Origin of the sequence: Metabacillus sp. KUDC1714 (assembly GCF_014217835.1) — a bacterium.
Taxonomy (GTDB): Bacteria; Bacillota; Bacilli; order Bacillales; family Bacillaceae; genus Metabacillus; species Metabacillus rhizosphaerae.
Genome location: NZ_CP055263.1, coordinates 3681616 through 3796958, shown reverse-complemented (window position 1 = coordinate 3796958; position 115343 = coordinate 3681616). Strand labels below are relative to the sequence as shown.

Genomic DNA, 115343 nt, shown 5'->3' with positions numbered 1-115343 from the left:
GACTTATGTCAAGTAACTAATTTACGATACATAACTACATAATTTTTTATAATTTGGTATAATATCTTATAGAGGAGTGATGAAATATGAATAAATCTCTAATCTGTCCTAGGTTTGAAAAAGCAATGGGTATTTTAAGCCAAAGATGGACAGGGCTTGTTATTTACCAACTACTTAATGGCCCACAGCGTTTCTCTACCATCGAAACTTCTATTGGAATTACAGGAAGAGTTCTTTCAGATCGATTAAAGGACTTGGAGAATCAAGGAATTGTGAGTAGAGAAGTTTACCCTGAAACTCCAGTTAGAATTGAATATTCTTTAACTGAAAAAGGATTATCCTTAGAACCACTTTTAAGAGATATTGAAAAATGGTCTCAAACATGGGTAAATTTGGAAGATGGTAACGAATAAAAAAGCCCCATTTCTGATCGTTCAGAAACGGGGCTTTTTCGAATGCCTAAGTGAAATTCCCTTTGATAAAAAATATCTCACCTCATCAAACGACTCTTCTCTTATTATTATTTTTTATAAATACCAAATGGCTTTCCCACTGGCAAAACTACCTGGCCAAAGTGTGTATTTAATACAACTGCAGCAGAACCATAAAACGAAAGTAAAGCAATAATAAACTCAGAGACAGCTGCTAGCATATGTGTCTCTTCGTGCATAATTCCAAATGTGCTTAATGATAAACCAATAAATAAAAAATCAATAAAGACAAAAATAAAAAATAGTACTTTATGTGTTTCCATCGCACCGATTGTCATATAAATACTAAAAATTAAATACCCAATAAACGCAACACCAAGTTGCTTCGGGTCTGCATCTGCAGCTAGTTTTTCACCAAAAAAACCTAACTGAATTAACCAAGACATTCCAACTCCAAACCAAAATAACCCAAAAGCCCCAAATGCTGTTGTTCCAAAAATATTGTTATGCTTAGCATCTTGAACACAAGCAAACAATTGTGCAATTCCACCTAAAAAGAACGCCCAAGGTAAGATAAATGAAAGACCTTCTGTTAACCCTAACTTTTGCGAAGATGCCACAAAAGTTACCATTGCTAAACCAAATAGACCTAATGCTGATGGATCTGCTGTTGTTACTTTTACTTGTTGTGTATTCTGAATATCCATTCTTTCCTCCTAAAAAAACATACTTAAATAAGATACATAAGAATAAGAATGGTGTCAAACTATTTCTTGAGTTTATTTGCTCAGGTGGACGACCTTCTGATCACCTTAAAATAACAGCAGTGGGATAATACCCACTGCTGCTTTTGTTAATTGTTAATTGTTAATTGTTAATTGAGTTACCTACCTCTGATACTGCACCCGATGTAAATTGGCAAAAATCCCATCTTGTTCAATTAATTCATCATGATTTCCTTCTTCAGCAATCCCGTTCTCTGTAACGACAACAATGCGATCAGCGTTGCGAATCGTTGCTAATCGATGCGCAATGACGAGCGTTGTACGATTTTTTGAAAGCTCAGTTAATGCTTTTTGAATAATTAATTCAGTCTCTGTATCAAGGGCTGAGGTTGCCTCATCTAATATTAAAATTGGTGGATTTTTCAAAAACATTCTCGCAATAGCAATTCGTTGCTTTTGACCTCCTGAAAGTTTTAGTCCTCTTTCACCAATTTGTGTGTCATAGCCAAATGGAAGTGATTCAATAAAGCTCTCTAAATGAGCTCGTTTCGCGGCTGCTTCTATTTCTTCTTGTGTTGCATGTAATTTTCCATAGGCAATATTTTCTCTAAGAGTTCCTGTAAATAGAAAAACATCTTGTTGAACAATCCCAATTTGTGAGCGTAGGGAATGCTTCGTCATGTTACGAATATCGATCCCGTCAATTTTGATAGAACCACCCTCTACATCGTAAAAGCGTGGAATAAGTGAACAAATTGTTGTTTTTCCGGCACCTGATGGTCCAACAAAAGCAATCGTTTCTCCTGAAGAAATCGTTAAATCGATCCCTTCTAACACTCGTTTATGCTCATCATAACCAAATGACACGCCCTCAAACTTAATGTCACCCCGTAGTGAGGAAACTTCTACAGCATCCTTAACATCTACAACATCTGGATCCATATCCATCAACTCAGTAAAACGTTTGAATCCAGCCATTCCTTTCGGGTAAAGCTCCATTAATGCACTAATTTTATCAATCGGTTTAAATAATACGTTTATATATAAAACAAATCCAACTAGTTCTCCATATGAAAGCTGACCCGTATAGCTTAACCACGCCCCAACTACCAGTACAGCCAAAGTGACAAATCGCGTCATCATATATATACCAGACAGGCTAAAGGACATAACCTTATATCCAGCAAGCTTTGCTTTACGAAACTTTTGGTTATTTGCCTGAAAACGGTTATTTTCAAAATGTTCGTTTGTAAATGATTGCACTACACGAACCCCTGACACACTATCCTCTACCCGAGAGTTCACATCTGCTATTTCAGTATACATATTCTTCCATGCACGGTTCATTTTCATATTACTTACAACGATAAGCCAGCCAAGGAATGGTAATATTACTAACGCCACTAATGCAAGCTTTGCATTAATGGCGAACATGATCCAAAATGCACCTAAGAATGTCATAATTGAAATAAATAAATCCTCAGGTCCGTGATGTGCAAGCTCACCTATATCCATAAGGTCATTTGTAACACGGCTCATGATATTACCGGTTTTTGTATTATCAAAAAACTTAAATGATTGCTTTTGCACATGCTGAAACAACTGTCTTCTCATATCGGTTTCAATGTTAATGCCAAGCTTATGTCCCCAATAATTCACGATGAATTGTAAAAAAGTACTAATAATATACAGTAGTAATAACCCAATACTTACTGACACAATTGCTCCCCAGTCTTCACTTGGTAGCAAGGAATCAATAAACCATTGTACAGCAAGTGGAAATGCTAATTCTAAAAGGGCTACTATAATAGCACTACTAAAATCAATAATAAAAAGCTTTTTATGAGGTATGTAATACGAATAAAAACGCCTTAGCATCTACTTCTTCTCCTTTTTTTCACATCATATAAACATATTATATTAGCATTAATTAGAAATAGATATATCAAAATGTTGTAGATTCCAGCAAACAAACGATATAATGTATGGTATCAAATCTGGAAAGGAGTAAAAATATTTTGACAAAATTAATTGGATATATCGGTACGTACACAAAAGGTGAGAGTAAAGGGGTTTACAGTTTTACATTAGACACAGAAGCTTCTAAGCTAGGTGATGTAAAAGCAGTTGCTGAATTGGACAACCCTACATACGTAACGGTAAGCAACGACAACAAAACTCTCTATGCAGTTTTAAAAGAAGATAATGAGGGTGGTGTCGCTTCTTACACAATTAATACCCAAACTGGTGAGCTTTCCAAGGTAAATAGTCAAGTCATCGATGGTGCATCACCATGCCATGTGAGTGTTGACAGTGAAAACCGCCAAGTTGTAACTGCAAACTATCACAAAGGAACGATCGAGTCTTACTTAGTAGATGAAGATGGCACAGTAAATCCTGCTGTTTCAAATATGGAACTCACCGGAAAAGGTCCACATGAAAGACAAGAAAAACCACATACTCATTTCTCAGGATTTACACCAGACGAGAAATATGTAATTGCTGTTGATTTAGGGATTGATAAAGTCATTACATATAAAAATGAAAGTGGAAAACTAGAAGAAGCTCACAGTTTATTGGTAAAGGCTGGTAGTGGTCCAAGACATATTACCTTCCATCCCAATGGAAAGTTTGCATATGTTATGACAGAGCTTAGTAATGAAGTTATCACTCTAAGTTATAATGCTGAAACTGGCATATTCACGGAATTACAATACATACCTACAATTCCTGCAGACTTCACTGAAAATAGTCAAGGAAGTGCCATTCATATTTCCTCAGATGGTCGTTTCGTCTATGCAGGAAATCGCGGACATAACAGCATTGCTGTATTCAGTGTTAATCAAGATAATGGCGAGCTCGCATTTGTTGAATATACCTCTACTGAAGGCAACTGGCCTCGTGACTTTGTATTAGATCCATCGGAAAACTTCATTGTTGCTTCAAATCAGGAAAGCAGCAATCTTGTGTTGTTCTCTAGAGATAGTGAAACAGGGAAACTTACATTGATACAATCTGATGTTTCGGTTCCTGATCCTGTTTGTGTCAAATTCCTAAACGTTTAAACTGTTTATATAACAAAGGATGAGCTTTAATATACTCATCCTTTGTTATGAAACAAATTAGGTTTCGAGCAAACTATGCCACTCCTCAAACCATTTGAAAACTTAATAACTATTTATTCGTTAAAGTACAGTTAGACAGATCAAGTCTTCTAATTACCACTCACCACTCGGCAATACTTCCATCTTTATGTCTCCAAATTGGATTTCTCCAATTATGTCCCACGTTTGCAAGCTTCCTTACATGATCCTCATCAATTTCAATGCCTAATCCAGGTCCTGTAGGAATCTTGACATAGCCATCTTTGTATTCAAACACTTTTTTCTCAACAATATAGTCTAATAGATCATTTCCCTGATTGTAATGAATACCCAGACTTTGTTCCTGTATAAATGCATTATGACAGGTTGCATCAACTTGTAAGCATGCAGCTAATGCGATTGGTCCTAAAGGACAATGGGGAGCTGCTGCAACATCAAATGCCTCTGCCATTGAGATGATTTTTTTGCATTCAGTAATTCCACCTGCGTGGGATAGATCTGGTTGAATAATATCAACATAGCCATCTTTTAATAGATTCTTATATTCCCATCTAGAAAACATTCTTTCACCTGTTGCAATTGGGATACTTGTGGCTTTAGCTATTTCTCTTAGTGCTTCATTATTGTCAGAAAGTACCGGTTCTTCTATAAACATCGGTCGAAATGCTTCTAACTCTTTTGCTAATACTTTCGCCATTGGTTTATGTACACGGCCATGAAAATCAATTCCAATTCCAATATATGGACCGACCGCTTCTCGAACAGCGGCAATCCGTTCAACAGCCTGATCAATTTTCTCGTAAGAATCGATTATTTGCAGTTCTTCTGTTCCATTCATTTTAACAGCAGTAAATCCTGCTTCAACTGCCGATTGTGCAGCCAAGCCTACATCAATTGGACGATCGCCACCAATCCATGAATAAACACGAATGGAATCTCTGCATGCACCACCTAATAATTCATAGATTGGTGCATTAAAATACTTCCCTTTTATATCCCATAGAGCTTGATCAATTCCAGCTATTGCACTCATTAAAATTGGACCGCCACGATAGAAACCTGATCGATACATCATGCTCCAATGATCTTCGATTCTATGAGGATCTTTTCCTATTAAATTTTCCATAAGCTCTTTTACAGCAGTGCCCACCGTTTCCGCTCTTCCTTCGATAACAGGTTCTCCCCACCCAACAATTCCTTCATCTGTTACGATCTTTAAAAATAACCAACGAGGTGGCACTTGAAATAATTCATATCCTGTAATTTTCATTTTAACCTCTCCTAATTAGTAATCAGAATTTATAGCTGATACAAATTGGCTCGCTTTTTTCGTTAGTTGTTGTAAATATTCATCTGTTATTTCATGTTTTGTATTCACTAATGCACTACCGATTCCACAGCCAACTGCACCTGCTTCTATAAAGTCATTGAGATTTTTTAGATCTATACCACCTGTTGGTAAAAGTGGAATGTGTGGGAGCGGACCTAAAATATCCTTTATATAATTAGGTCCTAAAGTTGCCGGAAAGACTTTAATAATATCTGCGCCATTCTGATAGGCTGATAGAATTTCAGTTGGCGTAAAAGCACCAGGAATACTAACTGCACCATATCTTTTTGTTAGTTTAATTGTTTCAATATCAACAGTAGGTGATAAAATAAACTTTGCTCCTGATAAGACTGCACTTCTGGCGGTTTCAGGGTCTAGTACCGTCCCTGCCCCAATTAACACTTTGTCACCAAGTTCACTTGATACCTGCTTAATGACTGATAAGGCATTTGGAGAATTCATCGTAATTTCAATCAATTTTATGCCACCATCTTTTAGGGCATGAGAGATTTTTATTACATCATTAGGATTAGCTCCTCGAATGATAGCAATGATTTTATTTTCTAGTATTTCAGAAAGCGCATTCATTTCAATCCACCTCACTTTTCTTTTTACTCTTACACAGCTTTATTATATCGTTTAATCCTATATTCAATAAACCACAAAGCTTTAAGAAAGGCAAAAAAAAAGAGCTAACCGGTTATTTATCCGAGTCTGCTCTTTAAAAAGTGATTATTGATTCGCTTTTTTAATCCATTCTGCAACTGTAACAGTCCGTTTTGCCTGATGTTTAACTGTTCCTTCGACATCTTCAATCATTTTTCCATTTTGATCAACTGTTACACTTGTTCCGTATGGGTTTCCACCAGAGCCAAAAATAACTGGATCAGTATAACCTGGAGCTGCTACAATTGCTCCCCAATGATACATTGTTGTATACAAGGATAAAATCGTTGCCTCTTGACCACCATGTGGATTTTGTGCTGAAGACATGGCACTAACTGCTTTATTCACAAGTTTACCGTTAAACCATAGGCCACCTGTAGTATCTAGGAATGCTTTCATTTGTGAAGGCATATTACCAAATCTAGTTGGCACACTGAAAATGATTGCGTCAGCCCATTCTAAATCATCTAAGGTTACTTCAGGAACATTACTCGTAGCTTCAACATGTGCTTTCCATGCTGGATTTGAATCAATAGCTGCTTGTGGAGCTGTTTCTGGTACCTTTAAGACTTTTACCTCAGCACCAATTTCTTTCGCTCCCGCTTCTGCCCACTGTGCTAATTGATAATTTGTCCCACTTGCACTGTAGTAAATCACCGCTAATTTTACATTTGTCATTTGATTTGACTCCTTATCACTTGAATTTCCCTTGAATAATTTGTCCAAAAATCCCATTATTATCACCATTTTTTGATTTTCCCCAAAAGAAGTTTCACTTTTCATTCCATATAGGGATTGTGATTTTTGCATCTGGTAAAGAAAATGTTAGCTTACTTTTACCCTTATATTATTTCTCTTATTTTGTTTTTTTTAAACACGCTATCTCTTTTCTTATGAATAGACTATGGAAATCGTGTGAAATAAAAACAAGCTACCAAAAGCATCACAAGACTTAACAAATTCTACTTTTAACCTCCTTCCGCTTAGGATTGAACCAGCTTAATCTACATCAGCAAGCAACCCAATATAAAAAAGGATAAACCCCATTTCTGAGATTTATCCTTCCATCTTCAACAAATCCACTTACGATAAACTACTAACTTGCTCCTTTTCAATATCAGCGAGAGATGTTTCTTTTTCTTCAAGCCATAATATACTCGTTACTCCCCTTGGGTAGTACTTGCTGCCGGCAATTTCTCCGGTAATAATTTGATCACTCCAGCTCCAAACAGAAAGTGTAGGATGTGTTAACCATTCAACATGAGCAGCATCTGCTTTCGCACCCTTTTCATCCCATGTCCAGCCTAGTAGCTTACGAGCTATAAATTGACTTAGATAGATTTTACTTAGCCAAGAGTTGTTGCTTGTGGATGAGATTTTCCAACCACCATCCTCAAATAAGCAGACACCATCGACAAGAACTGTTTCTAGGTGCCTTTTCAATGCTTGAATGTAAGGACCGAAACGGCCATTTGGATCAAGGGCTTCTTCACAATTTGTGTAATACGGGAAAATTAAGCCTTCGATTGCTGGAATAATTTTCGAATCATTATTTTCGCCTACAACTGCTGGGATATACCCAACCTCTGTTACGAAGCTGACAATGCTTTCGGCACATTTTTCTGCTTGTACACCTGATTGCTTCGCAAGTACTTCTAGACCATTTCCTGCGAATAATTTTTCTAACGCAACATAAGAGGCCCAGCACTTTCCAGCCATGTAAATATTATTTCTTGCCTGGCCTAACGAAACATCCAAACTATCATAAGTTGTGATTTCAGCTCCTCCCATAACACGAGTTGAATCTAATGCCATAATTCCATTGCGTTCCTCTGGATTTGGATGATCACGATTAAGCATGCTTTCAAAACACCTAATGAAAATATCGATATTATCCTGAAGCCATTTTATATCATTCGTTTGTTCCACATAAACAGCCGCACATAAAACCCAGTTCACAAGCTGTTCATGTGTCATATGTGAGAAACAGCCATCTAATCCGTACAACTCATAGGATGAATAATGTGGTCGAGATATGGTATTGGCTACACCCATATCATGTGTAAAGCTGATCCCTCCAGGGTACACGGTTTCGTCGTTTGGAAAGCGAACTTGATCTTCATAGCTGAAGCGCCCCACAAACATATCTAATTCATTTTTCACTGTCCATGGATTCATTTTCATTTCAAAGAATAGCTGATCAACAGTTAGATCAAACGTATTCATCATTCGATATTCGCCTTCATTGACAATCCAGAATGGTTCTCCATCAATGTCAAGTAGCTGTGTACATCCATAATAACTCCGGATGGAGTGGGCCATCATAAATCGTTGGTCATCTGATAAGTGATTCGCATTGTCAACCAATTCATTCGCTTTTTCTGCACGTTCCACGATTTTCACAGCGTTTTCTAATGAAAAGACTGCTACTTCCTCAATATTCTTAAAATAGCGAGTATAGTAGTAAGAAGCATCTAATCCAGTTGTAACATATCCAGAACGATGGAAACAAATTGCAAACTGATATGTACGTCTAGTTCCCGCTGGAACGTCCATAATCATTGCTGCAATTGGTCCTAAACCAAATGTCCAGTTCTCTTCGAACGGCGTTGTTAGAATATTTTCCATACTAAAGTGCATAGCTGATTTTACATCAGGATTAGCTGAAGCGATGGCTGTAATGCGTCCTTGACCAACACCAGTAACTCCTTCACACGTATCATCTAAACGACGCATTGAACTGTACGAATCATTTCCTTCATAGCCGAAAAATGCCCGTCTGCTTTTGCTTCCTTTCGTATTATCAACTGTTACCTCAGCGATGACAGCAGGGACAAGTGTAAGCTTTAGCTCGTCATTAGATGCTGAAGCTGGATCTGGTACTGATTGTGCTTGAGAATAAATTTTAAAGGTTAAATCCCCTGCTTTCCATGTGTCAGTTCCTAGTTTAAAATCTCGAACAACCTCATCTTTTGCAAAAGGGTAAATCATTTTTGGTTTATCTTGTTCAGGATCAGGATTTTCAATATCATAGCGCTTACTTTCGTCCTCACCAGAATCAAAAAATGGCAAAGCATGATACATTCCAGCTTGATCTAATGACTCTACTCCGATAAACACATTTTTCCGTGGAGATCGACCAAGTTCTAGATCCAATCCACCTCCACTTCCTGGAAACCCAAGTGTAAAGCTAGAAAAAGCTCCAATTGGAGAGTGATGTGCATTAAAGTATTGATTTTTAACCATCGAATCCCTTCCTTCTACCATATTAGTATGTTACTTATTATCCTTTGACAGAGCCTGCCGCAATTCCTTCTACAATTCGATTACTAAAGAAGAAAAAGGCAATTAATATTGGGATAATACTAATCATAAGTGTTGCACCAATTGCACCCCACTCTGTCATGTACTGCCCAATAAAGTTCTGAATTCCAACTGTTAATGTTTTATACTTATCAGAACTAATAAATGTGTTAATAAATACAAATTCATTCCAGTTATAAATCATATTGATGATGACAGTAGTTGATAAAACTGGTGCTGTCATTGGTAGTGTGATTTGAAAGAAAATCCGGTGTATCGAACATCCATCTATGATTGCTGCTTCTTCTACCTCACGAGGTAGCGTATAATAAAACCCCATTAAAATCATGATCGTAATTGGAAGGTTGAATGCTGTATACGATAAAACGACAGATAATGGGTGATCAATTAAATTAACCTTTAAAAAGAAGCTAAATAGTGGAATCAGCGTTGAGTGAACAGGAATCATCAGTCCTACCATAAATAAGCCAAGGACTAGTTTACTAAATTTCCACTTCATTCTTGTGATGGCAAACGTAACAAAGCTTGCCAAAAGTACAGTTAATAACACTGATACAGTTGTGATCCAAACACTGTTAAAAAAGTAAAGACTAATATTTCCTTCTGTCCAAACCTTCGTATAATTTTCCCACTTCGGACTTGTTGGTAATGCAAACGGTGAATTGTTGAACACTTCTTGATTATCCTTTAATGAGAAAAAGAACAACCAAACCAGTGGATAAACTTGAAAGATTGCAATGATGCCTAATGTTAAATATAGCAGTCCATACCCAAGGCGATTTACGATTCCATTAGCAGGTCTTTGAGTTATTAATGGAGTAGATACGTTTGGTTGTTTTTGTTGTTGTACCATGCTCATCTTCATTACTCCTTTCTTAATACTGAATTTCTTCATCAGTTGCTGTTAATTTACGAATCAACCATGTCACAACTAGGCAAATCAATAATAGGAAGAAGCCTACTGCACTTCCGTAACCAAAGTCATATGTTCCAAACGCTTTTTGATACATATAAGATGCCATAACCTCACTAGAACCATTTGGTCCTCCGCCTGTCATAACGTAAATTAAATCAAAATATTTTAATGAACCAACAATTGCTAAGACAATCGTTACTTTAATAACACCTGCAATTAATGGAACTTTAATTTTGTACGCAATTTGAAACGCATTAGCCCCGTCAATTTTCGCAGCTTCAATTAATGATTCAGGGATGTTCTTTAAAGCGGCATAATAGATTAAAATATAAAAGCCAGCATATTGCCAAATAATTGGAACGAATAGTGCAGATAAAACTAGGTTTGGTTCTGCTAACCATGCTGGTGGATTGTCTATCCCGAAGGAAATTAGCAAACTATTAACTAATCCGTTCGTTGGATGGTAGACTTTTAGCCAAAGCTGTGCAATCGCTACCGAAGATAACAGCATCGGAACTAAATAAATCTTCCTTAAAAAGTTTGCCCCCTTTATTTTGCCTGCTAGAATTAATGAAATTATAAGATAACCGATTAAACTAATCGCGGAAAAAATGGCTAGTAAAAACGAATGAAAGGCACTTTTCCAAAACTCAGCATCTTTTAACAGCTTTGTATAATTTTCTAACCCGATAAATGACATCTCTCCAATTCCATCCCACTTCATTAGTCCATAGTAGCCAGTTAAAATAATCGGTACATAGATTAAAACTAAGATTAATAGAAGTGCAGGCAAAACATATAATGTAATCACTAATTTATTGGACATTACTTTATCCATTATGATCTCCCCTTTCCTATGAAAAACTAAAGGTCGATAATGACCTTTTTGATACAGAAAAGGACATATCCCGAAATGATCGATATGTCCTTTTCCACATTACAACCTTACATGAACGTCTTGTATGTTACTCTTCACTAGCAAGAGCTTCCTCATGCTTCTTCGCAAATTCCTCTGGTGTTGCTTGTTCGCCAAACAATGCTTGGATCATATTTAAATGCTCCTGTGCAACTGATGCACTCATTTGTACATCTGCATACAACGTAATATTGCTAGCGTTATTCAGTTCATCTAATACATCAATATACATTTGTGGTAAATCAACCTTTGAAGTATCAACCTTAGTAGCAGGAATCACACCAGCATCAGTTACAGATCTCTCTCCCCATTTTTGTACAAAGAATTCAACGAATTTTTTTGCTTCTTCTTTTACTTCAGATTTCTCTGATACGAATAAACCAACACCAGGCCCGCCAACAAAGCTGTTGATATCGCCTTTTCCACCTTCAACAGTTGGAAATTTAAAGAAACCGATTGAGTCTCTGAATTCTTGAGGGACATCTTCGTTAGTTGTATAGTTTGGCAATTCCCATGATCCCATTAAATACATCGCAGCTTGCTCATTCATAAACGGTCCTTTCGCTTCATCATTCGATAAGCCATTGAAACCCTTTACAAAAGCATTCATACCTACTAAACTTTGAATCTCTTCAGCAGCTTGAATTAACGCTGGATCTTCAAACGTACCTGTACGGTTAATCGCATTTGTTAGCGTTTCAGGACCACCAAGGCGATCTGCTAAATACATATACCACAATGAACCTGTCCAACGATCTTTATTTCCTAACGTAATTGGTGTTACTCCATTATCAGCTAGTGTTTTCACAATATTTTTGAATTCTTCATATGTCTCTGGAACTTCTAGATTGTATTTTTCAAAAATCTTCTTATTATAGTAGACTGGTGCAATATTCAACTCTAGTGGTAAACCATATGTTTTTCCGTCTAAAGCATATGCTTCTGTTGTACCTGAAATAAATGATTCCCCAAGCTCACCTTCTAGTATGTCATCCAGTGGAGCAAATTTATTCCCCTTTACATAAGGTTCTAAGAAACCAGCAGCCCAAGTCATTCCAACATCAGGCAGTTCATTTGAAGCAGATAATATTTTCAACTTTTCTTTGTATTGCTCATTACTTAAAATTTCTTGTTCAATTTTCACACCAGGATTAGCCTTCTCATACTCTGCAGCAATATCGTTGACAATTATATTATGCTGCTTAGAACTCCCAGCAGGCCATAAGTGCATTAACTTTACAGTTACTTTATCACCTGAGCCTGATCCACCTTCATTACTTGTTTCACTTGAACTCGAACAACCAGACAATATTAGCCCTAGCATCATTGTAAGTACAAACAACATTGAAATCGCTTTCTTTCTCATGTATAAAATCCCCCTTTGATTTGATTCGTTGTACGTTTACAAGCTCATTATAGCATCGGATAAATTTAGAGATAAGGTAACAATGTTTGGGGAAAGTACTACTTTTTTTAGTTTTCTGTTTCACTAATGATTGCTGTTTTTCGATATTGACTTGGCGTTTGCCCCTCGTACTCTTTAAAAAGCTTGATAAAATATTTTGAGGTACTATAGCCTACTTCTTCAGCAATATCAGCAACAGATAGGTTCGAAACGATTAATAAATTCTTTGCCTTTTGAAGCCTGCTTCTAGTCACATATTCACTAAATGTCATATTAGCCTGCTCTTTAAATAACACACTAAAATAACTTGGATTTAAATGCACTAAACTCGCAACTTCTTTTAACGAGAGCTGTTCATGTAAGGAGTCATCAACATAATTCATCGCTCTTTTGATAGGTGTGTCTTCTCTTCGTTCGCCTTCCTTCACATCTACTAGTCGCTCATCAACGATTTTATGAATCTTACCTTCTCTTTCTCTCTTTTCCTGAACCTCTACGGCTTGCTCGACAGCTTCTATTAATTTACGTTTATTCAACGGCTTGAGCAGATAATTCAGTACTCCTAATTGGATCGCTTCTTGGGCATAGCTAAATTCCGAATAGGCAGAAATAATAATGACAACTGGATTTTGTTGTTGTGTTTTTAAGATTTTCAACATGTCAATCCCACTTATTTCTGGCATAGAAATATCGGTTATTAATATATGAATCTTCCTTTCTTTTAGGATTTCTATCGCTGCACTAGCACCATCAGAACTTATAATTTCATATTTCCCATCTGCCCAACCTTCAAGTGTCTTTTTCAACCCTTGTCTTGTTTTTGGCTCATCATCAACAATTAAAATCGTCTTTTTATGCATTAGAAAATACCCCCATTTATTGGCACCTCAAATGTAAAGCAAGTTCCTTCGTTAACTATACTGTTAATAGCAATTCTACTTATCTCATACTCTTTATAATATAGTTGTAACCGCTTATTAACGTTTGCGATGGCCATCCCATTCCCTTTTAAGGAAGTAACTTTACCAGCCTCTATTTTTGTCATAATCTTATCAATCGTTACCTGGTCCATCCCTGGCCCGTTATCCTTTACTAATATGATCAAATTGCTCGTAGATGGTGAAGGTTTTACACTTACCGTGACAAAGCCTTTTCCGTGTTTATTTCCAACACCATGTAAAATAGCATTTTCAACAATTGGTTGAATGATTAGTTTAGGAATTTTAACACTTTCATAGTCTGAAGGAATATCAACACTCCAAGTGAAGCGCTCTCCAAATCTCATTTCCATTAATTGCATATACATTTCAACATGTTCTAGCTCTTGCTTTAATGTAACCCATTCATCTTGATTATGACTGCTAATTGTGTAGCGAAAAAGCTCTGACATGGCAATTACCGAGTCAGCCAATTCGTCTTCGCCCTTTTCATCAAGTGACCAATATAATGCATCTAATGTATTAAATAAAAAGTGTGGATTAATTTGTGATTGCAATGCTTTTAACTCGGCTTGACTATTGACGATTTCCTTTTCATAAACAACCTGAATTAAATGATTTGTATGTTCAACTAAGTGATTATAGGTTTGATTTAATTCATTAATTTCAATCGTTGAGGCGATTTCAGGATTTAACGTTAATTCTCCACCCTCTGATTTTTTCATTGTTTTCGTCAATTTTAGGATCGGATTAGTAATCATTGTTGACAGGAACACCGAGCATATTACAAAAATCAAAAATCCAAATGCTCCTGATAAAATAATGGCTGCACGTAAAACAGAGATTCCTTCCATTATGGTACTAACAGGTGTTAAAATATGTAACGTCCAACCAGTAATCGAAGATTTTTGTTTAACTAACATGTAATCGTTTCCATTAAATGAAATCATTGTTTCATTTTTAGAGATAATTGGCCCTATTTCACCTTTATAATTCGAAGTAATCGCCTTATTATTTTGATCGACTAGAATCATATATTCACCATGATCCTTACTAGTCTCAGTGAATTCGAAATATTTTGCGTGTATTTGTACTAATAAATAACCTCCATTTGTAAACCAGCGGTCCATTAAACTAACACGTCTGATTGCCAGGAAAAATTCAGGTTCATTTGGATCCTTCCCAATCCATACTAACTTACCTTCAGCCTGATCTGCTGCTTCAATCCATCTGTTATCAACACGGTGAAACAATCCATCCTCGTCTAATGGAATAAGCTTTCGATAATTTGTTGAATAAAGCTCAAATGCATTTATTCCATCTGAATACACTTGAAAGGTGTTTCCTACTTGCATCAATGCTTGTCTCTCTATAAAATTTGCATATTGACCTTGTTTTTCAGACAATAGCAGCTGTTGAACATAAGAATTTGTTGCAACTTGCTTTGTCAGCATGTCAATTTGCTGGTAAAGTGACTCCATACGTCCGTTTGCTTCGATTGCTGTTTGTTGAATTTGTTTTTCACCATTATTTTTCAACAAACTAGAGACAATGTTATATGTCATAATTCCTACAAAACAAAGGACAATAACCATCACACTTAAAAAGACAAATAAAATTTGGTTTCGCAATGTATTATATTTACCTAATCTTAACCTCATATAAGTTCAACCTCTCAAAAACGCTAAGTTAAAAGTTTCAGAATCTTGCTTTTATACATTATCATAAAAATAATTATTTTTACATAGATCACTAAGTTAACTTATAGGTTTATAAGTTTTGAGTTGTGATACATAATTTTAAAGGGTTGAGGAACACCTGAAAATGGTGTATTACACCAAAAAACTGCAATGTGGAGGGATAAACTTTGAGAATGATACTTTTTCACTTATTCCCTAGCTTATCATTTGCGATATTACCTGTAACAATTTTGTTACGTAAAGCAATATATAGGGTAAGATGGTTTTATAAAGTTCCATCTATTACTAAAGGTGTTGAGTATTCTTAAAAAACACTCTGATTCACATTGTTGGAAGTTGAAAAGGCAAGCGCACTTTAAGCGCTTGCCTTTTCAACTTTTTTATTTAACTAAATCAATGACTGCTTGTTTAAGATAAACGGCTCGTGCGCTTTGATGAAATATTCATGTGATTGAAAGTGACTTACACTTTTCTGATCATCCTCCCACACCCATGCATCCATTTCAGATTGTGTCTTATGAGCACGGTATGCACGCAGCTTATGTAAATGTTCGTTTTTGACATTGATTTCTGTTATTTGCTCCAGTAAAAAACCATAGACTTTTGGATCTTGGGCTACATTTGACCAACAAACATAGTATAGTTCTGCTTCCCGATTTATTTTAGCATATCTTGCAAATGCTGATTTTGTTGCAAGCCCGATTGTACAATGGTCAGGGTGACCACCTAGTGTTTCATGAAAGGTTATCACAGCATCTGGTTTGACATCATTCATCTGCTCATAAACTATCTGTGTAAGTGATTCAAATGGATGAATTTCTAGCAATTTATCACGAATTCCTAAAAAACGTAACTCCTCGATATGTAATGCTTTGCATGCATTAATTAGCTCTTGTTCTCGTAGTTTTGGAATACTCTCTCTCGTTGCAATTGGCGGAACTCCCATTCTCCTGCCCATTTCCCCTTTTGTAGCACAAACAAGTACAACTCGGTGACCATCATAAGCATATTTAGCCAACGTTCCACCACATATGAATGTCTCATCATCAGGGTGAGCAAACACTGCCAAGATTGTTGCCATCATTAAACCCCTTCTTTTCCCTAAAATAATGAAGCCTATTGATTAAAGTACAAATGGTTTAGAACTTATTTCAAGTGTCCGAGCAAGGCGGTCAACATGATCATAACCACTGATTACAACCAATTCTTCGGATATTGACATATGGGTTAGATCATCAACATGGATAATTGATTGTTGCTGATCCATCTCTAAAAAAACACGAAATGATTGATCTCCTTTTACATGTACATTTGATAAAGTAGCTTTTCCATTTCTAAAGTAACCACCAGGATTTATCTCAATGTGAAGATAAATATTTGTTCCGAGCCATTGTTGGAGTTTATCTAAAAGAGATTGAGAATGAATTGGTACCATTGTAAAACACCTCCACTCTAAATTGTAAAAGGAAAAAAGCAGGAAGTTTACCCTAAGAAATAATCAACTTTATAGTTTTTTAGATTTCGACAAGATCCTTTTGATCAACATTAAACTCAATTAAATTCAAATCGGGATCCATACAGAAAATTTGCGCAAAGCCACTTTTACTATTCGGTTTTTCTGTTATTTCAATTCCTAACTCCTTTAAATGGTTCAATGTTTCACCATAATCTTTCACACGTATAGCTAAATGTCCATCTTTAGAATTAATCGTTTGCTCTGTACGTAACGTTGAAGAATCTTTGTATACAATTAAATGAAGCTGTTGGTTTCCCACTTGATACCAAGCTCCTGGAAAATCAAAATTTGGTCTTTCCAATTCTTGGAAACCTAGTAGTGTACCATAAAAATGTTTTGCCTTCTGTAAATCGGTCACTGAAAGACTAACATGGTGGATGCTTTCTATATTGATCATTTTGGACAACTCCTTCTAGTAATAATGCAAATAATTTAGTTAATTATAGCAGATGAAAACGCTATTATGCATTATATAGGATTCTTCAAGAATTAAGCATAACCCACAGGAAAAAAATGTATGAACACACAAAAAAAGGACAAGATAAGATAATTATTCAATTAGTTTTTTAAGTGGAGTGTTTGAAAAAAATGAAAAGTGCGTGGAACCGTTTATTCAAAATACAAAAAAAAGAAAAGATGCAACAAAAGGTAAGCTTTGATGATACAAATAATACACAATATCCAGAAGAGCTAAGTTCTTCAATTGATACCAATATTCAACACATTAAACAAGCTTTTGGAAATAGCGGTGATTTAATCATTCGTGAATTTAGCATGGGAAAACCATTGTTACATAATGTTGCTTCTATTTATGTAAACGGATTAATTGATAAGGAAATCATGGGGAACTTTATTATTGAAAAACTCATGAATGATACTAATATCAATAATCTTGAAGAGCCTTTGTCACCAAATAAATTAGGGACATATATAAAAGATCATATTATTACAATTACAAGTGTTGAAATTGTTTCAGATATGAAAAACTTGCTTTCAAATCTACTCTCTGGACAAACAATTGTTCTAGTTGATGGTTCATCTGAGGCTTTGAACTGTGCTTCTCAAGGTGGAGAGTTACGTTCAATATCAGAACCTACTGCAGAATCTTCGGTTCGTGGACCAAAAGAGAGTTTTACTGAATCTCTTATTACAAATACATCCATGGTACGTCGGAGAATTAAAAGTCCAAATCTATGGCTAGAAACAAGAAGGCTAGGAAAGATTACGCAAACAGAGATTGGTATTATGTATTTAAATGGTATTGTTAGCGATAAGCTACTTAACGAAGTAAGAGAACGTCTTGATAAGATTGATGTTGATGAAATTCTTGGTTCCAACACTATTGAAGAATGGATTACAGATGATGTGTACACTCCCTGGCCTACAATCTTTGTGACAGAACGTCCTGATGTGGTTACAGGTAACTTACTTGAAGGACGTGTGGCTATTTTTGTTGATGGAACACCGAACCCTTTGATCGTTCCAGCAACCTGGAATCAATTTATTCAAACAGCAGAAGATTATTATTTACGTTGGAGTATTTCTGGGTTTTTAAGATTTATTAGAATTGTTTCTTTTTTGATCACTTTACTTGGTCCATCCCTTTTCATTGCATTTGTTTCGTTTCACCCTGAATTAATTCCAACTCCCTTGCTAATTAATATAGCTGCACAGAGACAATCTATTCCATTCCCTATTATTATCGAGGCACTACTAATGGAATTTACTTTTGAAGTGTTACGTGAAGCTGGTGTGCGAATGCCTCGACCTGTTGGCCAAGCAGTTTCAATTGTGGGTGCACTCGTATTAGGGGAAGCAGCGGTTTCTGCTGGGATTGTGTCAAGTGCGATGGTCATTGTTGTTGCTGCAACAGCAATTGCCAGCTTTACAATCCCCCATTATTCACTAACAGATGCAACTCGATTACTTCGATTTATGATGATGATATTAGCAAGTACCTTTGGACTTTATGGGATTGGATTAGGTGTCATACTATTGGTTGCACATACAGTGAGTCTGAGGTCATTTGGAATTCCATATTTAGCTCCATTTGCTCCCTTAATTATTACTGATCAACAGGATGCGATTTTACGCTTACCAAAACCTTTTATGTCCAAGCGTCCACAACTTATTAGTCAAAAGAGAAAAAATAGAAATTAAACATTGGATCAGAGAGGGATTTTAATGAAACATAAACCTTATATGTTTGTTTTAGCACTATCACTTATCTGTTTATCAGGCTGCTGGGATAGTGCCGAGCTACAAGATCTTAGTATAGTTTCGGGGATCGGGATTGATAAAGGTGGTGACTCAGTCGATGATAGATATCGTACAACTGTTCAAATTATCAATCCTTCTCAGATCGCCGGAGGCCAACAAGGAGGGAAAGTTCAAGCTACACCTGTTACAACATATTCAGCTACAGGGAGTACTCTGAAAGAAGCATTTCACAAAGTATCATTAAAAGCACCAAATGAACTGTTTTTCCCTCACATCCAAATCATGATTATTAGCGAAGAATTAGCGAAAGAAGGAATTTTGGATTTGTTGGATCTAATAGAGCGTGATGCCTATTTTCGTGAACTTTTTCCAATTGTCATTGTAAGGGATAATACAGCGGAAAATGCTTTAAAAATATCAACTTCATTAATACCAATTCCAACTGCAAAAATGGTTGCAAGCTTAGAATCCTCTGAAATAATATGGGGAGAGTATTTACCTGTACGAGCTGATGAGGTAATTGCAAAATTAAATAATGGTAGTCTAACTATTCCAGGAATTCAAATTAACGGTTCAGCTGAAAAAGGGAATGCTGGGACGAATATCCAACAAATTTCACCGGAAACTTTTATAGAAACAAGAGGCTTGGCGATCATGAAAGAAGGTAAACTTGATAAATGGTTGGAAAAAGATGCTGCACATGGTGTTACTTGGATCAAAAATAAATTAAATAGAACCACTATGACTCTTGATTGTCAGAAGCAAAAAGAAGCAATCGGTATTGAGATTATTTCATCAAAAACAAACATTAAAGTTAGAATAAAAAACCAAACACCAATACTCAACGTTTCAATTCAAACTGAAGGAGCTGTCTCTGAGAATCTTTGCTCCATTGATTTAAGTAAAAATAAAACGATTGAAGAGCTTGAAAAGAAGTTAAATGAAGAAATAAAGGAAGAAATCATATCAACTTTAAAAGTGGCCCAAGAGGAAAAGAGCGATATTTTTGGTTTTAGTGAATACGTGAATATTGCAGATAAACAACTATGGAAAGAAATAGAAGACAAATGGGAAGATGAAATCTTTCCTGAAACAGAAATTAATGTTTCTGTACAATCAATCATACGTCGGACAGGCATGAGCACAAAATCATATATAAAATAAGCTTAGATTTTTAGGAAATTGGGGTTCTTGAATATGGAAAAAGCCAAGTTAAGTGTTATTCAACTCTTTGCTATGATGTTTATGTTTGAGATGGGTACTTCCCTAGTTGTAAGTTATGGGATAGGCGCAAAAAAAGACGCCTGGTTAGCCATACTTTTAGGTACATTCAGTGGAATTGTCCTATTTTTTATTTATTATCGTCTATTTCGCCAATATCCTACATTACCACTTACTGGATATACACAAAAAATAGTAGGTAAATATTTAGGGTGGTTTATTGGTGTATTATATATTATCTACTTTTTATACATTACATCTAGGCAGGTTCGTGATTTCAGCGAATTGCTTGTGTCATCGACAATGACAGAAACACCACTGTTAGCAATTCATATTTCATTTGTTCTTGTGATTTGTTATGTGCTTTATCTAGGTATTGAAGTACTTGGCAGAACAGCAGAAGTATTTATTATCATATTACTATTGTTTGGCATTGCAGCAAACTTTTTCATTCTTGTTTCAGGAAGTATCAATTTAAATCATTTACGACCTTTTCTAGAGGATGGCTGGAAACCAATCATCCATACAGCTGGCTTTGATATTACCTCTCATCCGTTTGGTGAATTAATTGTATTTACCATGATCCTTCCTTATTTAAATAAACCAGGCTCTGTAAAAAAAGTATGGCTAACTGCATTGTTAGCAGGAGGTATTGTTTTAAGTTGGACAGCAAGTATAAATATTGCTGTCCTTGGAGTAGATGTAATGGAAAGAACAACTTTTCCTACGCTAACAACAATTGGCAAAGTGAACCTCTTAGAATTTATTCAAAGGCTTGATGCAATTGTTGTTTTCACGCTATTTATAACGGTGTTTTTCAAAGCTTCCATATTTTTATATGTTACGGTTATTAGTGTAGTTGATCTATTCAAGTTGAATAATCATCAACAAATTTTATTTCCTGTTGGTGGTATTATCGTCTTTTCATCCATGATGATTGCTTCTAATTTTTCAGAATACATGGAAGAAGCAAGGAATGTATTACGATATTATCATCCATTATTTTTCTTTATAATCCCATTGATACTGCTAATCATCGCAACAGTTCGAAATCGATTAAAAAATAAACTTAATTAGATCCATCTTCATTACGTTCTTTATTTTTAATATTGTAATAAATTGGCTGGCCTATTATAATTCCTAAAAGAAATATAAGCATAAAATATTCTCCTACACCCATCGTCCAAAATGGACTTAGTTGATGGGCTAGTAGCTGTGAATTACTTAAACCGATACCTTTGTCCATAAAAACATTTGTTCCAACACTTAAAAAAAACAAAAAAATGACAATACTAGTTATTTTCATATAAAGCTCCTTATTAACAGAGTATATATAGTATTTGTGATCTTGGTGCATTTTAGCCATTTCAATATTATCAAAAATCCTGCTATTCTAAAGGGTATCTTAATCAGGTAATATGCTTACACCTTGAAAGATTATATATCTAATCGGTGTAAATAATTATTCCTCGCTACCTCCCTTAGAGAGATTCGTATTAATCTTTCGTCTAATTTGTCTCTTGGAATGTATGAACAATCAAATTTTGATCTAAACTATAAACGGGAGGTTTTATCATGAGACAAATAACAATATTACTTATAAAATTTGTGACCTGTTTGCTTGCTTTTGGACTTGGTCTTGATTTATTCTTTGACGCGACGTTTGTTGATATTCTCACTTTCAGTCTATTTGTTACGATTGCTTCTTATGTATTAGGAGAGCTAATTATTCTACCACAACTAGGGAAACGAGCAGCTGCCGTTACAGATTTCTTGTTAACCTACTTGAGCGTGTGGATATTCGGGAGTATCCTTCTAGACAATTATCTACAAATTGGCTGGGGAAGTATTATCTCTGCAACAATCGTGACTGTAGCCGAAGTTTTTGTTCATTTATTTTTACAGGATCGCATTACTGTTGGACAAACAACTGAAAGAAGAAGTACCGGTATGAATCCTACGCTGGCGTTTGGTACGGAATTTGCGGAAGAAGAAGATATTAGAGATTTAACGAAGAAGGATAAATAAAAAATGGGGGACAGTCCCCCACTGCGTTACAACGTTAACGCATTGAGGGACTGTCCCCAAAAATTTGTCCTCAAACAATTACCCTTTATTTGCCCCCGCTTTCAGTCCTTCAGTTAGGTGATCTTGGAAGATAAAAAATAAAATTGTAATTGGTACAGCAACTAGTACGGCACCAGCTGCAAAGTTTGTAAATTCAGAATTTCCACGTCCTGTGACCATTTCAAATAGGCCAACAGCCAATGTTTTCTTTTCACTCGATCTTAGGACTAGTTGGGCAAAGATAAAATCCATCCATGGTCCGATAAAGTTTGTTACTGCAATAAATACTAAAACTGGTTTTGAAAGTGGCATCATGATTTTATAAAAAATCTTCACATGGCTTGCACCATCAATTTTTGCTGCTTCCTCAAGACTTTTGGGTAGACCATCAAAGTACCCCTTAACAAGCCATGCACCAAAGGGAATGGATCCACCTGCATATACAAGAATTAACCCCCAATGATTGTCTAATAAGTTCATTTGCAATAATAGAATGTAGATTGCAATCATCCCCATAAACCCAGGAAACATTTGCAAAACAAGCATTGTCATTAGCCCTTGCTTTCTACCTGGAAAACGAAATCTTGAAAAGGCATATGCTGCAGTAACCACTAAAAAGGTTGAAAAAACCATATTCCAAAATGCAATTTTAAGTGTGTTTTTATACCACAATAAATAATCTGTTTCTTTAAATAAATACTCATAATGTGCAAGTGATAATGATTCTGGTATGATTCGTGTTGAGAATAAGGAATCACCTGGGTTCAATGAGCCAGTAATAATCCAAATAACAGGATATAGGATTAAGATAGTTGTAATCGTTAAAATTGAATAAATCATTATATGGCTAAGTTTCTTTTTTAAACTAACATCCATCATGACATCATATCCTCCTCTTTAAATGCTCTTGTTCTTCGAAAGTTAATAATTGAGAAAGTAGCAATCACAATAAAGATTAAGATAGAGACAACAGAAGCTACTGCAAATTGACTATTATCAAGTGTTAATTTATAAATCCAACTGATTAAAATATCGGTAGACCCCGCATATGAATAATCCATGTTAACCGGTCCACCTTCAGTCATTAAATAAATAATATTAAAGTTGTTAAAGTTTCCTGCAAAAGACATGATTGCAAGAGGTGCTGTAGCAAACATGATTAATGGCATGGTAATTTTCCAAAACCTTTGAAATTGTGTCGCACCGTCAACTTCTGCTGCTTCATATACTTCTTTATCAATACTAGTTAATACACCGCTCATCAAAACCATCCAGAAGGGAAAGCCAAACCACATGTTTACAACAATTAGCGTTACTTTTGCCAAAAACGGATCTGACAGCCAAGGGATTGCTCCTTGAATAACACCTAATTCTATTAAATAACGGTTTAATGGACCAAATTCACCATTAAAAATATTTCTCATAATTAATATTGAAACAAATTGTGGAATTGCCCAAGGTAAGATAAACATGCTTCGCCAAAACTTCTTAAATTTTATTCCTTTTTGATTTAGTAATACAGCAAATATTAGTCCTAAGAAGAAGGTTGTAATTGTTGATATTACTGCCCATACCACTGTCCATGAAAAAACACCATAGAAAGTTGTACTCCAAGTTTTCATTTGAAATAGCTGAATAAATGTATCAAAACCAACCCAATCAACTAAATGCTTTGGTGGTAAATGATTGGGTGCTGAGTAATTCGTAAAAGCAATTAAGATTCCAAATAACAAGGGAAGAATAGTTAAGAAAGAAGTAAACAAGACAGACGGAGTTAATAAAATATAGGGAAAGCCGTTTTCCCATATGTTTTTAAACATCGCTTTTGCTCCGTTAGGCTTTATTCCCTTTTCATTCTTTACCGCAACCTTATACGCATCGCGGATGTTCAAATAGTAGAACCATAGGAATAGCAAGAAAGAAATTAAAAATAAAATCCCTTCGATCATTAAGAAAATAGAGTGATCACCTTGAACAATTTTAAATCCATCTCTTGATTGTGGAGTTTCTCCTAATGTTGTTAGCCCCCACATAGCCCATTGAAAAGGAACAGTCCAAAAAAGAAGTAGATATAATTCCAAAGCAATATAAATTAAACCTTTTACGATTTGTCGATTATACAACTGGCCAAGCCCCATAAATATTAAAGATAGAAAAGCACTAATTCTTGGCTTTGTTAGAAAAGTTCGATTAGGTGGTGTTGGTATTTTTAAAGATTTGTTTGCTTTTTTAGCATTGCTTTCCTTACGGATTTTTTGTTCATAGTTTCGATCACGTGCTAAAGAACTCATGGTTCACCCTCCTTTTAATGGAAATGAGAGGGTGACTCAATGGATATGACTCTTGTTTACCCGAGTCTCCCTCTCATTGCATTCCTATTTTGTTTGTGATTCAATTGCTTCTTTTATTTGCTGTACTCCTTTATCAAGTGAAGCTTTAGGTTCAGCGGCATTATTCCAAATTGCTGTATATGCCACTTCCATTCCACCCCAGACAGTTTGCATTTCAGTAATATTTGGCATTGGAATTGAATACTTCGCCTGCTCTAAGAATGCACTATTTAATTCATTTGACTTAATGGTTTCATTCTCGACTAATCCGTTTGATGCAGGTAGTTGACCTGTAAGTTCATAACGTTTTAATAGCATTTCATCACTTGTAGCAAATTTTGCTAATAAAGTAGCAGCCTGTGGATATTTACTATAAGCGTTTACATAATAGCCTTTTGTTCCTGTGAAGGTTTGTGGAACTTCACCATTTTCGAGTTTTGGTAATGTTGAAACACCAAAATTAACATCAGCTTCTTCGTGTCCTTTAGCAGCCCAAGGACCAGAAAAATAATATAATAGTTTTCCTTCATTAAAATGTGAAGTAATAACATCACCTGTAATATCTTCTTTTTTCATAGGCAAGATTTCATCACGAATACGTTCCATTAAGCTTGCAGCCTTTAGTGATCCTTCGTTGTTTAATCCAATTTCACTTGGATCCGTGTTGTTGTCACCAAAAATAAAATCACTATATCCTCCAACAAATCCATAAACTAAGTAGAAATTGCCTGGTTCGATCATGAAACCATATGAACCTGGATTTTTATCCATAAATGCTTTTGATTGTTCGATTAATTCATCCATTGTTTTTGCTGGCTCAAATCCCATTTCTGCTAATAAATCTTTATTATAATAAAGTGCAATTCCTTCGATGTTTAAAGGAAAACCATACATTTTTAATTCGTCTTCATCTTTAGCAGATACCGCTGTAACCGCACTTTCCAAAAAGCGTTCTTTATATTCTTTTGCAAAATAATTATCATAAATAAGTCCTGAGGTAACCATAGCACCGACATGATCATGTGCTGCATTAAATACATCTGCACCTATCCCTGCTGGTCCATCTGTTTTCAACTTTCCAGGTGCATCAGTATGGGAGACAGTTTCATATTTAACTGGAACCCCATATTCTTCTGTGAATTTCTTGGCAACATATTTTGCCCATTCACCTTCTTCATCCCCGTTATCCCATAAAACAAGTTTAGCGTCTTCTTCAGGTACTATTTCTTCTGTAGCAGTTTCATTTGTTTTACTTCCTTCAGATGCTTCATTTGAAGTTTCTCCAGCTGTAGGAGCACCCGGCTTATTACATGCTGCCAAAACAAAAATCAATAAAGAAATCATCGATAAAGTGAAAAGCTTTTTCATGTTTCCCCACCCTTTTTTATTAGTAGATTTATCTCAACGTTCATTTGGACACCTTACAACCAAAATAGAACTGTCGAAAACCAAAAAATTCAAACGTTTGCACAAATAAAATGAATACTACTTGTGTAAAATTTTTTATATCATGAATCTTATTATTCTATTAAGTTGTTAATATTTAATTCTTTGTGCAAACGTTTGTATTCAATCACATAAATAAATACGACAAAACCTTTTAAATGTCATCATAACTATTAAAAATATATACTTTTATAAGGTGTTTAGGAAAAGTAAAATGTGCAAACGTTTACACTTGTTATGCATTATTCTACTTTGGCAGTTTGGCCTTGTCAATATTTTTTGAATATTCATTTTCCTTTTCACACTATTTAGTTCTTTTTTCTTATTTTTCGTTAAATACACTAAGTTTTAATAAACTTTGCTCTAACTTAAATTACATTCTCACACAAAACAATCATCATTACTGATGTTTCGGCCACGAGGGAAGTCGGAATTTTACAAAAATAGTCGATTTTTTCTCTTTTTATTTTTTTGTATTCCTGTTATAGTTCAATTTGGTTGCAAACGTTTGCACGATAAAAGGAAAATCGAAAGGGGAATTAATTTGCTTAAAGAAGCTATATACCATAGACCGAAAAATAATTTTGCATACGCTTATGACAAAGAGACGTTACATATTCGTCTTCGCTCTAAAAAAGGTGATTTGGTTAAAGTATTTTTAATCCATGGAGATCCTTACCAATGGACAGCGGCTGGTTGGTCTAACACTACTAAACCAATGACCCTGGAAGGATCAGATGATTTATTTGATTATTGGTTTGCAGAAATAAAGCCAGAATTCAGACGCTTGCGCTACGGATTTGAAATTTATTCGAATACTGAATCAGCTGTATATGGTGAAAGAGGCTTTTCAGATAAAGACCCCAGAGATTCTGGATTTTATTTTTGTTTTCCATTTTTAAACTCAGTTGATGTGTTTGAAGCTCCAAGCTGGGTAAAAAATACTGTATGGTATCAAATTTTCCCTGAACGATTTGCAAATGGAAATTCAGAACTAAATCCCAAAGGAACCCTCCCTTGGGGTAGTGCTGATCCTGAACCCGACACTTATTTTGGCGGTGACTTTGAAGGAATCATTAATAATATTAATCATTTAGTAAAGCTAGGAATTACCGGCATTTACTTAACACCCATTTTTAAAGCAAATACAAATCATAAGTATGACACGATAGATTATATGGAAATTGATCCGCAATTTGGGGATAAAAAAACATTTAAACAGCTAATTGAAACGTGCCATAAAAATGGTATTCGTGTTATGTTGGATGCAGTTTTTAATCATAGCGGTTTTTATTTTGAAGCATTTCAGGATGTCCTTGAAAAACAAGAAAAATCTAAATTCAAGGAATGGTTCCATTTACGAGAATTTCCTGTTCAAGCCTTTCCCGAACCAAATTATGATACTTTTGCATTTACCCACATGATGCCAAAGTTAAATACAGAACACCCCGAAGTAAAACAATATCTTTTACATGTAGCAAAATATTGGATAGAAGAATTTGATATCGATGGCTGGCGTCTTGATGTTGCAAACGAAGTCGATCACGAGTTTTGGAGAGAGTTTAGAAGAGCAGTAAAAGTTATAAAGTCTGATGTCTATATACTAGGTGAAATATGGCATGACTCAATGCCTTGGCTTCAAGGGGATCAATTTGATGCTGTAATGAACTATCCGTTTACAAATGCATCATTAGAATATTTTGCAAAAGATAAAATAAATGCAGATGAATTTGCTCACCAGCTATCAAAGGTATTAACCTCTTACCCAAGGAATGTAAATGAAGCTGCTTTTAATTTATTAGGCAGTCATGACACTCCAAGAATTTTAACAATTTGTAATGAAAATAAAGAGAAGTTAAAGCTACTTTTCTTGTTCCAACTCTCCTTTATAGGGACACCATGTATTTATTACGGAGATGAAATTGGATTAACAGGAGAAAATGATCCAGGTTGTCGTAAGTGCATGATTTGGGAGGAAAGTAAACAGGATAGCGAGCTCTTTAACATAGTAAAAAAATTAATTTCACTTAGAAATAAACATACAGCATTTGGAAATGAGGGAGAATTTACATTTTTAGAAACAAACACCGATAAAAACTATGTTATTTATTCAAAACAATCAGTTGATGAAACAATCATTATTACGATAAATAACTCAAGTGATCACATTGATGTTAACATTCCATATGACTTTACAAATAAAGAACCTGTCAATCTATGGGACTATTCAAAGCAAAAGGATACATCTAAAATTGAACTTACACCTTATGGATTCTCAATTATTCTAGTGAAAAATTAATTATACAGCAAAAAGACAGAGTTTCTACTTATCTGTCTTTTTTATTTAAATTCTAAATCATCATTTAACTCAGTTTTTTACAGGAGTTTCTTTCAATCACCTTATAAGGAATAATAATTCGTTTTGCTGGTTCATCAGGTTGTTTAATTTTTTCAATCAAGCATTTTGCGGATTGTAACCCTAAATTATAAATATTTATATCCACTGAAGTTAGAGGTGGTCTTGATACCTCTGATAATAAGAGGTTATTAAAGCTAATGATTGAAATATCGTCAGGTACTCTAAGACCCATTTCATCCAATGTATTAAGCATACCAAATGCCATTAAATCATCTGCCACCACTAATGAAGTAGGAGGTTCTTTTAGAGATAATAATTCCGAAATAGCCTCTTGCCCACCTTCTCTTAGAAACTCTTCATGAACTATATAATCATTGTTAATTGTTATATCTGAATCTAATAGTGCCGATTCATATCCACGTTTTCGTTCTAAAGTAACCATTAAATTCAAAGAACCAGCAACAAATCCAATTCTTTTGTGTCCAAGCTTCAACAAGTACTTGGTTACTTCCTTTGCTGCACTAAAATTATCATTATCAACATGAGAAATCTCATCACTATTAAGATACGGTTTCCCTATGATTGTATAAGGGAATTTCTTTTCCTCTAAAAAAGACATAACATTGTCATTGATCCGAGAATAAAGTAAAATAACGCCATCTACCCTACCACTTTGTACCATGCGGACAAGACCTTCATAAATCTCTTCCTCTGTTTCTCCTGTAGATATATGTAAAGCATATTCCATACTATGTGCAATTTTACTAATCCCACGAATAACTTCAGGAAAAAATGGATTCTGAAATACCTTATCTGTTGAATTAGGCATGACTAAACCAATTGTTTGAGTCGATCTATTTGCTAGACTTCTTGCTTTAAAGTTTGGCAAATATCCAAGCTCTTCCATTGCCTGACGAACTTTCCTTTTAGTCTTTTCACTTATTCTTGGGCTGTTTGAGATGACCCTTGAAACTGTTGAAGGGGTAACGTTTGCTACCTTTGCCACATCTTTTATTGTAACTGCCAACACGCTCAACCCCCTTTCCTAGAAATCGATTAGTCCTTATTGTTCATATTCTCCATTATATAAGTTTAATAGGCATTACAACAAGTTCAAATCGATTATCTGTATGTGGTATGGCACATACCACATGTACTAGAAAAAGTTTCCTAACAACCAGCTACCCCTCATACTTTATAATAAATATCCTTTTTTTATGATTTTATATTCATCTTCTACATCATTAAAAGGGTTTATCCGAATATTTCTTTTTCGAGTCGCTTGCCTGTTGGTGTTGCCGCTAGGCCGCCTTCTGCTGTTTCTCTTAGGGCAGATGGCATGGATTGTCCGATTAAATACATTGCATTGATGACTTCATCACAAGGAATTTTACTTTTAATCCCCGCTAATGCCATATCGGCTGCAGTCATTGCGTTTGAAGCACCCATTGCATTACGCTTGACACATGGCACCTCAACTAAACCAGCAACAGGATCACATACTAAACCGAGCATATTTTTCAGTGTAATGGCCATTGCTTCTGCAGATTGTGCAGGTGTTCCACCAGCAAGTTCAACGATTGCTGCAGCTGCCATTCCACTAGCCGAACCCACTTCTGCCTGACAGCCACCAGCTGCACCTGAGATGGAAGCATTATTTGCTACGACAAATCCGAATGCTGCTGATGTAAACAAAAATTCAATCATTTCCATACGAGTTGGGTTTAACTTTTCCTTCACAGCGAATAATGTACCTGGTACCACTCCTGCTGAGCCTGCTGTAGGTGTTGCACAAATCGTTCCCATCGCTGCGTTAACCTCGTTCGTGGCAACCGCCTTACTTACTGCATCTAACAAAATAGTTCCAGTTAAAGAATTTCCACTTTTTATATATTTTTGTAATAATACAGCATCTCCACCTGTAAGTCCTGAAAAAGATTGGACACCTTTTAGACCCCGTTCAATCGCCTGCTCCATGACAGTTAGATTTCGGTCCATTTTTTCTATTATTTCTTCTCGTGTAAGACCCGTAACCTCTATCTCTTGTTGAATCATCACTTCTGCTATTTTCACTTGTTTGCTTTCTGCAAGCGCGACAAGCTCTGCTACGTTTCTAAACATACTAAACCTCCCTGTTCCCCATAATTACTCTACCATTCTGATTGTCTGAGTAATATTTGGTAAACTCTCAATTTCCTGAATAACGATATCTTCAATTTTTTGATCAACTTCGATCACCATCATTGCCATATTGCCTTTTTCTTTCCGAGATACTTCCATATGTCCAATATTTAATTGATACTTTGCTAAAATATTTGTCACACCTGAAATCACACCATATCGATCTTGATGAACGACGAGTATGGCTGGATATTCTCCTGATAATTTAAGCTTAAAGGAATTTAATTCCGTTATTTCAATCGTTCCACCACCGATCGAAATGCCTACGACATCGAGTTCTTTTTCATCATCAAACAAATGAATTCTGACTGTATTTGGATGGTCAGTCACTAGATTTTCAACAATAAACTCGATTTCGATTCCTGCTTGATCAGCTAATTGGATCGCCTGTGGAATTCGTTCATCAAAAGTATCAAAATCCAGTAAACCTCCAACAATAGCTACATCTGTTCCATGGCCTTTGTATGTTTTCGCAAACGAACCATATAAAGAAATTACTGCTTTTTTTGGTTCTTTTCCGAATAATGTTCTTGCGACACGACCAATTCGAGCTGCCCCAGCTGTATGTGAACTCGAAGGGCCTATCATAATTGGCCCGATAATATCAAAAGCTGATCTATATTTCATTTCTTTATCACCCTTTTGTAATTTATGCTACCTCTTGTACAGGTTGTGATTCCTCTTTAGTCAATTCAGCCAATGTACGGATCTTAAAGTTTTTGAAAATAATTGAACCTAGGAATCCGCTAAGCGCACCAACTGTCGCACAAATTAATGCTGTTATGGTTACTTTTAAAGGATCATTAAATCCGTACATAACCGCAAGCCCAGCAATCGGTGTTGCCGTCCCTGGTGCATTGTTAATTAATCCTGCCAGCGCAACAACAATACCTGCAGCTGCACCGCCGATAAAATTTGTTACATAAATCGGGATCGGATTTGCAGAAATAATATTTGCCTGTGTTAACGGTTCAATCGCAACAGAGATCGTTGTTCTTCTATTTCCAAATTTCAAACGATCAAATAAAACATAATTCATAAATGAAGAACCGAATACTGCCAACGCCCCAATTGCCATAGGTAGGCCTGTTAATCCGAGCATCGCAGTTAATGCCATTGAGCTTAAAGGTGCTGTTGCTACAACTGTGATAACTCCACCTAAAATAATCCCCATTAAAATTGGATTACTATTTGCTGTCTCAGAAATAATTCCTCCAATATTAAGCAAGGTTGCATCTACAACAGGACTCATATATTTAGCAATTAAACGTACAAGTGGTGCTGCAACAAGTATCGTTACAATTAGATCTAAACCGGCTGGCAATTTCTTTTCAATGATTTTCACTAGGAAGGCTACGAGATAGCCTGCAATAAAACCAGGTAATAAACCCATTCCTGCACAAGAAACGCCAAGTAATAAAGCATACACAGGAGAAACACCTAAAGCAAGAGCAACAAGTGCTGCAGCAGCAACTCCTCCCATACCTCCAGCAGCAGTTCCTACCTCACCAAGAAATTCAATGCCTAATAAATCTCCACCTACATATAATTGAAATGCTTCAACTAAAAAGGCTGCTACCGCTGCATTTGCAAGTGCTCCCATCGCTTTCATTCCTTTAGGAGCTTTGTAGCTGAATAATGTAAAGAAAGCTAAAACAAGTAATAATAAAACAGTACCTTTTAAAATTTCCATGTGTCTCTCTCCTCTATATTGTATTCTTACAATCTATATTTTTTAGTGAATTCGCTTATTTAAGGTTTAAATTTTTGCCTTTTCAGCTTCCCCAAGTTGATAGTCATTGATCATTCTTATTTTTTGAAGATAATTGTAGACTGTAAACTTTGAAACACCTAAGGCGTGTGCAACATATTCAGTGGCACCTTTAATCAAGAACGTTCCTTTTTTGTCAAGAATCCGGACACATTCAACTTTTTCTTCGATCGTCATACTTGAAGGAGCCTTTTTAAAGCTAAGAAGAACTTCATCTACCATGCCATGAATAACATCTTGAACAGTAGAATAAAAACTTTCTGTTGTTGTCTCATTCGTGTCAAAATGAATAAATTCCTCAATTTCACCACCGAACTGGACAAAAAGGCTAATATCGTAATTAATACAGAGAGCACCAATCGGCTTTTCCTCGTAATCTCGTAAAAAGACGGTTGACGACTTCATAATCTGACCTTTTGGGGTCTGGGTTTTATAATTAGGAATATCCTTAATTCCCTCTTCTGGTTTCGCTAATTCCTTTAGGACTAAATCGGTAATCGGTGATCCAATTTTTCTTCCCGTCACATTACCAGCTAAATAAATGAGTGATTTTTTTAAATCCTTAAAATCGTGAACAGCCACTTCACATCTTGTACCATACATTTTCACTAGCATATCGGCTGTCCGAATTGCCAAGTCAAAAATTGGTTTATTATGATCTCTCAAACTCAAACACTCCTTTACTCTGTAATCGCTTTCAGAAAGAATGAAAAATAAAAGGCCAGAAAACCTAACCACCTCTTATGTACAAAAGTATCTTAACATAATAATTACATGATTAAAATAAAATTTTAACAGTTATTAAAAATTTGTAAAATTCAATTAAAACAGCAATATTAATCTTAATATTCATAACAAACAAACTATTTAACACTTTTCACTTATACCCATTTACAAGAATGCGAGTGAATATTACTATTCTAAAAATACAATTATTCTTTATTACATTCTTTATTTCACAATTTAACTAATTTCTCTTATCCCTCATAAGTACCTATATATAACCTCGCAACTTAATTGAAATATTTATGGATACTAGTCTTTTGAGCGTAAAATAAAAAACAGCCTAAAATCAATGAGATTTTAGACTGTTTATATAAGTATGCACCCTACTTAAATCACTTCGTTTTTTCTCTGCAAATAACGATACAATATAACACTCGCTACCGAACAAAGCAAAGCACATAATCCGATAAAAATAAACCCTGCTTGAAATCCACGTGTTAAGCCGATTTCGGCCCCATGGAGGCTACTGAACCATTCCTTGAAAAAGTCGATTATCGCCCCGATCATAAAATTACCTAACACAACCGCAATTCCCATTAAGGTAACTGTAAATGAAATTGCAGCATCAATTCCATTGGGGTAGCGCTTTGCTAATAACGCCATGACTGTTGGATAGATCGGCGCGATCCCAATACCCGCCAAAGCAAATAACCATACTCCAGAGGATCCAATCAAAGTAGCAAGAATCGTCGCAATTCCTGCAATCGCAGAAAAAATGATAAGTGATGTCATAAACCCAATTTTATCTGTAATTACTCCTAATAAAAGTCTCCCTAGCATAAAGCAGAGAAAAAATACAGATAACATTGCTGATGATGCAGTTGAGCTCCAATGATAGGATTTTTCCAAGAAATTAACAAGCCAACCCGCCATTGATAACTCTGCAATTACCCCTAAAGAAAGAATGATAATAATGAACCAAGCAGCAGGATCCTTAATATACACTTTTAATGGAATCCTTTCTTCTACCGTTGCATTATTCTCTGGGAATTTACTAAAAATAGTCGGGATCATCGGAATAAGACATAAGGAAAGCATAAGGACATACATCCCACGCCACCCTAATTCACCTCCAAAAACATGCATCCCCATTAATCCAGTTGCCATAATTGGAGCAACAGTGGAGCTTAATCCATAGAAGAAATGTGATAGATTCATCATAAATCCTGTATTCTTCGTAAAAACACGCGCCGCTAAGATCGCTAACGCAATTTCAAGCATGCCATTTCCAATATACATAAAGAAATAAGAAAGTGAAAACGTAAAATAATGACTTGAATAATAAATAAATACTCCAGCTGCTGTCATAGAACCAAACGCCAATAGACTAGATAGTTTTATCCCATACCTTGATGTTAATACCCCAGTAAAACTACAAGCGAGTAAAAACCCGAGCGAGTTAAAAGCTAAAAGCATACCAATTTGTAATTCATCAATTGCAAAATCAGTTTGTATACGCGGAATTGCAGGACCCTTAATATTCTCTGAGAATCCGAAAACTAAATAACCAATAAATATTACTAGAAAAGGAAGGGGTATGTATTTTCTCTTAGGACGAACTTGTTGAACTGTTTCAATATTCATTTTATGTAGACCTGCCTAATAAGTGTTTTTTGTAAGCAATAAGATTATTCTGTGAGACAACACACTTATGTTTAAGTAGTCGCATTGTTTCATCCCTTCATCCAATATCTTACTATTTAATAGTATACTAGGAATCCTTGAAATTTGCTGAAGAAAATGAGTGTTTTAAAAAAATAGGGACAGTCCCCCACTGTTTTAAAGCTTTAAAGTGGTGAGGGACTGTCCCCAAAATCACAAAATCAATTAAACTTCTACTTTATTATTCACAAACTGTGGTAACATTTCACCGTGTGCTTCAATTAGTTCGTCACACATTGCGATGATGTCGTCCATGGATAGTTCTGCGCTTGTGTGCGGATCTAACATTGCTGCTTGGTATACATGCGCTCGTTTCCCTGTAATAGCTGCTTCGATTGTTAATAGCTGTGTATTGATATTTGTTCTATTTAGAGCTGCTAATTGCTCTGGTAGATTACCAATGTATGTTGGCATAATCCCGTTACGATCAACGACACATGGTACCTCTACAACCGCATTTTCTGGTAGATTACTAATTAAACGACCTGTATTTAGGAGATTTCCGCCAAATTTAAATGGGACATTTGTTTCCATTGCCTCGATGATGCGTGAGCCGTATTCATGTGAACGAGTATGGGTTAATTGACTGTTATTAACCATTTCTTCACGCATCGTTTCCCATCTCTCAATTTGAGAAACACAGCGACGTGGGTATTCATCAAGCGGAATATTGAATTTTTCAATTAACTCTGGATAGTTTTTCTTAATAAAATATGGGTGGTATTCTGCATTATGCTCGGACGACTCTGTGATGTAGTAGCCGAACTTATCCATTAATTCGTAACGTACCATATCATCATGCTTTGTTTTTTGTTTTTCCTTTGCACGACGTTTGATTTCTGGATAGAGATCCTTCCCGTCTCGTTTCACCTCTAATAACCACGCCATATGATTAATTCCTGCGATTCTCTCTTCAATTCCTTCATGGTCCATTTCTAAATCTCTAAACAAATGCTCAGTGCAGATTTGAACACTATGGCATAAGCCAATTGTTTTTACATTTGTATAACGGAGCATTGCTCCAGTTAGAGCCGCCATCGGATTTGTGTAATTTAAGAATAAAGCGTCTGGGCAAACCTCTTCGATATCCTTTGCAAAATCCAACATAACTGGAATTGTACGAAGTGCTCTAAAAATCCCACCAATACCCGTTGTGTCAGCAATTGTTTGCTGCAAGCCGTATTTTTTAGGAATTTCAAAATCGATTACTGTACTCGGTTTATAGCCACCAACTTGGATTGCATTGATCACATATTTCGCTTCTCGTAACGCTTCTTTACGATCAGAGTAGGATTTAATCGTGATGTTGCTGTTGTAATTATTCTTTAAATTATTTAACATATTTTCTGAATCTTTTAAACGCTGCTCATCGATATCGAAAAGGGCAAATTCAAAGCCTGCTAATGCAGGAACAAACATACAATCTCCTAATACATTTTTTGCAAAAACTGTGCTACCTGCGCCGATAAAAGTAATTTTTGACAATGCTCATCTTCCTTCCATTTTTCATTTTACATTCTTATTGATAAATCTCCCGCTTTTGGTGTATCTTGTTTAATGCAATTTTCGCGTTCCAAGTTAACCAGAAAGCAATAGTGCTTCCAAAGAAGAAGATAAATAACCCAGCGAACTTTGCAAAAACAACAAATATTGTGAAACACCCGGCTGCCATTATCACACTATGTAGGATTCGTGTGATACTAATAAACAAGACATTCTTAAAAAATTCTCCAAGTGGTATTTTCATTTGGACAAAAAGTGGAAACAAAAATGCGAGAATCATTACATATAAAAACGCTACAGTTAGCATGAGATATCTTAAGATGTAAAAGATTGTTCCATCTTTTTGAAAGAAGAATTGAAGATCAAAATAAAGTAAAACGGCTATTCCTACTACAATCGCTCCTATTATTTCAGATCTTACAAATTCTTCTTTGAATTTAGTGAAAAATGTCTTAAAGACGGGAAAATCTTTGTTTCCGTTTAACCATTCTTTTGCAATATAAAACATTGAAGTAGTGGAAGGGAATAGTCCAAAAACAACCAAACCTGCAACAGTAAACAGTACCCACAAAGCATTTAAGTAGAGTAAACGATAGATCCAATCAAAAAATAACATTAATTTATTCACACGAACCACCCCGTTCCACTTTTGTTCTTTTTAACCCTTCGAACCAGTTAAAGCGATACCTTCAATGATTTGTTTCTGTGCAATGATATACACAACAATTACTGGAATAATAGAAATTGTCGTTCCTGCCATCATAAGTGACCAATCTGTAAAGTAAAGACCTTTAAACGTGTTTAATAATAAAGGTACAGTAAACTTTTCAGGTGTTGACAGGTAAATTAATGGTTCTAAGAAGCCATTCCATATACCCATGAATGAAAAAATACCGAATGCTGCTAATGCTGGTCGAATTAATGGTAATATAACACTCCAGTAAATCCGTAATGGATTTGCTCCATCAAGCACAGCTGCTTCCTCTAATTCATTTGGAATCCCTCTAATAAATTGTCGTAATAAAAACACTCCAAATGCATTAAATAAACCAGCAGGAACGATGATCGCTAAGTGAGTATCAATCCATCCGAGCTTATCCATGATCAAATAAAGCGGAACCATTGTAACCTGCTTAGGAATCATCATTGTTGCTAGAAACAAAATGAACAAAACATTAGAGCCGTAAAAACGGATTTTTGCAAATGCATATGCAGCCATAGAGCATGTTAGAATATTAAGAAAGACGACTAATCCTGTTATATAAAAGCTATTAAAATATGCTTTTCCAAATGGCATCGCAGTTAATGAGTTAGGATAATTTTGAAATGTTACTGGATCTGGAAGCCATTTTGGTGGTACAAGGAAAATTTGTGACATATCCTTAAGAGAACTACTTATTGTCCACAAAAATGGAGCTACCATCAAAAATGCCCCGAAAATTAACACAATATGAAGCAAAATTCTTGTTGGTTTTATTTTCTTCCCTAGCTTTATCGATACTTGTTGATTTGGGATCGTTTTCGTTTGAGCATCACTGATCTTCATAATGAACCCACCTTTGCGACATCTTAAACTGGATTAATGTGAAAATTAAGATAATAACAAAAAGAATCATCGCAGCTGCAGAGCTTACACCCATTTTGAAGTCTACAAATGCAGCTTCATAAATATGATAGACAAATGTGTAGCTCGATTTTGCCGGTCCACCACTTGTCATGACGAAAGCTTGGTCAAACACCTGGAACGAAGAAATGATCGCCATGATTGTAATAAAGAAAGTGGTTGGTGATAATAAAGGTAATGTAATATGGCGGAATTGCTGCCACTTATTTGCACCATCAATATCTGCCGCTTCGTAATAGGACCTTGAAATTCCTTGAAGACCAGCTAAGAAAATAACCATATTATGACCTAATCCCCACCATATACTTAATATGGCAATTGAAGGCATCACCCATTTTGTATCCGTTAACCACATCGGTCCATCGATTCCAATGTTAGCTAAAACTTGGTTCAAAATTCCGAAATCACCGTTTAAAATCCACATCCAAATCACACCGATTGATACTGAGCTTGTTACAACAGGCATGAAATAGAACAGGCGATAAAAATCCTTCCCTTTAATTTTGTTTAGGGCAATCGCGACGGCTAAAGAGATCCCAATACTAAATGGAATAACTAAAATCGTATAATAAGCTGTATTTACTAATGCCTTCCAAAAATCAGGTTCTGTGAATTGATCAATATAGTTTGCGAGACCAATGAATTCTTTTGCACCAAACCCATCCCATTTCATAAAGCTTAGAGCTAATGTAAAAAGAACTGGAATTAAAGAGAATGCTAGTAAACCAATTAATTGCGGAGCTAAAAACGTATAACCCCAAAGATTTTGACGTTTTCCCAATGATTTCACCTTCTTCTGTAATAGATGCGGTGGAGAAAGGCGCCTATTTAAACATCGATCTCCACCTATTTACCTGAATTAGTTACTCACCTTTATGCTCAGCAATCATTGTGTTTGCTTTTTCAGCTAATTTTGTCACTGTTGTTTGCGCATCATCTTTTCCAAGATACATTAAGTCCATAATGTCATTTACCTCTTTATCTAATCCTGGAATTGTCGATTGGATAGCATTTGCAAAACCTTGTTCACGCGCTTGAATGATTACGTCAACATGTTCAGGAACCTTCGAATCTGTTACAGCTTCGTCAATACCACCAATTGATGGAATCGCATTACCTACACCAGCTAGACGCATTTCTTGGCCAACTTTAGATGTATAGTATGTTACGAACTTCATTGCTTCTTCTTTATGCTTTGAATCATTGTTTGCAGCAAGATAAGCAGTTGGGATACCTACTGGCTCAGTTTTATTTTCAGTGTTTGATGGCCAAGAAATATAATCCCACTCTAACGATTTGTTTTCATTGAATAAAGGAGTAAACCATCTACCTGCAGCTACCATACCAACTTGTCCAGACATAAACATTGCCTCTGCCCCCTGTCCTTTTGGTAGGGACCCAGTATACGTAAAGTTTTTATCTTTTACCATTTTTGCAAGGAATTCCATTGCTTCCATACCTTTTTCATTTTGATCTAATACAAATTCGCCTGTTTCCTTATTGTAAATTTCTCCACCATTTGCCCAGATCCAGCTAAATAATGAAGCCCATCCATTATCAGCGATAAATCCATATTTTCCGCCTTCACGTAACTGACTTGTTACTTCTTCCATTGCTGCGAAATTCCATTCACCTGCATCGAAATATTCTTGTGGAGATTTAATACCTAATTCTGAAAGTAATTTTTTGTTGTAGTAGAGTAACATTGGATTACAATCAACTGTAATCCCATAAATTTCGTCATCCTTTTTTGCGGCACCCCATAAACCTTCAGCAAATTCATCAGGTTTTGCATAGCTTTCAGAGCTATTCATGAATTCACCAAGTGGAGCAAGTTTACCAGTTTCAATGATTTTTGAAATATCACCGTCACCGACGTAGAAAACATCTGGAGCTTGACTACCTTGAAGTTGTGTTTGTAATTTTTGAATGTAACCATCACTTGGGATTGGTACAAGTTTTACCTTGATATTTGGGTTTTCTTTCATAAAGCCATCAACAGCTTTTTGATATACTTTGATTTCAGCTGGATTTCCCCAAGCAGAAAACGTTAAATTAACTGTTTCACCTGAATCCTTTGAATCGGAACCTGTCGAACTTGAACTACTAGAATCACTACAACCTTGTAGAACTGGTACCATTACTAGCAATAAAGCAAGAAATAAAAATGCAAGTTTCGTTTTCTTCATACATTTCCCCCCAATTTAAATTCAATATAGCATTCGATTCAATCTAATGTTAAATAACTATAGTGTGAAACAGAAACGTTACCTGTTCATTGCTTACTCCTTGTATGTACATCACCACCTTAAATTCGTTCCCCACAGAGTTGCTGAAGAAGAAGATTTCAGAAATATAAAGCAGAAGGACGAAAAATAATCAAAATGGAGAACAGCCCCCATCGCGTTAATTCTACCAAATTGATTTTCTCGTATTCTATGACCACTTGATCTCTTTTTTCTGTTGACAGGATCCCCCTTGCTTACTAGTAAAATGACACTTTTTCAACGCCAAACATCACCTCCTAAAAAGGCTCTAATGTTACTTTCCTATTTTAGCCCTGAGCTATCACGAACGATTAACTTAGTCGGGACCGTTACTTTAAGTGGTAATTCACGACCAGCGATGCGATCTAATAGCAATTGAATACTTGTCCGTCCCATTTGCTCGGTATAAACCTTAACTGTTGTTAATGGCGTGCTTGCAAATCTCGCCATTTGAACATCATTAAAGCTTGCAATCGCGATTTCCTCAGGAACTTTCAAGTTTGCCTCACGCAAAGCACGCATAGCCCCAATTGACATAGAATCACTCCCTATAAAAAACGCTTCAGGAAGATTTCCCTTTTTAATGATCGTTTTCATTAACTCGTATCCATGTGTCATTGTATATTCGCCAATAAAAACGTGATCTTCGTTGTAAAGCCCTTCTGATTTCAATATTTTCACAAAAGTCGTATGACGCTTATCCTCAATTACCTGATTCTTAAATCTCTCTTTCCCGCCGATATAACCAATTTTTTTATATCCTTGGTCTAATAAGTGTTTTAATGCGCTGGTAGTCGCTTTTTCGAAATCAATGACAACCGAATCAAACTTATCCTCATCAGGAGAACAATTAACAAATACAATATTGTCTGAACATTTTCTTACTAAGTGCATCACATTAATATCTATACTACCAATCACAATCAACCCATCAATGTCGTCAATGATCTGCTCTTGATGGTCATCAGATAAACGCATGACCTTGTTGGTGAAAATCCCTCTATTGAGACACTCACTCTCAACACCTTGCCTAATGGAAGTTAAATAAGGATCATCTACACCATCTTCTTGTTCCTCAAGGGTATGTGGTAAAAAAATTCCAATCCGTGGGCTATTTGATTGTGTAAGCTTTTGTTCAGTCTTTCGCTTCCTTACCGTTTTATAACCTAATTGCTTTGCGACCTCTAAAATCCGATCCCTTGTTTCAGGAGTTACCGATATCGTAGGATCATTGTTTAATACCCTTGATACCGTTGAACTCGAGACATTCGCATTTGCTGCAATATCTTTGATCGTTGCCATATTTTGAATTACCTCACTACATTTGAATTATTTAAAGGCAATGCCATGTATTTTTTCACCAAATATTTACTTTATATTTAAAGGTTATCAAATTATTAAAGCGCTTTCAACATATTTTTTTATAATTTTAATAATTAATTTACCGTAATACAACAAAGGTTTATAGTAATATATTTAATATTATAAGAATAATTACAAAAAACATTAGTAAACTTTTTCTAAAATTACCTCACCTAATTTTCCATACCACGTAAGAAATGGCAATCCATTAATTTACTAAAGTTTTCCCTTTTAGTTAATTTTTCTATTTTAAGAAAACAAATAGTTAATGTTTATCCTATAATTAAAAAACGGCATTGCTCTAAAAAGCAACACCGTAAAGCACAACCTTCATTTAATTATCAGAGCTATCATAAAGCTCAAATGCTCGTAAAGTCTTTTTCATTTTCACTTGCTCTTTTTCCTCATTGTCTTTTTTTCGCTTGTTCATTTCCTTATGCTCGTTAACATGTTCATCTCTTGAAATCCATGCTTTGAAGGCAGCTTGTGATTCCCATTTTGATACATAGACAAATTCAACTGTGTCTTTGTTTTCTCTACGCCAGCATTCAAAGGAAAGGATTCCTTTCGCCTCCTCTATCTGTGCTTTGTCTTTTTTACGCTTATTTACAAGACGCTCCTCGTACGCTTTTTCAATTTCAAAGGTTGCTGTGTTTACAAACATTTGTATCATCCTTTCAAATTATATATTGTAGTTTGTCATTTACTTGTTTTGCAAAATAATTTCTTGTTCGTTAGTAAATATGCTTATTTTTCGGTCGTAAATCCATATTTGTTATTAATCTAAATACTAAGCTGATTTGCGTAAAGATCATAATAAAATCCACGTTGTTTTAATAAATCTGCATGATTTCCTTGCTCAATTAATTCCCCATCTTTAATGACTAAAATTTGATCCGCACGCTCGATTGTTCTCAATCGATGAGCAATAACAAAGCTGGTTTTTCCTTTTGTTAGATTGCGAAGTCCCTTTTGAATTTCAACCTCAGTTCGCGTATCGATATTAGATGTTGCCTCATCTAGAATTAGAATATCGGCATCTGCTAGGATTGCTCTTGCGATTGATAGCAGTTGTTTTTGCCCTTGACTTATATTGGATCCACCAGCAGTAATCATTGTGTGGTATTGCGCTGGCAAATGCTTAATAAACCCATGAGCAGATGCTGTTTTGGCAGCTTGAATAATTTCTTCATCGGTTGCATCAAGTCTGCCATAACGGATATTTTCCATGACTGTTCCAGAAAATAAATACGGATCCTGTAGCACAATTCCGATTCTTTTTCGTAAATCTCTTAGTTTATAATCCCTACTATTTTTGCCGTCTATAAGAATTTCACCTGAATCGTTATCGTAAAAACGCATAAGTAAATTAATGATCGTTGTTTTCCCAGAGCCAGTTGGCCCGACTAAGGCTATCATCTCACCGGCACTAGCTGAAAAATCAATATTTTTAAGAATCTTTTTTTCATTGTCGTAGCTAAATTCAACATCCGAAAACTCGATATCCCCTAGAAACTTGCTTATAGAGATAGCATTTTTTTTATCTTTTAAGTCAGGCACTTCATCCATCGTTTCAAAAACACGTTCAGCTCCAGCTAGTGCTGCTTGAATCGCATTAAGTAAGGTTGACATCTGGTTAATCGGTCTTGAAAATTGCCGTGAATACGTTACAAATGAAGCAATGATTCCAACGGTTGTCATTCCTTTTAACGCCATAATCGCTCCCACACCAATCACTAGCCCTAAACCTAAGTTGCTGAGAAAGTTATTTGACGGACCAAGAAATCCTGAGAACATGTCCGCGCGCATCGCAGATTGACGTAGTCGTTCATTGACCACATGAAATTCAGAAAACGTATCATCCTCCTTACCGAACAGCGTAATAACCTCTCCACCACTAATTGATTCTTCAATAAATCCATTTAGTTCCCCCATATCCTTTTGTCGTTTTGAAAAGTTCTTCCGACTTATACTAACGATTTTTTTCGTCACAAAAAGCATCAGGGGAATTGTTATAAAGGATACAATTGCTAAGACCCAGTTCAAGGAAAACATAGCAATCGTCACACCTATAACAGTTAAAATCGATGAAATGATCTGGATGACGCTTTGACTTAGCGCTTGATTAAGGCTTTCAATATCATTCGTGAATCGACTCATTAGATCCCCATGCTTATGGCGATCGAAAAAATGTAAGGATAGTGTCTGAAGCTTTGTAAACAAATCCTCACGAAGGGAACCTATCGTTTTTAATGAAACATTAACCATTATATAGGCCTGTAGCCAAGTAAAAAGGGATGTAAAAAAATAAATCCCAAGCAGTAGACCAGCCATTCTGATCGTACCAGACACATCCTTGGGAATAATATAGTGGTCAATGATCACCCCAATATAATATGGACCTAGTAAACTTAATAAAGAAGAAAGGATGACAAATAGTGTTGATAACAACAAACCAGTCTTTTGTCTCTCCATATAGTTCCAAATTCGAAGCAAGGTCCCCTTCGGATCCTTTGTTTTAACCGGTGGACCAGGTATTCTTCCTTTTGGACCTCCCCCACCTGTTAATTGCTGCATTTTGGTTACACTATTGGTTTGATTACTCAACAACTACCCCTCCTTTCTCAGCTTGTGTATTGTAAATTTCTTGGTATAAAGGACAGTTCTCAAGCAGTTGTTGATGTGTCCCATTGCCAATAATTTCTCCATCATCCATGACAAGAATTTTATCTGCTTTAATAATCGATGAAATCTTCGAAGCAATCACAAATGTGGTTGTGTTATGAAAATCAGATTCCAAGGCTTGTAGAATGGTTGCCTCTGATCGAGCATCAACTGCTGATGTAGCATCATCTAAAATTAGGATTGATGGTTTTCTAATAAAGGCTCTCGCAATCGATAATCGTTGCTTTTGACCTCCTGACAGGTTTGTCGCTCCTTGGGTTAGTTGATGGGCATATTTGTCCTCAAACCCCTCGATAAACTCTGTAGCACAAGCATGTTTAGCTGCATTTTTAAGCTCTTCATTAGTTGCTGAAGTTTTACCATATTTAAGATTGGTTTCGATACTACCAGAAAATAAGATCGGCTTTTGTGTAATATAGCCAATCGACGAACGAAGGGATTCTAGATTGAGATTCTTCAGATTAACGCCATCAATGAGAATTTCTCCTTGGCCAACATCGTACAATCTTGGCAAAAGCTTTGCTAGCGTCGTTTTCCCACTTCCCGTTGGTCCAATTATGCCAATTTTTTCTCCTTTGGCGACAGTAAATGAGAGGTGTTTTAGCACGTGTTCACCATTTTTACTATAGGAAAAAGATACATCCTTAAACTCTATATCTCCCTCAACAGAAGTAACCTGCCGCAAATCTTCGAACCTTTCAATCTCATTTTTTGTTTCTAATACCTGTTGGATCCTGTCGGCTGATGGAAATGCGCGCATTAATTGCATAAGAACCATACTGCTCGACATTAACGCCATTAATATAATATTTAAATAGTTGATAAATGCAAGAATCATCCCAACCTGGATTGATCCTTCTTCCACACGTATCACTCCAAGTATGAGTGCAATAACAATTCCACAATTAATCACAAACAATAAAATCGGCATCAGGATCGTAATAATCTGATCAGCTGTCATCGTCGTTTTCGTTAACGAATCATTTACCTTCTTAAACAGGCCAATCTCATAATCCTTACGCACAAACGCTTTTACAACTCTTATCCCAGCAATGCTTTCCTGTAGTTTCGTATTTAGCTGGTCGATTCCTTCTTGTACTCGTTTAAACCATACACCTGCTTTTCTTGACAGAACAATAATGAAAAATAACAAAATAGGGATTAGGAAAAATAAAAGCGGAAACAGCTCTCTAGCCTGAAAAAAGACAATAATAATGCTACCGATAAAAAGAAGCGGACCTCTTACAAATACTCGCAATGTCATCATTAACGCTGTTTGAACCAATGAAATATCACTTGTCACGATCGTAATTAGTTTTCCAGCGCCAAACGAGTCACAATTTCCACTTGAAAAATCTTCTACCTTTTTAAACACATCACGCCTTATATCTGTTGCAAAATTCACGGCTGCTTTTGTACTGTAAATCGTACATCCTACCCCACCAGCTAGCCCAATAATTGCAGCAGCAATCATAAATAGTCCCATTTGTACGACATATGTCATATCATCATTTGCTATCCCGTTATCTATTATTTTTTGCATAATCAATGGTTGTAAGAGATCCATCGTTACCTCTAACGCCATTAATAACGGTGCAAGTACAATAAAAAACTTATAGGGCTCTGTGTATAATAACAACTTCCTAATGGATTTCATTTATCAAACTCCTATCTGTACTTGGTTATTTCCTTCCCTGCTTTTCAGACCAGTTAATCAACTCATTCCGTCCATTTTTAATAATTGACACAAGCTCAAGTGCAAGTGACGGATCATGCAATACATTCTTCATCGCAAACTGGAACTCTAATTGGAACTTCTCCATCTCTTCCCGTACTAATGCCGCTTCCTTTGATTGCTTCCACATTAAACGGACGCGCCATTCCTCCCAAAAAACATCATCCTCATCATGAATAATGTCTGAAAGAAACTCCACACCGACATTATTTAAGGTGTACACTTTTTTGTCCGCTTGCTCATCAACTGAAATCAAGTCTTTATCAAGCAAATCTTGTAAAGCAGGATAGATCGTCCCAGCACTAGGAGTATACAAACCATCACTTCTCTCTTCCAATAGCTTCATTACCTGATACCCATGTCTTGGCTCTTCCTTAAGAAGCTGGAGGATTGCTAGTTGAATAAGACCTCTTCGTTTTGAGAATTTTGTTTTAATTTTTTCTCTTAAGTGTGGAGGCTTTTCATAGAGGTGGCGGGCTTTTTTTAAACCTTTTTCTGAAAGTGATAACATCCCTTCCTTGCTGCGGAGCAATTCTTCATTAAGCAAATGATCAATTACATGATTCACATTTTGAATTTCGTCACTAAGAATATGTAGCAATTCCATCCTATTCATGTCTTTGCGGCTTATATGAGTAAGAATGGTGAGAATATCTTGTTTTTTAAAGACTGTCATACGAAACCTCCAATACATTTTTATCTATTACGATTAATATTAATCGATATATAGAATATTCACAATAAATATATCGATTATTTTTTTCGATATAAAAACATTGTTAATAAGGTTACTTAAAAATCTTATTTCTATAAGAAAAAAAACGACAGCGTATAACTACGCTGCCGTTTGGCTTATTAAATGTTTAATCTACTCTAACGGGAATGGAAAAGTACGCTACAAAAGCTATATGCAATAGATAAATCCTTCTCTGCGGGAGAATGGAGGATTTGATGATCGCTTTTTGCCCCAAGCAATCGTTTGTCTAATCCATCTACTTTCATAATTGATATCATGTTACAATTAACGAACAATAGAATCGGTTTTCTCAAGGGTGTCGGCACACTCCTAGTAAAGGGGGTGAGGCCGTTTGACGACTTTTGAATCTTTGATGTTTGCGGTTGCGTTTGCTAGTCTAATCGTAGCGATCCTATCATTTGACTCAAAAAAATAATCCACCCTTGAGTTAGCGGCTCAGGTGGATTATTTTTTTTCTACCTTATTGGCCGACTCCTTTATAGGAACCGACTATTGTAGACCGTTGGTGTTACAGCACCAGCGGTCTTGTTTAGTTAAGGGTAAGTATTTATTATATTATACTTAACTTTTATTGGAAATGACAATGATAAATAATTTATGCTTCAGTGTTTTTTACTTATTCATCTATTTATTAAAAATCCGTTAAGGTTTAAAGGAAGGGGGAATACGAAGCCACTCATGTTGTTCCAGATATCGTTTTACTTTTAAGCCATATATAGTTTTTCTCATTATTATTTTCATAAAGATCACACCGACATCCGACCGAATTGATTCTGTAAGTCCTCTTGACGCATAGTTAACACCCATTGCCAAATTATATGACATTAAATTAGCAATTTCTTCGTCATTTAATTTAGCACCCTCTGGAATTTTCTGATATTCGAAAGTAGGCTTTTCCGGAGTTGATTGTGGTAAAGGAACTCCTTCCTTCTTTAGAAACTCGGCAATTTCCTTTTTAATAGGAATATGTAAATTTTCTTTTACATCTTTTAATATTAGCTTTAATTCTTCATCCTGAGAAAGATTATAGCCAATTTCTTCATTCCTCATCGTCGTTTCAGTACCTAGTAGAAAAAACCAAAGATTGGTTACCTCCATTACATTCAATGGCTTCTTTTCATCATCCATAAATGGTTCAAATGCATCATGAATTATTTCAAATAAGTTCACGTCTATTTATCCCACCAAACATAAGATGTAATTTGTTCTAATCATATGGTTTCCAATAGACATAAAAAAATGCTACTTACTGAAATATTTTTCGAAAAGCTTTTCCGCTGTTCGAGTAGCAAGTGCCTGTGTTGTAAGGGTTGGGTTCGCCCCACCTATGCTATTAAAATGTACACTGTTATCAGCAATGTATAATCTTTTTACCTGATATGATTCACAATTCTGGTCAACAACAAAGCCCATTCTCATTGTGCTTTCCAAATGGATCATAACACCTGAAGGCCAATTAGATCTAATTATTTTTTTTGCCCCTGCTTTACGTAGAATATTAGCCGCCATCTTAGCCAATTCACTCTGTCTCTTAATTGATCGTTTTGTAGGTTTATATTGTACGATAGGAATAGGTCCATGTTCATCACTAATAAACGGATCGACCGTAACTCCATTTCGTTGATCCACTTCATCATCTGTACATAATACGATACTTAACGTTTTACGATAGTTTGTCATTAATTCTTTCAATTCATAACCAATAATTCGCCCCTGTGAGTCCTCATGCCTATTTGGTATAGTAGGATGTAAAATATTGTATCCAGATTCACTCATCCCATAAAAAGAAGCAGTTAAGCCTGGACTCATTCCAACGGTCTGCAATGAACCTAGTCCAGGATAATCTAGCCTTGCACCGCAAGTGTGTCCAACAAAGGGATCAATAGTTTCGCATCCTAAAATTAAATTCAAGTCTTTCTCATCAAATATTCCCGTTAACCAGTCCATGTAATGATTAACCAAGCCTTTTCCTACCCATGGATTCTTAGGCAACCCTGAATTTAACCATAGACGAGGACTTTCAATGCTCCCTGCTGCCATTACAACAGCATCTGCCAGTAATTCTTCCTGCTCTCCAGTCCAAACATCTCGAACAATTACTCCTATGGCACTTGAGTCTGAAGAAGCTTTATTTTCAGTTATGATTTTTATCGTAAACGCATTCGGTCTTATTTTGACATTACCGGTCCTTAATGCAAGCGGAATGTAGCTCACATTTGTTGAACGCTTTGCAATTTTATCCATTGAAGGTCCATGCGGACAACCATTTATACAATGCCCTGCAAGTGTACAGCCCTCCAATAATGATAACTGTTCAAGTGGAATAGTAGGATTAGTAAGATTCTTATTAGGAGGCAATATAGCGTTAGGCTGCGGACGAAACCCAGGGGTTGTTACATTTAGAGTAGGAATCAGCTCCCAGCCAGCCTGTTTCGCCCCAAAGTAGAATAAGTCTTCTTTTGCAGTTGTTGGCGCAAAATTAACAGGTAAAATAGCTTCAACCTTTTCATAATATGGAACCAATTCTTGATACGAAAGAGGCCATACATGATCAACTGCTTCTGGAAACGCACGAGGAGAATTGGCTGTATATGTTTGTGTTGTTCCCCCTATACCAGAATTTTGCCAAATTAGCGCTTTTTGATTCGTTTTCCGGAACCACTGTGGAAGACTGCGATTTGCTGGTCCCCAGCGTAATCTACCAAAAACCAAATCATTCATGTTTGCTTCATACTTGTTAAATAATTGTCTGTACAGGCTTATATCTAAATCATTATAGTGAGAGCTAAATTTGGCTCCTGGCTGTTGATTAGGGTGTGGCCATTTTTTGTTACCATACCATGGACCTGCTTCCAGAACTAGAACGTTTAATCCCATCTCTCCAAGTTCCTTCGCGATAACTGCACCTCCACCGCCTGCTCCAATCACAATCACATCCTGATCAGCCATTATGGTCACTCCTTTTGTGCGGATATTTTAATAAAAATCCTCGTAAGTCACGATATCCAAATGCTACCCCTGGATAGTTTGATTGACACCAACCGATTGGAAAATACTCTAATCGTCTATTATCAGGCGGTAAAAAACGGGTTGTTCCATAAGCCGTCCATTCTGAATAATAACCAAATAGGGTGAGTTGGTTTAGCACATCCATCATATTACGAATAAGTCCAGGGTTATTCGTATAAGGTGTTGGCAAACTTGCAAGATTAATGTCAAGGCAATCTAATAAGGTAATAACACGCAATCTATCACTTCTCGATAGATAAGTAAACGGAGTCCTTTTCGTAAACACCCTCATGTCTAGAGGACATTTTGCCTGCCCTGACTGAATTAAATAAGCAGCTGCAGTATTCAGCAAACGCGCTGTAGCAGTTGACATTGAAGAATTATTTAAGTTTAGCTGTTCCTCTGTTGTATAAGCCAATGAATGATCAAGTGTCCATATAACATATTCATATACTTTTACAAGCACTGCATCTTCTACTTGAACGGCTCCTCTTGTTGAAGCTATGTATTCTATAGGTTGAATAATCATCTGAACAAGTGCACGGAAAGTAGTCCTTGTCTGAAGGTCAAGAATTCCAATGTTGTCTCCGGTTCGCAAAAGCTATCCTCCTTTAGGGTATGTTCCCTTCCTCTTAATCTTATTTTGCGTTTATTTTTCTATGTCTAGAAGTTATTTTTTAACGTAGAAATTATAAGATACCTACGCTTAATCCGCATATTCGCATTCAACTTGAAATGGTCTTAGTCACTTTATTCTTTTATTCCCAAGTGCAAGCTCAACCTTACAAATTAGAATTTAGATACATATTCCCACAAATAATAGGTGAATTTAAATATATTAATTAATCTTAATGAAGCAAATGAAGAGTAGCGTTATTAATTTTTGGAGGTTTTTTCGTGGAAAATATCAATCATAATGTTGAACTTACTTCAGCAGAAATAGCAAATCTTTGGACTCAATATATGAATGATTCTTTATCAATTTGTATTCTTTATCATTCTATTGATAAGGCACAAGATGAAGATATAAAGGAAGTACTCAAATTTGCTCTTAAGATAGCTGAAAACCATATTGACAAAATTAAGGAATTTCTGAAACAAGAGAATTTTCCCGTTCCAAAGGGTTTCACCAAAGAAGAAGATGTTAACCTTAATGCCCCTCCTCTATTTACAGATACCTTTATGTTAGTATATATGCACGTGATGACATTACTAGGTTTAACTGGCTATGCTGGTGCTGTAGGCACTTCTTCCCGCAAAGACCAAATAGCCTATTTCATTCAATGTAATAAAGAAACAATGGAGTTATACGAACGGACCATAGATGTTATGCTGAATAAAGGCATTTACAGTAAACCCCCGCGTATTAATACACCAAATCAAATTGACTTTGTAGATCATCAACGATATTTATCGGGGTGGTTTGGGAAAAAACGTCCCTTAAATGCCATAGAAATTAGTGGGATTAATTTTAACATGCTAAAGATTATCGCTAAGGTTGTTTTAGAAATTGGCTTTGGACAGGCCTGTCAATCAAAAGAAGTTAAAAAGTATTTCCAAAGAGGAAAAGATATTTGTGAAAAACAGTTCAGTATTCTTAGTTCCACTTTAACGAAAGATAATTTAGCATCTCCAGCTTCATGGGTATCTGAGGTAACAAATTCAACTGTTCCGCCCTATTCAGATAAACTAATGTTAAATCATATTGTCATCTTAGTATCCTCAGCGGTCGGATATTTTGGAGCTGGGGTATCTGTTTCTCAAAGAAGAGACCTTGCTTTTGAATACACACGTCTTATGGCTGAGGTAGGGTTATATGCTGAAGATGGAGCAGAACTATTAATAAGTAACGGATGGTTGGAACAACCACCTTTAGCTTCTAACCGAGAAAATTTGGCGGAGCATAAATAATTATTTACACAAAATCCTATGTTAATCTTTTAGATTGAAGATCTTTTTTTAATAAGGTTCGTTAAAACAGTTGCTTTCTTCATTATAAACTGTCAAGATAGTGAAGATAAAATACTTTTAAAGAACTCGTAGGTGATTAACATTATCGAAATTAAAACATCCCCACTCAGTGATGGGGAATTCAATAGAGGAGTATTTGCAACGACTGATATAGCAAAAGGTACTCTTCTTCATGAAGCACCCGTCATTTCTTATCCAAATGAGCAGCATGTTCATATCGAAAAAACGCTACTTGACGATTATGCGTTTGAATATGGACTAAACCACACTGCGATATTATTAGGCTATGGTATGCTATTTAATCATTCGTATGAGCCTAATGCTACTTATGATATCAATTTTAAAAACCATACATTTGATTTCTTTGCATACAAAGATATAAAAGCTGGGGAAGAGATTCTTATTAACTACAATGGTGAAGTTGATGACAACGAACCACTATGGTTCAATAAAGATGAGATTGCAAATGACAAGGATGAAACAAAAGACTGATTATTACCCTTTTACTCTTAAATTCTAATAGTACACCACCATAGCGAATTAGACCCACTTCTAAAGTTTTAATTCGTATAATCACTTAAGTAGCCTCTTGGCATTAATTCGTCCATTTTCATGCAAGATCTTAGGACAATAACCAAGAGGCTTTTGTATATACAAATAACTCTAACTTCTCCGTTTTTCATGCATGTACTTCATCCACTTCTTCAGCTTATAACTACAAATAAAATACCCTACACTAGCGATAAAAGATACTCCAATTGATAGCTTCAATATAAGGGGATGTATGGTATAGATACCTGCAGCAATTCCGATGAAGCCAAATATAGTTAATTGGAATAACTGTTTTTTATGATTTTCATAGATAATGAATTGAAATTGTCTTCTTTGCTCGATTTCCTTTATTTGTTCTAATTTTTTAGGAGCATCTAAAAACTCTGTAACAGAATGAAACAGCTTAAATATCGGCTGTGATTGAAGCCATTGCCAAACAAATGACCATTTATTATTCCCTTGTTTATTCAACCACTCCATAAAAACGGGTTTCATTAAATCAATAAGCTCCTCCTCTGGTGCCAAATTGAGGAGTATGCCTTCTATCGTTACAAAAGAGCGACCTAAAAAGACAAATCTAGTTGGCACCTGAATGGGTAGGGCTTGAATCATATCATTCATTTCCAATTTTAATGCAATAACATCCATTTCTTTTAACTGGTCAGGATGAAAGGACATAAATTCAGCTAGTAGCTTCTCGATCGTTCTTGATTCAGCGCCAGGGAGCAAAAATCCTAAATGAAACAAGCAATCTACAGCTTTTGTATAATTTTTACTAAGAAAGCTTTCAATTAAACCTTGAAAATAAGTAGCATCCTTTTTGGTAATTTCCCCTACCATTCCGAAATCAAGTAAGATGATTTTTCCTTCCTTTGAAACGAGTATATTTCCTGGATGTGGGTCAGCATGGAATGTACCAGGTTCAAGCCATTGTGGAAGGAATACTTGGAGGAGTCGCCCAGCCAATTCTTGACGGCTAACTTCTAACTGATCTAAAGCCTCCTCATTTGTGAGCCTTATTCCTTCAACCCATTCCATCACCAGTACCTTTGAAGTACTGAGTTCCGAATACACTGAAGGAACCTGTACTACTTCCATATCCTTAAATCTTTCGCTAAAAAAGAGCAGGGCTTTTAGCTCCTTCGTAAAATCAAGTTCTCGTTCAATCACTTGTTTTAGTTCCTTAAACAGGACTTTAAAATTAATAAATCCTTTTGGAATAGGAACAAAGTGATCAGCAAACCAAATGATGATACCCAAAGTCCGGAAATCAGTTTGCACAATTGACTGTATATTAGGACGTTGAACTTTAATAGCAACTTCTGTACCATCTTTCAAAATACCTTTATAGACTTCTCCTATCGACGCTGAGGCAATTGCAGTTTTTTCAATTAATAGAAAGTGTTGATCAAGTGAACTCCCCCATTCCTTTTCTAAAATCATCTGAATCTCACTCCAGTTAGATGGGGGAACCTTATCTGTAAGATCTTGTATTTGATGGATAAATGCATTTGGAAGTAGATCGGCGCGAATACTCAGAATCTGACCAATTTTAATGAGCAATCCCTCTAATTCAAAAAGTGTATTGCGAAACCTCTCCCCTATTTTCTCCCACAACTTTTCCCATTCTACTTCAGGCTTTCTTCGAATTTTATACCAATAAATTTGTATGAAGATGATAAAAGCCATAGATAGTACCTTTGACATCCGAACTAACTTGTTCTTAGTTTTCATCACGGACCTCTCATTTCTTTTAACAATTATTTGAAAAAGTATTTTGCTTACAATAATTCAACAAAAATGGACACTTCTCCTTCTTATCGTAAGTTGTGGGACTAATGAAAGAAAAATAACTAAGATAAGTTACAGAGGCGAAATGAGTACTTCATCTAAAGATACAAACTAGGAATAATTCAAAGCACAGGCATCATAATAGGGTAGAAAGGATGTGTGTTTATGACAAATGAGACAATTATAGTGGAACTAAACACTTTATTAAGGGGTACATATATGGGTATACGTTCACTTGAACACTATATTCAAGAGGTAGAAAATGATGAATTAAAGAATAACTTTCAATCAATGCAACAGGACATAAAGCTTAATGCCCAGAAAATAGCAGAACGAATACAGAATCTAGGCGGAGTTCCAGCTGACGATGAAGGTGTCTCTGGATCAATGCACAGCTTTATGCATAAAATCATGCTCCCTAATGATTCAAGAAAAATTATTGAAGATGCTCTAAAAGGAGTAGATAACTATGGTGTGCAATATTCAGAGGAACTTGTAAAGGGTGATTTAGATCCAACTAGTAAGCAAATTGTTGAAGAAGTAATTGATAATAACCGAAGACATGTTGAACACTTGAAACATTTACTACATTAATAAAGTGAAATCGAGAAGACCAACAAAAGGTCGTTGGTCTTCATGTTGGACAATCATGCTATATAAGCACAATAAATAAACTGCTACATAGGAATTGAAGCCAATCTCATGTAACTGATGAATTAACGAATAAAATTTATTTCTCTTCTCTCTGCTTTCTTATGTGTTTTTCTACGACATAAGCAAGGTAACCAACAGATAGCAGCCCTATTCCCCCAAAAATAACAGCTATAATGTCAGATGGGGCAATTTTGAAATTTATAAACATTGTAATAAAGCTAAAACCAATTATAATAAGAGCTAGCCAGTGTGAATATCTTGAAAAAATTTTGTTCATTACAAATTCTCCCTCGTAAATAGATGGTATATCTAATTCTACATTAATAGGCCATATAATGCTCTGAGTATCCTAAAGTTTTCATCTACTTCTAGAATTATAAGAAACGGTGCAAAAATAAATTCCAGCATAAAAGTGCCATCTCCAAAGTGTTTTATAAAGAGAGCTGTTCTCGATCTTGAGGTTGGGTTTTGTTTAGTGATTGTTTCCTCAGCTACTTCCAATTATACTAACTCCTTTTTTATATCAATCTTATAAGGTTCATTTCCTCCTTCATATATTTTAGAAATTAATGTGAAGGAAAAGGAGAAGACTTTATGTTATTTTCAATACAATAATCATTATTTTTACTTTAATTGTTGATAATAAAAGAAATCAGAGACCATTTGTCTCTGATTTCTTTTTTAGAGCTTAATCTTTACAAATTTACGTTTACCTACCTGAACAATTAAGCCGTCAATGATAGTAAGCTGTAATTTTGTATCTTCCACTGTGTTTCCGTTTATTTTTATACCTCTATTTTCTATCATTCTTCTAGCCTCACTCTTTGAGCTAAACATTTGCAAGCTAACGAGTAACTCGATGATTGATATCTTCATCTCACCTTGCCACTCTATTACTGGAATCTCTTTAGGAATAGACCCTTTTTGAAAGACCGAAATAAAATGGTGTTCAGCCTTCTCAGCTTCTTCAAGTCCGTGGTACATTCTAACGATTGTCTTACCGAGTAACATTTTCGCATCTCTAGGGTGTAGCTCCCCTGTTTTAATTTGAACTTTAATAGCTTGAATTTGTTCAGGAGTTAAATCTGTTATTAATTCGAAGTATTTATTCATTAATTCGTCTGGAATAGACATCGCTTTCCCGTACATTTCTTGTGGGCTTTCATCAATACCGATGTAGTTTTTCTTTGATTTCGACATCTTCTCTACACCATCAAGTCCCTCTAATAATGGCATTAACAATGCTATTTGCTTTTCTTTTCCAAATTTTTCTTGGAAATGTCTGCCCATCAAAATGTTGAAATGCTGATCTGTTCCACCTAGTTCTATATCACACTCTAATACCACCGAATCATATCCCTGCATTAAAGGGTAAAAGAATTCATGAAGGGATATAGGCTTTCCAAAAGCAATTCTTTCTTCAAAATCATCCCTTTCTAAGAGTCTTGCAACAGTTATTTTCCCTGCCAGTTGAATGACATCTTCAAAATTCAATTTTGACAACCATTTAGAGTTATAATGTAGCTCGACTTTTTCCATATCGATAACCTTTGCAAATTGTTCGAAGTATGTTTTAGCATTATGTTTAACTTCTTCATCTGTTAATTGTTTTCTAGCCACGGATTTTCCTGTTGGATCTCCAATTTTCCCCGTAAAGTCACCAATAATTAGTTGGATAATATGACCATTCTCTTGAAATTGCCTAATTTTGTTAAGTACTACCGTATGTCCAAGATGTACATCTGGAGCAGAAGGATCTAGGCCTAATTTTATTTTTAGAGGTTTGTTCTCTAAAATGGACTTGGCAATTTTATTTTCTAACTCTTCGGTTGGAATAATTTCTTTTGTTCCTTGGCTGTAAATAGCCATTTGTCTATTTACCTCTGATCGTTGTTCCTCGTTCAATTGTTCTATTAAATTACTCATTTTGGTTCCTCCTAATATAAATATAAAAAACCACATCCCCAATAATAAAAGGGACGTGGTCTTCTTGTTCACGCGGTACCACCCTAATTGATAACATAATCCCTCCACTCAACGATTAACGGCTCGTCCGTTCTTTGCTACTTGTTTCACAAAGAAAACTCAAGGAATGTAATTCGTGTTATCTTTGTATCGATTTGCACCATCCATCGACTCTTTGTTAACAGGGAGATAACTACTACTGGGTTTCCCATCATAGCTTTTCAATATATTATTGTTGATCTTCAAAAATGATTTTCCCGAATTACTTTTCTAAGTAATTTTGTCATACTTTTTTGTTCATCTACTGACAAACCAGAAACAATCTCTACTTCTCCTTTATGGAATCTTGGATAAAGAGTCTCCATCACTTGCCTTCCCTTATCTGTTAAAACGACGTAGGTAATTCGTCTATCTCTGTTATCGCTTTTTCTGTAACATAGCTCTTTTCGTTCAAGTGTTTTCGTTATATTACTAACCGTGGCTTTTGAGACCCCTGCTGACACGGCTAATTTTTTTGTCTCGATTGATTCCCATATCCACAAATCATAAACAATTGAAAATGCCGTCCATGATAATCCATATTCAGATAAGACTTCCTGTTCCATTTTGTTTCTTAATCCTTGTGCGACGCGATAAAGATTTGTAACAACTGCAATTGCATCTAGATTTAGCGATTCTATAGGGGTTTTAGTTAACTGATTGATTGTATCTATTTCTTCAGGAAGCATTTCTCCAGCATCATTAAATGAATGTATTTGAATCACCTCTTTGAATTTTCATAATCGTTAGCTATGAAACGATATTATCAAAAATAAGAAAAGAATGCAATAAAGGTATTAAGTCAAATGTTACCACTTCTTTATGAAAAGCTTATTTTTTTCTATTACCTGATAGATAGTTAGCATGGTTTTCCCGTGATAAACCAAGCAGAACTGAAGTCATCATAAAAAAACGATTAAGAACAGAAGTCTTAACCGATTTCTTATTTTATTTAAAATTAATCCGATTTAAGATTTTTGCTTTTTCATAGTGAAATACTGATTTAGATAATTCAAAGATGGTTCCGTTGGTTAAGCATACTGTATTTTCAATAATCAATGCTGGATCTAATGGTTTAACATGCAATAATTCCGCATTTGCTTCACCAATTTTTTCGCAATTGATTACTTTATCAGCAAATCCTATGTTTAATTTTAAATCCTCAATAAGGTACCTATAAATAGAACTCGATGCAATATCTTCATTTAAATATGGCACAATGTCTTTTTTAAAGTAACTTATTTCAATTGAAAAGGGTTCTTTATCAACAATTCTCAGCCGCTTAATATAATAAAGATTTGCCCCCACTTCACAACGCAATTGTTTTGCTATTACTTCCTCTGCTTCTACCACATGTAATTCCAGAATTTTTGTCTCTATTATTTTAGATGTTAAATCTTTTGTTAATCCTCTAAGACTGCCTAAATTTATATAATCTGTTATGGATTTTTCCCGTAAAAACATTCCACTACCTTGTACCTGATAGATAAGCCCGAGATTGACTAGCTGATTAATTGCTTTTCGGATCGTATTTCGGCTCACTTTAAAATTATTTATCAGTTCTTCTTCTGTTGGCAGCTTTTTTGCTGTATCGAATTTCCCATCCCTAATATCCCGTTCTAAACAATCAGCTATTTCTTTATATTTTACAGCCATATAATCTCCCTATTATTCGTTCAATTATTTACTGCCTCTATTATACACAAAACCTCTTGATTAAAATCAAGAGGTTTTCATTTTTCTTAGAGCTCTTCTCCTCGCGTCTCTATAATATGCTTATACCAATGAAAAGACAGCTTTTTCTTGCGGTTTAAATTGTTTTGTTGATCCACATAGATAAATCCGTATTGCTTTTTATATCCGTTTAACCAGCTTAATAGATCAATGACAGACCATGCGTAATACCCTTTTAAATGAATGCCTTCTTTGATTGCACGTTTAATCACTTTTAAATGTTCCTCAATATATTTAATCCGAGGAACATCTACTATTTCTCCATCAATAATCGGATCCTCATCACCAAGTCCATTTTCTGTTACATACATTTTAATATCACCATATCGCTCTTTTAACATATGCAGTCCATCTATAAATCCTTGGGGTGAGATTTCCCATCCCCATTTAGTATATGTTTTATCTTCCATTTTTACGGTCCGATAAAAACCATCAAAAGAAGGATTGCCTGGCGCTAGAGTAGACGTTTCCCTTGAATGTTCCATGGATGAAACAGTCTCGTTATTTTTTTCTACTCGAATCGGTTGGTAATAATTAAGTCCTATAAAATCATTTTTTCCTGCATTTCTTTTTAAGGTAGCAAGTTCTTCTTCCGTCCAACTTGGCGTCCAACCTTTCTCCTTTAATTGCTCGACCACATATGAAGGATATTCTCCCTTTAAAATTGGGTCATAATACCAAAGGGTTTCATATTCATTGGCATGTCGAGCAGCTACTACATTCTCATGACGATCATCTACACTGAAAGCTGGTAAGAAAACATGTGTAATACCAATCTCGCCGTAATGATTCATTTCCTTATATACCTCTACAGCTTTTGCATGTGCATAAAACACGTAATGTGTCGCTTGAAAATATTTATTCTCATCATTTTGAATACCAGGCGGATGTGCTCCTTTTAAATAGCCTAACCCACAAAACATAACCGTTTCATTAAACGTAATCCAATGTTTGACACGATCCCCGAATGCTCGAAAACAAACTTCAGCATACTTAATAAAGGCTTCAGCTGTTCGCTTATTCGTCCATCCCCCATCTTCTTCAAGCGTAATAGGCAAATCCCAATGATATAGTGTGACAAATGGAACAATACCGTACTTTAAACATTCATTAATTACATTATTATAAAATTCCAAACCTTTATCATTGACTTCTCCGTCTCCTGTTGGCAAAATACGTGCCCATGAAATGGAAAATCGGTATGATTCAAGACCCATCTCTGCCATTAATTTAATATCTTCTTTGTATCGATGATAATGATCTATGGCTACATCTCCGTTTGTTCCCTTATACGTTTTACCTGGAATCTTTGAAAAGACATCCCAATTTGTTAATCCTTTACCATCTTCATTCCATGCACCTTCTATTTGATAAGAAGCAGAGGCCGCTCCGAATAAAAAATCATGTGGAAACTTCATTTTATACCCTCCGTTTTTAATCCAACCAATTTTATTCATTACTATATATTATATTTATTGGTACAAATATTTAAAGTGATTATATACTTTTTTTCAATATTTGACTACATAAACTTCTTAAAATAGTTAAATAGAAGAACAAAAATAGTATTTGCTATAATCTGACTAATTAAAACCGAGTGGAAATCGAGTAGGAGGGGGTGACTAACCCCCGACCTCTCACACCACCGTACGTACCGTTCGGTATACGGCGGTTCAAATTAAGTGTGACGTAAAGTTTCGTATCGTTCAGATAGACTTTTGAGACCCTCTTTTCTCCAGAAAGAGTTATTGAGGGCACGGTGAAGGATTGGACTACTGGTTATTCGCCAGTAGCCCTTTCTGCTATTTCCCCATTCATATGCTTTGTGTTTATCAATTCCTAGTCCTATAAGTTTCCTTATCCTTGTTTTAGGAAGTTTCCACTGTTTCCAGTAACACAATCTCAGTCTTCTTCGAATCCAACTTTCCAAACCTTTAAAGATACTTGGAGTATCTGCCAATGCGTAATACCCACACCAACCCACTAAATACTGATTTAATTTCTTTATTCTTACATCCATTGGTATCGGTGATTTTCTTGACGTTATTTCCCTAACCTTCTGTTTAAATCTCTTGATACTTTGTTTGGATATACGTATTTTCGGCTCTTTTCTGTTAGTAAAACTAAAGCCTAAGAATTTTCGGTTCCATGGTCGATCTACGGCTGATTTCTCACGATTTACCTTTAAACTAAGCTTCTTTTCAATGAAAGACGTTACACCCGCCATTGTTCGTAAGCCAGCTTTCTTAGATTTCACGTAAATATTACAATCATCCGCATACCTCACGAATTTATGCCCTCTATTCTCTAATTCTTTATCTAACAAATCTAGAATGATATTTGAAAGTAGTGGACTTAGCGGACCTCCTTGTGGAGTTCCCTCTGTATTTTGTGAGACCACGCCACCCATCATAATCCCGACATTGAGATATTTTCGAACAAGATTTAGTAGAACTTTATCGTCAATACGCTTTGACAGTAGCCCCATGAGTTTGTCATGGTTCACTTTATCGAAGAATTTCTCTAAGTCTATGTCGACTACCCACCTATAACCATCTTCGATGTATCTTTTCGCTTTCCGTACAGCGTCATGCCCTCGCCTTTGTGGACGAAACCCATAACTGTTTTCAGAAAATGTTGGGTCATAAATTGGGGTTAATGTTTGAGTAATCGCTTGTTGAATGAAACGGTCTATCACGGTAGGGATTCCTAGTAATCTAACTCCGCCGTTTGGTTTCGGGATTTCGACACGACGAACGGGTTGAGGTTCATAGGTTCCCTGTTGGAGAGACTTTCTCAATTCGTCCCAGTGCTCGACAATATACGAACGCAGGTATTGGGTCGACATCTTGTCTACACCGTGACTGCCTCCGTTACGTTCCACTCGTTTAAGAGCGTTCAGTAAGTTTTCTCGTGATAGAATTCGTTCCATTAACATTAAGATATATCCTCTCTACGTGAATGAGATGTTCTATTTGTGCCATTAGTAGCTCCACCCTCTTGAAGTCCCCTGTGTATTCACCACTTCTTCCTTCAAGTAAGTCTCGTAAGAGATTGTCTGCTTCTACACTACTTATGAACGCCTAGTTCTCATCCTTCCTAACTTGTTCAGTCCTTCCCTTTCATTCTCGAGTTTGAAAGGTACTATGACCTCTGCTGACTTCTGACTGTTCAGCTATCTATCACTAGATAGGTTACCAAGAGTGCTTGGCTTATCAGTCAGACCTCCCCAGGTAAGAGTACAGTCTTTCACTCCATCTATCTGCTTCATTTACTCTATACCACCTTCGGCAGAAAGGACTTTGTTTTGTTAAGCAAACTCATCCAATGGTATCTAGCCTTATATGAAGTTCGTGTTCCTCAGACCGGAGGTTTGCCGCTCGCTTCCTTCAGATTCTGCGTCACCACAGACACCCTTGCGTTAAGATACTGCTACTTCTGCCTTCACAGTTCGGGACTTTCACCCTATAGACTGCACCCATGCTGGGCGCACTTAAAAAAGACGTTAATCCTACTGGATCACGTCCTTTTAGATAAAAATGAAAATAACCCTTACTTACCTTTTGAATATGAATTAATAAATAATAGTAAAGCAATTAACCCTAACTTCCTTCACGATTTCTTGCCTTTCTTAACACAACATAGGTCAACAATCCCAAAGGCCCAAACATAAGTGTCAAAAATAATATTATTGATTGGAGTGGTAATGGGATAAATCTGTACTCCAAATTTTCTTGATAAATAAAATGTCCTACGAATAGATCGAAGCAAAGAAGATGGATCCATACCAATAAGGCAAAATTAGGTTCTGACAGTAATTGAATAACTCCAGTTGCAGAGCTAAAATACTGCATAAAACCGATGCCATTCATAAAAATAACTGTGATAATTCCGACAATATATAGGATTGATAAATAGATTGGAAATATTTTTAGATCTGCAATAAAACGTGTCACTCTCCATGTAGGAAGAACGATCATCAGCAACCAAACCACTATCCCAATACTCGCGAGTGAAAACAATAGCTCAAACATTTACTCTTCTCCTTTCCCTAAAGAGATCTATCTTGTTTTAAGAAAGTTGATTTCCTCACCCTTTTAAGAAACAGCCAACCTGCAAAAATCGTCGTCCCTAGCCAAATAAATAACAAAATGATCGCAAGGATTGGAAATGTTGAAAATTCAAAAACAGTGTTGCCTAATCCAGTTTGAATACCTATGACAATAATTGATAGCATCCAAGCAATACTACCATAGTGAATGAGTGATTTTTTTAACTTTTCATTTATTTGGGCTCGTTCCAAAAACCATCCAGGCACAATCAATGTTTGTAAAGCATGAAAGCCAATTCCATGTAATACAATTAAATTTCCTGCATCACCTGTAAATCGATCTTGAAGCAAAATCATCCATACACCCCCAAGATTTGCTATGAAAACAGAAAGTAAGGCATAGCGAATCCCTAAGATAAGCAATGGGCGCTCAACAGGAGCATTAAGTCGAAAAAACTGAATCGTAAGCAACAAGGCAAGTGTCACTAGCACTAGTGAATCAACGCCAAATAGGATTCCAGCGATTATATCAAAAACAGATCCATCACGAGAAAATCGTGGATTTAGCCCGCGGAAATTTTGAATCGTCTCGACTGTATAGGCATATAAAGCTGTTATGATAAAGAGCCACCGCATCATCTTTCGACTTCGATCTCTAAACTGCGCAAAAGGTAAAATCGCTGCAATTGATAGTACAAAGACACCGATTGCTGCATTAAATGAAAAGGCATCCTTTACATTACCTTCAGGTAAAATAATTGGATCTTGAAAAAAAAGATAAATTCCAATCCCTGCAGCAAGTATAAAACCAATACTACTCGTAACGACAAGCCACTTTTCTCCTTCAAATAGCTTAATTACAGGTTCATACGTATCATGTCGGCCAGATCTCATAGAATTCGCCAAGATTTTTCCCTTCTTTCAATTTGGGTTTTATTTATTTATCAGTCAATAAATAATGTTACAAAAAAAGAAAGATTAATTACTCCTTCTTTTTCACTCTACCTCATTTTTTCCATTGCATAATTGTGGTAAATTTAAGACCTCTGCAACAGTAATCAGCAATCCCGTGCCAATAAAATGTGCTGCTGTTTCTTTTGCTTGATTAATTCCCGCTCTTTCAAATTTCATGGTTAATGATTCAAAAATGGTAAGAAACAACTTTCGTACATGGTCACGAATGCCGACATCTGAAATAGTATGAGCTTGCATGACCATCAAAACTTCATCACGATGAGTTTTGATAATTTGCGTAAATGCACGCCCCATCGTTTCGATTAATTGATCAGCTGGTCCATTGACTTCGGCAAATGTGTCATATATTCGACTAAAGGCACGATCAATAACAGCTTTGAATAATTCTTCCTTGTTTGCAAAAAAGTGAAACACATATGGCTGTGTTACTCCAGAAGCCTTTGCCACCATTGCAGTTGTTGCTTTGTAGTATCCCTTTTCAGCAAATACCCCTACTGCATTATCAATTATTTGTTCCTTCTTATCTTCACGGACAGCCACTAGAATCAATCCTTTTATCTATTTATTGATCAATAAATAAATCTTATTAAAAATTGAAATTTTTGTCAAGATTACTTTTTAATATTTAAGGAATATGATTTAGCTTATTTTTTGTATTTCGCTATCGTCTGCCTCGGCGATCGTTCTCAATTTTCTACAATACGCCTCAAGCCTTAGATGCAAATAAAACCTTAGTTCATTGTAAGTATTTCCTTAATTATTTAATATTAACTTATCGATATTCTTTAGCAAATCCAATTGAAAATATAGTGTTAGAAAGAAGGTATCTCATTGAAAAAACTTTTTGTATTACTATTTTTTGTTGTCGGTCTCTTATTACTCATTGTCACAAACACCTCCTGGTTATCATTCGGGCAGAGCAATAATCAAATAGAAGTAACAGAAAAAATTGATTTGATTGAAATTGATGTATCAAGTGTGAGTACAACAATAATTCCTGAAAAAAGAAACAACGTAAAAGCTGAATACAAAGGAAAGGGAAAAGTGACAGTGCAGGAAAATGGTGATGCAATTAAGGTCAAGTTTGAATCAAAAAATCAGTTCAATTTCCTTTCATTTTTTAATAAAAAGAACTTAACAATTTACATTCCAGAAGATTATGATCGTGATATGGTGATTGATAGTGGTTCAGGGAAACTTTCCTTTTCTGGAGAATCAAAAAATGAGCCTATGCATTTAAAAAACCTTACATTAAATATGAGCTCAGGCCATGTGCAATTAAGCAATATTAATACAGAATACTTCGAACAAGATGGCTCTTCAGGCTATGTGGGAATTGAATCCTTCACTACAAAGAAAGGTTCCTTTAACATGAGCTCGGGAAAATTGGATGTAAAGGATTATTCCGGAGAAGTGGAGGCACAGGTTACATCTGGTCAACTCACTCTAAAAATGAACAAATTATCGGACTCTGTTAAAGTTAAACTAAATTCTGGTTTTGCAACACTTGATTTACCATCCAACGCTGATTTTACGTTAAACGGAAAAATAGGTAGTGGAGCAATCTCAACTGATTTTTCACTTATAGATTCTAAAGAAGAAAAAGATAGGATTGAAGGAAAGCATGGTTCAGGTCAGCATGATCTAGATTTAGATGTAAATAGTGGAAAAATTGAGGTAAAATAATACCCCTACACTTAAACAGCATATAGAAAATATGCTGTTTTTCTTTTTTTGGAAAATAGCTGAATTTCCCATTGTTATCGAGTAGAATAGTTAGCTTAGATACTCAATCCTCGCTAAACATCTACATTTCATTTCACAACTCAATCTAGGCTTCATTCATTAAAAGTCTCTTTAAAACTCTTTTTTTCAGTCACAACTATACTTAAAAAACATATAAGTATATAAATGTGAATTAGGGTATTGGTCTACTTAATTTAATACAGTTTTTGTATATAAATGCAAGTGAAATATACCTGCTTTATAAATAAATGTTTTAACCACAGCATTTCAAATAAACTTCCTTGTGATATAGGATAATCATATTTATGGAACAGGAGTGCGGGGAAATGAAAAAAAGCAATGAATTATTAGATCTACCCATTATTAGTATTTCCGGGGTTAAAAAAATCGGAAAAATCAAAGGGTTGATTATCAATCCTGATAATTTTTCTGTAGATTTTTTAACGGTGGAACAGGAAGATTGGCAAGTTGGTGTAAAAGCGGTTCCTTTTAAAAAGATTGTTGGAATTGGAGAAACTGCTGTGATGGTAGAACATGACAATTCAGTTATCGACTTAGATGAGATTCCTATTGTGAATCAATTATTAAATAAAAAGATTCATATTATTGGTTCACAAGTGCTGACAAGAAAAGGATTTCTCTCAGGTGAGGTTTCTGACTATTATTTCAATGAGGGAACTGGTCAATTAGAAAATCTACTCATATTGTCTGGTAACAAAGAAACGTATTTTCCGATTGAAAATGTTATCTCTTTAGGGAAAGAACATGTAATCATAAATGATTCCTTACAAGAAATCAACAACCAAATTTCAGAACAGATGATGAATCTGCAGCAAGCTACTCCTATACAAACTGGAGCAGTAAGTCAGAACAACACAGATAGAAAAGCAGCTTTAAAAGCCAAGTTAATTGAATTATTAAAAGGAAATTCAATCAAAAAGGATATCTTTAGCAAGTCAGGTGAGTTGCTGTTTGAAAAGGGTACTATATTATCATGTGAGGATATTAAAGTTTTACACGACGAAGGGGCTAAAGTCTTAATTGAAATTTCTTTGGATCTTAATGAATAATTATGGTACTTAAACTAAGAAATCCCCTATTGCACTCCAAATCGGAATGTAATAGAGGATTTCTCAGTACTTTCTATTGTCCTATATTAACTTCATTAACATCACTTTCATATACAAGCCAATCAACCCCGTTTATTTGATTGGAAACATCAATGATTTTCTGTAATACACGATCAGATTCAGATCCACTTAAAACGGTTGGTTGATAATCATTCCGATTGGAAACTGATGAAATTGAGAAAGGTATGATGTTGATTTCTTTTTTGTTTGTGAGATCCCCATTTTTTAAATGAAAGATTTGTTGAAATACAAAGGTATCCTTATCACTTGGATTTCGATTTCCGCCAAACATAAAGTTGCCGAGACTATAGACGATAAATTTCCCTTTATATTCTTCGATTCCTTGTACAACGTGTGGATGATGTCCAAGGATAAGATCTGCCCCACTGTCTATCGTATACCTAGCCAATGATTTTTGTTCTTCATTTGGGACGTACTGTTTTTCATCTCCCCAGTGATAATGAACCAAAATAATCTCTACATCATTTTCGCGTAATGCCTTAATATCCTGCTCAACAGTATTGCGTATTTCAGGGTTATCCCCCCATCCCTCATATCCTAACGCACCTATTTTCACCCCTTTAATCGTTTTTATAAAATGATGGTCATATCCAAAATATCCGATTTCATGCAACTTTAGTGCTGATATCGTATCATCAAAACCTTTATCTAAGTAATCAAAGATATGATTGTTTGCTAGATTTACAGCTTCTATGCCACCAAGTTCTAAAATTTGTGTATAAGAAGGATCTCCTTTAAAAGTGAATGTCTTATCTGCCTTCTCCGTAGCAGTTGTTAAAGTCGTTTCTAAATTTACAGTTGTTAGGTCATCTTCTAAGAAGGTCGTCCCCAACCCCTCAACAAAGTAGGGAAGTCCATTTGTTTTAGCTTCATCGACAAATGAATCTGTATACTCAAAACGTTCATCGGTTCCTAGTGTAAAATCCCCAGCAGCACTTATTTTAATCGTGGTTTCTGTTACGGTTTCCTGCTTTTTATTCTCATTTGTGCTTTGTTCCTGCTTTTGCTTTTCACTATCTTTTAAGCTCTGTTCCTGCTTCGTTTTAGTCAGATCAGTAGAAACTTCTTCAACCTTAAATAGGTTAAAAATGAAAACTCCAATGATGATCAAAAAACTAAAAAGGATAAAGTGCCTAACAGACTTTTTCAATCTCCTGTGTTTTCTTTTAACTCTAGTTCTATTCAAGTTGTTTTCATTATGCATTTTTCCAATCCCCTTATTTATAGATCATAAATAGTTTAATACTTTTATAACGAAAAAAGTACTGTGTTTGTTACATTATTTGTGAAAATTATGATACAAAAGTTGTGTATCATAGATTGAATTGTACAGAGACTAGTGAAAATTTTCAGCTGGTACTTATTTTTTTAGATTCGACATGAAAGCGCTTGTTTTTATATGCTATAAAACGTAATATATAAAATTGTATAACTAGTATGGGAGGGAAAAACATGCAAGATTTTGTTTTTCATAATAGTACGAAACTTATTTTTGGTAAAGATAAAGAACAATTAGTTGGACAAGAGTCGGTTTCTTATAGTAAAAAGCTACTTTTGCATTATGGCGGAGGCAGTATTAAAAATAGTGGACTCTATGACAAAGTTGTTTCCTCTTTACGAGAACAAAATATTGAGATTTTTGAATTAGGTGGCGTTAAACCAAATCCTAGAGTTAGTCTTGTACGAGAAGGTGTCGCAATTTGTAAGGAAAATGACATCGACTTTATCCTTGCTGTTGGAGGAGGAAGTGTAATTGATTCTGCAAAAGCGATTGCTGCTGGTGCTCACTATGATGGCGATGTATGGGATTTCTTTGAAGGAAAAAGCACGATAGAAGCTTGTTTGCCGATTGGAGTTGTCTTAACAATTCCTGCAGCAGGAAGTGAATCAAGTTCTGGAACAGTGATAACAAATGAAGATGGCTGGTATAAACGATCAACAGGACATATTACGATGAGACCACAGTTTGCGATCTTGAATCCAGAGCTTACATATACATTACCTTCCTATCAAACAGCATGTGGGATTACAGATATGATGGCCCATATTTTAGAAAGATATTTTACAAATGAAAAGAATGTTGAAGTAACTGACCGTTTATGTGAGGCGACACTAAAAACAATCATAAATAATGCACATATTGTTATTGAAGAACCAACGAATTATGCTGCAAGAGCTGAAATTATGTGGTCGGGAACAATCGCTCATAATGATTCATTAGGAGTAGGGAGAATCGGTGATTGGGCTAGTCATGATATTGAACACGAGCTAAGCGGTATTTATGACATTGCACACGGAGCCGGATTAGCCATTATCTTCCCAGCATGGATGAAATACGTTTATAAACATGACATCAATCGCTTTGTCCAATTCGCTAACCGAGTATGGGATATTGAAATTGATTTAAATAACCTTGAAAAAACTGCCCTAGCAGGAATCAAGAAAACAGAACAATTTTTCAGCTCAATCGGTATGCCGATCACATTGAAGGAAGTTAATATTGACTCAGATCACTTTGAAGAAATGGCAAAGAAGGGAACTGAGAATAGACCTTTAGGGAACTTTGTTAAGTTAAATGAAGAAGATGTATTAAACATTTATCATTTAGCAAAGTAACGGAAAAAACCTCGTTTACATTAGTATCGAGGTTTTTTCATTGATTTCAAAGGGCTCATTATTTAATGTATTTATTTAGGAACGAAGTTTATTAATCTGATAACTTACAATACATTCTCACTTTTTAGCTATTATGAGAAACCTTTTAGAATTTGTTCGAATCCCTTTTTCAGTTTGATTGTTTTTAATAAAATCATTTAATATTTCAAAATCCTTCTTTTCCTGTCCAAAATTAGGAATAATCGGCGTATGTTTAAGTAAAAAGATAAGGTCTTCAGGTCTTTGATAATAGTCCATAGCATCATAATCAAAGGATTTAACGTCTGAAAAACCAACTTCTATTAATTCTCGAATATATTTCTCTTTTAATGCCCCATCAATTTCTCCAAAAGATTGACCTCGACCAAAAGCTTCTTTTACATTTAATTTATCGGCTTCACTTACTTGCTGAGTAAGAAAAAGCCCACCACTTCTTAAAACCTTGGCAACTTCAATTGAATAAAATGGGGCGTGACAACATGAGATTACATCAAAAAAACCAGTAGGAAATTGTAAATCATCAGAAGACATTTGGCAAAATCGTACGTTTAACAAATTGGATTTTCTAAGATTAGAAAGAGCAGTTTCCATCATTCCGTTGGATAAATCAATTCCAACCAAGAATTGTAATGAACCTGCAATTTTCAATATATTTTCTCCTCCACCAGTGCCAATATCTAAAAGGACATCTGTGTTTTTACATCTTTTAGTTACTTCTGTGTAAAAACCCCATTTAACACCTTCTGAAATAGACTTCACTTTACTAAAATCCCAACCGTTTAATCTTCCAACTTTATCATAAAAACGTTCATATTCTAATAGATTCACTTTTTTCCACCTTCTATGTAAAAAATCAAACACCTTTAAATTTTATTTCCCTCTCTTTCACCATGTCTTACAAAATAAATAATAGAATTTAATATACCCAAACCAACAATCACTAAAAACATATTAAAAGAAACAGGGTCACCTGCTAAATTAATCTCATCAACGATGATACCGTGATAAAAGAGAAGTTGTGCTGATACAAGTATAGATATAATTGATATGATTGTAACAGTGAAGCCATTGATTAGTTTATTTTTAGTTTTTGGAAGTATTACGATTAAGAATAAAATCAATGATACTAATAAAAATGTAATGAAAATCGGTCTTAATAACGTAAATGCTCCATATTCTTCAAACGATTCGTATGTGTACATAGATGCCTCCAATATTGTAATAAGATCTTTTAGACAATATAATTTTAAGCTCTTGGATCCGGCTCATTCTTTGTTATGTATTTATTGTTACCTGGTAGTTTTTTTATCGTATTCCAAGCTCTGATTGCATCCTCTCGATTTTTATCCTTGTTATTTGGATCTGCGAAATAATCTTTTGTGAATCGATTGTATTCAAATTGTGGTCCAATTTGTTTCTTATACGATGGATCCTTTTCTCGTTCCTCTTCTTCACACCACGCATTTACAACGTCACGATATGTCCTCCCTACGTTTTCTTTAAAAAAGGTTTGAATATAAGTGGAGAAATGAAACTTTGGAATTTCTGCCTTAAAAAAGGCTCTTACAGCTTGACTACATCGATGATTTTCAGTAATGACCGTATCCAAACTTAAATCTGTTGATATTGCTACTTTTGTATGAGATTTACTTTTCCTCAACGGCTTTTGCTTTTCTCCTGTCTGGAGAAATATCGCAACCCTGTCAGCAATTTCAGTTTTAGAACCAGACGCACTCATTTCATTCTCTCTACAAAATGCTTGCAACTCTTCTTTCAACCAATAGAAATTGCGAAAATCTTTTACATTTATCCCTTTTTTAAGAAAAGGTCTCAAGTGTTCCACCTCCAATCAATCACTCCGCATTAGTTGGTAAAATGCAGCAAACTTTGCGAAAATAGCCTTAAGGTTAACAGGATTCAATATTAAGATTGCCTAATTTTGCAATAATCGAAGGTAATTCCGCCAGATCATTAATTATAAAGTCTGCCTCAACATGATTCCATTGGGAGTCTTGCTTCCAAACCCCTTTCATTCCTACATTTTGAGCACCTTTTACATCATTTACTGGATGGTCTCCCACAAAGATACCTTCAAAAGGTAGAATTTTAAGTTGCTCCATTGCTCTATTAAAAATTTTGGGCTCCGGTTTTTTAATTCCTTCCCATTCAGATATTAAAATGACCTCAAAGTACTTCTCTATACCCAACGCTTTTATGTTATTCATCTGAAATTTCCCTATTCCATTTGTAATTATCCCCAAAATTAGATTATTATTTTTCAATTTTTCTAACATATTAATGAGGTTAGAAAAAGGAACACAATTATGCTTAAATTCATTCATATAATCTTGAAGGAGTTCTTGCCAAGTAATTTTAGTAATATCAAATTCTTTGACTATTCGTTGATAAACTATATCCTTCCAAACATATCCACGGTTATCCAATTCTATAAATCTAGAAACATACTTCTCTCTTGAAATATTGCCTAGCAAGTTGTTCAATCTACGATATTGCCCCTCTATAAACAGCCTTACTGACTCGTCTCGATTTAATAAAGTTCCATCAAAATCAAAGATAGCAGCTTTAATCATTTTTCCACCTACTCTCTTTAATCAAGTTAAATTTAGAGCCTATTTGCTCCTTTTCCTTTTTTAGAATGCTTAATTTAATCTTTCGCCTTTTAATAGCCTCCGTCAAGAATTATTTATAAAAATTTACATTTTTTCAATAAACACACATTTTTCTGAAGTTGGGTTCCTTTTTTTTATGATATTATAAATATGTTCTTATCTATTAACTTCTTTTCAATGCTAGTTATGGTAAACCCTACATAAGCCTAAAGAAAGGTCTTGTGATTGATAAAGGTCAAGAAGATCAAATAATAGAGAATATGCTTGTTTTCAAAGAAAGCTATACTTCTTCATGAAGTATAGCTTTCAGTTTGTTTAAGGCAGAAAGAGGTCAATATTACCTGAATTAAAAACGTTCAATAATTAAATAAATAAATAGATGGAACAACAAATAAAGGCTCCTTAACTTTCTTTCTTAATTGCAACAATTCTAATACGCTTATAATCAGCTTCCCATATACCATCTTTATATAAATCTAATTGTATTTTATTTTTTATTTTTTTATAAATAACCATTTTTTCTTCTTTAGAAAACTCAGGGAAAAAGTCATCCGCAAAACTATCTAACCAATGATACAACCCCTTTTCTCCATCTGTTAATGGGGTAGGCCTATCAAAATGATGAGCATATAATACTTTAAATCCGTACTTTTCAAGTAAAGTGCTATATTCTCCTATACTTGGAAAATACCATGGGTTCCTTCCTGCAACATTTATTCCATATTCTCCTGAGAGTACTTCTGTGATTCCTCGAATAACAGTTTGAACATTTCCTTGTCCACCAAATTCAGCTATAAAGCGACCTCCTGGTTGTAATGCTAGCTCAACCGATTCGACCACTTTGTCAGCTCGTTTCATCCAGTGAAGGGCTGCATTTGAAAATACTGCATCATACTTTTCAATTGTTCTAAATGTTTCTCCATTTTCAACAATGAATAGGATTTGAGGATACTTTTTACGTGCCCGCTCAACCATTCCCCTTGAGAAATCACTTCCCTTCACAATCGCACCTGACTTGGAAATTTCGTATGAAAGATCACCCGTTCCACAGCCCAAATCAAGGATTTTCTCTCCCCTTTGTGGTTGAAGTAGCTCGACTACTCCTTTGCCAAAACTGGATACAAAGCTTAATTTATTATCGTACAATTCTGCATTCCAAACATTCGAGGAACTCATGTCATAACACTCCTTTTTTGAAATTTTGTTATTTTCATAATAATCTATAAACATCTATTCGACTAAGATATATAATCTATTATAATGATAGCCACAGGCTATGGAGGGATATTATGGACATGAGACTATTTGAATATGCATTGGAAATATATAAAACAAAGAGCTTTACAAAAGCTGCTTCCAATCTTCATATTGCACAGCCATCTTTAAGTAAACAAATTGCCAAACTGGAACAAGAACTTGGTGTATACTTGTTTGATCGAAAGCCTGGTTCAGTAGAAGCAACTCCTGATGGCTTATGTTTTGTTAAACAAGCAGAGAAAATCTTACAAATGCGTGATGATCTAAGACGTGAGATCCTTGAACGAAGAGAAGGAATCAGAGGGGAATTAAAGATTGGCTCAACAGCTATTACAGGTGGACATATTTTACCACCACTTCTGCAAATCTATCAAGAACAGTATCAAAATGTCTGTATTAAACTAGTTGAAGAATCAACAGAACGGCTAATAGACTTAACCGCGAGAGGATTAGTTGATATTTCTTTATTGTCACTCCCGATAGAAGATTCTCGTTTAGCGACGAAAATAATGCTTACAGAGCCACTTTATCTTGTATTACCAAAGAAAACAAAACAATGGATGCCAGAAAAATTAAAACAAATTCTAGCTTCTACTAATTTGTTGGAACAATACGCCTTACCTATTGAGGATTTTGCCAATTGTCCATTTATTTTATTGAAACAAGGCTACGGCTTTCGTCGGACAGTATTAGAATTATGTGCAAGAGGTAAATTTGAACCGCAGATTGCCTATGAAACAAGTAGCATTGAAACCGCTCAATCTCTTGTGGGTTATGGGCTTGGTCTAACAATAGTTCCTGAAATGATCGTTCACCGAAGTGCTCAGCAATCCTCCCTTTCCTATATTAAATTAGATACAAATCCTACCCGTACATTAGTTTTTACATATAACAAAGAACGATATTTAAGTATGAATGCAAAAGCTTTGATTGAAATTTATGAAAAACAAAGCTAAAGCTACTTTTGTGGAAGGAATTGCTTGAAAAAAGTTCACAAAAATGTCACTTATGAATAAAAATCTGTGCATATATAATAAAATTTATGCTTTATAAGAAAGGATGTTTTTAATTGCCTAGTAATCGAAAAGAAGGAATTATTTTCGGTATTTTTATGTGTTTTGGAATGGTTCTTATTATGACCGTTTACAACACAGCTTTACATGGATTTTCATCGTTTACAGTAAAGAGTGCTTTCATTCAATTTGTTGTAACATTTATCGTCGCTTTTATCGTCGAGTCATTCGTTGAACCGAAAGCGCGTAAATTAGCTTTATCACTACCTTATGATAAATCAAAAGAAATCAACTTTATTATGGTAATATCTTTTTGTATGGTTCCTATGATGGTTCTAATTATGTCAGTATACGGACTTATTTTAACGGAGTTAATGATCGGAATTGAAGGTTCCATTTTCACAGCTTACCTTAAAACAGTTGGTCTAAACTTCATCGTGGCGCTTCCATCTCAGTTGTTAATTGTTGGACCAATCTCACGTAAATTATTAGCTAAATTCATTAAACCATTGACACAAAAGCCAGAATTAACCATGTAAAAACAAGCAAGCTATTTTTGATGGCTTGCTTGCTGTTTATTACACATTTGGAGAGAATTTTTATAAACTCTTCTCTATCGTGAGGAGAAATGAGTACAGTATATCTTTACTCTGATTTTTGTACAATAAAGGCACTTTGAACTTGACTAACTGCTGTTTGAGCTTGTGCTATCTCATTTGCAGCTTGTTTAATTGCTTCTTGAGCTAGAGTTGGATCTGATGCGGACTTTTCGATCGCTTGATTTAATAAATTTTGTGTAAGAGTTACATTTGCTTTAGCTTGATTTAATTGGTCTACATTAATTTGTTGAGTCATTAGTATCGCTCCTTTTTAATCTTTGAAATTACTTACCTCTATATAGTAACCAAACTCGTTTTGTTTATTATTAATATAATCTTCCTGTAATAACAATTTGCATCTTGTATTTATTATGGTAATGCTTCCTATTTTCACTTATGAAAAAACAAAAAATATGTAAACCTTATAAAAAATAATTTTTCATATTAGTAGAAACTAAAATAAGATACCTCCTAATTCGAATAAGAAGGTACCTCTAAAAAAGATAACAGAACTATTTTTGTCGCTTAAGCAATGTGTTCTCATTTTATTAATATTAGAATTACATCTCATAAATCTATAGAGAATGGGCTGTACAGTTGTTTGTGTCTTCTATTAGCTCTATCCCTAGTCATATCCACTTTAAAAGAGTAGTTACTGCCCTCATATAAATAGTTTACCTTCTATTATTATGTCTATTTCCGAACACCCATCTACCCTTTTAAAATAGGAGTTACTTTATCAATCGCCTCTTGGAGTTTTTTACTATTGTTACTATACATTTGCTTAGCTTCCTGTGCTTCCGTTCCAAGAGCAAACAGCTCTAAGTTCGCTTGGCATTTTTTCATCGTAGAAAGGATTAAAGGCTTTTCTTGTGGGGACGGGACTTGAAGTTTATCATCAAAAAGGTCAATTGTTAATTGTCCGTATGAATCTACCTGTCCAAGAAAAACATTTTCAATTGTTGCACCTTGTTTTTCTAGTTCTGTTTTTAACCAACTTCGGCTTCGTCCAATCGTGGACAGAGGCTCATCTAAGATTTCTCCATCCATAATGACTGTTTGCGGTTCCTTAACAGAAGCAACAGTTAAGTTTACATCTTTTGGGGTCAATGGTTGGTTTTCTTTTTTCAGCATTACGCTTAAGTCTCCTGTTGGTTCCAATAACGCAAATTCCACATCAGCTACCTTAAAGACATCCCTTTTTCGAAGTAATTCTAGCAATTCATCAGTAGTGTATTTTTCCTTTTTTAAATTATCCTCCAAGATTTTCCCATCTTTAATAAAAACAGTTGCTCTCCCTTCGATAAAATCACGAAAGGTTTTGCTTTTCAAGGAAAGCAAACCGGCTAAAAAGGGAATTGCTGCAAAGATTATTATTCCAATTATTCCGTTCATAATGTTCCGTTCAAGTCCCATAGCAACTTCTGCACCAATACTTCCAATAGAAATTCCGGTGACATATTCAAAGAATGAAAGTTCAGAAAGCTGTTTTTTACCTAACCATTTCGTGATTAAAAATAAGACCACAACAAATATTAAAGACCGTACGACGATATCTAACCAATCAGGCACTGCTTTACACCTCCTGTAAAAGAAAATATGAACTTAAAAGCCTTTGTATTGAAACTCTTCCCTCTCCAATTCCCCAATTCGCTTTTTTAAATCTGTCACTACTTCATGGACGACCATCATGGTTTCATGTAAGATACGCTTTGATTGATGGTCCTGAGTTCGTAGGGCTAAACTGGATAAATCAGCTTCTATACCTTTTAGACTTGCAAGAGATTGCTTTACTTCTGATGCAATTGTCATCCAATATCCTCCTATCCTTTTGGTTTAAAAAGTAAGGCTCCAATCATTCCGAAAATGATGGCAGCTGAAATTCCGGCACTTGTCACTTCAAACATTCCCGAGATCACACCAACTAACCCATGTTTTTCTGCTTCTGCCATTGCCCCATGTACAAGGGAATTTCCGAAACTTGTTATTGGGACTGTTGCTCCTGCCCCTGCAAAATCGATAAACGGTTCATATAAACCAAATCCATCAAGAAGGGCACCAATAACAACGAATGTACTTAATGTATGGGCTGGTGTAAGTTTAAACACATCAAACATAATTTGACCAACAACACAAATCAATCCACCAACGACAAAAGCCCAAAAGAAAATCATGATCGTTGTTCACCTCCGTATTCAATCGACACTGCATGAGCGATACATGGAATGGTTTCTTTTTGCTGAAAGGTTAATGGCGACAATAAAGCCCCTGTCGCTACAACTAACATTCGTTTAAATTCACCCTTTTTCATACGGTTTAACAAATGACCATATACAACAGTTGCTGAACAGCCAGCGCCACTAGCTCCTGCTAGGACCGGCTGTCCTTCCCGGTAAATCATCATTCCGCAGTCTTGATAATTTTCTTCATGTATTGGGATTCCATGTTTTTTAAATAATTCTAGTGAAACTTCGTGTCCAATTTGACCGAGATCCCCAGTTACAATTAAATCGTAGTAAGAAGGATCAAGATTTCGTTCGGTTAAATGGGCCTCAATCGTATCAACTGCTGCTGGTGCCATCGCACCTCCCATGTTAAAGGGATCAGACAATCCCATATCAATAACACGACCAATTGTAGCAGACGTAACACATGGTCCCTCACCAGAATCACTTAACAATGCGACTCCAGCACCAGTCACCGTCCATTGTGCAGTAGGTGGTTTTTGCCCCCCGTATTCAGTCGGATAACGGAACTGTTTTTCAACCGAAGTGTTATGACTTGAAGCACCTGTTAACAAATAATTGGCTCCTTTTGTGTTTACAAGATAGGCACCAAGCGCCAATCCCTCCATTGAGGTCGAACAGGCACCAAACAATCCTAGATAAGGTGTTCCTAATGATCGACAAGCAAAGCTTGTAGGAGTAATCTGATTAATAAGATCTCCTCCAAGAAAAAATTGAATTTGTTCCTTTTGAAGCTTGGCTTTTTCGATGGCTCTTTGACAGGCTTCTTCGATAAGAACCTTATGTGCTTTTTCATAGGAATCTTGTGCAAGCCATAAGTCTGAATGGAGGATATCAAAATCTTCAGCAAGTAATCCGTCGGCTTCAAATGGTCCACCAACAGTACCAGTAGAGATAATAACTGGCTTTTGCTCAAAGACCCATGTACGATGCCCCATTAACATTAGAGACCACCCCACATTATAAGTATCGTTTTAATCGTAGCAATCACAAATGCGGAAAATACACCAAATAAAATCACGGAACCAGCTAATTTAAACATATTACCGCCTACACCTAACACAAACCCTTCTGTTCGATGCTCAATGGCAGCTGATATGACGGCATTTCCAAATCCGGTAACTGGAACAGCTGAACCTGCCCCTCCAAATTGTGCAATTCGATCATAAACTCCAAAACCTGTAAGAAGCATGGAGATAAAAATTAAGGTACCAACCGTTGGATTCCCAGCTGTTTGGTCTGTGAAATCAAAATAATAAATATAAAACATTTGAATCGCCTGTCCGATGATGCAAATGATTCCGCCTGTTATAAAAGCCTTTATACAATTCTTAAATACGGGTCTTTTTGTTTCAAGTTGATTTTCAAGGGTTTGATACTCCTGTTGTACAGGTGTTAATTGTTTCTTTTGCTTATTTGACATATCTGCCCTTCTTTCATCATGCTTTTTCATTCATTAGGCTTTTGATTTTGTTGAATTCTTTTTTTAATGTTTTCTTCTCTGTTTTATTTTTTTGTAACTTTTGTTCCAATTGTTCCAGTTCCAAATACATTTTTGAATCGGTCGAGATAATAATTTTATGATCGGGATATGCTTTCTCTAAGTCTAATTTCACTTTCTTTTCAATGCTCTTTAATCGAAATCGGTCAAAGTGATCGACTTTTACTGCCAATAAAAGTTCCTGATCTGTATTCACAGCCTTAACACCTGAAATCTCTTTTTCTTTGATAACAATTTCTTTAGCATGATTAGCAACTGATTGATCGATCTGCTTGCTTGTACTCACTTTTACGATTTTTGCATCATCATTGTTGTTGGTAAACTGATTCTGATTTACGGCACATCCAGAGCTTAGTCCGATAATCACCACTATAAAAAGTCCAATGTTTCCTAGTTTCATCTTATTTTTCATGGAATCACCTATCCGTTTCTATCCATAAATCGAAGTTATAAAAAAGGTTGATTGAATCAACCAACCTTCTTGATGTAAATCTTTCTAATCTTTGTATTGTGGTTCTTCTTGTTCAATTTCTTGAACACGTTGAGAAATACTGTCAACAATCGTTTGTGTTTGTTGGGCAGCTTGTTGGTAAAGCTGTTTCGCTTGTTGATTATCCGTACCTAGTGCAAAAGTTTCTAAGCTTGCTTGCGCACTTTTTAATCCTGCTAGAGTCGTCTTAACGTCATTTATTACTGTCACTTTAAGTTCCTTCTTTCATTTATTGAATACTTACCAATTTATTGTTTCTGTTTTGAAGGTAATTATGTGGATTTTGAATATAGTAATTTATTGGAAAATGGAAAATGAGTTGTATAGTACCGAGGTTTTCAAAGATTATAAAAAGATAAATACCTACCCTATATTAAAATTAGGGTAGGTTACCTCTTCATGTTTGAACTTATCGTTGGCTTTTTCTTATTGTTTATTCTAGTAAAGTTTGTTGGTAGAAAAATCATCACCCAAATAACACCGTTTACTTTTGTTGCTGCCATTGTATTAGGGGAACTACTTGGAAATGCTTTATATGATCAAAAGGTTGGAGTAGCTTACTTTATTTATTCTATGTCCTTATGGAGAATTTTACTTTTTATGTAGAGAATCTTGGTCTAAAGTCTTTATTTTCTCGGGGTATTTTTGAAGGGAAACATGCTGCTCTCATTAAAAACGGGGTTGTTGACCGGGAGGAGATGAAGAAAAAAGCATAATTCTTTCTGTCAATTTAGAAATTTTTTATATAAAAATAGGATCATTCCGCAAATCATAGCTACACCTACAAACGTTACTAATATAAATTTGGAGAAGTACTCTTACCAAAAGCTCCTTCGTTTTGAAGTGTTTCTACTTTATTCCATGTACCTTCAGGTGTAGAAATAACAAAGCACCACATTTATCTTCTACATAATGGAAAGTAATCAGAACCAAAATAATTTTCTTTTATTATATTGCAATGGTGAAGTTCATGACCAGCAAGAATACTAGCAAGTGCTTGGACAGTAACTTCTGATCCATTAGCAATACCTTGTCTCAACCAATCTTCTGGATTCAGACTCTTTAACAATTGCAATGTAGCGTTTCTAACAATGGTTAAATTTAATAAAAGCTCATTTATCGTTTGTTTATCAAACGCGGCATTTTGTACATAAACATCCTTATCATAACGGGGAAGCTCCTTGTTTTCTCCTCTCGCTATACAAAGAAGTGTATAACTTAAAATCCGCTCAGTATCTGTAAGATGGCCAATTATTTCTTTTACACTCCATTTATTAGGAGAGTATCTAAACAGCCCCTGTGTTTCTGTTAAATTCTGAAGTGAAATGTTCGTCTCCTTAATTTGCTGCTCCAATATTGCTACTATATCTCCATCAGGTAATAAGTTCACATATCTTGAAAAATAGGCGTCATATTCTTTGAATCCTGGTCTTTTCTCCATGTTTTTCATTCCTTTCACTTTTATCAGTAGGCAACTTTACTTGTTTTATTCGTCATTCTTTCTACTAATCCCTTCTATTTGTTATAAAATTCCAATTACACTCAAAAAAAAATAGGTGAATGAACAAAGGAAAGGAACAAGTTTCCTACTTGCATCATATAAACCAATCACCTTTAACGAGCTGTCCCTTAGAGGATGTACAGAATTTGGGCTGGTACATGATATGTAATAATTCATAGCTTCTTCAGCATTGCCTTGGAACATTAAGAATGGCGTGACTTTTGACATCCTAATTAGCTCCTTATTTTAAAAAAGTTCTGGTCTGCTACTATTTAGCTTCAATATATCACTTCAATCTTTTTCCGAAAGTGAAAAAGAGACAGGGGTGTTTTTCCCTGTCTCAAATATCTTAATCAATCATGAAAATTCGTGCCATCAGTCGTTGCTTTAATTACTCCTGCGCGGATGACAAAGTCACCAAAGTGCTCGCCTTCTTCGCGTTCTTTTGCGTAGCGAGAAAGAAGTACACGAAGTTCACTTAAGATTTCTTCTTCACCAATGTTTTCACGGTACATTTTACTAAGACGGCTACCATCAAAGGCTGCTCCTAAATACATATTGTATTTTCCAGGGGCTTTACCGATAAAGCCAATTTCACCGAGTGCATGGCGAGCACAGCCATTAGGACAGCCCGTCATACGAATCGTAATTTCTTTATCCCTTAAGCCATTTTCATCAACAATCGCATCAATCTTATCAATTAGACCCGGCAAGTAGCGTTCTGCTTCTGCCATTGCCAATCCACACGTTGGAAGAGCAACACACGCCATTGAGCTGCGGCGAAGCGCTGAAAAATGCTTACCATCTGTCAAACCATATTGCTCAATTAGTTCGTTGATCTTTTTCTTTTTTTGACTAGTCACATTTGCAATAATAAGGTTTTGGTTAGGTGTTAGACGGAAATCACCAGTATGAATTTTTGCGATTTCTCGTATACCAGTCATCAATTTATAATCATCAAGATCTGTAACGCGTCCACCTTCGATAAATAACGTAAAATGCCATTTACCTTGAACACCTTTCACCCAACCATAGCTATCTCCGTTATGGTCAAAATGATATGGCTTAGCTTCTCCTAACCTCCAGCCAAGGCGGGTTTCAAGCTCTTCCTTGACAGTTTCCAGTCCAAGACGGTCAACTGTATACTTGAATCGAGCATTTTTACGTACAGAACGGTTTCCGTAATCACGCTGGATCGTAATTATTTTTTCCGCAACATCGTAAACTTGATCCGGTGTACAATAGCCAATTACTTTTGCAAGCTGTGGATATGTTGCTTTATCACCGTGTGACATTCCCATTCCGCCGCCAATCGCAACGTTAAAGCCAACAAGCTTGCTATCTTCAACGACTGCAATTAATCCTAAGTCCTGAGAAAAGACATCAATATCATTTGATGGCGGAACAGCAATGCCGATTTTGAATTTACGCGGTAAATAAAGTGGTCCGTACATTGGCTCGACTTCTTCTATTTCCGGTGTAGAGGCCACTTTTTCTTCATCTAACCATATTTCGTGATAGGCTCTGGTGCGTGGCAATAAATCATTACTTAATTTTTTTGCCCATTCATATACTTCTAAATGAACGTCAGATTGATATGGATTTGAGTTGCACATTACGTTACGGTTTACATCACCACATGCCGCAATCGTATCCATTAAGGAAGCATGAATTCCCTGGATCGTTTTTTTCATATTCCATTTTAAAATACCGTGCATTTGGAACGTCATACGTGTCGTTAGTTTTAAGGTGCCGTTACCATATTTTTGAGAAAGATCATCCATAGTAAGCCATTGATCAGGTGTTGCTACACCACCTGGCAATCGAACACGTAGCATGAACTGATACGCAGGCTCAAGTTTTTGCTTTTGGCGCTCATTACGAAGATCACGGTCATCCTGCAAATAGCTTCCATGATGCTTCATTAAGCGATTATCATCATCAGAAATTCCAGCGCTGAGCGAATCTAGCATTGATTCTGCCAGTGTGCCTCGCAAATAGTCACTTTCTTCTTTAATGCGTTCAACATCACTTGGCTTTCCTTCAGGTGCTTTTAAAATTTTGTTCACCATGTTGAAAAAACTCCTTTCACTTCAAAATCAATATACATCACGCTGATAGCGTTTTTGTTGTTGCATGTCGGCAAGATACTGTTCCGCTTTGTCACGGCTCATACCGCCTTCTTTTTCGATTATATCAATAAGTGTTTGATGGACATCATGTGCCATGTTTTTCTCATCTCCGCAAATATAAACAGCTGCTCCCTCTTGTAGCCAAGCAAACAATTCTTTGCTTTGCTCAAGCATGCGGTGCTGTACATATACTTTTTCTTCTGTATCACGAGAAAACGCAACATCCATTTTCGTCAGAACACCGTCATTTACCCACTTTTGCCATTCTGTTTGGTATAGGAAGTCTGTGACGAAATGCTGATCACCGAAGAATAACCATGATTTCCCTTCAGCACCAATTTCCTCACGCTCTTGCATAAACGATCGGAATGGCGCAATACCTGTCCCTGGACCAACCATGATAATTGGTGTATCTGGGTTTGTTGGCAACTTAAAGTTTTGGTTATTTTGAATGTAAATCGGCAGTGTGTCCCCTGGTTGTAGACGTTCCGCACATAAAATTGAACAGACGCCTTTTCGTTCACGTCCATTTGCATTGTAGCGGACAGCGCCAATTGTCAAATGCACTTCATCTGAATTCGCGGAAATGCTGCTGGCGATTGAATAAAGTCGTGCCGGCATTTTGCGAAGAATAGAGATAAACTCTTGTGCCGAAGCATTCCAAGGACCAAATTCACGGACCAAATCAAGCAAATCGTGACCTTTCAAGAATGCTTTTACTTGTTCTTCATTGCCTGGAGATACTAGTTCCTGTAATGCTTCATTTCCTGAAAGCTTTGCAGCTTGCTCAAGAAGTGGTTTTGTTAAAACCGTAATCTCAAAGTAAGAGATGAGTGCTTCTTTAAGCGGGCGAACTTCACCCTGTTTATTAACTGTCACACTTTCTTCCGGATTCCATTTCATTTCCTCAAGAAGTAATTGTACTAGTTCAGGATCGTTTTCAGGGTAAACACCAAGACTGTCACCTGGTTCAAATGTAAGACCAGATCCTTCAAGCGATAACTCAAGATGACGTGTTTCTTTATTTGATCCGCGACCATTTAAATTTAAATTTTCAAGCACTTCTGCTCTAAATGGGTTTGTTCTAGAATATGCTGATTGACCTGTCTGAGCTGTTGTAACTTGAGCAGGTGCAGCACTTCCACCCTGTGCTTCACTTAAGCCGCCAAGCACGCTTTCAAGCCATTCTGCTGCAGGCTCATCATAATCTAGATCACAATCTACACGTTGAGATAGCCTTGTGCCACCTAGTTCTTCTAAGCGCTGATCAAATTCTTTTCCAGTATGACAGAAAAATTCATATGAGCTGTCTCCAAGCGCCAATACTGAAAAGCGGAGATCGTCAAGTTTTGGAGCACGTCTGCCATGAAGAAACTCATGGAAAGTTAGCGCATTATCCGGCGGATCGCCTTCTCCGTGTGTGCTGACAACAATAAGAAGATTTTGAACTTTCTTCAAATTATTTGGTTTAAAATCGTTCATAGACGAGACTGTTACTTTAAAGCCTTGCCCTTCAAGTGTCTTGCCTGCATTTTCTGCAAGTCCTTGTGCATTACCTGTCTGTGAACCATAAAGAATGGTCACATCTTTTGAAATTGTCTGCCCTGTGCTCGCGACTGGAACTTCTGTCACTTGAGCTTCTGTTGTTACCTGAACGGCTGCTGAGGTCTGGCTCGCAGCAAGATACCCACTAAGCCAAACCTTTTGTGATTCTGTTAAGCTTGGCAGAAGGCGATTAAGGAGCTCTGCCTGCTCCTGATTAAACGGACTGTTCAATACCTGAAGTTGCAACAATATCCACCTCACAAAAAGAATATAAACTTATTCAGTCATTATTCTATTAATAATGACTGATTTCTACAATTCTTGCAATTCACTTTTTACAGAAAATATGATTAATTTCATCATAGATTTACTATTCCTATAAGTCAAGTTGGTTTTACCCTTATAAGTGCTTTAAAATGCTTCCTTTTGACCTATCCAAACAAGTTTAATAATTAAACTTTACCGGAAAACATAAAATTAGTAAAATAAATATAAATTATCACAACTATTAAAATTCCTAATAATAAGGTGGACTTTCTTTGCATTATGATACGTTAAAAACATTTATTACTCTTGTTGAAGTTAAAAACTTTACAAAAACAGCAGAAATCCTTCGTATGTCACAGCCAAGTGTCAGCTTACATATTAAAAATTTAGAAACAGAATTCAATACGACATTATTTCGACGCTCTCCTAAGTCCTTGAAAATCACCCCAACTGGCGAGATTTTATACGAACGTGCGAAGCAAATGATCACAATTTACGAGCAAACAAGACAAGATATTCTCGAGCATCATAACTCTATTAAAGGAGAATTAAAGATAGGTGCAAGTTTTACAATCGGTGAGTATATTTTGCCTTCTTTACTTTTAGACCTTCAGAAAGATTTTCCAGAGCTGGAACTTCAAGTTATCATTGGAAATACCGAGGAAATCGTCCAGTCAGTACGGTTATATCAAGTAGATATTGGGTTAATTGAAGGACATACAAATGAAAAGGAAGTTTCTGTACACGCCTTTATGCAGGATGAGTTATTTATTGTTTCATCCAACAATCATTCACTCACCTGTAAAGATGAAGTGACAATTACTGACCTTCAGAATCAAGACTGGGTTAACAGGGAAGTCGGCTCAGGTACACGTGAATATTTTAATCACTTCATTCGATCAAATGGCTTGAAGGTCAAATCACTTTTAACGATAAGCAGTAATCAGGGGATTAAAGAAACACTAATAAATGGTACGGGACTCTCGCTTTTATCCCGCAGTGTAATTGAAAGGGATGTGCAGCACAAAAATCTTGCGATCATTAAATTAAAAAATCAGCCCTTTAATCGAACCCTTTCCTATGTATATTCTCCAATCATGCAAGATAAAAAGAATGTGAAAACATTTATCCACGCATTAAATAAAAAATGGCCTAATAATTTTAACCAAACATAGGATGGATGCACGATCTCGAAGATATAACATATTTAGTTCTACAAAAAGATAAAAGTCTGGGCATCATTTTGATATCCAGACTTCTAACTGACATTCGTTCTCTTTTTTAGTTTGTTTTATGTCCTTTTTCAAAAAGCGAATGAGCTTGACTTAACACGATCGCCCCAAGTCCCTGTATAATTGTCTTTACTATTATTTGCCCAATAATTGCAGAAGGAACAGCTTCCCATGGGAGAAAATTTGCACCGATTGGACTCAAACCAATGACGACAAACACAACAGAATCTAAAAATCCTCCAACCAAACCGCTATAAAAAACGCGCCAACTCATTGGCAATTTCAAACGTGTATAGATCTCTGTATCCGCTGTTTCAGCAAGTATAAAAGAAATAGCTGAAGCTAAAACTATAATTAATGTATCACCTAATAGAAAAGATACTAGTGCTGAGAGGATTAATGCTATCGCAATAAACAAATACGTCTTCTTCCTACCATATCTGTTTTGAACAAGATCTCGAAAAATAAACGTTGCACCGATTAACAATGTGCCCATAGGTACAATGAAAACCCAAAATTGTAGCGGTGCGAAAGCTGCTGTGATGACGTTTGCTAAGATGATTGAAACTAGATAGATTGCTATTCTCATTTTTTACCTCCATGCTGATTTTTCTTAAAAACCTAATTATATTAAGATATAAAATTAATTTTAAAAGAACGATTATTATACTATTTATTTTGTTATTAATCTAGTTAATTGTCACTGTATAAAAAAACAGACTATCCAAATTTATATATGAATTCGGGACAGTCTGTTTGCTTTGTTTGATCCAATTTTGTAAGTCTGTTTACGATCGTTAGGGTAACGTTAGTGAGTATCCTAAAGCATCAGTGAACACGTCCGAAATTGAATTTAAGCATATTGAATAATTTGCACTTATTAGCAAAATACTTCTATTAAAAAGTCGTGGAGGTGATTTTTTTGATTCTAACGAATCCTATAAGCGCATCTGAGGTGGGAACACTTTGGCTTACATACGAAGAAAAGACCCTTATCATGAGAATGTTAGAATATTTTATAGAGAAATCGGATGACCAACAGGCTAAAAATCTTTTGGGCGGTTTGTGGCAAGAGCTGAATTTTTATGTTTTACAGATGGAACAGATTTTTAAAGATCAAGGTATGGTGAAACCTATTGGATATTCAAGCGAAGATGTTAACTTAGAAGCTCCTAAGTTATTCGACAATGGATTTGACGTTATGTTTCTTCGTATCTTAAAAGAGGTTAGCATGGGTATGTACACCATTAATATGAACATGGCATATAATGATAAAGTTATGCAGATTTATGAAGGGCTTACGACTGTTACTCAAAAGATATATAAGTTATCTACCCTTTATCTTCTTGAAAGGGGGATTCTCACTCTACCACCAAAAGTTACGATGCCAAAAACAACTGAGTTTATTGAAAACAAAAGCTACATGAAGGGATTTAAAATAGTTGGTGACAAAAGGGCTTTAAATGATATTGAGCTTGGTCTTCTTCACCATGGAATTGAGACAAATAATATTGGAATGCAGCTGATAACTGGTTTTGCACAATGTGCAAAGCACAAAGAGGTTAAAGAATATTTTGTAAAAGGAAAAAAGCTTGCAAAAAAACAAATTAAAACAATGGAAGAAATTCTTTTAGATAGCGATGTTCAATTTTCTGCTACTTCTGGAAGCACAGTAACTACCTCAACTATTGCTCCATTTTCTGATAAGCTCATGATGCATTGCGTTTACCTTCTCAATGGATTTGGACTTGTGGCTAGTAGTTTTGGATCATTTTTTTGTTTAAGAAATGACATTTCCATGAAATTAACACTACTTGCTAAAGATGTATATTTCTACGGACAAGAGGGAGTCAAAATTAAGATTAAAAACGGATGGTTTGAGGAACCACCACAAATGGAAGATAGGGCTAATATAATAAAAAATAATTGATAATTTTTTGCTTTTAAGGGAAAAATAATCCTAGTGTTATTTTTAACACTAAAACTTTAATGTGGGGGGATATATTTTGAATTCACTAAATAGCTTATTTTCAGCCTTGATTACTTTGATAATTAAAGCTACATTCTTAATTAAAAATTACAACGCTAAATTAAAATTTTTAATAAGAATGCCCAGTTTAACATAAGCGTGAGAATTCAAATTAGTATCTTCTATTTCAAAGTAAAGCAAAAAGGATCTTCATCGAAGATCCTTTTTTATAAGAAAACATCAGCTGAACACCGGTCTAAATCACAGCTCGAATCTGCTTCGTATAGAAAAACCTTACAATAAAAAAGTAAACAACCTGTATCAAGAAAAAGATACTCAGTACAATCGCAGACTCTTTGAACAGATTGTATTGAAACATATTGGATAAGGCGGTAAGAGCAACTGCCCCATGAATTAGAGCAATGATAATTGGTGCAAAGAACAATATAGCTGTTTGTCTGTTCAGTACCTTCTTCAGTTCACCCTCTGTTAAACCAATTTTCGCAATTGACTGGAATTTTTGTTTGTCTTCATCTAGATCGGTGTATAAACGGAAGTATAGAAAACTTCCTGCTGAGACGAAAAAGACAATTCCGATAAATAATCCAACAAACAAGATAGGGCCGTACATTTTGTTTATTTCGTATACTTCATAATCAACAGAAGTATACTGATAGTCTTCAGAATATCTCTTAAGGTCTTTCGCTAATACTTTCCCAACTTCAACCAATTCTTGCTGAGAACCTTTTGCATTCCAAATATAGAGATCATCTTCTTCAATTGGTTCTTTTAGTTGATTAAAATCCTCATCGGTAACCACATAGTACGCTAGGTTACCAGGCATAGATGCAGATTCGATTATTTCTATTGGCTTAGCAGTTCCAGACTTTAACTCAATTGGTTGATTCATCATTTCTTTTGCTAGCTCATTATTAAAAAGTACATAACCTACTACGATTGCTTGACCATTTTTAAGCTGAATGGAATCAGTGTCTAATAGATTGTTAAGTCGATTATAGTCTGATTGCTTTACGATAAGTGTAGGTGCATCCCCATCACTTAATTCAAAATAACTTAGCGTCATATTTTCCTTCTCTACTTTTACTTTCTCGTTGCTTAGTTCCTCTTCAATTAACGCGATATCATCCTTTTTTGTCGTTGATCCAGCAAATGATGTGTACGTAATCGAATAGGGATTATTCTCCTTCAATCCACCTGTGATTAACGTTTGAAACCCAAAAAGTGATCCGATTGCACAAAAGGATACAGTTGAAATGATCGCAACCATAAAAAATGTCCGTGCATTGTCTTTCATACGAAAGGATAGATCTGAAAAGAGAACCATATTTGTTTTCTTCCAAAAAATTGTTTCCTTGTTTTTAAGCTTTCGAATGACATACACATTTAATTGAGTAAATAACAAATAAGTACCAATAATCACAACGATCACAACTGGTACCATGACGACTGTAACAGCCAAGCCTTTTGCCAGTAAGGCTGTAATGTAGCCGCCCCCAAGTAGAAGAATCGCGATGATTGTCAAAAAGATCGAGGACTTTGGTTCACCTTTTGACTTTTTGCTTCCTTTAATAAGGTTGATTAGCTTTCCACTTCGTAATAAAAACGAAACTGAAAAAGAGATAACCAAGAAAAGTACGATAAAGGAAGTAAATGTAGCTAAAATAGCCTTTAAAGGTAAATAAAAGTTAAGATCAGTACCGATGACTAGGACATTTTCCGCAATAAGTAAAATCACTTTTGAGAATACCAGACCAAGTGCAATTCCACCTAATGTAGCAAAAAATCCAATAAGCATATTCTCTAGAAACACCATTGAACGAATTTGTCTCGTTGACATCCCCTGGATCATTAAAATCCCGAATTCTCTTTTTCTCGACTGAATAAAGGAGCCCATTGAATATAAGACAAAGAAAAACGAAAAGACATAAATAATCCCAGCTGCAACAGTTAGACCAGTCGTCACATGTATATTCATGTCTGGTCCAGTTAACGCTGGGTGAAACGCAAAGATTGCAAATGTGAAAAAGACCATAACAGTAAACATGCTACTAAGAAAGTAGGCGGCATATAAACGTTTATTTCTAGTAACATTTTTAAACGCGAATTGACGAAAGGTCATTTGCATTACCTCCCAACAGGGAAAGAGTATCAATGATTTTCTGAAAGAAGGCCTGACGATTGTCACCGCGATGGATCTCGGAATAAAACCTTCCATCCTGAATAAAGACGACACGATTGCAGTAGCTAGCCGCAAGTGGCTCATGTGTTACGAGCATCATCGTCGTCTGTAGTTCACGATTAATGGACTCAAGCATTTCCATGACATCTTTTGATGCTTTAGAATCCAGATTTCCAGTTGGCTCATCTGCAAGTAGTAGCTTAGGCTGATGAATCATTGCTCGCGCTATCGCTGCTCTCTGCATCTGTCCACCTGAAATTTCGTAGGTGCGTTTTTTCATTATGTTTGTAATTCCAAGCTTTTCAGCAATCGCTCCTGCTTTTTGTTTCATTTCACTAACTTGATGCCCATCCAATGTTAAAGGTAAGACGATGTTTTCTTCTACTGTTAGGGTGTGGAGTAAATTAAAGTCTTGAAAGACAAAGCCCAACTCACGTCTGCGGAATTTTGCTAATGCATCTTTTTTCAGAGAGTGAGGATTTTTTCCATCAATCAAAATTTCTCCTGTTGTAGGTTCGTCAATTGTCGCAACCATATTAAGTAGCGTCGTTTTCCCACTTCCAGAGGGCCCCATGATTCCAACAAACTCCCCCTTTTCAATTGTTAAATCTATATCTGTTAAAGCACGATATGGAATTTTCCCTTCATAGATTTTACTCACTTTATTTACGTCTAGCATCACAAGATCTCCTTTCAATTCGTTATCATTTGATCTGTGATTAGTGTAACCAATCTACTGTATCCAAACTATCGATTCGCCTTTCAGTTTCCTTACGAGGCTGTAAGGTTTTGTGATGTAGTGAAAATAAGTCTAATTGTTGTTCCCCTGCCTACCTTTGAAACTAGCTCGATTCTATGTCCAAGATGGTTTACTACTTCTTTCGTTAAATATAGCCCCATGCCTGTAGATTCGCGAAATTCCCGGCCATTTTCTCCTGTATAAAATGGATCAAATACACGTTTTAAATCAGTATCAGGGATTCCAACACCAAAGTCGGTCACTTGTAGAACTGCTTCGTGATCTTTTTCATAGATAGAAATATTGATTTTATTACTTTTACCAGCTGAATATTTAACAGCATTATTAATAAGCTGTGATAGGATAAAGAAGAGCCACTTTTCATCTGTTTCAACAAGAATGCCTTCCTGCTCTTCTTGTAATTTTGGATATACCTGGTTTCGGATGTAAAGCCGTCGATTGGCACGGTTTACCTCATTCACTATTTTCACCAAGTCAACCTGTTTTACATGAAAATCCTGTTCAATAGTCCTAAGGCGGGCCATATAGAGAATGGTATTTAACCCTGTACTTATTCGTTCTGTTTCTTCACGAATATCAGAGGATTCCGGTTCATCTAGGTTTTGTGCTGTTAGTTCAATGACAGAAAGCGGTGTTTTCATTTGATGCACCCATTGATCCATAAATGTTAGATGCTCTTTTTGCTGATGTTCCACGCTCATTAGTTGCTGTTGATAATGCTTGTACTGCGTTTTTAACAGCTGATCCAATGCTTCTGTAATTGGCGCTTGCTCCAGTTTTTGAAAGGAGTCGTCAAGTGAGACGAGTGGTTTGCTAAGACGGTTGTAGAATTTGCGTCGACTATAATAGTGATAAATCAGGTAGCAACTTAAAAAGAAAAAACCGAGAAAAGCAGCATATAGAGCTGGTTTGAGTTGCTGGTAGCCTTCGAGCCAATAGATTGAGAAAATAGTAAAAAACTGTACACATTGTACAGCAATTAACAGGTAATGCTCCCGGAAAAATAGCTTCATGTTTTTACACGCTCTCCCCATGAGACAATTAATCTGTAACCTGCCCCTCTAACTGTTTCCACCGCTTCTTCTATGCCTATTTTTTGAAATTTCTTTCTAACTCGTGTGATATTAACATTCAGTGTATTCTCGTCTACGTAAGATTGATCTTCCCAAAGTTTTTCAAGTAAATCTTCACGACCAGAAATACGTGGATAACGCTCAATTAAACTCTCAATAATATCAGCTTCATTTTTTGTCAGGGATACACTATCATGACCCAGCTTCAATTCTAACCTTTCAGGATACAACTCCAGTCCTTTGATTTTTAAAACCCTCTCGTTAGCCTTCATTGCATATTCACCATAAGCACGGCGAAGCTGACTGCGAATTTTCGCCATAACAATTTCAGCGTGGAACGGCTTGGTAATAAAATCATCCCCACCGTTTTCCAGTGCCATTACCTGTTCCATCTCACCTGTCCGTGCAGATATAAAGATAACCGGACAAATCGATTGCGTGCGAATCTGTCTGCACCAGTAATAACCATCAAAGCTTGGTAGATTGATATCTAGCAGAACTAGATCAGGCTTATTTTCATAAAATACATCCATCACATGCTGAAAATCATTTACTAAAAATACATCATAACCATATTTACTTATGTAAGTCTGCAGCAATTCAGCAATTTTAGGATCATCTTCAACAATCATAATTTTTTGCATATCCGTCTCCCCTTTATTGGATGTAATTATGCCATAAAATGGATGGTTTTTCAAAAGGAATGTGAGACCTTATGAAAGCATACTAAAAAGGAGTTGTTTTCACATCTCCTTTACTTTAATGGTTCAAACATTCAGTTTAACTAACAACTTTGTCATGTCTAAGATTGGACACATTTTTCACAGTTTTAGCTACAAACGAAGTGCCTTTCGCTTGTCAACAACTACCATTAATAGAATAAGCGGTAAAATCAATAAACAAAGAACAACCCAGAATTGCCACGTATCATAATCTGAAAAGTTTTGCCAATAATCAAACCATAAATTAGTATGCTTAAGCTGTACTTCTTTCAAATGACCAAAATGTGTTTTCTGGTCTTCACCCATGATTTTTTACTCCTAATCTTTTAATTTTTATCATCCATTTAACGTAAATCTTATGCACTTAATTGAAAGTCTTAAACAACCGGAATCTAACTTGCTTTTTTGGTAATTTTTCCCCACTCTTTAAAACAACATTCTGAGGAAATAATAACGTTAAAAAGCATGTGGAGGTGATAACTTTGTCCCATGATCACGAAAGAGATTGGATTACTGTTGAGGATAATGACGGTAACAAAAAGCAGTTTGTCGTAGAAGCATTATTGGCAATTGAAGAAGATACCTACGCTTTATTAAGATCAGAGCATGAGCTTGATCATGCGATTGTAATGCAAGTCGAGAATGAAGATGACGAACAGTATCTTATCGGCATAAATGATCCGCGCAAAAAAACTATGGTACTTGATGCATATGAAATTGCAGTCGAAGCAAATCCAGCAGATTAACTTGTTAGGAAGAAGGAATAATTCATGGATACTAACATTATTGATGTGATGGATGAAGATCTAAAAAACCAAATTGAAAAAGAAATTAATGGCATGACTTTCACAAAAAATTTTCGATCTCCAACTGCTGAAGAATGGTATATTTTCTTACCAAACTATAAAGATCCCGTGACAGGTGGAGCATCTGGTAAAACTATCATCCACTACAATCTTTACGATACAAAACATATCTTTATTAACACGACGATTATTTTTGATGATCCTGCATTGCATAAAAGCGAATTACATCGGCTTGTTTATGCGATTTCAGATGAAATTGTCAATCGCCTTGTTGGATATGCGGACACTTTATTATCTGTTCACTCAGGTGAAAATTCATACAATGCTGAATATAAACAACAATAAAATGCAGATTTCAGGATTTACAATAACTGGGTAAATCTATAAACAAGAACAAATATCGAGGGGTGAAACTATGAACAATGAACTTATACAAGCCATTAAAGATTATGCACAACCATTAAACAATCCCAATGACATCAACTCCCTTCTTCATGAGATTGAGATGCAAAAATTTGTATTATTAGGGGAAGCATCACATGGGACGTCTGAATATTATAAAATTCGTGCTGAACTATCCAAAAAGCTTATTGCAGAAAAAGGCTTCACCTTTTTGGCTGTCGAAGGCGACTGGCCTGCATGCCAATATGTAAACCGTTATATAAAAGGCTTTGATCAAGTCACTCCAAATGCCAGAGAAGTGTTACAATCCTTTAACCGTTGGCCTACTTGGATGTGGGCAAATGAAGAAATGATTGAGCTTATCGAATGGTTAAAGGAATATAATCAAAAGCAGCCAAAAGATAAACAGGTTGGTTTTTATGGAATTGATATTTATTCTTTATGGGAATCAATGGATGAAATCATCAATTATTTAGAAAAAACTCATTCTCCCCAATTAGACGATGCAAAAAAAGCATTTGCTTGTTTTGAACCCTTTAATCGCCAACCAGAAAGATATGGTGTATCTGCCGCCCTTTATTCAGAAGGATGCCATGATGAGGTCATCAAACTTTTAACAGAAATTTGTTTAAATAAGAATAAACAATTTGACTTCGAAGAGAATCGTTTAAACCTTGAAGTAAATGCTCTTATTACAGCAAATGCTGAAAATTATTACAGAACAATGGTAGTAAATGATAACGAATCCTGGAATATTCGCGATCGGCATATGGTTGAGGTAATCAATAAAATTAGTGAATATTACGGCAACCAAGCAAAAGGAATCATCTGGGAACATAATACTCATGTTGGTGATGCACGAGCAACTGATATGGCTGATGAAGGTATCGTAAACGTTGGACAATTACTAAGAGAACAAAAAGGGAAAGAGGCCCTCTTTATTGTTGGATTTGGAACACACCGCGGGACTGTAATTGCAGCTGATCAATGGGGTGTGAATTTTGATAAAATGATTATTCCACCAGCTAAAGCCGGTAGCTTTGAGGATGCTTTGCATAAGGCAGGTTCGGATGACAAGCTATTAATCTTCAACAATGAAAACCATCATAAATTTAATCGAACAATAGGTCACAGAGCTATTGGAGTCGTTTATAATCCTAAATTCGAACATTATGGTAATTATGTTCCTTCAGTAATATCAGACCGGTATGATGCGTTTGTTTATGTTAATTATACGAATGCTCTTAATCCTCTTGAAGTGGAAGAAGTTTTTTTATAAAGAATTAAGGTAGCGAAGGGTTGATTTCATCATTCTATTCACAAAAGAAAAAATAAATTAAAAAAAGACTAGAAAAAATTTCAAACCTTGTTATAATGCTTATTGAGTACATGACATTATATAAAAGGTGGTCGATTATGGGGAATACTTGTAGGTATGTTGTCAATGCGGTTGGTAAATGTGGAGAAACATACTATACCCAATTAAATGATAAAAAAGAACTAAAAAATTGGATAACTGACCATCAAGAAAAATTAGTAATGAATGAATTAAAAATTGTTGATAAGGAAATTCATCCTCTCTTAAAATGGTTTAATTCCAAAAAAATGATGTAAGTGCATTTTATAAATACTAATGACAAAAAAAGGTTCAATTCGAATAGGAATTGAACCCTTTTTCATTACTCTAGGAGGTCCGTTGGGGAAGGATAAACACTATTAATGTAGAATATCGATAATAACATCATTATTAGCTTACAATCCCGTAAGCAAAGGAGAATATATTATTATGTACGAACTCAAAACAAAAGAAACCGACAACAGTGTTGTAGAGTTTATTGAACTTGTGGACAGCCCTAAAAAACGTGAAGATGCTTATAAATTGTTAGATATTTTCACTCTAACGACAGGTTTTAAAGCGAAGATGTGGGGGCCGAGTATTATTGGCTTTGGTGCCTATCATTATAAATATGAATCTGGTCATGAAGGCGATGCACCACTAGTAGGCTTTTCACCTCGAAAAGCAAAAATCAGTTTGTATTTTGCAACAGGTGACACAAAACGTGAGGAATTGTTAAAAAATTTTGGGAAACATACAAGCGGAAAAGCGTGTGTATACATAAATAAAGTAGCAGATATTGATATTGAAGTTCTAAAAGCGTTAATTAACCAATCAGTAATATTTCTAAAAGAAACGTACCCAGATTAAAAATTTATCCTAAAATGATAAGTTTATGAATCATTTAAAAATCATCAAAACAGAAAAGTGGTCATTCTTAAAGGAATGGCCTTTATATATTTTGGCATAATAAAAACAACTTCACGAGTTAGTTCTGCCAAAAATCACCACCACTTTTATACTAATCTTTAAAGAACGGCCATGTTAAATTTAAGTGATTAGATGGTAAATAACAACAAATAGGTTATCATTTCTATATGCAAAAGAACGACTAATGTTAGGGGATATTTATATCTATGCCGAAGTCCAATAAAATGAAAAGAATCATAAAACCGTTTAAATGGGTAAAAATTAATCCCGCACAAACATTATCACTAGGATTTTTGTGCCTCATTGGATTAGGTACATTGTTACTCATGTTACCCTTTGCTACAAAAGATCGACATCACTTATCTTTTATTGATGCATTATTTGAAGCAACCTCTGCTGTTTGTGTAACAGGATTAGTGGTAGTAGATACTGAAACAACTTTTACGCTTTTTGGTCAAATTGTTTTAATGGTATTAATCCAAGTTGGTGGACTTGGTTTTATGACTTTCGGAATCATTATTGCGATTGTATTAGGGAAAAACATAGGTTTGAAAGGAAGACTCATGATTCAGGAATCCTTAAATCAACTTTATATTGAAGGAATGGTTAGACTTGTTAAGTTTGTTGTTGGGTTCACGTTCATAATTGAAGGAATCGGAGCTGTTATCTTAGCCATACGCTGGTCTCACGATTTTGGATTTCCAAAATCCTTATTCTATGGCCTATTTCATTCTATTTCTGCCTTTAATAATGCGGGCTTTGACCTAATGGGAGAGTTTCGCAGTATCACAGGATATGTTGGTGATCCTACAATTATCTTAACACTTAGTTCCTTGTTTATAATTGGAGGAATAGGATATTTCGTCATATTAGATATTTTCAAGAAGAAATCATGGAAGAAGCTTTCCTTACATACAAAATTAGTCCTTTTAATGACATTAATTCTTAATTTACTTGGTACAGTCCTGATCTTTACTTTGGAGTACAATAACCCCGGAACATTGGGTGGATTATCATCTCTAAAGGATAAAGTGTTAGGTGCTTATTTTCATGGGGTAGTTCCTAGAACAGCAGGTTTTAACACGTTGAATTTACCGGAATTAACGCTAAGTTCCCAATTTGTTACGATTTTGCTTATGTTTATCGGTGGAGGCTCTGGAGGTACAGCTGGAGGAATTAAAGTGACCACGTTTTTCATTCTCATCCTTGCTGTTTGGACTGTATTGAAAAGAAAAGAAGATGTTAACATCATGAACAGGCGCATACCAAAGGATTTAATCTTTAGAGCCTTTTCCATCACTGTTTACTCGACAGCCGTTGTATTTTTGATTTTGTTTATCTTAACGATTACAGAAAACGCTCCTTTGAATGTTTTACTTTTTGAAGTGGTTTCAGCGTTTGGAACAGTTGGAATGTCGCTAGGGTTAACACCTGAATTAAGTACACCAGGTAAAGTAATCATATCCCTTCTGATGTTTATAGGTAGAGTAGGCCCACTTACTTTAGCCTTTGCTTTAGCTAAGGAAAATAAAAAACTTCCTTTTAAATATGTGGAAGAGAAGATTATGATTGGATAAAAAAGTAGAGGATGACTCAAGGAGATCTGAGCTAGTCAAATCCAACTTTTATATAGGTCTTTCAGGCATTGAGAGTCTATATATTGATTTGGAGTTGTCTGAACTTATGGTTCCTGAGTCAGCCTCTATTTACATTAATATTTTAAAATAAATATACTATTTGACTATTTATTGTTTCCGATCCTTTGTGTCTTTTATAATCAACTAACCTTTCGCTCAAATTTGAAGGGAATCTTACTGAAGTTATTTTTATTTAGTATTCCAATGACATTAGCTGAAGTTTTTTTTGAACGCAAAACAAAACTTATTAAATTTAATAAAAATTGGCATTGGTATCATACCCTACTATCAGAAACATTCATCATGCTGTTTGTTCGTATGTTTATTGGGTTGATTAGAATTATTCAGAGTAAAAAATCATTTTAAGCTTGGAATGTTCTATTTCTTTTCTAAAAAAAGTATGAACTTCTTCTGTTTAGTCGTTTACATAATCGGTACATTCAAAAAAAGGATCTTTGAATTTATTCCCCACCCTCACCGCATCATCATTGATATCATCACTATCACGTGTATACAGGTTACCATTGTCGCATTTGCTGGAAAGACAAGAATGTTACGGGAATGATTTCTTTAATGTTTTTAATGCTTTTTATTTTAGTCAGTTCGTTTTTTGTGAAAATGAAATAGAGGAGCTACTTTTTAGCTCCCCTGTCTTAACAGGATAAACTCGGAATGAAGTTTTCTATCATCATGAGATAAAACGTTACTGTAAATGCTTTGGTGGTATTATATTATGATTATTTTTCTTTATTTCAGTAAAAAGGTTTTCCTGCTTTAGAGGTAGATTGAGTTGTTCATTTAATTGGTTTAATTGCTCAGTTAATAAACTTAATTGCGGATTATTGGAGATTAAGCTACTAATCGATTGTTGAAGTTGCTGAAATTCTTTTTTTGTAACTGGTTGTGCATCCTGTTTTAGCGCGTAGCCTAATTGTCCATTGGGTTCTAATGTAGCCCACTGAACATCACTTATTTTACTTACATTTTGTTGTCTTAATTTCATTTCTAATTGGTCTACGGTTAAACGAAGTTTACTTAAATTCTTTTCATTTAGAATTCCATTTTCAATGACAATTTTTGATTGGCCAGTTATGAATTTTTCAAAACGATCACTTTTCAATTCCAAGTATTCTATTATGACAAGCGTTACTACAAGGATGCCCCCAACTCCAAATGTAGTAGCAAGATTTTTTCCAGCAACAGGCTGTATAAGCAATGAACCAATTCCGACCATGATTACGGTTTGAGCAAGCGTCATTTGCGAAATTGACTTTCTTCCTGCAACTCTTAAAAGCAAAGTTCCTACAATGACAATAAGGATTGCCTTCCAAACCCAATCTAGCTCCATTAAAATCCCCTCATTTCCAAGTGATGATTCCCGAACAATTTATGTTATTATTATGCCTCTCTTTAGTAGAAAGATGTATTTGTTAAAAATGAAAGGATATGGATAATAAAGCTCAAGATTTTGGTTACCACTCTAGGCTCTTTTTCTTATGAAGCTATAGATATTAAGCATACGCAAATTGAAATGGTGCAATCTTTGGCGAAGTGGAAAAGGATGGCTCTTACTAGATATAAATTTACCGTTGGTGAAGGACATTATACAAATATGAATGCTGTTCGAAGAGGTGAGGTATTAGATAATCTGCACTCGATGTATGTTGATCAATGGGATTGGGAGAAAGTTCAGGCTTCTGTTTGGAATGAGCAAATTATTAGTGAATGTAAAGAAAGAGATATCAACCTTTTGTAGGGAAGATCTTCATAAGATGTAACAAAAAAGTTTTCTTGATATTTCTTGATATTTTTTGATCTATTTCATATGAAAAGTGAAAGCTAATTGGTTATCCTACTTCGTTTCCCACAATTGATACTTCCTAAGAGGTCAAATTATTCTATTTTTAAATAGGGGTCGCATTTTTTAATTATGTGTTATCCCCTTTTTTATGATTCGACGAATCTGCATTGTCTGACCGTTTCACACCCTTGCTTTTATACGGTTTGTTGCTTTTCGCTTTATTTTCACTTGCTTTCCAACGCGTCCAACCCTTTTTGCCTGTTCCTCTACCTGTCCCACTTTTACTTTTAGCTTTACTCATATCATCACTCCATTATTATTTAATTTTATTTTTTTGCTTAATTTTACCCTTTTCACTTCTATATTCATTGTGTATATAAGCAAAACAAACCAATTTCAAAGCTAAACTACTTTAATCCCTTCAACTAGTCTACCTATAATCGACGTAAAAAGATAGCGATTCATTTTTTAAAACGCTACCCACAGAAGATTTGTTTCATTTATTATCAAGTTACTATCGTGTATCTCGTTACTTATACCCCTCCACTACTTGGTACAAAATTAGTTTGTGTTGCTTTTTCTCCGACTATTAATATATTTTCATGTTTTTTATTCCCTCAGCAAATAATAATGGAACGTGTTGATACTTTTTATTTTTACTATCAACTGATTCTATCCATCTGAAAAATTCAGCTTTTCTTAAATAATGGATTCTTGGGTTAAAAATAGTCCTTGGGTTTCCATATGGAACTACGATTGGCAATAATAATGTTACAAGCATCTATATTCTCCTTCGTTTTTAGTAGCATATGCAAATAAAGGTTACAATTTGAAAAGCTTTTGACAAATTAACAGCATTAAGTAAAAATATAGCTATTTATTTTTACAAAACCTCACACGAAGCATAACCCCGCTCTGATTTAAAGACTTGGTTATACTTCGTATTGGAATATTTTAATGTAAAATCTACACGTTGCTTTATCATAATTGGTGAAATGTAGCTCATTGCACATATTCCCTCTTAAAAATAAAGACTTTTATTAGATTTAATATTTCCTTATAGTTAACTTATGAGGAATTGTTTTTTAAAATTATATGAATTCCTACTATAAATTAGCGAGGTAGCTTTATGAAAATTGAATCACCTAAAATACCTAATGATTTACCTTTAAAAAATTTCAATGATATTTTTTATGAGGAAGATCCCGAATTAGAATTGTGTCAAATAAATGATTCTATTTTTGATAACGAGATGTTACCTAGGGTGCGTTTATATAAAATGATCATAAGTAATTGTAAGTTTAACAATACTGATTTTTCAAATATTGATATAACCGATGTATTTTTTGATAACTGCGATTTTTCGAATGCTAAAATGCGAAACTCTTCCATACACAGAGTAAAATTCACGAATTGTAAATTACTAGGTGTGGATTTTACTGAGTCTAGCTTTGGTAATGTTGAGTTTAATGATTCTTTACTTAACTTGGCTTCTTTCGGGAATTCTAGGCTAGAAAAAGTTAAATTTCTAGATACTTCTTTAGAGAGTTCCGATTTTTATGAATGTTTATTTAAAAAACTCGAATTTAATTCGTGCAACATAAATAGTGTTAGCTTTGAAAGAACATCACTCAAGGGGATAGACATTAGTACATCTACTTTTGAATCACTTACAGTTTCTATAACTGACCTAAAGGGATGTAAAGTTTCTACTCACCAGGCAATTCAATTTGCTGCTCTATTGGAATTAATAATTATTGATTAATTCAATTAACCTTTGAAGATGTAAATTACAAACTTGATACAATATTAATGAACAATCCTTAACGAAAATCCACATTCACCTCGAATGTGGTTTTTTCGAGGTGAATGTGGTTTTTTCGAGGTGAAAAATCGAAAGATAGAAAAATTAATAATTGATTATTAGTTATGATGCTTGTTTTACAAAATAATAGCTAAACAGCACTTCAGCTTTTCTACCTACTTTACCATTCATCATAATTCTCAAATGGTTGAATATATTGCATTTAGAGTTATTTAAATTTGGTACAGCTTATAATACCACAATTGAAAATGGAGGAGAAAATGAAAAAGTTAATCAGCATTAGACTGGCAAGTATTATAATAATCACCATTAATACAATTGCGCTTTTCATGCATCTCCTGATACTTCTAAAAGTTGTACCATATGATTTTGTATGGGGAGGACGTTTAAAGAATGAAGTAGATTTAATCATTTTTGAAAGCATATCTATAGTTGTGCAACTACTATTTATGACAATTGTTGCTGTAAAAGCAGGATATGTTTTCAACGGAAAGTTCAAAAAAACTGTGAATGTTGGAACATGGGTAATGTTTGGACTTATGGCGCTTAATACAATGGGCAATTTAGCTTCAGCCTCTGTCTTGGAAAAAATGGTAATGACTCCAATAACCTGTTTGCTAGCACTTTTATTATTCAGATTAGCAATTGAATAAAGTGATTCGGGTGAGGATTGGTGAAGAATTTACAATTATTGGATCTTCCACTTTCACCATATCCCCCATATAATTACCTGTTAGGGGGGATATGAATGGCTGATTATAAGCAATATGTCTTTTTCGATTTTGAAATGTTATGTTCTGATTCAGGTATGGATTTTGAGAATATGGAGGCCATTCGTTTAGGAGCTGTAAAATATAATCTTGAAACAGGAGAAATTACGTATTTTGATCGTTTTATAAAACCCGAAAATCAGGAGCCTCTAACTGAGTTTTGTAAAACATTAACCGGGATTGAGGATTGTGATTTTATCAATGCAAGTGGTTTTAAAGTGGTCTTTGATGCCTTCCTTGTATGGGTTGGTGGTGTGAAAAAAACTCGCTATTTTTCGTGGTCGCCAAGTGATTTATCTCGTTTAAAAATCGATGCAACAAAACACGAAATCCCACAATGCACCATTAGCAAAATTGAAAAACGTTATATTGATTTCCAGATGATTTTTAAGCAGAGAGTCTCGAAGGGAAACGTTTCAGTTGCAGATGCTTTAGCGTTATATGGATTACAGTTTATTGGAGAAAAACATCATCCTATGTATGATGCCTATAATACACTAAGGATCTATTTACAGTTTTTAAATAAACCTATCCAATCTGATTTAATCATGCTAAAGCAATATCTCTTTGAAGAAGAGGTCCCACTTGATGTGAAGCAAATCAATGAGAAACTGAACGATCGCCTAAAACAAGATGCAATGCTAGTAACTGAACCATTACGAGAAGTGTATCGAATGCGGAATGTAAAAAAAATAAAAAAACCAATTCGAAGGATCGTTGAAAAATATGAAAATGTTTTGTTAAATCGTTCTGGTTTGTTTACCGAAGAGAACGTATTAATTGCTGGACATTTAGTGTCCTTCTATCATGATTTGCTGCTAACCTATGAAGAGCATTATTGCTATTCTTCTAAAACTATCATTTTTGATGAATATATGCTTCAGCCCTTGAAGCAGCTAGCTTTCAAGTAGGATGACGCAATCTAATATAAAGAAAAGTAGTGAGATTCATCTATATGAGAGTCCCCACTACTTGTATTTTTTTCGACTTGGTAGCTTGTTTGGTTTATTCCAAATTACTATGACGACTAAAAGCTTCGTTATGACCATATTCTTTTAGATTAGAATAAATTAAGCAAATACTATCAAAGACAATGTGGACAGATTGATCAAATAATGAACCGAGTGGTTGAACTGATTGAATTTCTCCATCAGCTCTATATTTTGTAGCAGCTGGTATGTGTAGTACATCACTAGAAGCCGCTGCAAGAGGTGATTCAGAATTTGTTGTAACCGCAATAACTTGGCAATTTAGTTCTTTTGCTTTTTCAGCTGTCCAAACAACACTCTTTGTTGTACCTGAACCTGAAACTGCGAGTAAGATGTCTCCTTCTGCAATCGATGGCGTAATCGTCTCACCAACAGAAAAAACATTTGCATTTAAATGCATTAATCGCATCGCAAATGATTTCCCCATAAAGCCTGAACGCCCCTCTCCAATAACAAAAATCCTTTTTGCATCTACTAGTTTAGTGGCAATTTCTTGTAAATTCTCTTCTTTTATTTGACTTAAAACGCCTTGAATTTCCAAAAAGATTTTATCTGATGTTTTCATGTTTTCTCTCTCCATTCCATTGTAACAATACTTTCTTAAACTGTTTAGCGGCCAATCGTTTATCTTTCGCTTTCGTTATGGCTGAGCCAATAATTACTACATTAGGCTGCAACTCTCTAAAACTAGCAATTGAATCGAGTGTTATTCCCCCAGCAACCGCGAGTTGTACAGTTGGATCATATATTTGTTCTGTCACGATGTTTTGCTTTCCAGCAATCTCTTGTTCATCTTTACTGACATGTGCACAGAAAATTGCTTGTTTATAATGAAACAATTCTTTTTGCTGACTATCATTTGTATTTAAAAGGTCAACCATAACCCGTTTCCCTGCTTTTTCGGCAGTTTCAATACATGCATTAATCGTCGCTGCAGGTGATACTCCCATCACAGTCGCGACATCAGCCCCAGAACGAAAACACATGTCAAATTCGTAATATGCGTTATCAATTGTCTTGATATCTGCTACAATCACTTTATTTGGAAAGGCATTTTTAAGCTTCTCAACACTTACCATTCCATATTCTTTTATTAATGAAGTGCCAACTTCAATCCAATCTATGAAACCCTCTGTCGATTTTGCAATTTCAATAGCCTCTTCAATCGTATAACGGTCTAATGCCAGTTGAATATTCATTTAATCTCCTCTTTGTCTTATTTTAATTTACTAGATTACTAAACCGATTTATGAACTTATTATAAAGGAAATGTAAGCACTTTACAATAATCGATTTATACCTAAACTTTTTAATTTTCACTCGGTTATTTTCTCAGTGTTAACTGCTGCTTGGTTGCTGAATACAAACTAAAAAAACTTGGATATCCGAGGGTAATGAAAAAGACCACTTTTTCACATTACTCGAAAATCCAAGCACTTTTTGATGATATGTCTAAGTTTAATATACTGTTTAAAAAATACATGTGATCTTTGAGCTTACTAAGATAGTAATCTTAAATAATAATCGTATTGAATGATTCTGCTTTTAATTTAAATGAGTATGTTTCCCCATTAACATCCATTTCTAGTTCCCTTGTATCCTTAAATGGATTGGCAATGACAACTACTTTCGTACCGTCTGGATTTAGAAATGCTGTCGTATTCCCCGTCCAAGGACCACTTGTTTCAATTCGTAAAGCACCTGGATTCACAAAATGAGAAAAATGCTTCATTACATAATATTCCGGATTTTTGGTCACCTTTTTCGATTCAGGGTCTACCGTAATCATAGAGTTTTGTTCCCAACCCCATGTACTTCTTCCTTTTGGTTCAAGTACCATATTCCAATAAATATACGCATTTGCTCCGTTCACGAAATAATGACGAAACAAGTTATGAACATATTGGGCATACGCCCATGTATTTTCCCCGTTTCCGCATTCATTTTCAGTTTGCATATATTTCAATTCAGGATAGCTTTGCACAGTACGTTGAATTGCATATTTTCCTGCCCATTGATAACCAACACCCTTTACATATTCGTAGGCTTTTGGATTACTAAGGACAGTGTGTGCAAATGCATCATGATCAGAGCTTGTTCCTTTCATCCACTCCTCCCAGGGTTCTGGGGCATTGATGGTTCCTAGCCAGATTTCAGCATCAATCCCGTATTTTTCAAATGCTGGACCTAAATAATCTCCGATAAATTCACGTAGCTGTTCACCTGTCCATACACATGAAGGAAACTTCTGATCTGCGACTACTTCATTTTGAACATGGATTTGATGAAGTGTGATCCCTTCCTCTTTATACGCCTGGACAAATTTTACGAAATAAAGCGCATATGCCTCCAGTACTTTTGGCTCCCAGCGTAATGTGCCGAAATTATACGCTTTCGGAAACTTCATCCATGTTGGCGGGCTCCATGGTGAAGCAAACAGCTTTAAATCTGGATTACGTTTTAATGCTTCCTTAATATAGGGAATTAAATATTTTCTATCTCGCTCAATGCTAAAATGCTCCATTTCATAATCATCTGTTGTTTCATTATGACTATACCATTCAAGTGCATAGTCGCTTGCACCAATTGGTAGTCGGCAAATCGAAAATTGGCAATCTCCATCTGGCAAAAACAGAGCATCCAATACTTGGGTGCGTCCAGCCTCTGATAAATGACTCAGCGCATCGAAGCCAAGTTCATTAAAGCAGCCACCAAATCCGTCAATGACACGCTTTGTCTCATCAGTTAACACTAAATTAGGCTTTCCTGTTTTCGCTGGTTCTGCTATCTGCTCCTGCCAATTTTGTTCTTTAGTACTTGAAATCCAATAATAACCCACGTTTTCCTCTCCTCTATTACAGTTCAAATATCATAAATGACCATGGATTTAATGTTATCGTTTCACCTTGTTTATAATGCTTTTCCGATAAAAGCTCCTCACTTTCTTCAAAAGGATACCTCATCATTTCGATATCTGCAGAATAATTAAAAATGAACTTAATTTTTCTTCCTTCATCATTTACTCCACTTTTTATTATGATCGGAAAACGGATCTCCTGTTCAGTTTCCCATATGCTCGCTCGTTTTAGCGCTTGAGCAAGAATGCCAGACATAACCTCACTAGAAACAATACATCCGATGTATGTCGCATATCCGTCTCCACACTCATTACCTGTAATCGCCGCATATTCGCCCCATGCTGGGTGATCGTATTTGGCAAAAGTTTCTGCTGTTGTGGGAGTAAGTAGCTCCATCCATGTGTGCACTTCATTCTTTGATTCATCCACTCCATACGGATTTTCCGCTAGTTGAACACGCTTTGGCTCTATAAACATCTGATACTGAACACCACAGACCTTCTCAATGATACCAGGCTGATTAGTTGTGCGAACTTTAATGTTTTCATCTGTAAATCCAGATTTAAAGGTAAAGACCGCATGGCCTCCTTTATCAACATATTGGTTTAGCCGATCCAGCAATTGATCAGAAGCAACATATAAACATGGAACGATGATCAATGAATAGTCTTCCAAATTCTCTGTTTCAGGATGAATGATGTCACACTCCACATTTAATTTGTACAACTCATCATAAATCAAACGAAGGATATCATTGTAATTTAGCTCTGATCTTTGATTAAATTTAAACCAGCTTACTCCTGTGAGAGATTCATTGCTAACGAGAATAGCTGTTTTATTTTTCTTCTTAAGATTTACTAGTTTTGGTGATAGACGTTTGAAATCTGCGCCAATAGTTTTTGCCTCATTGTACACAGGATTAGGCTTTAAATCGTGACTTAAAAGACCTTTCCAATATGTCTCAAATGAGTTATGGATTGAATGCCAATGCCAATATGCTACCATGTTAGCACCTGAAGCCACATGGCTGAAGGCCTGTAAACGCAGTTGACCAGGAAAAGGTGTCCAATGACTAAATGCCTGAGCCTCCGTTTCAAGAACAAGGTAATTTTGTTGCTTTGTTGATCGTGCAACATCACCACCAAACGAAATTTCGATTCCAGTCAAATCCTCTTGTGAAGGATGATAAATATCTACCCCTGTGATATCAAATGGTTTTGAAGCTGTAAAATGGTTTACGTTTGGCTGGACACCAAATGAGTAGCCCCTCCATTCAAAATCAAAGTTTTGTGTTATAAATTGTCCTTCATGACGATACTCTTTTACTATTTCTACTTGCCATGCTAAAAAGTCGTCTACGAGTGTACGCTGAAATTTAGAAAATTCCGCCCCAAAACTTCCATTGATTGTACCAACAACAGAAGGCATATCTTCCCATGCATGGACGTCATTGCTCCAGTAAGAGAGTCCGAACGCTTTATTTAACGCATCTGTTGTTTTAAATTTCTCTTTTAAATACTTCACGAATTGCAATTGTACATTTGGTCCACTTGTATCATAGTGCTTCGTTTCATTATCAATTTGATAGCCGATAATGGCTGGATGGTCTTTTACATTTTCCATCAATTTTCGGATAATCCGCTCAGCATAGAATAAGTAGGTTGGGCTTGTAATGTCCATAATTTGTCTGGCACCATATTTCCCCGCACCTTGTTTTGTAACAGCCAACACTTCTGGATGCTCTTTCACCATCCATGTCGGTACCGCATATGTTGGTGTGCCCACTATGACAGAAATCCCCGCTTTATGCATCGCATCTAGCACTCTATTCACAGAAGTAAAATCGAATACACCATTTTGAGGTTCATGTGTACTCCATGTTGATTCTGCAATACGAACAACATTAATACCTGCATCCTTCATCATTTGAATATCTGTTTCTAGTCGATCGTAAGGCATATATTCATCATAATATGCCACACCGTATAACAATTGTTTCATCTTCCTCTATCCTTTCTCTACTTTACTTAATCGCACCATCGGCAATTCCTTCAAGAATATACTTCTGGAAAAATGCATAGAAAACGATGACTGGCAAAGCAGTTAATACAAGTGCTGCCAAGATTTTTGGCCAGTCTGCAACATACTGTCCGAATAACATATTTATTGAAAGCATTAACGTATAGTTATTAACATCTGTTAGCATAATCAATGGCAATAAGAAGTCATTCCAAAGCCAGAGTACATTTAATACTAAAATGGTTGCTGTAATTGGTTTAAGTAAAGGAAAAATAATTCTAGTGAATATTTGAAAGTCGTTACATCCATCAATTTTCGCTGCTTCTTCCAGCTCCTTAGGAATCGATTTCACAAACCCATGATAAAGGAAGACTGCCATATTAACTCCCAAGCCAATATAAATTAGACCAAGTCCGTAAAGTGAACCTTGTAATCCTAGACCCTTTGCCATTTGGCTCAATGTAATCATAATGGAGTGAAAAGGAACAAGCATGGATGCAATGAAAAGTGTAAAAATCAGAGTGCTAAGTTTACCTGACGTTCTAGCAAGCTTGTATCCAGCAAGTGACCCGCAGAACACAATACCAGCAAGACCAATAAATGTAACAATTAATGTATTAAAGCTACTTCCTAGAAGGTTTAATTCTGTAAAAACACCGATATAGTTATCTAGTGAGAATGATTTAGGTAAGGCTAATACAGAACTGAATATTTCTCCCTGTGATTTAAATGAGTTTATAAACGCCATATAGATAGGGAAACATGAAACTATTGCAAATACAGTTAAGATCAGATTGATCGATATCGAAGCAGCACGGTTCTCCCTCATGCTTCAACCTCCTTGCGCTTTAAGATACTCACTTGTATAAGAGTAATAATTAATACAACGAGGAACAAAATCATTGCTTTGGCATTGGCATAGCCGAAACGGAAGTTATTTGAAAAGGCTTCTTCATAAATATTCAGTGCCATTACTTGTGTTGAGGTACCAGGACCACCTTGTGTTAGGGCATATACAACATCAAAAACTTTAAACGCTCCGTTTAATGTTAAGAACGAACATATTGTAATCGCATGCATAATCATTGGAATAACAACATGTTTCAATCTCTGGAACACATTGGCACCATCGATCATTGATGCTTCTTTCAATTGTTTTGGAACACCTTGTAATGCAGCCATGTATATGACCATCATGTATCCAATACCTTGCCAAAGTGATACAATTAGAATCGAGTAAAAGGATACTTTTGCATCCCCAATCCATGATTGGTCAAGTATAGAAAATAGTGCCTGCTTCGAAAGCTCAGGAAACACATTTGTAAAAATAAATGAGAACATTAATGAACTGATAATTAAGCTAATCATATTTGGCATAAAGAAAATCGTTCTAAAAAATCCCTTTGATTTCATTCTTGATTCAATTAATAAGGCTAATAACAGTGCAGCAACATTTTGAATGACAAAAATGAAAATAGTATACCGTAACGTAAACCAAAATGAATGTCTAAATGCGGGATCATCTTTAAAGGCTTCAATATAATTACTAAACCCCACAAAATTAAACGTTGGATTTAATCCGTTCCAATCCGTAAAGCTATATACTCCAGCACCAATAGTCGGTATTAAAAGAAAGACTAGATAAAAAATGAAGGCAGGTAAAACAAATAAAATTAAACTTAGGTGACCGCTCTTTGTTTTTAACTTTTTCTTTTTAGTTGTCACTTCTTTAATAGGTACATTCAATTCTTGTACTTGCATTTGTTTTCATTCCTTTCATTCTATTTTTCTCACATAAGGAGAAGGGGTCTGATTCTAAGTTAAAACAGCCCCCTCACTTGTTTATCGATAATCTATTATTTGTTTATTTTGTTATATTCCTGCCACGCGCGATCCAATCCTTCAATAACTTCCTCTTTAGAGGCATCGCCAGCATAGTAGCTTTGAAGCAATTTTTCAGAAGCAGATTTAACGGCTGCTGGAATTATTGGATCCTGATATACTTTACCTTCTTCAACATATTTCATTGAATCTTCCAACCACGGATATGGTTCAAATGTATGAACATCTGAAATTGGATTAAATCCTAAACTTTCATAGAAAGCACTCGAATCTTGTTCATCTAGAATGTAATTCACAAAATCCTTTGCTACGTCTTTAACGTTACTTACTTTTGAAACTGCTAGAGATGTAGACGTACTTAAATCGATAAGCGTTGCGTTCGGATCGTCGTTAATCGGTAATGCAGCGACACCAAAGTTAAATTTTTCATTTGTCGCTAACATTGATTCTGCCATCCATGGTCCTTGAACCCACATTGCTGCTTCACCACTTGCGAAAGCTGCTGCACCCTGATCCTGGCCTACTTCAAATGGTCTGTCCGTTCCATGAGCATCGACAAGATCAATAATCTCAAACATGTCTTTCAAGTCAGCAAATGATCCTTTATCTGCATTCATACTGTCAACAAACCCTTTGTTTGTTGTACTTTCAAGGGCACCTACTGTTAATGGAAGGAACAGCTGTGGAATGTATGAATCTTTATAAGCACGAATAAATGGCGTTATTCCTTTGTCCTCAAGAGTTTTTATAACCGCTTTCATTTCTGTGATTGTCTTTGGTATCTCAATACCATTTTCTTCAAAAATATCTTTATTGAAAATAAATCCCCATTGTAGTGTTTCCAAAGGCACTGCAAGAACTTTACCATCTTTTGTGACTGCAGGAGAAACAGTGTCATATAGCTTTTCTGCAAATGGTTCTTCTGATAAATCCTCTAAGTAACCTGCTTTATCATATACTGGAATATCATTGACTGCATGAAGACCAAATACATCCGGACTGTCACCAGAGGCAAGTCGTGTTTTCAATAATTGATCTGCCTCGTTAACACTTGGTAATTCAAGCTTAACTGTGACATCTATTCCATTTTCTTCTTTTTGTTTTTTTACAAACTGATCAATGTATGTTTCATATTGTTCTTTAAAACGAGGCTGTCCAATAAATACTTTTAATTCTACTTTTTTTCCATCTCCCCCACTTGCTTCACTCGAAGAACCGCTCCCCGGTGCTTTACAACCTGCTAGTAGACTTGCGAATAAAACAGTAACTAAAAATAATGTAAGCGCTTTTTTCATTAGTAACTCCCCTTTCTTTTTTTAATCATAAACTGTTTTTTCCTATTATTAAATTGACAATATTAACGCTTACATTTGCACTATTTTAACTTTTCCGAATTCCTCCTGGAGACGTACCATAGTACTTTTTAAATACACGATAAAAATAAGAAACGTCTTCATAGCCAATCATTTCAGCAATTGTTTTATATTGAAGCGTTGTTGTCGTTATGAGTTCTTTAGCTTTTTCCATCCGTGAAGAGATAATATACTCTGTAACATTACATCCATACCTTTTTTTAAAAGCAGTTGTTAAATATTCCTTACTAACAAAATACTTCTTTGCAATAATTTCAAGCGACATATTGGACGAGGTAAAATAATCATCAATATATTGTTTAATATCGTCCAAATTTATTTTTGTTTTTTGTTTACTGATCTCTACTATTTTTAAAATGACATGTTCACCAATGATAAGTTGAGTCTTCAGTTCATCTTCAATTGTTCGATTTTGCTGGTAGCTTAATTGATTCCGGTCTAATCCTAAATCTTCTAAACTTAGCTTTTGGACTTTCATTACTTCTTCTAGAAGTAATAGAAACTCTTGATGCAAATGAAAAATAAACGCTGTATCCTGCTTTAATTCATCATCTAATCCCTTAAGAAATTGATGAATACTATTAGAAAACTGAGAGACATTTAATTCCTTTAAAGAAAAAGTAATTGTATGACGAAAAGGCTCAATCAATTCTTCTATTTCAGGACGTGTCACTGCAAATAATTGATACCCCATTTTCTGCTGCTCCATTTTTCCCTTTTCAAATAAAGCTTTCATCAGGGCATTATTGAGCTCAGTTTCATCCACTGGTTTTGGTAAATATTCAATTACTCGTGACTTAATGGCTTGTCTCGTATATACAAAATCCTGATAACCACTCAATACAATAACCGGAAGATCCGGATATTCTTTTTCTAGCACTTCAAGTAACCTGATACCATCGATACCTGGCATTTTCATATCTGTTATCACAAAATCTGGCCGTATTGTCTTCATTATCTCAATTGCTTCTTCTCCATTTGTTGCCTCAATTATATGTTCAATTTTTAATGACTTTAGATCAATTACCGCTTTGACTGTTTCTCTAGTCCAGATTTCATCATCGACTATTAATAAAGTACTCATTTCGTTCACATCCATTTTTTATGATAGATAGAGGATAGTGACCGCCCCTTTCCCTCTATATGAAAATCATTTAAATGATAGTTGAGTTGAATGCTTGATAGGTATGCTTCATCAAAATTAAGCTTGTCGTATACTCCACTTCTTAGATCGTAGAATAATTACTCCATTAGATTTTTGAAAGGGATTGTTAAAATTACTTTTGTATATTCTGATTCCTTACTGTAAAGTTCTATTCCATATTCCTTTCCAAAATAAAGCTTCATTCTAGCATCTACATTCTTCAATCCGATACTTCTATTTTGTGTATCAACATCTAATGCCAGTTTTCTATTTACTTCATCTAATGTATGCTTTGACATGCCAACACCGTTATCTTCTATCACAATTTCAATATCATCAAATACCTTTTGAATATCAATTTTAATCGTTCCTCTTTCAATTTTAGACTCAAAGCCGTGTTTAAATGAGTTTTCAATAATAGGCTGGAGAGATAAAAGTGGTATGCTTACTTGATTAACAGCTTCATCCACAAAAAGTTGGATTGATATACTCTCACCGAATCTTACCTTTTGAATATAGAGATAATTTTTCAAATGGCTTACTTCTTCACGAATAAATACTAGGTCGCCTCGTTTATTTGTAATATAGCGAAACATTAATGCAAGTCGCTGTGTCATATCATAGATTTCCTTTGCATTTTTTTTTAATGCCATCCCCCCGATAACTTGAAGTGTGTTGTATAGAAAATGTGGATTAATTTGGGCTTGCAGAGCGAGAAACTGTGCATCTCGGTTTTCCATTTCACGCTTATAATCCATTTCAATCAAGTCTTTGATACGTTCGATCATATCTTTATATTTTCTATATAGGAGACCAATCTCATCTGAACGATTTGCTACAATATTCACACTAAAGTTATTTTCTTCAACATGCTCCATTGTTTTAGAAAGGGCTACTATGGGTTTTGCGACTTGATTTGAAACAATAATTGATAAAAGAATCGTTAATAAAATAGAAATAACAAGTATAACAACCCCTGATTGACCAATATAAACGGCCCCTATCATCATCACTTCTTTCGGCACCACTTTTAATAAATGAATCTGATCATTCATCATGTGTTGGATAAAATAATAATCCTTGTCTTTTATTATATATTTTTCTCCATGTGAAGTAGTTAATTGCTCGCCAATTTCTCTGGTAAACTTCTTTAAACTGAGATGACCTGGATTGTAAAGAGGATTCCCCTGAGAATCAAGGATTAATACGTATTCACCTTCATTACTCTGCAGGTTTTCTGCAATATGGTTCATAAATGAAAACATCACTTGAATTTCAATTTCCCCTACAAGCTTTTGATCTTCAAAACGATAAATATTACGTGTAAAAGAAAAACTGTTTTTTGCAAGATCGACATCAAAAACAGCATCTTTATTATCCTGCTTTTTCGGAGATTCCAAGTTATTGCTTATATAAAAATCGTTCTTTTCAACTTTGTATAATAAATGATCTTCATAGGACACTAGTGATACTGATAAAATATCATTACTTCCATTATATAGTCCGAATAGTTTATCTTTAATATAAGACTGAGTATTAAATTTATTCAAAGTGCTAAGGTTATCAACAGTCGTAATACTTGGTACTAATTTCTCATCTACAAGAGCTGAAAACAAAAATTCATCGTACCAGTTTATTTGTTCTTCTATGTAGCTGCTAGAAAGCTCCATTCTTGAGAGATTCGAACTGATTTCCGATGATTCAACTGCTCCTCTAGAAATATGGGTTGAAATCAGCATAAAAATTAAAAGAGGAACCATCATAACAAGAAGCAGGGTTCCCATTAACTTACGCTTAATGCTCTCGAGAATGTATTTATTAAAATAATAGTTAATTCTGCTTCGTATTCTCATATGGAACCTCCATTGGGCAAAAGTTTCTAAATAACATTATATAGGATTTATTTGTACATAGTTTAGCTAGAATTATATTATTTACATGTATTCCCAAGGAAAGGTTATTAATATATTAAAAACCTTTCGATAAATTATAGAACAAAAAGACAAACAAAAAAGCTTGAAGTAATTAGCATTCAAGCCTTTTGCACTGTTACTTTTCATTATGTTTGTTGCCGTAGCTTAGTGGCTATATCAGTTACGTTGCTTTGTTTTATGATGTTATTCTCATTATCCTTAGCAATTATTTTTATTTGTTCGATTAGTGATTCTCTTAACCACAGTGTGTTTAGGATAGAAACGATTGCTCCAAGTATGACGATGATTGAGATTTCTAAAATCCGATTACCTCTTGTTTCCCACATATCAGCTCGCCCCTTTTACAGTATTTGTAAATAGATTGTCTCATTTTACTTCATTCTATTCCCATTCAGTTTCGTAACACTATTCGAACGATGTTTTCGTAGATTCCCTAATGAAAAGTTCACAAGAAAACACTGTATCTTTTGGATTTACTTCTTCTTTGTTAATTTGTTTTAATAGCAGTTCTGCTGCCTTCAGTCCCATTTCCTGTGAAGGCTGGCTTATCGTTGTTACTGATGGATTGACGAGGTCAGCAAATGGAATATTATCGAAAACGACTAAACCAAGCTGCTCACCAATTTTGATCCTGCTTGCTTTAGCAAATTTCAACACTTCCAAAAAGACTAGGTCATTTCCAGCAACCAAAGCAGTCGGTGGGTCTTGTAATGAAAAAAGGTTATCAAGTTCTGATCCCATAGACTTTATCTCAGTGCTAATCATATATTCTTCTATAATAGGTATATTATTTTCCTTCAGCGCATCCATATACCCTTGTTTCCGTTCGAGTCTAGTTGAAATCGTTAGTGACTCAGTTACAATTGCGATTTTCTTATGACCCTTTTCAATTAAATGCTCTACTGCACGCATCGTAGCTTCCCGATTGTTTACGACAACTGATGGAGCAATAATCCCCTTTACTTTGCGGTCCATAAGGACAACTGGGTAACCAGTCTTCAGCATACTTTTGTATAGCTCCACGTTTTGGCCGGTTGGAAAAATGATCAACCCATCCACTTGTTTTGCACGAAGCATTTCAATGTATTTACGTTCCTTTTCTGGGTCATTATCGGCATTACAAATAATCGCGTTCATCTCATGTTCATTAAAATAATCCTCTAATGACCGGCACACTTCTGTTGAATAACGATGCATGATATTTGCGACAATAATGCCTACCATTGACGTGCGTTTTTGCTTTAAGCTTCTTGCAACATGGTTAGGCTGATATCCTAGATCGTTGATTGCTGCTTCAACT

General features: G+C 35.4%; 114 protein-coding genes, 2 pseudogenes and 1 other annotated feature (1 of these 117 running past the window's edge). Of the genes and pseudogenes, 29 read left to right on the top strand and 87 right to left on the bottom strand.

All coding sequences use genetic code 11. The features are described 5' to 3' along the window. Positions 1 to 86: 86 nt before the first annotated feature. Positions 87 to 413 (top strand): winged helix-turn-helix transcriptional regulator, encoded by a 327-nt coding sequence (locus HUW50_RS17455; RefSeq protein WP_066331416.1) that lies wholly within the window; start codon positions 87 to 89, stop codon positions 411 to 413. A 107-nt stretch (positions 414 to 520) separates the two neighbouring features. Here HUW50_RS17455 and HUW50_RS17450 read toward each other — a convergent pair whose 3' ends face one another. Further along, positions 521 to 1138 (bottom strand): acetate uptake transporter, encoded by a 618-nt coding sequence (locus HUW50_RS17450; protein ID WP_066331417.1) that lies wholly within the window; start codon positions 1136 to 1138, stop codon positions 521 to 523. 180 nt (positions 1139 to 1318) lie between these two features. Further along, positions 1319 to 3034, bottom strand: a complete 1716-nt coding sequence (locus tag HUW50_RS17445) for an ABC transporter ATP-binding protein (RefSeq protein ID WP_066331420.1) — start codon at positions 3032 to 3034, stop codon at positions 1319 to 1321. A 140-nt stretch (positions 3035 to 3174) separates the two neighbouring features. On the opposite strand from HUW50_RS17445, the gene HUW50_RS17440 reads away from it, so the two are divergent. Next, complete coding sequence (locus tag HUW50_RS17440) at positions 3175 to 4221, top strand: lactonase family protein (protein WP_232329018.1); 1047 nt, start codon at positions 3175 to 3177, stop codon at positions 4219 to 4221. 160 nt (positions 4222 to 4381) lie between these two features. Here HUW50_RS17440 and dgoD read toward each other — a convergent pair whose 3' ends face one another. From dgoD to HUW50_RS17380, 12 genes are all read right to left on the bottom strand, one after another. Further along, complete coding sequence (gene dgoD / locus HUW50_RS17435; RefSeq protein ID WP_066331432.1) at positions 4382 to 5530, bottom strand: galactonate dehydratase; 1149 nt, start codon at positions 5528 to 5530, stop codon at positions 4382 to 4384. A gap of 15 nt (positions 5531 to 5545) precedes the next feature. Continuing rightward, positions 5546 to 6178, bottom strand: a complete 633-nt coding sequence (locus HUW50_RS17430; RefSeq protein ID WP_066331433.1) for a bifunctional 4-hydroxy-2-oxoglutarate aldolase/2-dehydro-3-deoxy-phosphogluconate aldolase — start codon at positions 6176 to 6178, stop codon at positions 5546 to 5548. 144 nt (positions 6179 to 6322) lie between these two features. Beyond that, on the bottom strand, positions 6323 to 6991 hold the full coding sequence (gene wrbA, locus HUW50_RS17425) for an NAD(P)H:quinone oxidoreductase (RefSeq protein WP_066331692.1): 669 nt from the start codon (positions 6989 to 6991) through the stop codon (positions 6323 to 6325). Positions 6992 to 7339: 348 nt separating this feature from the next. Further along, positions 7340 to 9502 carry a glycoside hydrolase family 52 protein gene (locus HUW50_RS17420; RefSeq protein ID WP_066331434.1) on the bottom strand — a complete coding sequence of 721 codons (2163 nt, stop codon included), beginning with the start codon at positions 9500 to 9502 and terminating at the stop codon, positions 7340 to 7342. A gap of 37 nt (positions 9503 to 9539) precedes the next feature. After that, positions 9540 to 10439, bottom strand: coding sequence for a carbohydrate ABC transporter permease (locus HUW50_RS17415; protein WP_083964596.1), 900 nt, complete (start codon positions 10437 to 10439; stop codon positions 9540 to 9542). A 16-nt stretch (positions 10440 to 10455) separates the two neighbouring features. Further along, entirely contained in the window at positions 10456 to 11334 is an 879-nt protein-coding gene (locus HUW50_RS17410; protein WP_066331435.1) for a carbohydrate ABC transporter permease, read from the bottom strand. A 127-nt stretch (positions 11335 to 11461) separates the two neighbouring features. Next, positions 11462 to 12778, bottom strand: coding sequence for an extracellular solute-binding protein (locus HUW50_RS17405; RefSeq protein WP_066331438.1), 1317 nt, complete (start codon positions 12776 to 12778; stop codon positions 11462 to 11464). 107 nt (positions 12779 to 12885) lie between these two features. Continuing rightward, positions 12886 to 13677, bottom strand: a complete 792-nt coding sequence (locus HUW50_RS17400; RefSeq protein ID WP_066331439.1) for a response regulator transcription factor — start codon at positions 13675 to 13677, stop codon at positions 12886 to 12888. After that, positions 13677 to 15416 (bottom strand): cache domain-containing sensor histidine kinase, encoded by a 1740-nt coding sequence (locus tag HUW50_RS17395; RefSeq protein ID WP_066331441.1) that lies wholly within the window; start codon positions 15414 to 15416, stop codon positions 13677 to 13679. Before HUW50_RS17395 ends, HUW50_RS17400 begins: the two co-directional genes overlap by 1 nt. 427 nt (positions 15417 to 15843) lie before the next feature. Further along, positions 15844 to 16539, bottom strand: a complete 696-nt coding sequence (locus HUW50_RS17390; protein WP_260445530.1) for a PIG-L family deacetylase — start codon at positions 16537 to 16539, stop codon at positions 15844 to 15846. 39 nt (positions 16540 to 16578) lie between these two features. Beyond that, positions 16579 to 16890: a DUF1806 family protein gene (locus HUW50_RS17385; RefSeq protein ID WP_066331446.1), complete on the bottom strand. Its 312-nt coding sequence runs from the start codon at positions 16888 to 16890 to the stop codon at positions 16579 to 16581. Positions 16891 to 16969: 79 nt separating this feature from the next. Continuing rightward, positions 16970 to 17368, bottom strand: a complete 399-nt coding sequence (locus tag HUW50_RS17380) for a VOC family protein (RefSeq protein ID WP_066331449.1) — start codon at positions 17366 to 17368, stop codon at positions 16970 to 16972. Positions 17369 to 17559: 191 nt separating this feature from the next. Here HUW50_RS17380 and HUW50_RS17375 point away from each other — a divergent pair, with 191 nt between their 5' ends. From HUW50_RS17375 to HUW50_RS17365, 3 genes are read left to right on the top strand one after another with little or no spacing between them, the layout of a single operon-like run. Beyond that, complete coding sequence (locus HUW50_RS17375; protein WP_083964597.1) at positions 17560 to 19131, top strand: spore germination protein; 1572 nt, start codon at positions 17560 to 17562, stop codon at positions 19129 to 19131. A 24-nt stretch (positions 19132 to 19155) separates the two neighbouring features. Beyond that, positions 19156 to 20355 carry a Ger(x)C family spore germination protein gene (locus tag HUW50_RS17370; protein ID WP_066331452.1) on the top strand — a complete coding sequence of 400 codons (1200 nt, stop codon included), beginning with the start codon at positions 19156 to 19158 and terminating at the stop codon, positions 20353 to 20355. A gap of 33 nt (positions 20356 to 20388) precedes the next feature. Next, positions 20389 to 21489 (top strand): GerAB/ArcD/ProY family transporter, encoded by a 1101-nt coding sequence (locus HUW50_RS17365; protein WP_066331459.1) that lies wholly within the window; start codon positions 20389 to 20391, stop codon positions 21487 to 21489. Here HUW50_RS17365 and HUW50_RS17360 read toward each other — a convergent pair. Then, positions 21482 to 21718 carry a YczF family membrane protein gene (locus tag HUW50_RS17360; RefSeq protein ID WP_066331462.1) on the bottom strand — a complete coding sequence of 79 codons (237 nt, stop codon included), beginning with the start codon at positions 21716 to 21718 and terminating at the stop codon, positions 21482 to 21484. The two genes, HUW50_RS17365 and HUW50_RS17360, sit on opposite strands and share 8 nt — an antisense overlap. Positions 21719 to 21987: 269 nt before the next feature. Here HUW50_RS17360 and HUW50_RS17355 point away from each other — a divergent pair, with 269 nt between their 5' ends. Continuing rightward, positions 21988 to 22440, top strand: a complete 453-nt coding sequence (locus HUW50_RS17355; RefSeq protein ID WP_066331465.1) for a YndM family protein — start codon at positions 21988 to 21990, stop codon at positions 22438 to 22440. Positions 22441 to 22518: 78 nt separating this feature from the next. Here the strand turns inward: HUW50_RS17355 and HUW50_RS17350 are convergent, their stop codons facing one another. The 4 genes and pseudogenes from HUW50_RS17350 to HUW50_RS17340 form a co-directional block, all read right to left on the bottom strand. Continuing rightward, the gene (locus HUW50_RS17350) at positions 22519 to 23355 is read right to left on the bottom strand and encodes a sugar ABC transporter permease (protein WP_066331699.1); all 837 of its coding nucleotides are present in this window, start codon (positions 23353 to 23355) and stop codon (positions 22519 to 22521) included. Next, the gene (locus HUW50_RS27595) at positions 23355 to 24101 is read right to left on the bottom strand and encodes an ABC transporter permease subunit (RefSeq protein WP_396652645.1); all 747 of its coding nucleotides are present in this window, start codon (positions 24099 to 24101) and stop codon (positions 23355 to 23357) included. The genes HUW50_RS17350 and HUW50_RS27595 overlap by 1 nt, the downstream gene beginning before the upstream one ends. 236 nt (positions 24102 to 24337) lie before the next feature. Continuing rightward, a pseudogene (locus HUW50_RS27590) lies at positions 24338 to 24358 on the bottom strand (hypothetical protein). Between the two features lie 496 nt (positions 24359 to 24854). After that, positions 24855 to 26177, bottom strand: a complete 1323-nt coding sequence (locus HUW50_RS17340) for a sugar ABC transporter substrate-binding protein (protein ID WP_066331468.1) — start codon at positions 26175 to 26177, stop codon at positions 24855 to 24857. A gap of 622 nt (positions 26178 to 26799) precedes the next feature. Between HUW50_RS17340 and HUW50_RS17335 the strand changes: the two genes are divergently transcribed. Then, positions 26800 to 28554 (top strand): alpha-glycosidase, encoded by a 1755-nt coding sequence (locus tag HUW50_RS17335; RefSeq protein ID WP_066331471.1) that lies wholly within the window; start codon positions 26800 to 26802, stop codon positions 28552 to 28554. A gap of 64 nt (positions 28555 to 28618) precedes the next feature. On the opposite strand, the gene HUW50_RS17330 is transcribed toward HUW50_RS17335, so the two are convergent. The 19 genes from HUW50_RS17330 to HUW50_RS17240 form a co-directional block, all read right to left on the bottom strand. Then, positions 28619 to 29641: a LacI family DNA-binding transcriptional regulator gene (locus tag HUW50_RS17330; protein WP_066331474.1), complete on the bottom strand. Its 1023-nt coding sequence runs from the start codon at positions 29639 to 29641 to the stop codon at positions 28619 to 28621. Between the two features lie 227 nt (positions 29642 to 29868). Next, a complete protein-coding gene (gene sdaAA, locus HUW50_RS17325; RefSeq protein ID WP_066331479.1) occupies positions 29869 to 30735 on the bottom strand; it encodes an L-serine ammonia-lyase, iron-sulfur-dependent, subunit alpha in 867 nt (288 codons plus the stop codon). Positions 30736 to 30759: 24 nt separating this feature from the next. Continuing rightward, positions 30760 to 31422, bottom strand: coding sequence for an L-serine ammonia-lyase, iron-sulfur-dependent subunit beta (gene sdaAB, locus HUW50_RS17320; RefSeq protein ID WP_066331482.1), 663 nt, complete (start codon positions 31420 to 31422; stop codon positions 30760 to 30762). A gap of 22 nt (positions 31423 to 31444) precedes the next feature. Beyond that, the gene (locus HUW50_RS17315) at positions 31445 to 32488 is read right to left on the bottom strand and encodes a PTS sugar transporter subunit IIC (protein ID WP_066331484.1); all 1044 of its coding nucleotides are present in this window, start codon (positions 32486 to 32488) and stop codon (positions 31445 to 31447) included. Between the two features lie 66 nt (positions 32489 to 32554). After that, the gene (locus HUW50_RS17310) at positions 32555 to 33232 is read right to left on the bottom strand and encodes a helix-turn-helix transcriptional regulator (RefSeq protein WP_232329019.1); all 678 of its coding nucleotides are present in this window, start codon (positions 33230 to 33232) and stop codon (positions 32555 to 32557) included. Positions 33233 to 33679: 447 nt separating this feature from the next. Continuing rightward, positions 33680 to 34936, bottom strand: coding sequence for an MFS transporter (locus HUW50_RS17305; RefSeq protein ID WP_066331487.1), 1257 nt, complete (start codon positions 34934 to 34936; stop codon positions 33680 to 33682). 243 nt (positions 34937 to 35179) lie between these two features. Then, positions 35180 to 36499: an alpha-glucosidase/alpha-galactosidase gene (melA, locus tag HUW50_RS17300; protein ID WP_066331492.1), complete on the bottom strand. Its 1320-nt coding sequence runs from the start codon at positions 36497 to 36499 to the stop codon at positions 35180 to 35182. A gap of 34 nt (positions 36500 to 36533) precedes the next feature. Further along, complete coding sequence (locus HUW50_RS17295; RefSeq protein WP_066331495.1) at positions 36534 to 37145, bottom strand: YesL family protein; 612 nt, start codon at positions 37143 to 37145, stop codon at positions 36534 to 36536. A 30-nt stretch (positions 37146 to 37175) separates the two neighbouring features. Continuing rightward, a complete protein-coding gene (locus tag HUW50_RS17290; RefSeq protein ID WP_083964599.1) occupies positions 37176 to 38063 on the bottom strand; it encodes a carbohydrate ABC transporter permease in 888 nt (295 codons plus the stop codon). Beyond that, entirely contained in the window at positions 38050 to 38922 is an 873-nt protein-coding gene (locus HUW50_RS17285) for a carbohydrate ABC transporter permease (protein ID WP_066331503.1), read from the bottom strand. The genes HUW50_RS17290 and HUW50_RS17285 overlap by 14 nt, the downstream gene beginning before the upstream one ends. An 82-nt stretch (positions 38923 to 39004) precedes the next feature. Further along, entirely contained in the window at positions 39005 to 40330 is a 1326-nt protein-coding gene (locus HUW50_RS17280; RefSeq protein ID WP_083964600.1) for an ABC transporter substrate-binding protein, read from the bottom strand. 360 nt (positions 40331 to 40690) lie between these two features. After that, positions 40691 to 41710 (bottom strand): LacI family DNA-binding transcriptional regulator, encoded by a 1020-nt coding sequence (locus HUW50_RS17275; protein WP_066331506.1) that lies wholly within the window; start codon positions 41708 to 41710, stop codon positions 40691 to 40693. A gap of 394 nt (positions 41711 to 42104) precedes the next feature. Then, positions 42105 to 42434, bottom strand: a complete 330-nt coding sequence (locus HUW50_RS17270; protein ID WP_066331510.1) for an antibiotic biosynthesis monooxygenase family protein — start codon at positions 42432 to 42434, stop codon at positions 42105 to 42107. Between the two features lie 119 nt (positions 42435 to 42553). Beyond that, a complete protein-coding gene (locus HUW50_RS17265) occupies positions 42554 to 44347 on the bottom strand; it encodes an ABC transporter ATP-binding protein (RefSeq protein ID WP_066331713.1) in 1794 nt (597 codons plus the stop codon). Between the two features lie 22 nt (positions 44348 to 44369). Continuing rightward, positions 44370 to 46112 (bottom strand): ABC transporter ATP-binding protein, encoded by a 1743-nt coding sequence (locus HUW50_RS17260; protein WP_066331513.1) that lies wholly within the window; start codon positions 46110 to 46112, stop codon positions 44370 to 44372. 25 nt (positions 46113 to 46137) lie between these two features. Then, positions 46138 to 46866: a PadR family transcriptional regulator gene (locus tag HUW50_RS17255; protein ID WP_066331517.1), complete on the bottom strand. Its 729-nt coding sequence runs from the start codon at positions 46864 to 46866 to the stop codon at positions 46138 to 46140. 723 nt (positions 46867 to 47589) lie between these two features. Then, positions 47590 to 48117, bottom strand: a complete 528-nt coding sequence (locus HUW50_RS17250) for a DUF3231 family protein (protein WP_066331520.1) — start codon at positions 48115 to 48117, stop codon at positions 47590 to 47592. 72 nt (positions 48118 to 48189) lie between these two features. Further along, positions 48190 to 49896 (bottom strand): GMC family oxidoreductase N-terminal domain-containing protein, encoded by a 1707-nt coding sequence (locus HUW50_RS17245; protein WP_066331528.1) that lies wholly within the window; start codon positions 49894 to 49896, stop codon positions 48190 to 48192. Then, positions 49889 to 50554 (bottom strand): hypothetical protein, encoded by a 666-nt coding sequence (locus HUW50_RS17240; RefSeq protein ID WP_066331538.1) that lies wholly within the window; start codon positions 50552 to 50554, stop codon positions 49889 to 49891. The genes HUW50_RS17245 and HUW50_RS17240 overlap by 8 nt, the downstream gene beginning before the upstream one ends. Before the next feature lie 299 nt (positions 50555 to 50853). On the opposite strand from HUW50_RS17240, the gene HUW50_RS17235 reads away from it, so the two are divergent. Both HUW50_RS17235 and HUW50_RS17230 read left to right on the top strand, forming a co-directional pair. Beyond that, the gene (locus HUW50_RS17235) at positions 50854 to 51867 is read left to right on the top strand and encodes a DUF3231 family protein (protein ID WP_066331540.1); all 1014 of its coding nucleotides are present in this window, start codon (positions 50854 to 50856) and stop codon (positions 51865 to 51867) included. A gap of 141 nt (positions 51868 to 52008) precedes the next feature. Beyond that, positions 52009 to 52419: an SET domain-containing protein gene (locus tag HUW50_RS17230; protein WP_066331720.1), complete on the top strand. Its 411-nt coding sequence runs from the start codon at positions 52009 to 52011 to the stop codon at positions 52417 to 52419. Between the two features lie 171 nt (positions 52420 to 52590). Here HUW50_RS17230 and HUW50_RS17225 read toward each other — a convergent pair whose 3' ends face one another. After that, the gene (locus HUW50_RS17225) at positions 52591 to 54213 is read right to left on the bottom strand and encodes an ABC1 kinase family protein (protein ID WP_066331550.1); all 1623 of its coding nucleotides are present in this window, start codon (positions 54211 to 54213) and stop codon (positions 52591 to 52593) included. 222 nt (positions 54214 to 54435) lie between these two features. Between HUW50_RS17225 and HUW50_RS17220 the strand changes: the two genes are divergently transcribed. Further along, positions 54436 to 54864 (top strand): DUF2383 domain-containing protein, encoded by a 429-nt coding sequence (locus HUW50_RS17220; RefSeq protein ID WP_066331556.1) that lies wholly within the window; start codon positions 54436 to 54438, stop codon positions 54862 to 54864. Positions 54865 to 55000: 136 nt separating this feature from the next. Here the strand turns inward: HUW50_RS17220 and HUW50_RS17215 are convergent, their stop codons facing one another. The 10 genes from HUW50_RS17215 to HUW50_RS17170 all read right to left on the bottom strand — a co-directional run bounded on the left by HUW50_RS17215 (position 55001) and on the right by HUW50_RS17170 (position 64228). Next, positions 55001 to 55201, bottom strand: coding sequence for a hypothetical protein (locus HUW50_RS17215; protein WP_185653071.1), 201 nt, complete (start codon positions 55199 to 55201; stop codon positions 55001 to 55003). A gap of 38 nt (positions 55202 to 55239) precedes the next feature. After that, positions 55240 to 55425: a hypothetical protein gene (locus HUW50_RS17210; RefSeq protein WP_066331566.1), complete on the bottom strand. Its 186-nt coding sequence runs from the start codon at positions 55423 to 55425 to the stop codon at positions 55240 to 55242. A gap of 180 nt (positions 55426 to 55605) precedes the next feature. Continuing rightward, positions 55606 to 56850 (bottom strand): tyrosine--tRNA ligase, encoded by a 1245-nt coding sequence (gene tyrS / locus HUW50_RS17205; protein WP_185653070.1) that lies wholly within the window; start codon positions 56848 to 56850, stop codon positions 55606 to 55608. Positions 56851 to 56896: 46 nt separating this feature from the next. Continuing rightward, positions 56897 to 57113: a binding site (T-box leader), on the bottom strand. Positions 57114 to 57131: 18 nt separating this feature from the next. Further along, positions 57132 to 57617 (bottom strand): MarR family transcriptional regulator, encoded by a 486-nt coding sequence (locus HUW50_RS17200; protein WP_066331571.1) that lies wholly within the window; start codon positions 57615 to 57617, stop codon positions 57132 to 57134. 259 nt (positions 57618 to 57876) lie between these two features. Further along, on the bottom strand, positions 57877 to 58584 hold the full coding sequence (locus HUW50_RS17195) for a GntR family transcriptional regulator (protein WP_066331577.1): 708 nt from the start codon (positions 58582 to 58584) through the stop codon (positions 57877 to 57879). A gap of 86 nt (positions 58585 to 58670) precedes the next feature. After that, complete coding sequence (locus tag HUW50_RS17190; RefSeq protein WP_066331580.1) at positions 58671 to 60080, bottom strand: glycoside hydrolase family 1 protein; 1410 nt, start codon at positions 60078 to 60080, stop codon at positions 58671 to 58673. A gap of 260 nt (positions 60081 to 60340) precedes the next feature. Beyond that, positions 60341 to 61600, bottom strand: coding sequence for a group II intron reverse transcriptase/maturase (ltrA, locus tag HUW50_RS17185; RefSeq protein ID WP_185653069.1), 1260 nt, complete (start codon positions 61598 to 61600; stop codon positions 60341 to 60343). A 664-nt stretch (positions 61601 to 62264) separates the two neighbouring features. Next, positions 62265 to 62696 (bottom strand): ABA4-like family protein, encoded by a 432-nt coding sequence (locus tag HUW50_RS17180; protein ID WP_066325651.1) that lies wholly within the window; start codon positions 62694 to 62696, stop codon positions 62265 to 62267. Positions 62697 to 62713: 17 nt separating this feature from the next. Continuing rightward, on the bottom strand, positions 62714 to 63619 hold the full coding sequence (locus HUW50_RS17175; RefSeq protein WP_232328957.1) for a hypothetical protein: 906 nt from the start codon (positions 63617 to 63619) through the stop codon (positions 62714 to 62716). Positions 63620 to 63709: 90 nt separating this feature from the next. Beyond that, entirely contained in the window at positions 63710 to 64228 is a 519-nt protein-coding gene (locus HUW50_RS17170; RefSeq protein ID WP_066325640.1) for a TetR/AcrR family transcriptional regulator, read from the bottom strand. A gap of 291 nt (positions 64229 to 64519) precedes the next feature. On the opposite strand from HUW50_RS17170, the gene liaG reads away from it, so the two are divergent. Together liaG and HUW50_RS17160 are read left to right on the top strand one after the other, a co-directional pair. Continuing rightward, positions 64520 to 65374: a LiaG family protein gene (gene liaG, locus HUW50_RS17165; protein ID WP_066325638.1), complete on the top strand. Its 855-nt coding sequence runs from the start codon at positions 64520 to 64522 to the stop codon at positions 65372 to 65374. A gap of 386 nt (positions 65375 to 65760) precedes the next feature. Next, positions 65761 to 66504, top strand: a complete 744-nt coding sequence (locus HUW50_RS17160) for a PRC-barrel domain-containing protein (RefSeq protein ID WP_066325636.1) — start codon at positions 65761 to 65763, stop codon at positions 66502 to 66504. Positions 66505 to 66577: 73 nt separating this feature from the next. Here the strand turns inward: HUW50_RS17160 and HUW50_RS17155 are convergent, their stop codons facing one another. Next, positions 66578 to 67789, bottom strand: a complete 1212-nt coding sequence (locus HUW50_RS17155; protein WP_066325635.1) for a CapA family protein — start codon at positions 67787 to 67789, stop codon at positions 66578 to 66580. 248 nt (positions 67790 to 68037) lie between these two features. Here HUW50_RS17155 and HUW50_RS17150 point away from each other — a divergent pair, with 248 nt between their 5' ends. Further along, positions 68038 to 69201 (top strand): iron-containing alcohol dehydrogenase, encoded by a 1164-nt coding sequence (locus HUW50_RS17150; RefSeq protein ID WP_066325633.1) that lies wholly within the window; start codon positions 68038 to 68040, stop codon positions 69199 to 69201. A gap of 117 nt (positions 69202 to 69318) precedes the next feature. On the opposite strand, the gene HUW50_RS17145 is transcribed toward HUW50_RS17150, so the two are convergent. The 5 genes from HUW50_RS17145 to HUW50_RS17125 form a co-directional block, all read right to left on the bottom strand. Then, complete coding sequence (locus tag HUW50_RS17145; protein WP_066325631.1) at positions 69319 to 70068, bottom strand: class I SAM-dependent methyltransferase; 750 nt, start codon at positions 70066 to 70068, stop codon at positions 69319 to 69321. A gap of 35 nt (positions 70069 to 70103) precedes the next feature. After that, positions 70104 to 70442 (bottom strand): hypothetical protein, encoded by a 339-nt coding sequence (locus tag HUW50_RS17140; RefSeq protein WP_066325622.1) that lies wholly within the window; start codon positions 70440 to 70442, stop codon positions 70104 to 70106. Positions 70443 to 70486: 44 nt separating this feature from the next. Continuing rightward, the gene (locus HUW50_RS17135) at positions 70487 to 71074 is read right to left on the bottom strand and encodes a DUF6434 domain-containing protein (RefSeq protein ID WP_066325621.1); all 588 of its coding nucleotides are present in this window, start codon (positions 71072 to 71074) and stop codon (positions 70487 to 70489) included. Between the two features lie 73 nt (positions 71075 to 71147). Continuing rightward, positions 71148 to 71831, bottom strand: coding sequence for an HAD family hydrolase (locus HUW50_RS17130; RefSeq protein ID WP_066325619.1), 684 nt, complete (start codon positions 71829 to 71831; stop codon positions 71148 to 71150). Positions 71832 to 72272: 441 nt separating this feature from the next. Beyond that, positions 72273 to 73046, bottom strand: a complete 774-nt coding sequence (locus tag HUW50_RS17125; RefSeq protein ID WP_066325618.1) for a class I SAM-dependent methyltransferase — start codon at positions 73044 to 73046, stop codon at positions 72273 to 72275. A gap of 113 nt (positions 73047 to 73159) precedes the next feature. On the opposite strand from HUW50_RS17125, the gene HUW50_RS17120 reads away from it, so the two are divergent. Together HUW50_RS17120 and HUW50_RS17115 are read left to right on the top strand one after the other, a co-directional pair. Next, positions 73160 to 74083: a LysR family transcriptional regulator gene (locus tag HUW50_RS17120; protein ID WP_066325616.1), complete on the top strand. Its 924-nt coding sequence runs from the start codon at positions 73160 to 73162 to the stop codon at positions 74081 to 74083. A gap of 113 nt (positions 74084 to 74196) precedes the next feature. After that, positions 74197 to 74679, top strand: coding sequence for a DUF2798 domain-containing protein (locus HUW50_RS17115; RefSeq protein ID WP_185653068.1), 483 nt, complete (start codon positions 74197 to 74199; stop codon positions 74677 to 74679). A 106-nt stretch (positions 74680 to 74785) separates the two neighbouring features. On the opposite strand, the gene HUW50_RS17110 is transcribed toward HUW50_RS17115, so the two are convergent. From HUW50_RS17110 to HUW50_RS17075, 8 genes are all read right to left on the bottom strand, one after another. Beyond that, entirely contained in the window at positions 74786 to 74995 is a 210-nt protein-coding gene (locus tag HUW50_RS17110) for a hypothetical protein (RefSeq protein WP_066325613.1), read from the bottom strand. A 455-nt stretch (positions 74996 to 75450) separates the two neighbouring features. After that, the gene (locus HUW50_RS17105) at positions 75451 to 76311 is read right to left on the bottom strand and encodes a DUF421 domain-containing protein (RefSeq protein ID WP_066325611.1); all 861 of its coding nucleotides are present in this window, start codon (positions 76309 to 76311) and stop codon (positions 75451 to 75453) included. 33 nt (positions 76312 to 76344) lie between these two features. After that, the gene (locus HUW50_RS17100; RefSeq protein ID WP_066325606.1) at positions 76345 to 76551 is read right to left on the bottom strand and encodes a DUF1657 domain-containing protein; all 207 of its coding nucleotides are present in this window, start codon (positions 76549 to 76551) and stop codon (positions 76345 to 76347) included. 11 nt (positions 76552 to 76562) lie between these two features. Continuing rightward, complete coding sequence (spoVAE, locus tag HUW50_RS17095) at positions 76563 to 76913, bottom strand: stage V sporulation protein AE (protein ID WP_066325603.1); 351 nt, start codon at positions 76911 to 76913, stop codon at positions 76563 to 76565. Next, entirely contained in the window at positions 76910 to 77929 is a 1020-nt protein-coding gene (spoVAD, locus tag HUW50_RS17090) for a stage V sporulation protein AD (protein WP_066325600.1), read from the bottom strand. The genes spoVAE and spoVAD overlap by 4 nt, the downstream gene beginning before the upstream one ends. Then, a complete protein-coding gene (spoVAC, locus tag HUW50_RS17085) occupies positions 77929 to 78408 on the bottom strand; it encodes a stage V sporulation protein AC (protein WP_066325597.1) in 480 nt (159 codons plus the stop codon). The genes spoVAD and spoVAC overlap by 1 nt, the downstream gene beginning before the upstream one ends. Positions 78409 to 78424: 16 nt before the next feature. Next, a complete protein-coding gene (locus HUW50_RS17080) occupies positions 78425 to 78898 on the bottom strand; it encodes a YhcN/YlaJ family sporulation lipoprotein (RefSeq protein WP_066325595.1) in 474 nt (157 codons plus the stop codon). Positions 78899 to 78982: 84 nt separating this feature from the next. Next, complete coding sequence (locus HUW50_RS17075) at positions 78983 to 79186, bottom strand: DUF1657 domain-containing protein (RefSeq protein WP_066325593.1); 204 nt, start codon at positions 79184 to 79186, stop codon at positions 78983 to 78985. Positions 79187 to 79375: 189 nt separating this feature from the next. Between HUW50_RS17075 and HUW50_RS17070 the strand changes: the two genes are divergently transcribed. Beyond that, positions 79376 to 79582, top strand: a complete 207-nt coding sequence (locus HUW50_RS17070) for a DUF421 domain-containing protein (protein ID WP_185653067.1) — start codon at positions 79376 to 79378, stop codon at positions 79580 to 79582. Between the two features lie 292 nt (positions 79583 to 79874). Here HUW50_RS17070 and HUW50_RS17065 read toward each other — a convergent pair whose 3' ends face one another. The 4 genes from HUW50_RS17065 to HUW50_RS17050 form a co-directional block, all read right to left on the bottom strand. Next, a complete protein-coding gene (locus tag HUW50_RS17065) occupies positions 79875 to 80417 on the bottom strand; it encodes a DinB family protein (RefSeq protein WP_066325585.1) in 543 nt (180 codons plus the stop codon). 81 nt (positions 80418 to 80498) lie between these two features. After that, positions 80499 to 80705 carry a VOC family protein gene (locus tag HUW50_RS27145; protein WP_066325583.1) on the bottom strand — a complete coding sequence of 69 codons (207 nt, stop codon included), beginning with the start codon at positions 80703 to 80705 and terminating at the stop codon, positions 80499 to 80501. Between the two features lie 125 nt (positions 80706 to 80830). Next, positions 80831 to 82549 (bottom strand): assimilatory sulfite reductase (NADPH) hemoprotein subunit, encoded by a 1719-nt coding sequence (gene cysI, locus HUW50_RS17055; RefSeq protein ID WP_066325581.1) that lies wholly within the window; start codon positions 82547 to 82549, stop codon positions 80831 to 80833. Positions 82550 to 82576: 27 nt separating this feature from the next. After that, positions 82577 to 84400: an assimilatory sulfite reductase (NADPH) flavoprotein subunit gene (locus tag HUW50_RS17050; RefSeq protein WP_066325579.1), complete on the bottom strand. Its 1824-nt coding sequence runs from the start codon at positions 84398 to 84400 to the stop codon at positions 82577 to 82579. A 293-nt stretch (positions 84401 to 84693) separates the two neighbouring features. Between HUW50_RS17050 and HUW50_RS17045 the strand changes: the two genes are divergently transcribed. After that, on the top strand, positions 84694 to 85596 hold the full coding sequence (locus HUW50_RS17045) for a LysR family transcriptional regulator (protein WP_066325577.1): 903 nt from the start codon (positions 84694 to 84696) through the stop codon (positions 85594 to 85596). Between the two features lie 106 nt (positions 85597 to 85702). Here HUW50_RS17045 and HUW50_RS17040 read toward each other — a convergent pair whose 3' ends face one another. Then, entirely contained in the window at positions 85703 to 86242 is a 540-nt protein-coding gene (locus HUW50_RS17040; RefSeq protein ID WP_066325567.1) for a VUT family protein, read from the bottom strand. Positions 86243 to 86575: 333 nt separating this feature from the next. On the opposite strand from HUW50_RS17040, the gene HUW50_RS17035 reads away from it, so the two are divergent. Then, positions 86576 to 87583 (top strand): DUF3231 family protein, encoded by a 1008-nt coding sequence (locus HUW50_RS17035; protein ID WP_066325565.1) that lies wholly within the window; start codon positions 86576 to 86578, stop codon positions 87581 to 87583. 295 nt (positions 87584 to 87878) lie between these two features. Here the strand turns inward: HUW50_RS17035 and HUW50_RS17030 are convergent, their stop codons facing one another. From HUW50_RS17030 to HUW50_RS17010, 5 genes are all read right to left on the bottom strand, one after another. Next, positions 87879 to 89762, bottom strand: a complete 1884-nt coding sequence (locus HUW50_RS17030) for an ABC transporter permease (protein ID WP_066325563.1) — start codon at positions 89760 to 89762, stop codon at positions 87879 to 87881. Beyond that, complete coding sequence (locus HUW50_RS17025) at positions 89737 to 90501, bottom strand: ABC transporter ATP-binding protein (protein ID WP_066325561.1); 765 nt, start codon at positions 90499 to 90501, stop codon at positions 89737 to 89739. Before HUW50_RS17025 ends, HUW50_RS17030 begins: the two co-directional genes overlap by 26 nt. Before the next feature lie 92 nt (positions 90502 to 90593). Then, positions 90594 to 91595, bottom strand: coding sequence for a sensor histidine kinase (locus tag HUW50_RS17020; protein ID WP_066325556.1), 1002 nt, complete (start codon positions 91593 to 91595; stop codon positions 90594 to 90596). After that, positions 91592 to 92299 (bottom strand): response regulator transcription factor, encoded by a 708-nt coding sequence (locus HUW50_RS17015; protein ID WP_066325553.1) that lies wholly within the window; start codon positions 92297 to 92299, stop codon positions 91592 to 91594. Before HUW50_RS17015 ends, HUW50_RS17020 begins: the two co-directional genes overlap by 4 nt. A 189-nt stretch (positions 92300 to 92488) precedes the next feature. Next, on the bottom strand, positions 92489 to 92683 hold the full coding sequence (locus tag HUW50_RS17010) for a hypothetical protein (protein ID WP_066325543.1): 195 nt from the start codon (positions 92681 to 92683) through the stop codon (positions 92489 to 92491). 176 nt (positions 92684 to 92859) lie between these two features. On the opposite strand from HUW50_RS17010, the gene HUW50_RS17005 reads away from it, so the two are divergent. The 7 genes from HUW50_RS17005 (at position 92860) to HUW50_RS27585 (ending at position 97854) form a co-directional block, all read left to right on the top strand. Further along, the gene (locus HUW50_RS17005) at positions 92860 to 93123 is read left to right on the top strand and encodes a DUF1292 domain-containing protein (RefSeq protein WP_066325542.1); all 264 of its coding nucleotides are present in this window, start codon (positions 92860 to 92862) and stop codon (positions 93121 to 93123) included. Between the two features lie 48 nt (positions 93124 to 93171). Then, positions 93172 to 93528, top strand: coding sequence for a hypothetical protein (locus HUW50_RS17000; protein WP_396652644.1), 357 nt, complete (start codon positions 93172 to 93174; stop codon positions 93526 to 93528). Between the two features lie 70 nt (positions 93529 to 93598). Continuing rightward, positions 93599 to 94864, top strand: coding sequence for an erythromycin esterase family protein (locus HUW50_RS16995; RefSeq protein WP_066325533.1), 1266 nt, complete (start codon positions 93599 to 93601; stop codon positions 94862 to 94864). Between the two features lie 137 nt (positions 94865 to 95001). After that, complete coding sequence (locus HUW50_RS16990) at positions 95002 to 95199, top strand: hypothetical protein (RefSeq protein ID WP_066325524.1); 198 nt, start codon at positions 95002 to 95004, stop codon at positions 95197 to 95199. A 172-nt stretch (positions 95200 to 95371) separates the two neighbouring features. After that, positions 95372 to 95791 carry a DUF1801 domain-containing protein gene (locus tag HUW50_RS16985; RefSeq protein ID WP_066325519.1) on the top strand — a complete coding sequence of 140 codons (420 nt, stop codon included), beginning with the start codon at positions 95372 to 95374 and terminating at the stop codon, positions 95789 to 95791. 266 nt (positions 95792 to 96057) lie between these two features. Further along, positions 96058 to 97428, top strand: coding sequence for a TrkH family potassium uptake protein (locus HUW50_RS16980; protein WP_232328954.1), 1371 nt, complete (start codon positions 96058 to 96060; stop codon positions 97426 to 97428). Between the two features lie 147 nt (positions 97429 to 97575). Next, a complete protein-coding gene (locus HUW50_RS27585) occupies positions 97576 to 97854 on the top strand; it encodes a CBO0543 family protein (RefSeq protein WP_396652643.1) in 279 nt (92 codons plus the stop codon). A 337-nt stretch (positions 97855 to 98191) separates the two neighbouring features. Here HUW50_RS27585 and HUW50_RS16975 read toward each other — a convergent pair whose 3' ends face one another. Then, positions 98192 to 98836: a DUF421 domain-containing protein gene (locus HUW50_RS16975; RefSeq protein ID WP_066325518.1), complete on the bottom strand. Its 645-nt coding sequence runs from the start codon at positions 98834 to 98836 to the stop codon at positions 98192 to 98194. 159 nt (positions 98837 to 98995) lie between these two features. Here HUW50_RS16975 and HUW50_RS27140 point away from each other — a divergent pair. After that, a pseudogene (locus HUW50_RS27140) lies at positions 98996 to 99193 on the top strand (aspartate--ammonia ligase); the annotation flags it as partial. Between the two features lie 223 nt (positions 99194 to 99416). On the opposite strand, the gene HUW50_RS16965 reads toward HUW50_RS27140, so the two are convergent. Both HUW50_RS16965 and HUW50_RS16960 read right to left on the bottom strand, forming a co-directional pair. Further along, a complete protein-coding gene (locus HUW50_RS16965) occupies positions 99417 to 99590 on the bottom strand; it encodes a DUF3934 family protein (protein ID WP_083964438.1) in 174 nt (57 codons plus the stop codon). Positions 99591 to 99878: 288 nt separating this feature from the next. Continuing rightward, positions 99879 to 100070 carry a hypothetical protein gene (locus HUW50_RS16960; protein ID WP_066325513.1) on the bottom strand — a complete coding sequence of 64 codons (192 nt, stop codon included), beginning with the start codon at positions 100068 to 100070 and terminating at the stop codon, positions 99879 to 99881. A gap of 348 nt (positions 100071 to 100418) precedes the next feature. Here HUW50_RS16960 and HUW50_RS16955 point away from each other — a divergent pair, with 348 nt between their 5' ends. From HUW50_RS16955 to HUW50_RS16945, 3 genes are all read left to right on the top strand, one after another. Further along, positions 100419 to 101054: a pentapeptide repeat-containing protein gene (locus tag HUW50_RS16955; RefSeq protein ID WP_066325510.1), complete on the top strand. Its 636-nt coding sequence runs from the start codon at positions 100419 to 100421 to the stop codon at positions 101052 to 101054. 320 nt (positions 101055 to 101374) lie between these two features. Next, on the top strand, positions 101375 to 101767 hold the full coding sequence (locus HUW50_RS16950) for a hypothetical protein (RefSeq protein ID WP_066325502.1): 393 nt from the start codon (positions 101375 to 101377) through the stop codon (positions 101765 to 101767). Positions 101768 to 101862: 95 nt separating this feature from the next. Next, entirely contained in the window at positions 101863 to 102795 is a 933-nt protein-coding gene (locus HUW50_RS16945; protein ID WP_185653066.1) for a 3'-5' exonuclease, read from the top strand. Positions 102796 to 102889: 94 nt separating this feature from the next. Here the strand turns inward: HUW50_RS16945 and hxlB are convergent, their stop codons facing one another. The 11 genes from hxlB to HUW50_RS16890 all read right to left on the bottom strand — a co-directional run. Next, positions 102890 to 103438 carry a 6-phospho-3-hexuloisomerase gene (hxlB, locus tag HUW50_RS16940; protein ID WP_066325497.1) on the bottom strand — a complete coding sequence of 183 codons (549 nt, stop codon included), beginning with the start codon at positions 103436 to 103438 and terminating at the stop codon, positions 102890 to 102892. After that, the gene (hxlA, locus tag HUW50_RS16935; RefSeq protein ID WP_066325487.1) at positions 103422 to 104072 is read right to left on the bottom strand and encodes a 3-hexulose-6-phosphate synthase; all 651 of its coding nucleotides are present in this window, start codon (positions 104070 to 104072) and stop codon (positions 103422 to 103424) included. The genes hxlB and hxlA overlap by 17 nt, the downstream gene beginning before the upstream one ends. Before the next feature lie 314 nt (positions 104073 to 104386). After that, entirely contained in the window at positions 104387 to 105712 is a 1326-nt protein-coding gene (locus tag HUW50_RS16930; protein WP_066325484.1) for a glycoside hydrolase family 30 protein, read from the bottom strand. A gap of 16 nt (positions 105713 to 105728) precedes the next feature. Then, on the bottom strand, positions 105729 to 107732 hold the full coding sequence (locus HUW50_RS16925) for a beta-galactosidase (RefSeq protein ID WP_185653065.1): 2004 nt from the start codon (positions 107730 to 107732) through the stop codon (positions 105729 to 105731). A 22-nt stretch (positions 107733 to 107754) separates the two neighbouring features. Next, positions 107755 to 108579 carry a carbohydrate ABC transporter permease gene (locus HUW50_RS16920; RefSeq protein ID WP_066325468.1) on the bottom strand — a complete coding sequence of 275 codons (825 nt, stop codon included), beginning with the start codon at positions 108577 to 108579 and terminating at the stop codon, positions 107755 to 107757. Further along, on the bottom strand, positions 108576 to 109511 hold the full coding sequence (locus HUW50_RS16915; protein ID WP_083964437.1) for a carbohydrate ABC transporter permease: 936 nt from the start codon (positions 109509 to 109511) through the stop codon (positions 108576 to 108578). The genes HUW50_RS16920 and HUW50_RS16915 overlap by 4 nt, the downstream gene beginning before the upstream one ends. A 95-nt stretch (positions 109512 to 109606) precedes the next feature. Beyond that, positions 109607 to 110887, bottom strand: a complete 1281-nt coding sequence (locus HUW50_RS16910) for an ABC transporter substrate-binding protein (RefSeq protein WP_066325458.1) — start codon at positions 110885 to 110887, stop codon at positions 109607 to 109609. A gap of 85 nt (positions 110888 to 110972) precedes the next feature. Then, the gene (locus HUW50_RS16905) at positions 110973 to 112049 is read right to left on the bottom strand and encodes a response regulator transcription factor (RefSeq protein ID WP_066325455.1); all 1077 of its coding nucleotides are present in this window, start codon (positions 112047 to 112049) and stop codon (positions 110973 to 110975) included. Positions 112050 to 112207: 158 nt separating this feature from the next. Then, a complete protein-coding gene (locus HUW50_RS16900) occupies positions 112208 to 113962 on the bottom strand; it encodes a cache domain-containing sensor histidine kinase (RefSeq protein WP_185653064.1) in 1755 nt (584 codons plus the stop codon). Between the two features lie 206 nt (positions 113963 to 114168). Beyond that, positions 114169 to 114369 (bottom strand): hypothetical protein, encoded by a 201-nt coding sequence (locus HUW50_RS16895; RefSeq protein WP_066325448.1) that lies wholly within the window; start codon positions 114367 to 114369, stop codon positions 114169 to 114171. A gap of 79 nt (positions 114370 to 114448) precedes the next feature. Next, positions 114449 to 115343 carry the 3' portion of a LacI family DNA-binding transcriptional regulator gene (locus HUW50_RS16890; protein WP_185653063.1) on the bottom strand. The gene runs 110 nt beyond the window's last position, so the window shows 895 of its 1005 coding nt (coding positions 111-1005); its start codon lies off the right edge, out of view; it ends in the stop codon at positions 114449 to 114451.

Excerpts from the sequence above, each read along its gene's own strand:
- HUW50_RS17455 (WP_066331416.1), top strand. The coding sequence starts at position 87 with ATGAATAAATCTCTAATCTGTCCTAGGTTTGAAAAAGCAATGGGTATT.
- HUW50_RS17450 (WP_066331417.1), bottom strand. The coding sequence starts at position 1,138 with ATGGATATTCAGAATACACAACAAGTAAAAGTAACAACAGCAGATCCA.
- HUW50_RS17445 (WP_066331420.1), bottom strand. The coding sequence starts at position 3,034 with ATGCTAAGGCGTTTTTATTCGTATTACATACCTCATAAAAAGCTTTTT.
- dgoD (WP_066331432.1), bottom strand. The coding sequence starts at position 5,530 with ATGAAAATTACAGGATATGAATTATTTCAAGTGCCACCTCGTTGGTTA.
- HUW50_RS17430 (WP_066331433.1), bottom strand. The coding sequence starts at position 6,178 with ATGAATGCGCTTTCTGAAATACTAGAAAATAAAATCATTGCTATCATT.
- wrbA (WP_066331692.1), bottom strand. The coding sequence starts at position 6,991 with ATGGGATTTTTGGACAAATTATTCAAGGGAAATTCAAGTGATAAGGAG.
- HUW50_RS17420 (WP_066331434.1), bottom strand. The coding sequence starts at position 9,502 with ATGGTTAAAAATCAATACTTTAATGCACATCACTCTCCAATTGGAGCT.
- HUW50_RS17415 (WP_083964596.1), bottom strand. The coding sequence starts at position 10,439 with ATGAGCATGGTACAACAACAAAAACAACCAAACGTATCTACTCCATTA.
- HUW50_RS17410 (WP_066331435.1), bottom strand. The coding sequence starts at position 11,334 with ATGGATAAAGTAATGTCCAATAAATTAGTGATTACATTATATGTTTTG.
- HUW50_RS17405 (WP_066331438.1), bottom strand. The coding sequence starts at position 12,778 with ATGAGAAAGAAAGCGATTTCAATGTTGTTTGTACTTACAATGATGCTA.
- HUW50_RS17400 (WP_066331439.1), bottom strand. The coding sequence starts at position 13,677 with ATGCATAAAAAGACGATTTTAATTGTTGATGATGAGCCAAAAACAAGA.
- HUW50_RS17395 (WP_066331441.1), bottom strand. The coding sequence starts at position 15,416 with ATGAGGTTAAGATTAGGTAAATATAATACATTGCGAAACCAAATTTTA.
- HUW50_RS17390 (WP_260445530.1), bottom strand. The coding sequence starts at position 16,539 with ATGATGGCAACAATCTTGGCAGTGTTTGCTCACCCTGATGATGAGACA.
- HUW50_RS17385 (WP_066331446.1), bottom strand. The coding sequence starts at position 16,890 with ATGGTACCAATTCATTCTCAATCTCTTTTAGATAAACTCCAACAATGG.
- HUW50_RS17380 (WP_066331449.1), bottom strand. The coding sequence starts at position 17,368 with ATGATCAATATAGAAAGCATCCACCATGTTAGTCTTTCAGTGACCGAT.
- HUW50_RS17375 (WP_083964597.1), top strand. The coding sequence starts at position 17,560 with ATGAAAAGTGCGTGGAACCGTTTATTCAAAATACAAAAAAAAGAAAAG.
- HUW50_RS17370 (WP_066331452.1), top strand. The coding sequence starts at position 19,156 with ATGAAACATAAACCTTATATGTTTGTTTTAGCACTATCACTTATCTGT.
- HUW50_RS17365 (WP_066331459.1), top strand. The coding sequence starts at position 20,389 with ATGGAAAAAGCCAAGTTAAGTGTTATTCAACTCTTTGCTATGATGTTT.
- HUW50_RS17360 (WP_066331462.1), bottom strand. The coding sequence starts at position 21,718 with ATGAAAATAACTAGTATTGTCATTTTTTTGTTTTTTTTAAGTGTTGGA.
- HUW50_RS17355 (WP_066331465.1), top strand. The coding sequence starts at position 21,988 with ATGAGACAAATAACAATATTACTTATAAAATTTGTGACCTGTTTGCTT.
- HUW50_RS17350 (WP_066331699.1), bottom strand. The coding sequence starts at position 23,355 with ATGGATGTTAGTTTAAAAAAGAAACTTAGCCATATAATGATTTATTCA.
- HUW50_RS27595 (WP_396652645.1), bottom strand. The coding sequence starts at position 24,101 with ATGAAAACTTGGAGTACAACTTTCTATGGTGTTTTTTCATGGACAGTG.
- HUW50_RS17340 (WP_066331468.1), bottom strand. The coding sequence starts at position 26,177 with ATGAAAAAGCTTTTCACTTTATCGATGATTTCTTTATTGATTTTTGTT.
- sdaAA (WP_066331479.1), bottom strand. The coding sequence starts at position 30,735 with ATGTTTAGAAACGTAGCAGAGCTTGTCGCGCTTGCAGAAAGCAAACAA.
- sdaAB (WP_066331482.1), bottom strand. The coding sequence starts at position 31,422 with ATGAAATATAGATCAGCTTTTGATATTATCGGGCCAATTATGATAGGC.
- HUW50_RS17315 (WP_066331484.1), bottom strand. The coding sequence starts at position 32,488 with ATGGAAATTTTAAAAGGTACTGTTTTATTATTACTTGTTTTAGCTTTC.
- HUW50_RS17305 (WP_066331487.1), bottom strand. The coding sequence starts at position 34,936 with ATGAATATTGAAACAGTTCAACAAGTTCGTCCTAAGAGAAAATACATA.
- HUW50_RS17290 (WP_083964599.1), bottom strand. The coding sequence starts at position 38,063 with ATGAAGATCAGTGATGCTCAAACGAAAACGATCCCAAATCAACAAGTA.
- HUW50_RS17280 (WP_083964600.1), bottom strand. The coding sequence starts at position 40,330 with ATGAAGAAAACGAAACTTGCATTTTTATTTCTTGCTTTATTGCTAGTA.
- HUW50_RS17275 (WP_066331506.1), bottom strand. The coding sequence starts at position 41,710 with ATGGCAACGATCAAAGATATTGCAGCAAATGCGAATGTCTCGAGTTCA.
- HUW50_RS17270 (WP_066331510.1), bottom strand. The coding sequence starts at position 42,434 with ATGTTTGTAAACACAGCAACCTTTGAAATTGAAAAAGCGTACGAGGAG.
- HUW50_RS17265 (WP_066331713.1), bottom strand. The coding sequence starts at position 44,347 with ATGCAGCAATTAACAGGTGGGGGAGGTCCAAAAGGAAGAATACCTGGT.
- HUW50_RS17260 (WP_066331513.1), bottom strand. The coding sequence starts at position 46,112 with ATGAAATCCATTAGGAAGTTGTTATTATACACAGAGCCCTATAAGTTT.
- HUW50_RS17255 (WP_066331517.1), bottom strand. The coding sequence starts at position 46,866 with ATGACAGTCTTTAAAAAACAAGATATTCTCACCATTCTTACTCATATA.
- HUW50_RS17245 (WP_066331528.1), bottom strand. The coding sequence starts at position 49,896 with ATGGCTGATCAGGATGTGATTGTGATTGGAGCAGGCGGTGGAGGTGCA.
- HUW50_RS17225 (WP_066331550.1), bottom strand. The coding sequence starts at position 54,213 with ATGAAAACTAAGAACAAGTTAGTTCGGATGTCAAAGGTACTATCTATG.
- HUW50_RS17220 (WP_066331556.1), top strand. The coding sequence starts at position 54,436 with ATGACAAATGAGACAATTATAGTGGAACTAAACACTTTATTAAGGGGT.
- HUW50_RS17215 (WP_185653071.1), bottom strand. The coding sequence starts at position 55,201 with ATGAACAAAATTTTTTCAAGATATTCACACTGGCTAGCTCTTATTATA.
- tyrS (WP_185653070.1), bottom strand. The coding sequence starts at position 56,850 with ATGAGTAATTTAATAGAACAATTGAACGAGGAACAACGATCAGAGGTA.
- HUW50_RS17200 (WP_066331571.1), bottom strand. The coding sequence starts at position 57,617 with ATGCTTCCTGAAGAAATAGATACAATCAATCAGTTAACTAAAACCCCT.
- HUW50_RS17195 (WP_066331577.1), bottom strand. The coding sequence starts at position 58,584 with ATGGCTGTAAAATATAAAGAAATAGCTGATTGTTTAGAACGGGATATT.
- HUW50_RS17190 (WP_066331580.1), bottom strand. The coding sequence starts at position 60,080 with ATGAAGTTTCCACATGATTTTTTATTCGGAGCGGCCTCTGCTTCTTAT.
- ltrA (WP_185653069.1), bottom strand. The coding sequence starts at position 61,600 with ATGTTAATGGAACGAATTCTATCACGAGAAAACTTACTGAACGCTCTT.
- HUW50_RS17180 (WP_066325651.1), bottom strand. The coding sequence starts at position 62,696 with ATGTTTGAGCTATTGTTTTCACTCGCGAGTATTGGGATAGTGGTTTGG.
- HUW50_RS17160 (WP_066325636.1), top strand. The coding sequence starts at position 65,761 with ATGAAAAAAAGCAATGAATTATTAGATCTACCCATTATTAGTATTTCC.
- HUW50_RS17155 (WP_066325635.1), bottom strand. The coding sequence starts at position 67,789 with ATGCATAATGAAAACAACTTGAATAGAACTAGAGTTAAAAGAAAACAC.
- HUW50_RS17150 (WP_066325633.1), top strand. The coding sequence starts at position 68,038 with ATGCAAGATTTTGTTTTTCATAATAGTACGAAACTTATTTTTGGTAAA.
- HUW50_RS17140 (WP_066325622.1), bottom strand. The coding sequence starts at position 70,442 with ATGTACACATACGAATCGTTTGAAGAATATGGAGCATTTACGTTATTA.
- HUW50_RS17130 (WP_066325619.1), bottom strand. The coding sequence starts at position 71,831 with ATGATTAAAGCTGCTATCTTTGATTTTGATGGAACTTTATTAAATCGA.
- HUW50_RS17125 (WP_066325618.1), bottom strand. The coding sequence starts at position 73,046 with ATGAGTTCCTCGAATGTTTGGAATGCAGAATTGTACGATAATAAATTA.
- HUW50_RS17120 (WP_066325616.1), top strand. The coding sequence starts at position 73,160 with ATGGACATGAGACTATTTGAATATGCATTGGAAATATATAAAACAAAG.
- HUW50_RS17110 (WP_066325613.1), bottom strand. The coding sequence starts at position 74,995 with ATGACTCAACAAATTAATGTAGACCAATTAAATCAAGCTAAAGCAAAT.
- HUW50_RS17100 (WP_066325606.1), bottom strand. The coding sequence starts at position 76,551 with ATGACAATTGCATCAGAAGTAAAGCAATCTCTTGCAAGTCTAAAAGGT.
- spoVAE (WP_066325603.1), bottom strand. The coding sequence starts at position 76,913 with ATGATTTTCTTTTGGGCTTTTGTCGTTGGTGGATTGATTTGTGTTGTT.
- spoVAD (WP_066325600.1), bottom strand. The coding sequence starts at position 77,929 with ATGTTAATGGGGCATCGTACATGGGTCTTTGAGCAAAAGCCAGTTATT.
- spoVAC (WP_066325597.1), bottom strand. The coding sequence starts at position 78,408 with ATGTCAAATAAGCAAAAGAAACAATTAACACCTGTACAACAGGAGTAT.
- HUW50_RS17080 (WP_066325595.1), bottom strand. The coding sequence starts at position 78,898 with ATGAAAAATAAGATGAAACTAGGAAACATTGGACTTTTTATAGTGGTG.
- HUW50_RS17070 (WP_185653067.1), top strand. The coding sequence starts at position 79,376 with ATGTTTGAACTTATCGTTGGCTTTTTCTTATTGTTTATTCTAGTAAAG.
- HUW50_RS17065 (WP_066325585.1), bottom strand. The coding sequence starts at position 80,417 with ATGGAGAAAAGACCAGGATTCAAAGAATATGACGCCTATTTTTCAAGA.
- HUW50_RS27145 (WP_066325583.1), bottom strand. The coding sequence starts at position 80,705 with ATGTCAAAAGTCACGCCATTCTTAATGTTCCAAGGCAATGCTGAAGAA.
- cysI (WP_066325581.1), bottom strand. The coding sequence starts at position 82,549 with ATGGTGAACAAAATTTTAAAAGCACCTGAAGGAAAGCCAAGTGATGTT.
- HUW50_RS17040 (WP_066325567.1), bottom strand. The coding sequence starts at position 86,242 with ATGAGAATAGCAATCTATCTAGTTTCAATCATCTTAGCAAACGTCATC.
- HUW50_RS17030 (WP_066325563.1), bottom strand. The coding sequence starts at position 89,762 with ATGACCTTTCGTCAATTCGCGTTTAAAAATGTTACTAGAAATAAACGT.
- HUW50_RS17025 (WP_066325561.1), bottom strand. The coding sequence starts at position 90,501 with ATGCTAGACGTAAATAAAGTGAGTAAAATCTATGAAGGGAAAATTCCA.
- HUW50_RS17020 (WP_066325556.1), bottom strand. The coding sequence starts at position 91,595 with ATGAAGCTATTTTTCCGGGAGCATTACCTGTTAATTGCTGTACAATGT.
- HUW50_RS17015 (WP_066325553.1), bottom strand. The coding sequence starts at position 92,299 with ATGCAAAAAATTATGATTGTTGAAGATGATCCTAAAATTGCTGAATTG.
- HUW50_RS17010 (WP_066325543.1), bottom strand. The coding sequence starts at position 92,683 with ATGGGTGAAGACCAGAAAACACATTTTGGTCATTTGAAAGAAGTACAG.
- HUW50_RS17000 (WP_396652644.1), top strand. The coding sequence starts at position 93,172 with ATGGATGAAGATCTAAAAAACCAAATTGAAAAAGAAATTAATGGCATG.
- HUW50_RS16995 (WP_066325533.1), top strand. The coding sequence starts at position 93,599 with ATGAACAATGAACTTATACAAGCCATTAAAGATTATGCACAACCATTA.
- HUW50_RS16990 (WP_066325524.1), top strand. The coding sequence starts at position 95,002 with ATGGGGAATACTTGTAGGTATGTTGTCAATGCGGTTGGTAAATGTGGA.
- HUW50_RS16985 (WP_066325519.1), top strand. The coding sequence starts at position 95,372 with ATGTACGAACTCAAAACAAAAGAAACCGACAACAGTGTTGTAGAGTTT.
- HUW50_RS16980 (WP_232328954.1), top strand. The coding sequence starts at position 96,058 with ATGCCGAAGTCCAATAAAATGAAAAGAATCATAAAACCGTTTAAATGG.
- HUW50_RS16975 (WP_066325518.1), bottom strand. The coding sequence starts at position 98,836 with ATGGAGCTAGATTGGGTTTGGAAGGCAATCCTTATTGTCATTGTAGGA.
- HUW50_RS16965 (WP_083964438.1), bottom strand. The coding sequence starts at position 99,590 with ATGAGTAAAGCTAAAAGTAAAAGTGGGACAGGTAGAGGAACAGGCAAA.
- HUW50_RS16960 (WP_066325513.1), bottom strand. The coding sequence starts at position 100,070 with ATGCTTGTAACATTATTATTGCCAATCGTAGTTCCATATGGAAACCCA.
- HUW50_RS16955 (WP_066325510.1), top strand. The coding sequence starts at position 100,419 with ATGAAAATTGAATCACCTAAAATACCTAATGATTTACCTTTAAAAAAT.
- HUW50_RS16950 (WP_066325502.1), top strand. The coding sequence starts at position 101,375 with ATGAAAAAGTTAATCAGCATTAGACTGGCAAGTATTATAATAATCACC.
- HUW50_RS16945 (WP_185653066.1), top strand. The coding sequence starts at position 101,863 with ATGGCTGATTATAAGCAATATGTCTTTTTCGATTTTGAAATGTTATGT.
- hxlB (WP_066325497.1), bottom strand. The coding sequence starts at position 103,438 with ATGAAAACATCAGATAAAATCTTTTTGGAAATTCAAGGCGTTTTAAGT.
- hxlA (WP_066325487.1), bottom strand. The coding sequence starts at position 104,072 with ATGAATATTCAACTGGCATTAGACCGTTATACGATTGAAGAGGCTATT.
- HUW50_RS16925 (WP_185653065.1), bottom strand. The coding sequence starts at position 107,732 with ATGAAACAATTGTTATACGGTGTGGCATATTATGATGAATATATGCCT.
- HUW50_RS16920 (WP_066325468.1), bottom strand. The coding sequence starts at position 108,579 with ATGAGGGAGAACCGTGCTGCTTCGATATCGATCAATCTGATCTTAACT.
- HUW50_RS16915 (WP_083964437.1), bottom strand. The coding sequence starts at position 109,511 with ATGCAAGTACAAGAATTGAATGTACCTATTAAAGAAGTGACAACTAAA.
- HUW50_RS16910 (WP_066325458.1), bottom strand. The coding sequence starts at position 110,887 with ATGAAAAAAGCGCTTACATTATTTTTAGTTACTGTTTTATTCGCAAGT.
- HUW50_RS16905 (WP_066325455.1), bottom strand. The coding sequence starts at position 112,049 with ATGAGTACTTTATTAATAGTCGATGATGAAATCTGGACTAGAGAAACA.
- HUW50_RS16900 (WP_185653064.1), bottom strand. The coding sequence starts at position 113,962 with ATGAGAATACGAAGCAGAATTAACTATTATTTTAATAAATACATTCTC.
- HUW50_RS16895 (WP_066325448.1), bottom strand. The coding sequence starts at position 114,369 with ATGTGGGAAACAAGAGGTAATCGGATTTTAGAAATCTCAATCATCGTC.